Below are 113244 nucleotides of genomic sequence, written 5' to 3'. Positions count from 1 at the left end.
CGGCATTGCGCCGCGTACGCCAGCGATTCCAGGCATCGACAACGCCAAGGTGCTGAGCTACCTGGACGTGATTCTTGAGCGCAAGCCGGTGGGCAAGCGCGTGGCGGTGATCGGCGCTGGCGGTATCGGCTTTGACGTCTCTGAATTTCTGGTGCACGCAGGCGTGTCCACCAGCCTGGACCGCGAAGCGTTCTGGAAAGAGTGGGGCATCGACACGCAACTGCAAGCCCGTGGCGGCGTGGCCGGCATCAAGCCTGCGCCGCATGCGCCGGCGCGTGAAGTGTTCCTGCTGCAACGCAAAACCTCCAAGGTCGGCGACGGCCTGGGCAAGACCACCGGCTGGATCCATCGCACAGGCCTGAAGAACAAGCGTGTGCAGATGCTCAACAGCGTCGAATACCTGAGCATCGATGACCAGGGTCTGCATATCCGCATCGGCGCCGACGGCGAGCCGCAGCTGCTGGCGGTCGACAACATCGTCATCTGCGCCGGGCAAGACCCGCTGCGCGAATTGCAGGACGGCCTAATCGCCGCTGGCCAGAACGTGCACCTGATCGGCGGCGCCGACGTGGCGGCCGAGCTGGATGCCAAGCGCGCCATCAACCAGGGCTCGCGCCTCGCCGCCGAGTTGTAAGACGAAATAAGGGGCGGTGGTAGACTGCCGCCCCTTTTTTCGTTCAGAGGCCTCCCGATGGGCCCTTTCGACTGGCTTCCCCACGCGCCCCTTGAACTGTTGCAGCTGGATTGGCTGAACGGCGTCGAGGTGGCTGTGCTACGCCTGGATTGCATCGACCCGCTGATCAGCGGCAACAAGTGGTTCAAGCTCACCCAGCACCTGGCCGATGCCCAGGCGGCCGGAGCCCGCGGAGTCATCAGCCTCGGCGGCGCGCACTCCAACCACTTGCACGCGCTGGCGGCAGCCGGCAAACGCTTCGGTTTTCCGACCGTGGGCCTGTTGCGCGGCCATCCTCAAGACACACCCACTGTGCTCGACCTGAAAGCCTTTGGCATGCAGCTGCATTGGCTCGGCTACGGCGGCTATCGCGCGCGGCATGCGGCGGATTTCTGGTTGCCGTGGCACGCACAATACCCGCAACTTTACCCAGTGCCGGAAGGCGGCGGTGGAATGGCCGGTGCCTTGGGTTGCGCGGTATTGGTCGACCAAGTGCGCGCGCAATTGAATACCCTCGGCTGGGCCGACTACGACGCCTGGTGGTTGGCGGCGGGCACCGGTACGACCCTGGCCGGGTTGACGTTGGCCGAGGCGGGCGCGCACGCAGTCTTTGGCGCGATGGCGGTGCCGGATGACCACGGCGTCGCTCAAAACGTGCAGGCTATCGTGCAGCAAGGCTATGAATTGGTGGACGCAAGCCGAGGCGGTTTCGCCAAGGTCGATCCGTTATTGCTTGAGTTCATGCACGCCACGGAGCAGGCCAGTGGTTTGCCGCTGGAGCCGCTTTACACCGCCAAGGCCTTGCTGGCGCTGAAGCAGCAACTCGAGGCTGGGCGTTTTCCCCCCGGCACTCGTCTGATCTTCGTGCATACCGGCGGCCTGCAAGGTCGTCGTGGGTTTACTGCCTAGCGCAAATCCGTGGGTGGGAGCGGGCGTGCTCGCCAATGAGGTGGGTCAGTACAAATGAGCTGACTGACCCAACGCATTCGCGAGCAAGCCCGCTCCCACATTGGCTTTTCATTGAAGCCAGGTATATCCGGTGTTGCTGTGCTTTTGTCCGGCCATTGCTTCACTCAGGTCGGCTACCCGGCCGCGATAGCGCTGCATCAATCGACCCATTTGGTGGCTGATCCACCGCCCTTGCGCCCAAGCCCGCTTCCACCCGGCATCATGCGCAGCGCCGTGTTATCGCGGATCACGTAATGGTGCAGGATCCCCGCCAATGCATGCAGCCCGATCAGCCAGTAGCCGATCTTGCCGAACAGCACGTGCCAGCCCTCGATTTCTTTGGCCAGCGCCTTGTTTTCAGCGATCAACGGCGGCAGCTCAATGCCATAGAACATCACCGAATGCCCCTCGGCACTGACGATCAGCCAGCCGGCGATCGGCATGCCGATCATCAACGCATACAGCGCAACGTGCATCAGCGTGGCCAACAGGCTTTGCCATTGCGGGGGCGCTGGCACGATTTTCGGCGCAACGCCCAGGCTGCGCGCGAACAGGCGTAGCCACACCAGCACAAACACAGTGAGGCCAAACATGAAGTGCATTTCGACGATCAACGTACGCGCGCCACTGCCTTTGGGAAACTGGCCGCGTAACTCTATGCAGGCGTAAACCACTGCCAGTAGCACCACCATCAACCAGTGCAGCGCAATCGACATGGTGCTGTAGCGTGTATCGGAGTTTTTCCACGGCATCGCTGTGTTCCTCACTCATCAGGGCAAACCTCCGTTCTTGGTGACGGAGTCCTTTAACTGTATGCCGGTTTTGAGCGCTTTGCCTGGCGTAAATGCCGTTGTTTTGACCTCTGTCAGTGGCTTTGCGGCATTTCACCGCGCGCCAGGCGCCGGTTGATATCGGTGATGACGGCGGGCAGGTCGTTGAGGGTGTCGATCAGATAGTGCGGGCGCGCGCCTTTGAACATCGCCTCGATGCGCTCGCGTTCGCGGGCCAGGGTGCTGCTGTCCAGGGCACGAAATTGCTCGTAGGTCAGGCCCAGGGCATTGCCCGAGCAAGTCAGCGCCACGGTCCACATTCCGGCGCGACGGCCCTCGAGAATGCCGGGCACGGTGTCGTCGACCTTCACGCAGGCCGCCACATCATCGATGCCGAGCGCGATCACGTTGGCCAGTGCCTGGGCCGGCCATGGGCGGCCGTTGGGCACTTCGTCGGTGGCGACCACGTGATCGGCGAGGTAGCCGTTGGTGGCGGCCAGGGCGACGACCTTGTCCATTACTTGCTTGGGGTAGCCGGAGCAAGAGCCGATCTTGATGCCTTGCGCACGCAGCCGGGCGATGGTGTCGAGTGCGCCTGGGATCAGCGCCGAGTGTTCGGCGATTTTCTCGATCTGCAACGGCATGAAGCGCTCATAGAGGGCGGTCACGTCGTCGTCGGTCGGTGTGCGATCGAAGACCTTGCGGTAACGTTCGGCCACTTGAGGCTGATCGCAGAGGGTGCGGATATGGTCCCACTTGCCCATGCCCATCGGGCCTCGGGCTTCTTCGATGGACACGTGCACGTCAAACTCGGCGAAGGCTTCGACAAAAATCTGCGTGGGGGCGAAGGAGCCGAAGTCGACCACGGTGCCGGCCCAATCGAGGATAACGGCCTGGAGAGTGTTGGGGTTCTGGTAATTCATGGTGCAGATCCTGGGGGTAATGGGGGAAATCAAATGTCCAGCACTTCCATTTCTTGCAACACCTGCGCGATCGCCTTGACCGCGGCGCGCATGCCGGCCGCATCGACGTGGCCGATACAGCCCACGCGGAAGGTTTCCACTTGGGTCAATTTGCCGGGATACAGGATGAAGCCCTTGGCCTTGACCCGCTCATAGAACGCCTTGAACTGGTAACGCGGGTCCTTTGGCGCATGAAAGGTGACGATGATCGGCGCCTGGATCGCTGCCGGCAGGAAGCTGCGCAGGCCCAGTTCGGCCATGCCATCGAGCAGCGCCTGACAGTTGCGTGTATAGCGCTGGTGACGCGCAGGCAGGCCGCCTTCTTCGTGATATTGCAGCAACGCTTCGTGCAGGGCGGCGACCACGTGCGTTGGCGGGGTGAAGCGCCATTGCCCGGTCCTGGCCATGTAGCTGTGCTGGTCGAACAGGTCCATCGCCAGGGAGTGGCAGTTACCTTGGGCGGCGGCCAGCGACTGTTTGTCGGCAAACACAAAACCCATGCCCGGCACGCCCTCCAGGCATTTGCCCGAGGCTGCTATCAGTGCCTCGAACGGCACTTCGCGAGCGTCAATTGGCAGCGCACCGAAGGAACTCATGGCGTCGATGATCAGGCGCTTGCCGTGGCTGTTCACCACCTCGGCAATCGGCGGCAGCGGGTTGAGAATGCCGGTGCTGGTCTCGCAGTGGATCAGCGCCACGTGGGTAATGGCCGGGTCGGCGCGCAGCAGACGTTCCACATCGGCCGCAGTGGTCGGTTCATCCTCGGCGGTTTCAAAGGTACTGAATGGGCGGCCGAGCACTTCGCAGATCCTGGCCAGGCGCTTGCCGTAGGCGCCGTTGATCAATACCAGCACCTTGCCACTACGCGGCACCAGGGTGCCGATGGCGGCTTCGACGGCAAAGGTGCCGCTGCCTTGCAGGGGCACGCAGTGATGGCTGTCGGCAGCGTTGAGGATCGCCAGCAACTGCTCGCAGACGCTGGCGGTGAGTTGGTTGAATCGCTGGTCCCATGAACCCCAATCCACCAGCATGGCCTGACGCGTACGCACGGCCGTGGTCAGGGGGCCGGGTGTGAGCAGAATGGGCGCGGCGGTGGTCATCTCAAGTCCTCGCAAGTCTTGGGGAAGCTACGGCGCCTAAAGTGCAGTTTGGCTTGTTATCAATCAAATTGTTTGTTGTTATGCGAGCTATCAGTGAGGCCGATAGCTATGAACTTGTTCCAACTGCGTGCATTCGATGCCGTAGCCCGCGAGGGCAGTTTCACCCGGGCGGCGGCGCGGCTGTTTATCAGCCAGCCGGCGGTGACCGGGCACATCAAGGCTCTGGAGGAGCACTACCAGATCCCGTTGTTACGGCGTACGGCGCGGCGGGTGGAGTTGACCGAGGAGGGCACGCGCCTGGCGGCGATCACCCGCGCGATCTTCGGTCTGGTGGACGAGGCCCAGACCCTGCTGGAAGCCAATCGTCAGCTGCTCACCGGGCGCCTGGAGGTGGCGGCCGACGGCCCGCATCTGGTGATGCCGATGATCGCCAGGTTACGTGCGCGCTACCCAGGCATCACCGTGAACCTGCGCTTGGGCAATGCTCAGGAAACCCTGGCGGCGCTGTTGTCCGAGCATGCGGATGTGGCGGTGCTCACCGAGGTGGAACCGCGCAATGGCCTGCACCTGCAAGCCCTGAACGAATCGCGCATCTGCGCCTTGGTGCCGGCAGGGCACCCGTGGCTGGCCGACCCTGCGGGCATTCGCCTTGAGCAATTGCACGAAGTGATCATGGTGCTTCGCGAGCCCGGCTCGATTACCCGGCGCACCTTCGACAGCGCGTGCGCCAGCGCCGCTGTGCAGCCCAAGGTCTTGCTCGAACTGGACAGCCGTGAGGCGGTGACCGAAGCCGTCGCCGCTGAACTGGGCGTGGGGGTGGTGTCGTCAATGGAGGTCAGCCGCGATCCGCGCGTGCACGCCATACCCCTGCAGGGCGACGGGCTGGTCAACCGGCACATGCTCGGTTGCATGGAGCGGCGCCGTTCACTGCGCCTTATCCAGGCGTTTTTCGAGTTGGCGTCTTGACAGTTTTTTGCTGGAACGATTTTTTTTTGCCCTATAAACTCTGCCCCCAAAGCGCCGGCCAGTAGACGTTTCGGCGCGATGGACAAAAGAGAGTGAGTCATGGGCGCACAGTGGAAAGTCAAACATAAAGAAGCGGCATCCAATGCCAAGGGCAAGATCTTCGGCAAGCTGGTGAAGGAAATCACCATCGCCGCCCGCAACGGTGCCGACACCGCGACCAACGCCCACCTGCGTCTGGTGGTTGAGCAAGCCAAAAAGGCCTCGATGCCCAAGGAAACCCTGGAGCGCGCGATCAAAAAAGGCGCCGGCCTGCTGGGTGAAACCGTGCAGTACCACCGTGTGACCTACGAAGGGTTCGCCCCGCACCAGGTGCCGCTGATCGTCGAGTGCGTGACCGATAACATCAACCGCACCGTGGCGGAAATCCGCGTGGCGTTCCGCAAAGGTCAGTTGGGTGCTTCGGGCTCTGTGGCCTGGGACTTCAACCACGTCGGCCTGATCGAAGCGTCGCCGGACACCTCGGACGCTGATCCGGAAATGGCGGCTATCGAAGCCGGCGCCCAGGATTTCGAAGACGGCGAAGAAGAGGGCACCACCCTGTTCATCACCGAAACCACCGACCTGGATGCCGTGCAGAAGGCCCTGCCGGAGCAGGGGTTCACGGTGTTGTCGGCCAAGCTGGGCTACATCTCGAAGAACCCGGTGAGTGGTTTGACCGATGAGCAGATGGCCGAAGTCGAAGCCTTCCTGGAAGGCCTGGACAACCATGACGACGTGCAGGATATGTTCGTCGGCCTGGCTGGCTGATTTATCGCTGAATAGAACGCGGTAAAAAATGTGGGAGCGGGCTTGCTCGCGAATGCAATGTGTCAGTCACCCAATCAGTGATTGACACTACGCATTCGCGAGCAAGCCCGCTCCCACATTTGATCAGTGGTGTGGCAAAGCTTGCAGCAAGGTCTCGATCTCTTCGAAGCCTGGCCGCGCCAACACATCAGGCTGGCAGCAGCGTTTTTGCAGCGCCACCAACGCCTGGTCGTTGAACGGCGTGTCAACCCGCGCCAGCAACTCCCCCAGCAACACCCCAAACGCGCGCACTTCAATACGCTGCAACGCCTGGGTTTCCAAGGTGTCCGCCGTGGCATGGAACGACGCCGCGCCAAAATCCCCGAGCAAACAATCACCCTCGGCATTCCACAGAATGTTGTGGCCATACAGGTCGCCATGGGTAATGCCGTGGCGGTGCAGATGGGCCGCCACCGACGCTATGCCGCGCGCCATGCGCAAGGCCACTTGGGGGCTGAAGCGCGTGTCGGGCGCGTAGATATCGCGCGTACAGGACGCCAGGCTCGGCAGTGCGGCAAGGTTGCGATAACTCGGGTCGATCAGGTCCATCACCAGTGCGGCCTGGTCATCGGGATGGCCCACCACGCGGCCTTCCACCTTGATCAGGTTGGGGTGCAGCCCGGCGGCGATGCAGGCCTGCATTTCGTGCAGCGGAGAGCCGTCGCTGGTGATCGTGCCTTTGTACAGTTTGACTGCGACAGACATCCCCCGCGGTCGCCACGCCGCCTTGCGAATGATCCCCGAGGCGCCTTCGCCCAGCACGTCACCCAGTTCCAGTTCCGACCAGGGAATGTTCGGTGTCGCGTCATCGCCCGCCACATCCACGGCCATTTCCACCGGGTTACCGGCATAGGCCAGCCAGGTCAGGCTCGGCAGCGTCAGCAGCCACTGCGGCAGTTGAGTCAGGCGGTTGGCGGCGATGCGGATCAGTTCCAGGTTGTGGCAGTTGGCCAGGCTTTGCGGCAGGTGCGCCAATTGGTTGCCGGCCAACATCAGTTTTTGCAGCAACGGCCGCTCGCCCAATTCGTTGGGCAATTGGCTGATGCAGTTATCCGTGAGGATCAGCCAGCGCAACTGCGGCGGCAGGGCGGCGGCGGGCACGTGGCTGATCCGGTTGGCCTTGAAGCCGATCATGCTCAGCTGTGCGCACTGGCCCAGGCACGCCGGCAGCTCGGTGAAGGCGTTGTCGGAGCAGAACAGCACGCGCAGGTGCGACAGGCGATGCAGGTCGTCGGGCAGGCTGCTCAGGGCGTTGCCCGTGAGGTTGAGGATTTCCAGGGAGTCGGCCAGTTCGAAGATTTCCCGCGGGAATTCGGTCAGCCCGCAGGACAGGTCCAGGCGCGTGATGCCGGCCAGTTGGCCGGCCTTGAGTTGGGCGAGGGTATTCATGAACGGCGCAGTCACTCGGCAAGAGGGCGTAAAAAGGCGCTCATGATACCGGGTGAGGCGCCGGTTGCGGGCAGACGGTTTGCAATTGGTTCAGACGGCTCGCGGTGCGAGCCAGGTCGATGGCCTGCCCTTCAAGGGCATGCGCCAAGGGGTGTTGGCCGATCAGCGTCAGGCGTTTGTCCTGGTCGTACAGCACGTCCACCAGGTTGATAAACCGCTGTTGCACGGCGATCGGGCAGTCTGCCAACTGGGGCAGCCCGTCGACAATCCAGTGGTCGAAGTCCTCGCAGAGCAGCAAGTAATCCATCACGGCCGTGAGTTGTTCGCACAGGTCGTTGAAGGTGAACGCGATGGTTGGCGCCTGATGGTGGCGACATATCAGCTGACAATTGCCGACGGTCAGGCTTTGCGCCGGGCAATCGGTGGCGGGCAGCCCGAGCATTTCACGCTGGGCGGGCGTGCCCGGCCAAACATACTGGCCGGCGGTGAAATGCTGCTCGGCATGCGCTTGGGGCAAGCTGCGAAAATCCTCGGGTGAGCTGACCTCCAGCACGTCCATCCGCGCGGCAATCAGGTCGATCACCGGCTTGAAGCGTTCGTGGTACAGCGGGTTGGGCAGCAGCCCCTCGGGCGCATAGTTTGAGGTCACCAGCACCAGCACGCCGCGCGCGAACAAGGCTTTGAACAGCCGGCTGATAAGCATGGCATCGCCGATATCGTGAACATGGAATTCGTCGAAACACAGCACCCGGCATCCCGCCAACAGCTCATCGAGGGTCACGCCCAGGGCGTCGTCGTGCTCACGGTGCGCAAACATGCCCCGATGCAGGCGGGCAAAAAACGCATGGAAGTGCACGCGCTGTTTGTCGGCAATCGGCAGCGCCTGGAAAAACCCATCGAGCAGCCAGCTTTTGCCGCGCCCCACCGGGCCGTGCAGGTACAGGCTGCGCGTTGCACGGTTGGCGAGCAGGTGCTGGGTCTCGCGGGCGAGGGCGGCAATCGCCCGGGTTTGGCCTGCGCTCAGGGTATAGCCCTGTTGCCTGGCCTTGTTCTCAAAGAACGCTGGGATAGGCGAGGGGTCAAGGACGGCGGTTTTTTTGCCCAGCAAACGCTGAATCAGGGGAAGCACAGCCAATGCAAGTCACTCTGTCGTGCGGTGGTCGCCCACTTTAGGGCGCCCGAGGCGATTTGACCAATAGAGAAGCGCGCCGCCAGCTATCTCGAAAAAGCATGGCGAGGGGGTAGTCCTGGGCAAACTGGCGGTTTCTCCTTAAATGGCTAACCTCATACACAGTTGTCACCCCTGTATAAGGAATTGGGGCAGTGAAGGGACGAGCAGTATTGGCAGTCATGGGCGCCATACTCTGTAACACGGTTTACGCTGCGCAACTTCAGGTAGAAGTGCGCATCGACGTGCAACGGGGCTGCCAGCTGGTGGGCATCACCCGCGATGCGGGTATCGAGCAGCTGGGCGTGTTGGACTTTGGCAGCGGCCCGCGTCTGGATGACCCGGCCGGCCCCTTGAGTGCGGCCTTGATCAGCCAGCGCCAGCCGCGCCTGGAATGCAACCCGGACACACCCTATCAAATGCGCGTTGACGGCGGCCTGCATGGCGGCGTCGGCGAAGTACGCTACCTCAGCGCCGCGACCCCCTCGAGTAAACCTATTCCCTATCGCCTTTACGCCGACGCCGCGCGACGTATTGCCTTGCCCGTGAATGAACCGCTCAGTGGCCGCGTGCCGGACTCGGGCAGCGTCGACTTGCCCTTATATGGCCGCATCGAACCGCTCAAGGACATCCCCGCCGTCGGCCGCTACACCGACCTGCTCAAGGTCACGGTCACATGGTAAGCCGGGGCTGGGCCCTCGTGGCCATGGGCGGCCTGTTGCTGCTGGCAGAAGACGCCCAGGCGGCCGTGGCCGGGCAGATTCATGCGCGGCTGGTAATAACCGCCAGTTGTGAGGTGAGCAAAGGCGCCGCAAGCGCGCCCGTGAGCCCCGCGGGCGGCACGGCAATGCTCGACTTTGGCAGCCAGGGCCCGACCTGGAGCAACCCACTGGGCGCAGCCGTTTCCGATGGCGACAAGGCGCCGCTGTCGGTGTCCTGCAACCCCTCGGTGGTCAGCAGTTTCACCGTGACGATCGACGGCGGCGCGCACGGCGATGGCACCACGCGACGCTTGAGCAACGGGCGTCAGACCATCCCGTATCGGCTGTCGGCCGATCCGCTGGGCCAGAGCACTTACAGCATTGGCCAACAACGCAATTTCGTCGTGACCAAGGGCACACAAGTACCGATCCCGGTATTCGGCTCGGTGGTGGCGAATACCAGGGCCCTACCGGCCGGCATCTACACAGACACCCTGACGGTGACTCTGGATTGGTAAATCATGAGGATTAACATCATGCATGCACTTGTATCGAAAGCAGTTTTTCCATTGATGGCGCTGGTGTGGGTGTCGGGTACGCAGGCGGCCACGGTCGCCGGCACCGTCACCGCAACGCTGGTGCTGACCAGCAGCTGCCAGGTCAATGGTGCGGCGGCCACCGGCGGGATGAGCTTCGGTAACCTGAACTTCGGTACGGCCAACAGCCTGTTCACTGAAGCCGACGGCCAGGTGCTGGGCGGCGGCGGTGGCGCGTTGTCGATTCTGTGTTCGGCGGGCACTTCACCAACGCTGACCGTGTCTGCCGGCGCCAACGACGGCAAGTCCGTGGGCGGTGGTCGCGCGCTGTACGACGGTGTGGCCAATTACGTGCCGTATGACCTGTTCACCGACAGTGGCCATTCCAATTTGCTCGCCATCGGTGGGGTGATCAACCTGGCACCCAGCACGGGCGTGGCCCAGGCCGTGAATATTTACGGTAAGGCCAACGGCAAGGCCGGGCTGCCGGCCGGGACTTACACCGACACGGTCAACGTGACGCTGACGTTCTAAGTGCCATGAGCCGGGCAGGGTGGGCGGCGTGTGTGGTGTGCATCGGCTGGGGCATGCCGGTGTCGCTGCTGGCGGTGACCAGTCAGTCGTTCCAGGTCAGCGCGACCATCACCCCTGGATGCCTGGTGGTGGGTGGCGGGACGAACTACGGCAGCCTGGCCTTTGGCACTTATTCGGCCCTGGCGACCAGCACGGCGTCTGTCGCACTCACGGGGGGCGTGACCCTGCAATGTACGCCGGGGGTTGCGCTGAGCATGAGTGTCGATGGCGGATTGCACAACAACAGCGGTCGGCGGATGCAGCTCAATAGCGGCACTGCTCAAGTGGCTTATCAGCTGTTTCGGGACGCGGCGTTCAGCCAGAGCCTGGGCATCAGTCAAAGCGTGAGCGTGGCCTACACCAACGCAGCCAGCATCACCTTGCCGATTTATGGGCGAGTGCAGTTACCGGGTAATACGCCTGGGGGGACGTACAGCGACACGTTGCAGGTGCAGCTGTCGTGGTAAGGCGATTGGCAATGAGGAGTAAGACTTATGTATGCAGCTTCCCGGCACTGGTGGGCAGCAGGTTTGAGCGCGTTGTGGGCGTTGACGGCAGGGCAGGCGCAGGCGGCCAGCTCGGTGCTGATCTGGCCGATTGACCCGGTGCTGGAGGCCGACCAACAGGCCAGCGCCCTGTGGCTGGAAAATCGCGGCACGGAGACCGCCAACCTGCAAATCCGCGTGTTTGCCTGGACCCAGAGCGGTTTTGATGAGCAGTACCAGAACCAGCGCGACGTGATCGGCAGCCCGCCGGTGGCGAAAATCGAGCCGGGGCAGAAACAGCTGGTGCGCCTGACCCGGACCAAAGAGGTGCCGCCGGGCCGGGAACTGGCCTACCGGATCATCATCGATGAAATCCCCCCGGCCGCGCCGCCTGCGGCCCCGGCTGATGGCAAGACGGCCGCTGCGATTCGCTTCCAGATGCGCTATTCGGTGCCGCTGTTCGCCTATGGCCCGGGCCTTTGGAGCAAGGTAGATGGCACCCGCGAGCGCGACCCCAAAAGTGCCGGCAAGCCGGACCTGAGTTGGAAAAAGGTCACAGTGGGTGGGCGCAACTACGTCGAAATGCGCAACCAGGGCGCCGTGCATGCACGCTTGACCGACGCCACGTTCAAACAGGGCGGTCAGCCGCGGCCGCTGGTGGAAGGCCTGATGGGCTATGTGCTGCCGGGCGCAACCATGCGCTGGCCGGTGCCGGAGGGCCTGCCGGCTGATCAGCCGCTGCAGGTGCGAGTCAATGGTGCGACGCAATTGGAGAACCTTGCACCGGGGCGATAAATCAGTGCGGTAGGGCATGGAGCAGCCCCTGGTGTTAACGGATGGAGATGTCCATTGATGGACACAAAGCCTTGGTGAGCCATGAACGGGCGAGAGGTTTATGGCGATCGGTGTGGGTGGTGAGTGGCCTGTCTGGCCTGGTGCTTGCGGCGCCGGGTGTGGCCGCTCCATTGCCGCCCCCTCCCAGCAGTATGGAGGCTGTTGCCGATGCGCAGTTGTTTCTGGAACTGGTGGTCAATCAGATGGATACCGGGCGCGTGGTCGCCGTCAATCAGCGTGCCGGGCAATTGTTTTTGCCGGCGTCGGTGTTGCAGGAAATCGGTATGAAGCTGCCGGGTGAAGTGCCTGCCGAGGTTGCGCTGGAAAACCTGCCAGGCATGCACGCCGATTACGACAGCCAGGGCCAGCGCCTGATGCTCAGCGTGCCGCCGGCCTGGTTGCCGGAGCAATTTATCGGCAACCGCAACAATTACCCGCGCACCCAGGCGCTGACCAGCTTTGGCGCGCTGCTCAACTATGACGCCTACCTCAACGACACCGATGACGCCGGCACCTACCTCGGCATCTTCAACGAAGTCAGGTTGTTCGACACCTGGGGCACCTTGTCCAACACCGGCCAGTACCGCACCACGCTTGGCCGGGAGACAGCCGGCGGCAGCCTGGACAACGGCTATCGGCGTTATGACACCACGTGGCGGTTTTCCGACGACGAGCGCCTGCTGACCTATGAGGCCGGCGACGTGATCAGCGGCGCCTTGCCGTGGAGCACCTCGGTGCGTCTTGGCGGTGTGCAGGTGTCGCGCGATTTTGGCGTGCGTCCGGATTTGGTCACCTACCCGCTGCCACAGTTTGCCGGTGAGGCCGCCGTGCCGTCGTCGGTGGACCTGTTTATCAACGGCTACAAAACCAGCAGCGCCGACCTGCAGCCTGGGCCGTACACCCTGACCAACGTGCCGTTCATCAACGGCGCGGGTGAGGCGGTGGTGGTGACCACCGACGCCCTGGGCCGGCAGGTCTCGACCACGGTGCCGTTCTACGTCACGAGTACGCTGTTGCAAAAGGGCTTGTCGGACTTTTCGGTGGCGGCGGGTAACCTGCGCCGCGACTACACCGTGCGCGATTTTGGCTACGGCTCCGGCGTGGCGAGCGGCACGTTTCGGTACGGGCTGTCGGATGCGTTTACCCTGGAAAGCCACGCCGAAGCCGCGGGTGACCTGGCCTTGGGCGGTGTCGGCGGCAACCTGCGCATGGGCAACTTCGGCGTGCTCAATACCGCCGTCAGCCAAAGCCAGTTCGACGGGCGCACAGGCCAGCAACTGAGCCTGGGCTACCAGTACAGCAATCAGCGTTACAGCGTGTCTTATCAACGGGTAGAGCGCCGCGATGAGTACGCCGACCTGAGCCTGGTCGACACGCCCTATGCCAGCCTCAGCAAGCGCAGCCAGCAAGCGACCTTAAGCCTGAACCTCAACGATTTCGGCAGTTTGGGCGTGGGGTATTTCGATGTGCAGGCGGCGGATGATTCTCGCACCCGCCTGGTGAACATGACCTGGAGTAAAGCGCTGTGGCGCAACAGCAGTTTCTACCTGTCGGCCAACCACGAGGTCGGTGACAGCAGCTGGGCAGTGCAGGCCCAAGTGGTGGTGCCTTTCGACATCTATGGCAGCCTCAGCGTGGGCAGCGAACGCAGCAAAACCGGACAAAGCCAGCAGCGCGTCAACTACAGCCGGGCAGTGCCGGCCGAGGGCGGCGTGGGCTTTAACCTGGGTTACGCCAGCGGTGACGGGCCGGCTTATCGGCAGGCCGACCTGACCTGGCGCTTGCAGTCGGTGCAGTTGCAGGCCGGCGTGTATGGCAACCGCGACGCCGAAACCCGCTGGGCGGATGCCAGTGGCTCGCTGGTATGGATGGACCACCACGTGTTCGCGGCCAACCGTGTCGACGATGCGTTTGTGGTGGTGAGCACCGATGGCGTCGGCGGCGTACCGGTACGCTACGAGAACCAAGTGGTGGGTGAAACCGACCGCAACGGGCACTTGCTGGTGCCGTGGACCAGCGCCTACTACCGGGCAAAATACGAGATCGACCCGCTGAACCTGCCGGCCAACATGCAAGTGCCCAATGTCGAGCAGCGCGTGGCCGTGCGCCGGGGCAGTGGCTACCTGCTGGAGTTTCCGGTGCGCCGGGTGCTCGCGGCGAGCATCACCCTAGTCGATGCCCAGCATCAGGACTTGCCCCTGGGCAGCCAGGTGCGACACGAGCAAAGCGGCGCGCTGGCGGTGGTGGGGTGGGACGGGCTGGTCTACCTGGAAAACCTGGCGGCCCACAACACCTTGCAGGTCACCGTCGGCGATGGCCAGACCTGCCAGGCGACGTTCGAACTGGATACCACACAGGAGCAGGTGCCGCTGATCGGGCCACTGGTGTGCCAATGACGTAAGGAGTGTGCGTGTGCAGGTCAAGGATTGGCTGTTGCGGTTACTGCTGTTGGCGAGCCTGGGCGTGTCGGTGCAGGTGCAGGCGGTGTGCACGGTGGGCGCCACCGTGCCGGCCAGTTTCGGCACCACGGTGAGTTCCATGACCGTGCGCACCACCTCCCAGCCGAGTTCGACCACCAACGCTGGGTTGAGCTGCACGCCGGCGCTGCTGTCAGTCTTGACCTCCAATGACCATTTCTATGCGACCGTCACCGGCTCCTCGCAAGGCGGCCTGGTCGGGCCGACCGGGGATGTCATCAGCTATACGATCTATGCCAACAACACCACCGCGTTCCCAATGACGCGCGGCACCGCGTTCGATTTTGGCGGCAGTGGTGGCATTGCCGCCTCCCTTGGCCTGGTGTTCGGGCCGGGTACCAAAATTGTGCCGCTGTATTTCGCCACCACCGTCGGCAGTAACGTGGCGGCAGGTGTGTACACCGAAACCCTGAGTATCTTCTGGAACTGGAATTACTGTTCGGGCATTGGCATTGGTGGGATTTGCGCGGGCCGCGAGATCAACAACGGCACGACCACGCTGAATGTGAGCATGACCGTGGTCAATGACTGCCAGATCACTACGCCCGCCATCGCCTTTGGCAGCGCGCCGGTGGTCAGTGCATTTTCCACCGTCAACGGGCAGGCCAGCGTTGCCTGCACCAAGGGCAGCGCCTACACCGTGGGCCTCAGTGACGGGCAGAACCCGGTGAGTGTGGGTGGCCGCCGGCAGATGGTGTCCGCCGGTAACTTCCTTGCTTACGACATCTTCAAGAGTGCCAGCACAACCCGCTGGGGCAGCGTGGGCACGGCGCGTCGGGCCAGTTCAACGGCCGAGGTCAACCCTGGCAACGGCCTGGGCACCGGCAGCCAGGTGTTCAACTACAACGCCAAGGTCTACACCGACCAGGCCACGCCGCCGGGCGGCACTTATCTGGACAACGTGGTGCTGGACGTGGGCTTTTAGAACTTCATCATCTGCGTGGTCGGCTGATCCACCGGGCTGACCATCGCGTAGTTGTAGCCGCTGCCGGACCAGTACTCGGCCTGCAAACCATCGGCGCTGCGGCTGCCGCGGGGCAGAAAGCCGTTTTCCGGGCCAGGTGGGCGGATGTAGAAGCTGATGCGCCGGCCTTGCGGGTCTTCGTACAGCACCATCGCGGCAGCGCCCTGCTCAGTGGTGAGCAAGCGCCCGCTGACGGGCTTGAAACCTGCCTGGCTCAAGTCCGGCAGGCGGTGCGCCTGGTTGAAGTAGCGATCCAGCCAGGCCTGCATCGAGCCGCCATCCTGGGCGTTGTAGTCGGCGGGCATGATGCCGTCCTGAGCAAACAGGCGGAACGCTTGCATGGCGTCGGCCATCGGCAACAGGGCAGGCTGGGTCGCTTCGCGGGCGTGCCAGCCGCCAAAACCGCCCAGGCTGACGGCGATCAACAACACGGCAGCCGTGGCGAAGTGGCGACGCGATTGGTGTTTGATGCGTTGGCGAATCAGCGCCGGGTCCAGCGTGGGGTTGGCCGGTTGTTGCAAGGCCCCGCTCAATGACGCGCGCAGTGCTTGCGCATCCTGTTGCCAGGCATGCACCTGGGCAGCGACGTCGGGGTGGGTCGCCAAGTAGGTTTCAAGCACGCGGCGATCGCTCTCCAGCAGTTGGTGATCGACGTAGGCGTGCAAATCGCGTTCGCTGGGGGGCAGGCTGATCATTTGAGTATCCGCAGGGAAGGGCTGGCAATTTCGCCATCACTGAGTTGGCGCAGCGCCTGGCGCGCCCGGGACAAGCGCGACATGACGGTGCCGACGGGCACCTCGAGGATGACGGCAACCTCCTTGTAGCTTAAGCCTTCGACCGACACCCAGAGCAACAGGGCGCGCTGTTCGGTGTTGAGTTGGTCAAAAGCCTGCAAGGCCGATTGGGCCATCACCGTGCGCTCCACCGAGGGTTGCGCGTCGTCACGGCCGGTGAAGAAGTCGAGCATGCGCGCGTAACGCCGGCTGCGGCGGTGGGCGTCGAGGAATTGCCGGTAAAGAATCGAGAACAGCCACGCGCGCAAGTCGCCTTCGATGCGTTTGTCGGCCCATCGGGTGATTGCGCGTTCCAGAGTCGACTGCACCAGGTCGTCGGCGCTGCTGGTGTTACGGGTCAGGGACACGGCAAAGCGCCGCATCCTGGGGATCAGTTCACGTAACTGTTCGTCGAGTTCATGCATGGGAATCTGGCTGGTCGCTACGCTGGGACTAGAGAGACGTCTGACGTTGAAGGTTATTCCCAAACCTGAAAAATAAACACAGGGCGTGGGAATAGAGCGGATCGGCGTTCGTCTTAATGCTCCGACCTTATGTTTCACCGCTTAGGCCTCTGGCCCTGGAGTCACTTCATGGTAGATCACTCATCACCGCCCCGCCCTCCGTTGAGTACCGCGAGCCTGATCGCACGGCTCGCCGGTATCGGTGCCGTGGTTGCCGTTGTTGCCGGGGCGTTTGCCTACGTCAACGGCACCCTCGACCCACAGCGCCTGCGCCCCAAAACCCTGGTGAATGCCCTGGAAACCAATAACGGCCTGCACCCTGGCTTTCGCCGCAACCATGCCAAGGGCGTGTGCGTGGCGGGTTACTTCGAGAGCAGCCCGGAGGCGCGGGCGTATTCCAGTGCCCAGGTGTTCAGCGAAGCGAGAACGCCGGTGATCGGCCGATTTGCCTTGCCCAGTGGCAACCCTTACGCGCCGGACAGCAGTGTGCCGATCCGCAGTTTTGCCTTGCAATTGAGCCAAGCCAACGGCCAGCAATGGCGCACCGGGATGAACAGCATGCCGGTGTTTCCGGTGGGCACGCCTGAAGCCTTTTACCAGATGCTCAAGGCGGGCGCGCCAGACCCGGCCACCGGCAAGCCGAACCCGGCGGGCATGCCGGCGTTTTTTGCCGCGCACCCGGAGACTGCGCCGTTCCTGGCGTGGGTCAAGACGGCCAAGCCGTCGGCCAGCTATGCGACAGAGACCTACAACGGCATCAATGCGTTTTATCTGGTCAGCGCTGACGGCAAACGCCAGGCAGTGCGTTGGGGCGTCGTGCCGCAGAGCCAGGATGCAGCGGGCGATACCGCACCGTCGGGCAGTGACTTTCTTGAAAAAGACCTGGTGCAGCGCCTGGCGTCCGGCCCGCTGCGTTGGCAGCTGAACATGACCCTGGCCAACCCTGGTGACCCACTGGACGATGCGAGCAAAACCTGGACCGGCGAACACAAGGTGCTCAACGCCGGCACGCTGGTACTGCAGAGCAGCCAGCCGCAAGCGGACGGCGATTGCCGCGATATCAACTTTGATCCGCTGATTTTGCCCAGTGGTATCCAGGCCTCCGACGATCCGCTGCTGGCGGCGCGTTCGGCAGCCTACGCCAGCTCGTACGTGCGTCGTGCCGGTGAAGTCAGCCCGCTGCACAGCGCCCCTCAGGAGTCGAAGCCATGAATGTTCAACCACGCTATTTCGCGCCGCTGGCGCGCGTGCTGCATTGGCTGATGGCGCTGATGGTCATCGCTATGTTGTTTATCGGTGCGGGCATGGCGGCGTCGGTGTCGGAGCGCCATGAGTGGCTGATCCACCTGCATAAGCCATTGGGGATTGCGATTCTGGCGCTGGTAATCGTGCGGCTGGTGGTGCGTTTTTCCACTCGGCAACCGCCGCTACCTGATGATTTGCCGCTGTGGCAAAGGTTGGCCGCCAAGGCCTCTCATGTGCTGTTGTACGCGTTGATGCTGGTGTTGCCGCTGCTGGGCTGGGCGATGATTTCGGCGGCCGGTGACCCGGTAATGCTCAGCAGTTCAGTGCAGTTGCCGGCGTTGGTGGGGGCGAATGCGCCGTTGTTTGCGGTGTTGCGCAAGGCCCACGGGTATCTGGCGTATCTGCTGTTTCTGACGGTGCTGTTGCACCTGGCGGCGGCGCTGTTTCACGGGTTGATTCGCCGTGACGGCGTGCTGCAGAGCATGACCGGCACCAAGGACTGATGCCGGGGGCGGGACGGTTTAGCGCAGTGCCGTGACGATATCGGCAACCGTGCTCAAGACGTCCTTGCCCAACTGTTTGGAGCGCTCACCTGACCAACCGGTTTTCGGGTTGGGCGCATCGTCGTTGTCCTTGAAGGGCATCTCCAGGGTCAGCGACAGACAGTCGAATTTCTCTCCGACGGCATTGCAGGCCAGCGTCATGTTGGCCTCGCCCGGCAGGTCGCGGGTGTAGCCGTGGGTGGTTTGGAAGTCGCGAGTCAGCGCGCTCAAGTGGCTGCGGAAGTGTTTTTCCAGCGCTTCGAGGCGAGGCGTGTAGCCTGGGTTGCCTTCGCAGCCGGCGGTGAACACGTAGGGGATTTCTTCGTCGCCGTGAATATCGAGAAACAGATCGACGCCGTATTTTTCCATCTGCTGCTGGGCGAACAGCACTTCAGGGCTGATTTCCTGACTGGCGCTCTGCCAGGCACGGTTGAGGTCCTGGCCCATGGCATTGGTGCGCAAGTGGCCGTGGAAGGCGCCGTCGGGGTTCATGTTGGGGATCAGGTACAGGTCAGCGACGGACAGCAGTTTTTTCAACTCGGCGTCACCGTCCTGTTGCAGGCGTTCAATGACGCCTTCCATGAACCATTCGGCCATGTGCTCGCCGGGGTGCTGCTGGGCGATGATCCAGACCTTGCGCTGGCCCTCGCCACCCTTGCCGCGGCGCAGCAGTTGGATATCTCGGCCTTCAGCACTTTTACCGGTGGCGAGTAACTGGGTGCCGGCGCGGGTCATGGCCTGCTCGATCAAGGCGTCGTGACGTTCGCGGCTGTAGGGTTCGAAGTAGGCGATCCAGGCTTGTTTTTCGCGGGTTTCCAGGCTGATGTGCAATGTTTCGCCATCAAAGCGCGTGGGGACGCGAAACCAGTTGATATGGTCGTAGGACGCCACGGCGTTGTAGCCGCTCCAGGCATTTTTGTAAGAAGACTGACTCGCGTTACTCAGGCGGAAGGTGTGGGTGTGGCCCACGTGCATGCCTTCGGCCTTGAAGTGGAACCACTGGAAGTGTGCGCTGCGGGTGTCGGGTTTGATCGCCAGCAATAACTGATAGGCATCACTCGCATCCAGAACCTGGATGTTGCCACTGTCGAAGTCGGTGCTGATCTTGATGGAGGTCAAGGCCACGGTCATAGTCTGATTGCCTGAATATGAGTGTTGTGGCGGATATCTTACACAGGAGTCAGGCAAAATCTTGATGCAATATTTTTGCACGGAGGAGGGGGCGTCATCCTTGACGCAGCAGCAGCTTAGAATCTATGAGATTGATTCTCAAGCGCTATTTCGGAAAGATCGGGGCTAGAGCGCTCGTTCGGCTTTCTTTTGACGATGGTCTTTTGCTACCATGCGCGCCATCAAGCAACACACAGTCTTCATTAGCCTGAAGCCATGCCAGAGAAACTGGCAAAAAAAAGACCCGGCCAATGAGCCGGGTCAAAAACCGTGATTAGCCTGATGAGGAGATATTCCAAGAGTCCGACCTAAGGTCCCTTGGTCTATCGACTGATCTCGCGATCAGCTGAGCCCAATAATAATCATTATCATTTGCAAGTCAAATGTTTTTATCCGCGGGATAGAAATATTTTGCGTTGTGTCTGTTATGCGCTTGCCTGAGCCACCGGCGACTGCAGCGTCCGCTCCACCATCACCTTCGCCATATCAATTAAATACACCACTGAAAACGCCAGGTCCCGCTGGTTGCCCTGCCGGCTGCTTGCCAGTTCGTAGGCCGCCGCTGCCGCGCTGCGTAACAGCTCCGAAGCATGCACCAGCGCGTCCTCGTGGCTGACGTTGGGCTTGATGTCGAAGAAACACTCGTCCGGGAGCGGTGCCGACACATCGTCTTTCAAGTAATGATCCAATGCGCGCTGAGCCGCGCCGCTGGTGCGCAGCCCCGACAGTTGTTCGGTTTCAGCGGTGCCGGGCAGTTGATACGGGCGGGTCGTCATGAGGGTGGCTACTCTGAGTGAATGTCGAAAACCTGCGGCCGATACTAATACGAATCGTATTTATGTAATTTGATGGATTACTACAAACTGTTTATTGTCGTGGCCTCTGCACAACGTATTGTCACCGCCCATGGATAACTGGATAGCGTTGGTCAAAGCCAACATGAAAGACCGCAAGGTCACGCAGGATGAACTGGCTGAACGCCTGGGCATGTCCCAGGGTGGCGTGGGCCATTGGCTCAACAAGCGTCGCGTGCCAAGCCTGGCGGACATGAACCGGGTACTCGCCGAGTTAGGGTTGGAGTATCTGGAGGTTGCGCTCGAAATTCGGCCGAAAGCCAATCAGGCCCCGCCCCTGGAAAAACACTACAACCCGTATTTTCGCTACCCGGTCAGCGACTGGAAGGGCGTCTGCGAAATACGCGAGGAGCGCCCGGCCTACGGCGCCGCGCGTTTTGAGCTGACCGATTACCACGCCCGGGGCGAAGCCTACTGGCTGCCTGTGACGGGAGATGCGATGACTGCCCCCAGTGGTTTGAGTATTGGCGCAGGCATGTTGATTCTGGTGGACCCGGCCATTGATGCCGAACCCGGCAAACTGGTGGTCGCCCAATGGGCCGACAGCCCCCAGGCGACCTTTCGCCAGTTAATGGAAGAAAGCGGCCAGCGCTACCTGGTGCCGCTCAATCCCACTTATCCCAAGCAGCTGTTTACCGACGATTGCCGAATCCTCGGCGTTGTCGTGCAAGCCACGGCGAAGTTTTAGTCCGCTGTTTCCAGCGCCACCAGGGCACTGCCTTCGGCAACCATTTCACCTTCCTGGCAAAACAGCGCCTTGACCACGCCGGCGTGCGGCGCGCGAATGCTGTGCTCCATCTTCATCGCTTCCAGTACCACCAATTGTGTACCGGCTTCGACGGCCTGGCCGACTTCCACCAACACCCGCACGATGCTGCCGTTCATCGGCGCCGTGAGCCCACCCTGATGAGATTGGTTGGCCTCGACCGCTGCAATCGGGTCGAACAGGCTCACTGCATGCATCTCGCCGTCCCAGCGCAGGTACACGCAACCTTCGCCGCGCACCGCCAGATGGGCACGGCGTACGCCGTTGTGCTCAAGCCACAACTGCTCGCCACGTAGCTGCGCAGCGCCTCCACCCAATGTCACCCGTCGATCCTGCGCGCCGCTGCTCAAATGCAGCGAAACCTCGGCAGGCAGCCCCGCGCGAAAACCCCGCGTGTCCGCCCACGGCCCATCACCTGGCGGCAGACTCTGCATAAGCGCTGAGCCTGCGGCCTGCCAGAATTCGTCGCTGAATTCGCCCGGCACCGGCAACAACTCAGCCTGGTAGCGCGGAATAAACCCGGTATCCAATTCAGCCGCCGCAAACGCCGGATGGCCGATGATGCGCCGCAAAAAGCCCAGGTTGGTCTTGAGCCCACCCACCGCGAATTCATCGAGCATGCTCAACAAACGCAGGCGCGCCTGCTCACGGTCTTCGCCCCAGGCAATCAGTTTGCCCAGTATCGGGTCGTAGAACGGCGAAACGCTGTCGCCTTGTTCTACCCCGCTGTCGACGCGACGGCCCGGGCCGGGTGCGCTTTCGCGGTACAGCGCGAGGTGCCCGGTGGCCGGCAGAAAATCATTGGCCGGGTCTTCGGCATACAAGCGCACTTCAATCGCGTGCCCGATCAACGGCACCTGGTCCTGGGTGATCGGCAGCGGCTCGCCCTGGGCGACACGGATCTGCCAGGCCACCAAATCGAGGCCGGTAATCGCCTCGGTCACCGGATGTTCCACCTGCAGCCGCGTGTTCATTTCCATGAAGAAAAACTCGCCACGCGCGTCGAGCAAAAACTCCACCGTGCCCGCGCCCACATAACCGATGGCCTGGGCCGCGCGCACGGCGGCTTCGCCCATGGCTTTGCGCTGCGCAACGCTCAGGCCCGGCGCCGGCGCTTCTTCCACGACCTTTTGATGGCGACGCTGAATCGAGCAGTCGCGCTCATTGAGGTACAAACAGTGGCCGTGCTGGTCGGCAAAGACCTGGATTTCCACATGACGCGGCTTAATCAGGTATTTCTCCACCAGCATCTGCCCGTTGCCAAACGACGACAGTGCCTCACGCTGTGCGGAAGCCAGGGCCTCGGCCAGTTGGCTGACGTCCTCGACCACCTTCATGCCCTTGCCGCCGCCCCCCGCAGTGGCTTTGAGCAGCACCGGATAGCCGATGCGCTCGCAGGCCGCGCGGAAGGTGTCCAGGTCCTGAGCTTCGCCGTGGTAACCCGGCACCAGCGGCACGCCGGCTTTTTCCATCAGCGCCTTGGCGGCCGATTTGCTGCCCATTGCATCGATGGCCGAGGCGGGCGGGCCGAGGAAGATCAACCCGGCCGCTTCAATCGCGCGAGCAAAACCGGCGTTTTCCGATAGAAACCCATACCCGGGATGGATCGCCTGGGCGCCGCTGGCCTGGGCGGCGGCAATCAGCTTGTCGATTTGCAAGTAGCTGTCGGTGGCCTTGCTGCCACCCAGGTCGACACGGATGTCTGCCTCGCGGCTGTGGCGCGCATCACGGTCGATGGCGCTGTGTACCGCCACGGTGGTCAGGCCCATGGCCTTGGCGGTGCGCATCACTCGGCAGGCAATTTCGCCGCGGTTGGCCACCAGTACAGTCGTCAGTGGGCTCATGAACGCGGCTCCTGTGCTTGCCAGCTGGGCGGACGTTTTTGCAGGAAGGCGCGCAAGCCTTCCTGGCCCTCGGCGCTGACGCGAATCCGCGCGATGGCGTTTTCGCAATAGCGGCGCAACGCCGGGGTGAGGGCGCCGTTGCCCACTTCGCGCAACAAGTCCTTGCTGGCGCGCATCGCCGCAGGGCTGTTGAGCAGCAGGTTGGCGATCCAGTGTTCGACGTGCTGATCCAGCTCACCGGCGGGGTAACTTTCTGCCAGCAGGCCAATGTCGCGTGCCCGCTGGCCGCCAAAACGCTCGGCGGTCAGGGCATAACGCCGCGCTGCACGTTCGCCGATGGCTTGCACCACGAACGGGCTGATCACCGCCGGAGCCAGGCCGATGCGCGCCTCCGACAGGCAGAACTGCGCGTCATCGGCGCCGATCGCCATGTCGCAGCAACTGATCAAGCCCAGCGCGCCGCCATAGGCCGCGCCCTGCACAACGGCCAGGGTCGGGATTTTCAGCTTGGCCAGGTTGTACATCAACTCCGCCAGCTCGCGGGCGTCGTCCAGGTTGGTGTGGTAGTCCAACTCGGCCGATTGCTGCATCCACGCCAGGTCGGCACCGGCACTGAAGTGCTTGCCGCGCCCGCGCAGCACCACGAAGCGCAGCGACGAATCGCCCTGCACCTGGTCGAGCGCGATGATCAGTTCGCGGATCATTTCGGCGTTGAACGCGTTGTTCTTGGCTTCGCGGCTGAGCCACAGCGTGGCAAAACCACGGCGGTCGGTGATCAGTTCGAGGGTGTTGAAATCGCTCATGGGGTACAGCTCCATTTACATGCGGAACACGCCGAAGCGGCTCGGCTCGATGGGGGCGTTCAGCGAAGCGGACAAGGCCAGGGCCAGCACGTCGCGGGTCTGCAGCGGGTCGATGACGCCGTCATCCCACAAGCGCGCGCTGGAGTAATAGGGATGGCCCTGGGTTTCATACTGGTCAAGGATCGGCTGCTTGATTGCAGCTTCCTCTTCGGCGCTGAAGTCTGCGCCGGCGCGTTCGGCTTGTTCACGCTTGACCTGCACCAGCACGCCGGCCGCCTGTTCGGCACCCATCACGCCGATGCGGGCATTGGGCCACATCCACAAAAAGCGCGGGTCGTAAGCCCGGCCGCACATACCGTAGTTACCGGCACCAAAGCTGCCGCCGATGATCACCGTGAATTTGGGCACCTTGGCACAGGCCACCGCGGTGACCAGCTTGGCGCCGTGCTTGGCGATGCCGCCGGCTTCGTATTTCTGGCCGACCATGAAGCCGGTAATGTTCTGCAAAAACAGCAGCGGGATCCCGCGCTGGCAGGCCAGTTCGATAAAGTGCGCGCCTTTTTGCGCGGCTTCGGCGAACAGAATCCCGTTATTGGCCAAAATCGCAATCGGATAGCCATGCAGGTGGGCAAAGCCACACACCAGCGTGGTGCCAAACAGTGCCTTGAATTCATCGAACACCGAGCCGTCAACCAGGCGCGCAATCACTTCGCGCACATCAAACGGCTGCTTGGCATCGGCCGGGATCACGCCGTAAAGCTCTTCGCTGCTGTACAGCGGCGCCACCGGCGGGCGTTGCAGCAATTGGCCCTGTTTGCGCCAGTTGAGGTTGGCCACGCTGCGCCGGGCCAGGGCCAGCGCGTGTTCATCGCTGTCGGCATAGTGGTCGGCCACACCGGAGATCTTGCAGTGCACGTCGGCGCCGCCCAGGTCTTCAGCGCTGACCACTTCGCCGGTCGCCGCTTTCACCAGCGGCGGGCCGGCGAGGAAGATGGTCGCCTGCTGACGCACCATAATCGCTTCGTCCGCCATGGCCGGCACGTAGGCACCGCCCGCGGTGCACGAGCCCATCACCACCGCAATCTGCGGGATGCCCTGGGCGCTCATGTTTGCTTGGTTGAAGAAGATCCGCCCGAAGTGCTCGCGATCCGGGAAGACCTCATCCTGACGCGGCAGGTTGGCGCCACCGGAGTCCACCAGGTAAATGCACGGCAGGCGGTTCTGCTCGGCGATGGTCTGCGCGCGCAGGTGTTTTTTTACCGTGAGCGGGTAGTAGGAGCCGCCTTTTACCGTGGCGTCGTTGGCGACGATCATGCATTCGACGCCTTCTACGCGGCCGATCCCGGCTATCACCCCGGCCGCCGGCACGTCTTCGCCGTACACCTGATGGGCCGCCAGTTGGCTCAGTTCAAGGAATGGCGAGCCCGGGTCGAGCAAACGATTGATCCGCTCACGGGGCAGCAGTTTGCCGCGCGACGTGTGCCGCTCCTGAGCCTTGGCGCCACCGCCTTGCTGCACGTGGGCGAGCAGGCTGTGCAGGGCGTCGACCTGTAGGCGCATGGCTGCGCTGTTGTCGGCAAATTCTGCCGAACGCGGGTTGAGCTGGGTGTGCAAGGTGGCCATGGGCGCTCCTTCAGCGGGTTTCGTTGAAGAGTTCGCGGCCGATCAGCATCCGGCGAATCTCACTGGTGCCGGCGCCGATTTCGTACAGCTTGGCGTCACGCAGCAGGCGCCCGGCGGGGAATTCGTTGATGTAACCGTTACCGCCCAGAATCTGAATGGCGTCCAAGGCCATTTGTGTGGCGCGCTCGGAGCTGAACAGGATGACCCCGGCGGCATCCTTGCGCGTGGTCTCACCGCGCTCGCACGCCTGCGCCACCGCGTAGAGGTAGGCGCGGCCGGCATTGAGCTGGGTGTACATGTCGGCGACCTTGCCTTGGATCAGCTGGAATTCGCCGATGCTCTGGCCGAACTGCTTACGGTCGTGGATGTACGGCACGATCAGGTCCATGCACGCCTGCATGATGCCGATCGGGCCGCCCGCCAGCACCACGCGTTCGTAGTCCAGGCCGCTCATCAGCACTTTCACGCCGCCATTGAGTGCGCCGAGGATGTTTTCTTCGGGCACTTGCACGTCATCGAAAAACAGCTCGCAGGTGTTGGAGCCGCGCATGCCGAGCTTGTCGAACTTGTTGCTGCGGCTGAAGCCTTTCCAGTCGCGCTCGACGATAAATGCAGTGATGCCGTGAGGGCCTTTCTCCACGTCGGTCTTGGCGTAGATCACGAAGGTGTTGGCGTCGGGGCCGTTGGTGATCCAGGTCTTGCTGCCGTTGAGCACATAGTGGTCGCCGCGTTTTTCGGCGCGCAGTTTCATCGAGACCACGTCGGAGCCGGCGTTCGGCTCGCTCATGGCGAGGGCGCCGATATGCTCGCCGCTGATCAGCTTCGGCAGGTATTTGAGCTTCTGTTCGTGGCTGCCGTTACGGTTGATCTGGTTGACGCACAGGTTCGAGTGGGCGCCGTAGGACAGCCCGACTGACGCCGAGCCTCGGCTGATTTCTTCAATGGCTACCACGTGGGCCAGGTAGCCCAGGCCGGCGCCGCCGTACTCTTCCGGCACCGTAATGCCGAGCAGGCCCATGTCACCGAACTTGCGCCACATATCGGCGGGGAACAGGTTGTCACTGTCGATTTGAGCCGCGCGGGGCGCGATTTCCTTGGCCACGAAGGACTGCACCTGGTCGCGCAGCATGTCGATGGTTTCGCCGAGGGCGAAGTTCAGGGACGGGTAACTCATGGACAGGCACCTTAATGTGAGCTTTGTTGTTGTGTGGTTGAGCGCCGGGGAGGGCGCTCACCTTTACGTTAACGTAAGCTTGCGTTGCGAGGCTGTCAATCGTAGTTTACGTTTACGTCAAGCAGCCGCCGTCCACCTTACAAAAAAGACAAAAGGGGTCGTTATGGATCAATCGAATCAGAGCTACAGCCGTGGCGCTCAGGACAAGGCCTTGCTGGCCATGACCATAGGCCAGGCCTTCGATAACACGGTCTCGCGCTACCCCGAGGGTGAAGCGTTGGTGGTGCGCCATCAGCAACGCCGCTACACCTGGCGGCAACTGGCCGAGGCGGTTGATTTGCACGCCCGTGCGTTCCTGGCCCTGGGCATGCAAGCCGGCGACCGCCTGGGCATCTGGGCGCCCAATTGTGCACAGTGGTGCATCACCCAGATTGCCAGCGCCAAGCTTGGCGTGATCCTGGTCAACATCAACCCGGCCTACCGCAGCAGTGAGCTGGAGTACGTGCTCAACCAGTCAGGTTGCCAATGGCTGGTGTGCGCCGGGTCATTCAAAGGCTCCGATTACCACGCCATGCTGCAGGCACTGAGCCCCAACCTGGGCGCCATGATCAGCCTCGACCCCAACCCACCCCAGGGTTTTTTGCCCTGGTCGCAGCTGGCGGCCCTGGGCGCTGGCGTCCCGCCCGAACAGCTGCACAGCCGCCAGGCCAGCCTGCATTTCGACCAGGCCGTGAACATTCAGTACACGTCCGGCACCACCGGGTTTCCCAAGGGCGCCACCCTCAGCCATCACAACATTCTCAACAACGGTTACATGGTTGGCGAAAGCCTGGGCCTCACGGCGCACGACCGGCTGGTGATCCCGGTGCCGTTGTATCACTGCTTTGGCATGGTCATGGGCAACCTTGGCTGCATCACCCACGGCACCACGATGATTTACCCGAATGACGGCTTTGATCCGCTGCTGACCCTCAGTGCCGTCGCCGAAGAGCGCGCCACCGGCCTCTACGGCGTGCCGACCATGTTCATCGCCATCCTCGATCACCCCCGCCGCGGCGAATTCGAGCTGACAAGCTTGCGCACCGGGATCATGGCCGGGGCCACATGCCCTATCGAGGTGATGCGCCGCGTCATCAGCGAACTGCACATGGGTGAAGTGCAGATTGCCTATGGCATGACTGAAACCAGCCCGGTGTCACTGCAAACCGGTGCCAATGATGACCTCGAGCGCCGCGTCACCACCGTGGGCCGCACCCAGCCGCAGCTGGAAAACAAGATAATCGACACCGCCGGCAATACCGTCGCGCGCGGTGAAATCGGCGAGCTGTGCACGCGCGGCTACAGCGTGATGCTCGGCTACTGGAACAACCCCGATGGCACCCGTGACGCCATCGATGACGCGGGCTGGATGCACACCGGCGACCTGGCGACCATGGATGAACACGGTTACGTGTGTATCGCCGGGCGCAACAAGGACATGATCATTCGCGGTGGCGAAAACGTGTACCCGCGCGAGCTCGAAGAGTTTTTCTTCACCCACCCGGCGGTGGCAGATGTGCAAGTCATTGGCATCCCGGATGAGCGTTACGGTGAAGAGATCGTCGCCTGGGTCAAGTTCCATCCGGGCCATCTGGCCAACGAGCTGGAGCTGCAAACCTGGTGCAAGGGGCGCATCGCGCACTTCAAGACGCCCAAGCATTTCAAATTCGTGGAAGAGTTTCCGATGACGGTGACGGGCAAGATCCAGAAATTTCGCATGCGCGAAATCTCGATCGCGGAGCTGAAAAGCCAGCCCAACTGACAACCCCAACCCATCTGGCAGCGGGCTTGCTCGCGACTGCGCAGGGTCAGCCAGCTCATCTGTCACTGACACACCGCCTTCGCGAGCAAGCCCGCTCCCACCTTTTGATCGGTGCCCGACAAGCATTTGTCGAATCCCGGAAAGCACAAAGGGGACCCGAAGGTCCCCTTTAATTTGTCGTTGCGTGCTCTTTTTTATTATTGAGGGCGGCCTGTTGTTGTTTTTAGCAGCCGTTACCCTTTACCGCTGTTTTGGGCGACCCCCATCCGGGGTCAAGAGCAAACGTATTTTTTTGAGCGCTGATCTGCTTCTTCGTTACCGATCCAACCAGTGGCAGCTACCTGAGGTAGTTTTATTTTTCTCTAACCGGTTGCGGGTTTCGGCATGCCGTACCCTGCGAAGCACATCTTCTCCAAAAAAATCTGTTAGCTGCGTCTCTGCCGTGTTGTTTTTGTTATGTCAGAGTCGTTTCGTCTTATTTTTATTAGGTTTGGCGCTTTTTATTCTTGTTATGCAATAGAGATAGCAGAAGCCGTGCCAACTTTTTAAATTCCTTTTAAATCAATGACTTGAGTTTTTAGTAGGAAAATACCTACGGCGAATGCGACAAAATATGTTCCCGTGTTACTCGATATGTAGCCGTGCGGTAACACATTGTCACAGCCGCTCTACTCAACTGGCGTTACGCGCCTTGGCAACCCGCGACCCGGTAGGCCGGCCAAGCACGCTGCTGATTTGCTGGCCCGCGAGAATCAGCGCCTGCAGGTCGATGCCGGTGTCGATACCCAGGCCGTTGAGCAGGTACACCACGTCTTCCGTCGCCACGTTACCGCTGGCGCCCTTGGCGTAAGGGCAGCCGCCGAGGCCCGCGATGGAACTGTCGAACACCGTGATTCCTTCCAGCACGCTGGCGTAGATATTCGCAATCGCCTGCCCGTAGGTGTCATGGAAGTGCCCGGCCAATTTGTCCCGTGGCACCTGCGCGCCGACCACCTCAAACAACCGCCGCGTAGCGCCCGCCGTGCCGGTGCCGATGGTGTCGCCCAGGGAAACTTCATAACAGCCCATGGCATACAACTCGCGTGCGACCGCCGCGACCTGTTCCGGCGCGATGTCACCTTCGTAAGGGCAACCCAACACACACGACACATAACCGCGCACGCTGACGCCGTGCTGCCTGGCCGCCGCCATGATGGGCGCAAAGCGCTCCAGGCTTTCGCTGATGGAGCAGTTGATGTTGCGCTGGGAAAACGCCTCGGACGCGGCCGCAAACACGGCGACTTCCTTTACGCCAGCGGCCACGGCGTCTTCAAAACCTCGCAGGTTCGGTGCGAGTGCGCCGTAGGTCACACCGGGTTTGCGCTGTATTTGCGCAAACACTTGCGCCGACCCGGCCATCTGCGGCACCCACTTGGGCGAGACAAAGCTGCCCACTTCGATATAGCTCAAGCCTGCGTCGGTCAGGGCATCCACCAGTTGGACCTTGTCGGCCACGCTGATGGGCTGGGCTTCGTTCTGCAGGCCGTCGCGCGGGCCGACTTCCACCAGGCGTACGTGTGAGGGGAGGGGCATGATGGCTACCTTATCGTTATTGGCCAACCTGGCTCATGGTCTGCGCCAGGGCCTGGGTGCAGCGCTCTTCGGCGGTGTCCAGTTCCAGCTTCATCTGTTCGATATCCAGCAGTTGTTGCTCAAGCTGCTCACGGCGTTCGGCGATTTTGGCGAGCATGCTGTTGAGCTGGATGTGGTTGCCGCTGCTGGGGTCGTAGAGTTCGATCAGCTCGCGGCACTCGGCCAGGGAAAAACCGATGCGCTTGCCACGCAGGATCAGTTTGAGGCTGACCTTGTCGCGCGCCGAGTAGATGCGCTCCTGGCCCCGGCGTTCCGGGGCCAGCAGGCCTTGTTCTTCATAGAAGCGAATGGCGCGGGTGGTGATGTCGAGCTCGCGCGCGAGGTCGGAGATGCTGTAAGTCGTGCTCATGGGGGCGCTCAAGGAGGTCTTGGCGCTAAGCTAATGTCAGGTTGACGTAAACGTCAAGCTGCCTTTCCAACCTTATGAGCGGGCGTGTTGTGGCGAGCAGGCTTGCCCTGCGTTGGGGGGGACGTGCCCGCAATAAATATTGATTCAATGTTCAGCAAAAACGCGGCGCTGGGGGTTGGGGCTGCTATGCAGCCCAACGCAGGGCAAGCCTGCTCGCGACAGAGAGCCTGTTTGCCACAGAGAGCCTGCTAGCCACAAAAGGTCTGCTTGCCACGGGTCAGGCTTGCTTACCGTCGAGCTTCTTCTCATGCGCCGTCACCTGCTGGCACAACTCGATCATTTGCTCGCGCATCCAGCGGTTGGCCGGGTCCTGGTCGGTGCTTTCGTGCCAGTACAGGTGGGTTTCCACCGGCGGCACGTCATTAACCGGCAGGTTGAACCAGTGCAATTCATGACGGCGGGCGAAGCGCTCGGGCACGGTCATCACCATGTCGGTCTGCTGCAACACTTGCGAGGCCATCAGGTAATGCTGGGAGCGCAGGGCGATCTTGCGCTGGATTCCCATCTTGCCCAGCGCCAGGTCCACATGGCCCAGGCCGTTGCGGCGGCTGGAAATATGGATATGCGTCAGCGACAGGTAGTCATCCAGCGTGAATTTGTCCTTGCCCGCCATCGGGTGGCCCTTGCGCATGGCGCACACGTAGCGGTCGTCCATCAGCTTGACGTGGCGCACTTGCGGGTCGGTGTTAAGCGGCGCATCCACGGCAAAATCCAGGCGCCCGGCCGCGAGCTCCTTGGTGGTTTCGCGGCGTTTGGACAGGAAACTCTCGATCACCACCGTCGGCGCCAGGCGGCGCAGGCGCTGGAACAACAGCGGCAGAATCACCGCTTCGGTGAGGTCGGTCATGCTGATACGGTAGGTCTTGGCCGCCTGCTGCGGGTTGAAAATCCGGCTTTCCTGCACCGACACCCGCAGCAACGACAACGCATTGCGCACCGGGCCGATGATGTTCTGCGCCATCGGCGTGGGCACCATGCCTTGGGCCGTGCGCACGAACAGCGGGTCATTGAAGGTTTCGCGCAAGCGCGCCAACGCGTTGGACACCGCCGGCTGGGTAATGCCGACGATTTGCCCGGCACGGGTCAGGTTGGCTTCGGTGTAGATCGCGTCGAAGACAATAAAGAGGTTGAGGTCGACCTTGCTCAGATTCATTTCGTTGCGCTCTTATTGTTAGGTGGCGATTTGTCAGGTGTACAGGCGTCGATCATATATCGGTGATGAATGTTAATACACGCCGAGAATAGGCTAGGTAAATTATCAGCGCTGTTCTAGCATCGATTGCATGACCTAAACAACCTCTCAGAGAAGGGAGCTGCTCATGGATTTCGCCTATTCGCCCAAGGTTCAGGAACTGCGTGAACGCGTCACCGCATTCATGGACGCTTACGTTTACCCGGCCGAGCCGGTGTTCGAACGCCAGGTCAGCGAAGGTGATCGCTGGCAGCCCACCGCCATCATGGAAACGTTGAAAGCCAAGGCGAAGGCCGAAGGCCTGTGGAACCTGTTCTTGCCCGAATCCGAACTGGGCGCCGGCCTGACCAATCTCGAATACGCACCACTGGCCGAGATCATGGGCCGCTCGCTGCTGGGCCCGGAGCCGTTCAACTGCTCCGCCCCCGACACCGGCAACATGGAAGTGCTGGTGCGCTACGCCAACGAAGAGCAAAAACAACGCTGGCTCGAGCCGTTGCTGCGCGGCGAGATTCGCTCGGCCTTTGCCATGACCGAGCCGGACGTGGCGTCTTCGGACGCCACCAACATGGCTGCCCGCGCCGAGCGCCAGGGCGACGAGTGGGTGATCAACGGCAAAAAATGGTGGACTTCCGGCGCCTGCGATCCGCGCTGCAAGATCTTGATCTTCATGGGCCTGAGCAACCCGGATGCGCCACGTCATCAGCAGCACTCGATGATCCTGGTGCCGGTGGATGCCCCCGGCGTCAAAATCGTGCGCCCATTGCCGGTCTTCGGTTACGACGACGCCCCGCACGGCCACGCCGAAGTGCTGTTCGACAACGTGCGCGTGCCGTACGAAAACGTACTGCTTGGCGAAGGTCGCGGCTTCGAAATTGCCCAGGGCCGTCTTGGCCCAGGCCGCATCCACCACTGCATGCGCTCCATCGGCATGGCCGAGCGCGCGCTGGAACTGATGTGCAAACGCTCCGTCAGCCGCACCGCGTTCGGTAAACCGTTGGCCCGCCTGGGCGGCAATATCGACAAGATCGCCGACTCACGGATGGAAATCGACATGGCCCGTCTGCTGACGTTAAAAGCGGCGTACATGATGGACACCGTGGGCAACAAAGTTGCGAAAAGCGAAATCGCGCAGATCAAGGTGGTGGCGCCGAACGTGGCGTTGAAGGTCATCGACCGCGCCATCCAGATTCACGGTGGCGCCGGCGTTTCCAACGACTTCCCGCTGGCCTACATGTACGCCATGCAACGCACCTTGCGCCTGGCCGACGGCCCGGATGAAGTGCACCGTGCGGCAATCGGCAAGTTCGAGATCGGCAAGTACGTGCCCAAAGAGCTGATGCGCAGCGGGCAGTAAGTGTGGCGAGCGGGCTTGCCCCGCGTAGGGCTGCGCAGCAGCCCTAAAACCCTGCGACCGGTTCTGCCTGGAAGAGTGATTATGGGGCTGCTTCGCAGCCCTACGCGGGGCAAGCCCGCTCGCTACGAAGGCGTGCTCGCCAGGCGTCAGTGCACCCAAACCTCCACTCGCCGATTTTTGATCCGCCCCTCATCCGCCGTGTTCGCCGCCACCGGCATCTGCGCGCCGAACCCGAGAATATCGCGCAGCACCACGCCGTTCCTCACCAGTTCGCGGCGCACCGCCATTGCCCGCAATTTCGACAGTAGCGCGGCGCGTTGTGGGTCATTCTTGGCGTCGCCAAATCCTACGAGCGTCACCTGCTTGTCGAGCTTGTCGTGGCTTTTCAGGTACGCCACCACCCGCTGCAGATCCTGGCGTGCCTTGTTGTCGAGGCTGGCGCTGCCCTCTTCGAAGCGAAAATTCACGCTCAATCGCTGGGCCTCACGCGCGATGGCTTGATAGTCCGCAGGCATCGACGGGCGCGGCTCCACGCTGATCGCCTGCACCTGCTGCGCGATAAAACCGTTGGCTGCAACAATCGTCTGGCCTTTGCTGCTCTGGGTGAAGTCCACGAGCGCCTTGGCCCACGCGTTGTGGCTCGATGGCGGCAGGTAAAAGAACAGTCGGCGTGACAGCGGGTAGTCCTCGGTGGCAATCAGACTGTTCAACGGCAACATCGGTTGTGAGTCGCCATCGACGATTGCCACAGCCTTGGCCTGGCGCACATACGGCAGGCCGATGAAGCCGATGCCCTGAGCGTCCTGGCTTACGGCATCGGACAGTTGCTCACTGGACTCAAAACGCTTGGCAGGCGCCAGGGGTTTACCACGCAGGCGTAGCACCAGTTCCTTAAAGGTGTCGTAGGTGCCGGACTGATCATCCCGGGCATACAAATGAATCGGCCCGCCGATGCCACCCAGTGCCTCCCACGTGTCGACTTCGCCATTGAAAATTTGCGCCAGTTGCTCGGTGTTCAGGGTATTCAACGGGTTTTTCGGGTTAAGGATAATCGCCAGGCCATCAATGGCGATCACTTGCTCAGCCTCGGGGCTTTTCAGGTCGCCCAATGGTTCAAGGTCCACCAGTTCGCTGTCCTTGATCGGGCGCGACGACGCGGCGAGGTCGGCGCTGAGGTTTTTCAGCGCGGCGAACCCGGTACTGGAGCCGTGGGCCGCCACCTCGATGGTGACCGTCCTGCCTTGGCGGGTCTTGCCGATCACGCGCTGTTCATTGGCGCCGTCGCCCGGTTCACTGTGCACCGCCTGCACGCCCTGGTGTTGCATCATGCCCATGACCAGCGCGGGCCCGAGCGCGGCGCCAATAGTGTTGGAACCCTGGATGCGCAACGCGGGGCCTTGGTCGGGAACGGGCAGGGGAGCGGCAACTGCGTAGAGGGGCAGGATCAACAGAAGCAGAACGCGCAGCATCATGCCGGCACCTTCTTAAGCCAAGGGGAGTGCCGGGAGATTAAGTCAGTAAGGTTTCAACGGTGTGACTGGCACACAACCAACCCAAAGGTGGGGGCTGGCTTGCCTGCGATAGCATCAACCCGGTTTAGCTGGAAGGCCTGGGTGCCTGCATCGCCGGCAAGCCAGCTCCCACACGAGTTAGCTCCCACTTTGAGTCGCGTCAGCTCAGTTCCAGCCAGATCGGCGCGTGGTCGGACGGTTTTTCCAGCGCCCGAAGCTCGTAGTCCACGCCGGCATCCTTGACCCGCGGCACCAGGCCGTTGGACGCCATGATCACGTCAATGCGCAGGCCACGCTTGGGCTCATCTTCGAACCCACGGCTGCGGTAATCAAACCAACTGAAGCGGTCGGCCACGTCAGGGTTGAGGTGGCGGAAGCTGTCCACCAGGCCCCAGTTTTTCAGGCGGGCCATCCACTCGCGTTCTTCCGGCAAGAAGCTGCATTTGCCGGTTTTCAGCCAGCGTTTGGCGTTGTCGGCGCCGATACCGATGTCGCAGTCTTGCGGGGAGATGTTGATGTCGCCCATCACCACCAATGCCTGGTCATTGCTGAACTGGCTTTCCAGCAGGTGCTGCAAATCTTCGTAGAAGCGTTTTTTGGCCGGAAACTTGGTCGGGTGGTCGCGGCTTTCGCCCTGGGGGAAGTAGCCGTTCATGATGGTCACGGGGTTGCCGTTCTCATCGGCGAAGGTGCCCCAGATGAAGCGGCGCTGGGCGTCTTCTTCATCGCTGGCAAAACCTTTGTGCACGCTCAGCGCTTCTTTGCGCGAGAGCAGGGCCACGCCGTAGTGGCCTTTTTGGCCGTGGTAATAAACGTGGTAGCCCAACGCCTGCACTTCGGCCAACGGGAACTGGTCATCATGAACCTTGGTTTCCTGCAGGCCGATCACGTCCGGTTGATGCTTTTCAATCAGCGCCGCCAGCTGATGAGGGCGGGCGCGCAGCCCGTTGATATTGAAGGAGACGATTTTCATGGTCGGCAGTCCAGTCTGGCAAAAGGGCGATGCTAGCCGACAAGTCCGACGGGGGCCAGCGTGGCGGTCGAGCAGATGCACTGCTAATGTCTGGGAACGACTGGTGCTGCGTAGGTTCGTACCCATAAGAACGCCATCTTCTGAATGGCGCCCAGGGAGATTGACTGTATGCCTGACACTTCGACGGCCCTTGCCGAGATCCGCCTGCTCAACAGCGGCTATTCGCGCGAAGCGCGCTCCATGCTCTACCAGGCTTATCGGCATGAGCCGACGTTCGCCTACATCTTCGAAGCTGAACGCCCAGGCTATGAACAGCGGGTACGCGCCACGGTGCGTGAGCTGGTCAAGCAGCATTTCTTTCAGAAACTGCCCGCCATCGGCCTGTTCGTCAACGACCGGCTGATCGGCATCGCCCTGATTGCGCCACCCCAACGGCGCCTAGGCATTACCGAAAGCTGGGCGTGGCAATTGCGCATGTGGTTGAGCACCGGTGTACGCGGCACTCGCCGTTACCTGGAATACCATCATGCGGTGCTGGCGTGCCTGCCGACCGAGTCGGTGCACGTACTGCCGTTGTTGGGCATCCACCCGCAATTTCAGGGCAAGCACTATGGAGAGCAGCTGCTTGAGGCCGTGCACAACTGGTGCGCCGACGACCCGCACTCCTCAGGCGTAGTGCTCGATACCGGCAACTCACGCTACCTGGATTTTTATAAGCGTCAGGGCTATGAGGAAATCGGCGAAGTGGCGATAGGGCCTATCTTGGAACACGTGTTTTTTCACCCCAATCCGCAGTCGTTACATGCTGCAACGGCTTAATGCAGAATTATTCAGACTATTCCGGGTTCAAAGTCTCTCCCCAGCTCGTGTAGCATCCGCGCCTATGAAGCTTCCAGGAAGATTTACCAGCGGCTTGATTCTGCTGTTCACAAGCTGCGGCGCCTTGGCGCAAAGCGAATTGGACGTGCGGATCAAGCCTACAAACGACGCGTTGAAAGCCAACATCGAAGGCTATATCGGCGGGGTAGGCGATCGTGATGAAGAAGCCCTGTTGCGGTTCAGCCGCGGCGCCGAAGAGCAGGCCCGCAAGGCTGCCCAGGCGCTGGGCTACTATCAGCCACAAATCGTCAGTGATGTAAAAGGCGGCAAGAATCCACGCCTGATCCTCACCATCGACCCCGGCGAGCCGGTGCATTTGCGCAACGTGACCCTTCGGGTTGACGGCCAGGCCGCGAGCCTCAAGGCTTTTCGCGTGCCCGACAGCAGCGACCTCAAATCCGGCGCCGTGCTCAACCACGGCCACTACGAAGACGCCAAGCGTCTGATCCAGAACCAGGCCTCGCGCTACGGCTTTTTCAGCGGGCGCTTTACCAGCCAGAAACTCTCGGTTGACCCCAAAGCCGGCGTCGCCGATATCGAACTCATCTACGACAGCGGCCCACGCTACAGCATGGGCAAGGTCAGCTTTGCCGGCGACACGCCGTTTGATGAAGACCTGCTGCAACGCATGGTGCCGTTCAAAAGCGGCGACCCTTACGACTCCGAGCTGATCGCCGAACTCAACCAGAACCTGCAGGCGAGTGGCTTTTTCGAAGCTGTGCGCGTAGACGCAAGCCCCGCCGCCTCGGCCAACGATGTGATCCCGGTGGCGGTGCAACTGGACACCCGCAAGCCGCGCACCATGGGCCTGGGCCTGGGTTACTCGACTGACGTCGGCCCGCGCGGCAAAGCCAACTGGACGCGTCACTGGGTCAACCCACAAGGTCACAGTTATGGCTGGGAAGCCGAGCTGTCGGCGCCGCGTCAGAACGTCGGCCTGTGGTACGACATCCCGCTGGACCCGCCGCTTACCGACAAGCTGCGGTTTGCCGGCGGCTACCAGAATGAAGAAATCGCCAATACCGACACCCTGAGTAAATTGCTCACCCTCGGCCCTGAATGGCACAGCAAATTGCCCAGCGGCTGGACGCGAGTCATCTCGCTCAAATATCAGCGCGAAGAATACCGCCTGGGCAATGACTCGGGCCTGAGTAACCTGGTGATGCCGGGGATCAATTATTCCTACCTGCGCAGCGACAACCGCATCGACCCGCACAATGGCTATCGCCTGATGTTCGACGCCAAGGTCGCCAAGGAAGGCCTGGGTTCCGACACCAACCTGCTTTACGGCACTGCCACCATCAAGGGCTTGACCACCTTGTGGGACAACCACCGCTTTCTCGGCCGCGCGCAGTTCGGCGGCAGTGCCACCAATGGCTATAAATCGGTGCCGCCGTCGCTGCGCTTTTTTGCCGGTGGTGACCAGAGCGTGCGTGGCTACGAGTACCAGACGTTGTCACCCGAAAACGATCGCGGTGACCGCATCGGCGGCCGCTACATGGTGGCGTTGAGTGCCGAATATCAATATTCCATCGCCGAAAAATGGCGGATTGCGACCTTTGTCGACCAAGGCAACTCCTTCAACAGCCTGGACATGCCGAGCCTGAAAACCGGTGTGGGGGTGGGCGTGCGCTGGGTGTCGCCGGTCGGCCCGATTCGCCTCGACCTGGCCCATGCCCTGGAAGATCCGGGCGGCATTCGTTTGCACTTTTCCATGGGGCCTGAGCTGTGATGCGTGGTTTGAAAATAGCGGGGCTGGCCATCGTGGCAGTCTTCGCCGTGGTGTTACTGGCACTGTGGGCGGTACTCGGCAGCCAAGCGGGCAGCCGCTGGGCCTTGAGCCAGGTGCCGGGATTGACGGTGGAGAATTTCCAGGGGCATTTGGGTGGCCAATGGCGTGTCGACCACCTGTTGTGGCAGCAAGACACCAGCCGGGTCGAGCTGAATGCGGCGAAGTTCGACTGGTCGCCAGCATGCCTGCTGCGCATGACCCTGTGCATCAACCAGTTGGACGTGGAACAGGTCAGCCTGCAATTTCCACCCAGTACCGATGACAGCAGCAGCGGGCCGATCCAGCTGCCGGAGTTGAAACTGCCGGTGGCGATCCAGTTGGGCGACGTTCGCGTCGGTAGCCTGCTGTTCAATGGCAGCGAAGAGCTCAAGGGCTTGCAGCTCGCGGCGCACTGGACCGCCGCGGGCCTGCAGATCGACTCGGTGCACCTGCAACGCGATGATCTGGTGCTGGACCTGGCGGGTCTGCTGCAACCGACCGGCAACTGGCCGCTGAGCGCCACGGGCAACCTGAGCCTGCCGTACGCGCCCGGCGGCGCGCCGTGGAAGGTTGCGCTCAAGGTCGACGGAGACTTACTCAAGACCCTCAAGCTCGACGCCGACAGCAGTGGCTACCTGCCCGCCAAACTCAGCGGTGAGCTGCAACCTTTGGTGGAGAACCTGCCCGCGCAATTGCACATCAGCGCCGACGGCTTCAAACCCAGCGCCGACTTGCCCGACACCCTGCAACTCAATCAACTGGACCTCACCGCCAAGGGCGACCTGAGCAGCGGTTATCAACTGTTGGGCAAGGCTGTGCTGCCAGCGGAAAAAGGCCCGGTGGACCTGCTGCTGCAGGGCAAGGTTGACGCCAAGGGCGCGCAGATCGCCGGCCTGGATTTGAATGCCGGCGACCAGCAAAGCCTCAAGCTCAGCGCCAATCTGGACTGGCAACAGGGCTTCAGCGCCGACGCCAGGATCGATTGGCTGGATTTTCCCTGGCACCGCCTCTACCCATTGATTGATGAGCCGCAGTTCGCGCTGCATACGCTCAACGGCGAGATTTCCTACAAAGACGGCAATTACCTCGGCAACCTCAAGGCCGACCTCGACGGCCCGGCGGGCAAATTCAATGTGGTCACGCCGTTCAGTGGCGACCTCAAGCAGCTCTTCCTGCCCGAACTGAAATTGACAGCCGGCCAAGGCAAGGCTGAAGGCCACCTGAGCCTGCAGTTTGCCGACGGCATTGCCTGGGACACCGCGCTGGACCTGTCGGCGCTGAACCCGGCGTACTGGGTCGCGGAGTTGCCGGGCACGTTGGCCGGGCCGCTGCGCAGCAAGGGCGAGTTCAAACATCAACAACTCAAGCTCAACGCCGACCTCGACCTCAAGGGCCGTCTGCGCGGACAAACTGCCGTGCTGGCCGCCAAGGCGCAAGGCGCAGGCGAGCAATGGACCCTGGCCAACCTTGACATTCGCCTGGGTGATAACCGCATCAACGGTAGCGGCAGCCTGCAGCAACGTGTGGCCGGGCAGATCGATATCAAGCTGACGCGCCTGGCCCAGCTGTGGCCGCAACTGCGCGGGCAGATTAACGGGCGTGTCGATGTGGCCGGTACGTTGCAGGCGCCGCAAGGCAAACTCGACCTTAAAGGCCAGCAACTGGCGTTTGCCGACAATCAACTGCAAAACCTCACCCTCGACGCCACGCTCGACAACGCCCAGCGCGCGAAGATCGACCTCAAGGGCAGTGGCATCCAGGCCGGCGACACCCAGGTCGGCACCCTGACCGCCAGCGCTCAAGGTGATATCAAGCGCCAGAAAGTCCAGCTGGACCTGGCCGGGCCGCTGGTCAAGCTGGGCCTGGCGCTCGATGGCGACCTCGACAAAGGTAACTGGCGCGGGCGCCTGGCCAGCGGTGACGTTCAAGCCGGTGGCCAGGACTGGAAGCTGCAAGCCCCGGCCAGGATCGAACGTCTGGCGGACGGCAAGCTGACCTTTGCGGCGCATTGCTGGGTGTCCGGCCCTGCCAGCCTGTGCGGTGAAGATCAGCGCCTGATGCCTGAGCCGAAGTTGCGTTACCACCTCAAGCAATTCCCCATCGACAGTCTGGCTGCCTTCCTGCCCAAGGATTTCGCCTGGCAAGGCAAGCTCAACGCCGACGTGCAGCTCGACCTGCCCGCCAGCGGCCCTAAAGGCGTGATCGCGGTGGATGCCAGCGGTGGCACGCTGCGCGTCAAGGACAAGGCCCAGTGGGTGGATTTCCCCTACGACACCCTGAAGCTGGAAACCACCCTTAACCCTAAACGCATCGACACTCAGCTGACCTTCCGCGGCGGCAAGCTCGGTGAGTTGCTGGTGCAGGCGCAGATCAACCCGCTGCCCAACAACAAGCCGATCACCGGTAATTTCAGCCTCAACGGCCTGGACCTCGCCGTGGCCCGACCGTTTGTGCCGATGGTGGACAAACTCACCGGCAAGCTCAACGGCAACGGGCGTATCTCCGGTGGTTTGCTGGCACCGCAGGTCAACGGCAACGTGAATCTGGTGGGCGGTGAAGTCTCCGGGCCCGAGTTGCCGATCAGCCTCGAAGGCTTGAACGTGCAAGCACTGATTGCCGGCGAAAGCGTGCAGTTAAATGGCGCGTGGCGCAGCGGCAAGGCCGGGCAGGGCAGCCTCAAGGGGCAGATCGACTGGGGCCAGGCGCTGGTGGTGGACCTCAGCCTGCAAGGCGCGCAATTGCCGGTCACGGTTGAGCCTTACGCCAAGCTGGAAGTGGCGCCGGACCTGAAAATCAGCCTGAAAAACGACAAGCTGGCAATTGCCGGCAAGGTGCACATCCCGCGTGGCGACATCACCGTGCGTGAATTGCCGCCGTCCACCGTCAAGGTCTCCGATGACACGGTGATCGTCGGCAGCCAGACCGCGCAGGGCAAGCCGCCGATGGCGATGGCCATGGACATCGACGTGGTGGTGGGCGAAGACCAGCTCAACTTTGCGGGCTTCGGGCTCACCGCCAAAGTGCAGGGCCATGTGCACATCGGCGACAACATGGACACCCGTGGCGAGCTGTGGCTCAACGACGGCCGCTACCGTGCCTACGGGCAGCGGCTTGACGTGCGCCGCGCGCGGCTGTTGTTTGCAGGGCCACTGGACCAACCGTTCCTGGATGTCGAGGCCGTGCGCGTCGTTACCGAACCGTCCAGAACGGTGACGGCCGGTATTCGCTTGAGCGGCAGCGCCGAGCAGCCGACCACGCAGATCTTCTCCGAGCCGACCATGCCTCAGGAGGATGCGCTCTCGTACCTGGTGCTGGGGCGTTCGCGCAACAACACCGGCGAAGACAACAACATGCTGGCCGAGGCCGCCCTGGGGTTGGGGTTGATGGGCAGCGCCGGGGTCACCTCGGATATCGCCAACAAGCTGGGCATTCAGGACTTCGACCTCGACACCCAGGGCACCGGCAATAACACCGCCGTGGTGGCCAGCGGCAAGATCACCGAAAAACTCAGCCTGCGGTATGGGGTCGGGGTGTTCGAACCGGCCAGTACGATTGCCTTGCGCTACCTGCTGAGCAAGAAGGTGTACCTGGAAGTGGCCAGTGGCGTGGCCAGTTCACTGGATATCTTCTACAAGCGCGATTTCTAAACCTTCACGCACAAACAGTGTGGGAGCTGGCTTGCCGGCGATGGCGGTCCATCAGTCGATGATTTATTGACTGACAGACCGGCATCGCAGGTAAGCCCGCTCCCACATTTGTTTGCGGTGCAGCCCACCTGTCGGTCAATTAGCAAGCAAGCTAATAATTCCATTTGACATTCGCTGCCTAAGCAGTAACATCTTGTCATACATTCACTGCCTAGGCAGTAATAAGGTGACTTTCGATGACCCACTTCACCCCTGACAGCTTTCGCAACTGCCACCTCGGCCTGTTGCTGGGCCGCGCCGCGCTGCTCAAGGACCGCATTATCGACACGCATATGGAACCGCATGGCGTCACCGCCGCGCAGTTCAAGGTGTTGATCATCATTGCCCAGTATGAGGTCGACACGCCCGCCGAGCTGTGTCGCAACCTGTCGCTGGACAGCGGTTCCATGACCCGCATGCTCGACCGCCTGGAGCAAAAGGGCCTGCTGGCGCGCAAGCGTTCCGAGCAGGACCGGCGCCAGGTGCAGCTGGTACTGACCGAAGACGGCCAGCGCCTGGCAGACATGCTGCCGCACATCGGCGCGCAGTCGATGAATGAGCTGGCCGGCGCCCTGCAGCCCGGCGAGTTGCAAACCCTGGAAAAAATCCTCACGAAAATTCTGGTAGCTGCCGGTGACGCCATCGTCATCCAGCGGGTAGGTAATCAATGAACACACGCGCACTTAGCCTGGTGCTGGTGGCGATGAGCATGGCCGGTTGTGCCAACTTCAGCGGCCTCGACACCCAGGGCCAACGCCTCGACGCCAACACGTTGCAAACCGGCAAGTCCCTCAGTGGCGTGACCTTGTCCAGCGCCGCATGGCCGACGGCCGATTGGTGGAAGAGCCTCGGCGACCCGCAGCTGGACGGCTTGATCCATGAAGCCCTGCAAAACAGTCCTGACATGCAAGTCGCCAGCGCCCGTGCCCACCAGGCTCAGGCCGCTGCCTACGCCGCCGATGCCGCCCGCATGCCGACCCTGGATGCCAGCGCCGGTGTGAGCCGTTCGCGCCTGGCCAAGGATCAGGACCCGCTGGGGCAGGGTGATGCCTACGCCACAGTGCGTAACATCGGCGCCAGCTTCAACTACAACTTTGACCTGTGGGGTGGCCAGCGCGCCGCCTGGGAAGCTGCGTTGGGCCAGGCGCGTGCCGCCGAAGTCGATCAGCAAGCCGCGCGCCTGACCCTGGCCGCCAACGTGGCCAAGGCCTACAGCGACCTGGGCCAGGCGCACATCGTGCGAGACCTGGCCGCCGACGACCTCAAGCGCACCCGTCAGATGCTCGACCTGAGCAAGCGCCGCCTGAGTTCCGGCATCGACAGCCAGTACCAGTACCAGCAGACCGAAAGCCTGGAAGCCAGCTCTGAGTCGCAACTGATCGATGCAGAAAAACAGCTGCAAAGCGCCAAGATTGCCCTGGCCGTATTGCTTGGCAAAGGCCCCGACCGTGGCAGCGAGCTGACCCGCCCGAACGTGCTCAAACCCAGCGCCGTTGCCGTGCCTTCTGTGCTGCCGGCCGAGTTGCTGGGCCGTCGCCCGGACTTGATCGCCGCACGCTGGCGCGTCGAGGCGGCGAGCAAGAACGTCGCCGCGAGCAAGACCCGCTTCTACCCCAACCTCAACCTGAGCGCGAGCGCCGGGGCCGAGTCGTTGTTGGGCGACGCGATGTTTGGCTCGGCCAGCCGTTTCTTCAGCATTGCGCCGACCATCTCGTTGCCGATCTTCGACGGTGGCCGCCTGCGCGCCGACCTTGATGCCCGCGACGCCGATTACGACCTGGCGGTGGCCCAGTACAACAAAACCCTGGTGCAAGCCCTGGGCGATATTGGCAACACCCTTTCGCAATTGCGCGATACCGGTCGGCAGATCCAGGCCCAGCAACACGCCGCGGACATTGCGCAGCAGTCCTACGACACCGGGGTTCAGCGCTACAGCTCGGGGATCGGGAATTACCTGGATGTACTCAGCATCGAGCAGCAATTGCTGCAGGCCCAGCGTCAGTTGGCGGCCTTGAATGCTGCGCAGATCGATCTGTCGATTCAATTGATGCAAGCCCTGGGTGGCGGGTACAACGCCGATAACGTGGCCGCAACCACCCCAGCTACACGCACGGAATAATTTGAGGTATTTGTCATGGCCACTGCCGAAAGCAACAACGCAACAGAGCAACCCAAAGAGCAGCCTAAAGAGCAGCAGAAAGACAGCAACCCACGCAAACGCAAAATCATGCTGATCGGCCTGGCGCTGATCGTGATTCTCGGCGTGATCGGCGTGTGGGCCTGGTATGAGCTTTACGGGCGCTTCAACGAGAGCACCGACGATGCCTATGTGAACGGCAACGTGGTGGAAATCACCCCGCTGGTCACCGGCACCGTGGTCAGCATCGGCGCCGACGACGGCGACCTGGTCCACGAAGGCCAGGTGCTGATCAACTTCGACCCCAATGACGCCGCTGTCGGCCTGCAAAGTGCCCAGGCCAACCTCGCGCGCACCGTGCGCCAGGTACGGGGCTTGTACAGCAACGTTGATGGCATGAAAGCCCAGGTGCTGGCGCAGCAAGCCAACGTGCAAAAGGCCCAGGACAATTACAACCGTCGTAAGAATCTAGCCGCCGGCGGCGCGATCTCTCAGGAAGAACTGTCCCACGCCCGTGACGACCTGACCTCGGCGCAAAGCGCCCTGGCCAACGTGCAGCAACAGTTCAAGACCTCCAGCGCGCTGGTGGACGACACGGTGATTTCGTCCCACCCGGACGTGCAGGCCGCCGCCGCGCAACTGCGCCAGGCGTACTTGACCAACGCCCGCAGCACCTTGATTGCACCGGTAACCGGCTATGTGGCCAAGCGCACGGTGCAATTGGGTCAGCGCGTGCAGCCGGGTACCGCGTTGATGGCGGTGATCCCGCTGAACCAGTTGTGGATCGACGCCAACTTCAAGGAAACCCAGCTGCGCGATATGCGTATCGGCCAGCCGGTGGACATCGAGTCGGATATCTACGGCAGTGACGTGAAGTACAGCGGCACCGTGGACAGCCTGGGCGCCGGTACCGGCAGCGCGTTTGCCTTGCTGCCGGCGCAGAACGCCACCGGTAACTGGATCAAGATCGTGCAACGGGTGCCCGTGCGTATTCACATCAACGCCGACGAGCTGGCCAAGCACCCGCTGCGTGTGGGCTTGAGCACCGTGGTCAACGTGGACCTGCACGACAAGAGCGGCCCGGTACTGGCGCAACAGGCGCCCCAAAAGGCCTCGTTCACCACCAACGTGTATGACCGCCAATTGGCCGAAGCCGATGCCATGATCACTCAGCTGATCCATGACAACAGCCTCGCCGCGCCCAAGGCTGTGCAACGCTGATGAGCAATAACGCCTCGTTCACGCCACCCAGCCTGTTGATGGCCACTATTGGCCTGTCGCTGGCGACCTTTATGCAGGTGCTCGACACCACGATCGCCAACGTGGCCTTGCCGACCATTTCCGGCAACCTCGGCGTGAGTTCGGAGCAGGGCACCTGGGTGATCACCTCGTTTGCGGTGAGCAACGCGATTGCCTTGCCGCTGACCGGCTGGTTGAGCCGGCGCTTTGGCGAGGTGAAGCTGTTTTTGTGGGCGACCATCCTGTTTGTGCTGGCCTCGTTCCTCTGCGGTATTTCCACCTCGATGCCTGAGCTGATCGGCTTTCGGGTGCTGCAGGGCCTGGTGGCCGGGCCGCTGTACCCGATGACTCAAACGTTGCTGATCGCGGTCTACCCGCCGGCGAGGCGCGGCATGGCCCTGGCGCTGCTGGCGATGGTCACGGTGGTGGCGCCGATTGCCGGCCCGATCCTTGGCGGCTGGATTACCGACAGCTACAGCTGGCCGTGGATCTTCTTCATCAACGTACCCATCGGCATCTTTGCGGTGCTGGTGGTGCGTTCGCAGTTGAAGAAACGTCCGGTGGTCACCAGTTACCAGCCGATGGATTACGTCGGGCTGCTGAGCCTGATCGTCGGTGTCGGCGCGTTGCAGATCATCCTCGACAAGGGCAATGACCTGGACTGGTTCGAATCCAACTTCATCATCATTGGTGCCGTGATTTCGGCGATAGCCCTGGCGGTGTTCGTCATCTGGGAAATGACCGACAAGCACCCGGTGGTCAACCTGCGGTTGTTTGCCTACCGCAACTTCCGCATCGGCACCATTGTGCTGGTGCTGGGTTATGCAGGGTTCTTCGGCATCAACCTGATCCTGCCGCAATGGCTGCAAACCCAGATGGGCTACACCGCCACCTGGGCGGGCCTGGCGGTGGCGCCGATCGGGATTCTGCCGGTGTTGATGTCGCCGTTCGTGGGCAAGTATGCGCACAAGTTCGACCTGCGTTTGCTGGCCGGGCTGGCGTTCCTGGCGATTGGCCTGAGTTGCTTCATGCGTGCAGGCTTCACCAATGAAGTCGACTTCACGCACATCGCCCTGGTGCAGCTGTTCATGGGCATTGGCGTGGCGCTGTTCTTCATGCCGACCTTGAGCATCCTGATGTCCGACCTGCCGCCGGCGCAAATCGCCGACGGCGCGGGCCTGGCGACCTTCCTGCGGACCCTGGGCGGCAGTTTTGCGGCCTCGCTGACCACCTGGATCTGGATTCGCCGGGCGGACCAGCACCATGCCTACATGAGCGAGAACATGACCACCTACGACTCGGCCACCCGTGACGCCTTGCAGGCACTCGGCGGGGCAGGGCACAAGGCCTATGCGCAGCTGGACCAGATTCTCACCAGCCAGGCGTACATGATGTCCACCGTGGATTACTTCACGCTGCTGGGGTGGATGTTCATGGGCTTGATCGTGATTGTGTGGCTGGCGAAACCACCTTTTGCGGCGAAGGCCGGGCCGGAGGCTTCGGGGCACTGATTCGAGGTTGTACGCGGTCAAAAAGGTGGGAGCGGGCTTGCTCGCGAAGGCGGTGGTTCAGTCGATACTTGCGTTGACTGACACGCCGCCTTCGCGAGCAAGCCCGCTCCCACATTTGGATCTCTGTTCACATTGGGTCGGTGGCGTTTGAGAATCAGGCGCCAGGCAGCGCCAGCTGCGGATTAACGAAGTCAAATACCGCCAGCGCAAACCCTTGCTCGTCCACCTGCAACGCCCAGCCCTGCTTGTCCCAATCCCCCAGCACAATGCGCTTGGCCGCCTGATCACCAATCTGCAACTTGTGAATGGCGGGGCGGTGCGTATGGCCGTGGACCAGGGTGCGCACGCCAAACTGCTGCATCACCCGCGGCACTTCCTCGGGCGTCACATCGACAATGTCGTTGGCTTTCATGCGTGTCTGCGCGCGGCTTTCACTGCGCAGCTTGCGCGCCAGCTTGTGGCGGGTGCGCAATGGCAGGTGCCGCAGGATAAACAGCACAATCGGGTTACGCAGGATGCGCCGCAGCTTCATGTAGCCAACGTCGCGGGTGCACAGGCTGTCGCCGTGCATCAACAGCACAGGCTCACCGTAGAGCTGCACGACACTCGGGTCCTTGAGCAAGGTGGCACCTGCGGCTTTGCAGAACGCCTTGCCGATCAGGAAATCGCGGTTGCCGTGCATGATGAAAATCGGGGTGCCGCTGTCGCTCAGCTCACGCAATGCTGCGCAAATCGAGTGCTGGAAAGGTGTCATCCCATCGTCGCCAATCCAGGCTTCAAAGAAGTCGCCCAGAATATACAACGCCTGGGCGCCACGGGCGCGGCCGTGGAGCAAAGCCAGAAACGCCCGGGTGATGTCCGGGCGCTCCTCTTCCAGATGCAAATCTGAAATCAGCAGTATCACCCAACGATCTCGGCTTTCTCGACGATAACGTCTTCTACCGGAACGTCCTGGTGACCGGCTTTACCGGTGGTCTGCACGGCTTTGATCTTGTCGACGACGTCCTGGCCTTCGGTCACTTTACCGAATACCGCGTAGCCCCAACCCTGCACGTTCTTGCCGCTGTGGTTCAGGAAGGCGTTGTCGGCGACGTTGATGAAGAACTGCGCGGAGGCCGAATGCGGCTCCATGGTACGGGCCATGGCGACGGTGTACTTGTCGTTGGAAAGGCCGTTGTCCGCTTCGTTCTGGATGCTTGGGCGCTTGTCTTTCTTTTCTTTCATGCCAGGCTCGAAACCGCCGCCCTGGACCATGAAGTTACCGATGACACGGTGGAAAACGGTGTTTTCGTAGTGGCCGGCTTTAACGTATTCGATGAAGTTGGCGACGGTGATCGGCGCTTTCTCGGCGTTCAGCTCGATGACGATGTCACCGTGGTTGGTGGTCAGTTTGACTTGAGTCATGTTCACTACTCTTTTCAGGGAATTCGTGGGTTTGGACGCCTGAGCGCCTCACCTAATTGGCTAAACAGAGGCCAAGGCGCGCAGTTTAGCGTGACCTGCAGGAATTTCGAGGTGGTTTTTTACCGCCGATGCATTAAATGCAGCAGTTTTCGACCACGCTCTGTCAGCGGCTTGACAGCTTCGGCTATCATAAGGCCTTTGTTTTATCGGCCCCACTTCTGGCCAAGCACTTCGTCTGTTCAAGGATCCTATGAGCAAGCCCACTGTCGACCCTACCTCGAATTCCAAGGCCGGACCTGCCGTCCCGGTCAATTTCCTGCGCCCGATCATCCAGGCGGACCTGGATTCGGGCAAGCACACGCAGATCGTCACCCGTTTCCCGCCTGAGCCCAACGGTTACCTGCACATCGGCCATGCCAAGTCGATCTGTGTGAACTTCGGCCTGGCCCAGGAGTTCGGTGGCGTCACGCACCTGCGTTTCGACGACACCAACCCGGCCAAGGAAGATCAGGAATACATCGACGCCATCGAAAGCGACATCAAGTGGCTGGGCTTCGAATGGTCCGGTGAAGTGCGCTATGCCTCCAAGTATTTCGACCAGTTGTTCGATTGGGCCGTCGAGCTGATCAAGGCCGGCAAGGCCTATGTCGACGACCTGACCCCGGAGCAAGCCAAGGAATACCGCGGCAGCCTGACCGAGCCGGGCAAGAACAGCCCGTTCCGCGACCGTTCGGTCGAAGAGAACCTGGACTGGTTCAACCGCATGCGCGCCGGTGAGTTCCCGGACGGCGCCCGCGTGCTGCGCGCCAAGATCGACATGGCCTCGCCGAACATGAACCTGCGCGACCCGATCATGTACCGCATCCGCCACGCCCATCACCATCAGACCGGTGACAAGTGGTGCATCTACCCGAACTACGACTTCACCCACGGTCAGTCGGACGCCATCGAAGGCATTACCCACTCGATCTGCACCCTGGAGTTCGAAAGCCACCGCCCGCTGTACGAGTGGTTCCTCGACAGCCTGCCGGTGCCAGCGCACCCGCGTCAGTACGAATTCAGCCGCCTTAACCTGAACTACACCATCACCAGCAAGCGCAAGCTCAAGCAGCTGGTCGATGAAAAGCATGTGCATGGCTGGGACGACCCGCGCATGTCGACGCTGTCGGGCTTTCGTCGTCGCGGTTATACCCCGGCGTCGATCCGTAATTTCTGCGAGATGGTTGGCACCAACCGCTCCGACGGCGTGGTCGACTACGGCATGCTCGAGTTCAGCATCCGTCAGGACCTCGACGCCAATGCACCGCGCGCCATGTGCGTACTGCGTCCGTTGAAAGTGGTGATTACCAACTACCCGGAAGACAAGGTCGACAACCTCGAACTGCCGCGTCATCCGCAAAAAGAAGAACTCGGCGTGCGCAAGCTGCCGTTCGCCCGCGAAATCTACATCGACCGTGATGACTTCATGGAAGAGCCGCCAAAAGGCTACAAGCGCCTGGAGCCGAATGGCGAAGTGCGTCTGCGCGGCAGCTACGTGATCCGCGCCGATGAAGCGATCAAGGACGCCGATGGCAACATCGTCGAACTGCGTTGCTCCTACGACCCCGAAACCCTGGGCAAGAACCCGGAAGGCCGTAAGGTCAAAGGCGTGGTCCACTGGGTGCCGGCGGCTGCCAGCATCGAATGCGAAGTGCGTTTGTACGATCGTCTGTTCCGTTCGCCGAACCCTGAAAAGGCTGAAGACAGCGCGAGCTTCCTGGACAACATCAACCCTGATTCCCTGCAAGTGCTCACCGGTTGTCGTGCCGAGCCATCGCTTGGCGACGCACAGCCGGAAGACCGTTTCCAGTTCGAGCGCGAAGGTTACTTCTGCGCAGATATCAAGGACTCGAAACCTGGTCAGCCGGTATTCAACCGTACCGTGACCCTGCGTGATTCGTGGGGCCAGTGATGCAGCCGTGAGCGGCTTTGCATACAGAGAAAAGGACGCATCGTGCTAACGATCTACAACACACTGAGCAAGACCAAAGACGTCTTCAAGCCGCTGGATGGCAACAAGGTGCGCATGTACGTGTGCGGCATGACCGTCTACGACTACTGCCACATCGGCCACGGCCGCAGCATGGTTGCCTTCGACCTGGTGACCCGCTGGTTGCGTTTCAGCGGCTATGACTTGACCTATGTGCGCAACATCACCGACATCGACGACAAGATCATCAACCGTGCCAACGAAAACGGCGAGTCGTTTGACGCGCTGACCGAACGCATGATTGCTGCCATGCATGAGGACGAGGCGCGCCTCAACATCCTCAAGCCGGACATGGAACCGCGCGCCACGGACCACATCCCGGGCATGCATGCGATGATCCAGACCCTGATCGACAAGGGTTATGCCTACGCTCCCGGCAATGGCGACGTGTACTACCGCGTGGCCAAGTTCATGGGCTACGGCAAGCTGTCGCGCAAGAAAATCGAAGACCTGCGCATCGGCGCACGCATCGAAGTCGACGAAGCCAAGCAAGACCCGCTCGACTTCGTGCTGTGGAAAGGCACCAAGCCCGGCGAGCCGAGCTGGGAGTCGCCATGGGGCGCCGGGCGTCCGGGCTGGCACATCGAGTGCTCGGTGATGTCCACCTGCTGCCTGGGCGAGACTTTCGACATTCATGGCGGCGGCAGCGACCTCGAGTTCCCGCACCACGAAAACGAAATCGCCCAAAGCGAAGCCGCCACCGGCAAGACGTACGCCAACGCCTGGATGCACTGCGGCATGATCCGCATCAATGGCGAGAAGATGTCCAAGTCCTTGAACAACTTCTTCACCATCCGCGACGTGCTGGAAAAGTACCACCCGGAAGTGGTGCGTTACCTGCTGGTGTCCAGCCACTACCGCAGCGCCATCAACTACTCGGAAGACAACCTCAAGGACGCCAAGGGCGCCCTGGAGCGTTTCTACCACGCGTTGAAAGGCCTGCCAGCCGTGGCGCCTGCCGGCGGTGAAGCGTTCGTGGCACGGTTTACCGAAGTGATGAACGACGACTTCGGCACGCCGGAAGCCTGCGCGGTGCTGTTCGAGATGGTGCGTGAGATCAACCGCTTGCGCGAGACCGATCTGCAAGCAGCGGCCGGGCTGGCTGCACGCTTGAAAGAGCTGGCCAGCGTGCTGGGTGTGCTGCAGATGGAAGCCGATGACTTCCTGCAAGCCGGCGCTGAAGGGCGTGTGGATGCGGCGCAAGTTGATGCGCTGATTCAGGCGCGTCTGGCTGCGCGGGCTAATAAAGACTGGGCGGAATCCGACCGTATCCGTGACCAACTGACCGCGATGGGTGTGGTGTTGGAAGACGGGAAGGGCGGGACGACGTGGCGGTTAACTGATCAGGCTTGATTGGTGATTGCTGACTGAAAAATGCCCCGACTGGTTCGGGGCGTTTTTTTGACATCATTTTAACGGCTCACTCGATCCAGTGTGGGAGCTGGCTTGCTCGCGAATGCGGTGCATCAGCCAATGAATCTGTTGACTGACCCACCGCCTTCGCGAGCAAGCCCGCTCCCACAATTCGACCGAGTTAAGTTTCCACAATTTGGTTGGCTGCAATGCCGCCTGGGTTTTGCTTTTCTGTGGGAGCTGGCTTGCCTGCGATGCAGACGCCTCGGTGCATCAGCGTTACCCAGGCAATGCTATCGAAGGGCACGCCAGCGCTTCCTCGAATTGTCGTTGAAAGTTCTGCGATGGACAGGGCAGCGAGCCTACATAGGGTATGGAACTGTCCGCATCCGACTTACCACTGAGCGGGTGAGAGCCCTGCGGGCTTTTCACTTAATCGGGAGCGTTGCAGATGTGGAATTCAGGGGCGGCAGGGACGGGAGGTGTGGGCGCCGGGTATGCGCCAAATGGGGTGCGACCCAGGGCGGTTTCCGTTGCGCCTGCGGCCGAAGTGGTTGCGGTCAAACAGCAGCTCAATGAGTTATTTGATGCGACAGGTTCCAAGGCACAAATGGCTCAACGGTTATCTTTCAGTTTGAAGGCGCTTCTGGAAAAAGTGGACAGCGGTACGTTCAAGAACGATCTCCACAAGCTGATTCAAACCTTGGACGTCTACATAGCCTCCCAAGCGGCAGTTTTTCAGTCTATACAGCACCTGTTCCCGGATGCGGGGCGAGAGTCTCTCTCCAGCCGGTCGCATGACACTGGCCACCCCCGTGCACATAACGGACCTGGGCTTCGTCATCCGCGGCAGGTAAGTCATAACACTCCCACTCAGAGGATGAGTCTTGATGACCTCTACACCGACAGGAGTAATCCTGGCAGAAGACCTGGCGTGGGTAATGAACCCGGCAATATCTGGAGTGGTTTCAAGCAGGGGCCAAATAAAAGCAATTGCACGACGGTGGCAGCCATAAAGGTCGCAATGATGAAGTTTGGCCAGAAGCCGACCGATATTTACAAGCAGGTAATAGCAGCGGGTGATGGCTGGAACATACAGATGCGGGATGACCGCTGGTATCACCTGTCCAAAGATGAGCTGGCGCAGGCAACCTATAGATCTGAGTTCAGTGGCGATAATCCGGCGATGGTGGCAGATGCTAATTTTCTGTATGCCGTGAGTGCTAAACGGGCGCAAGTGGAGAATAACGACGGTTATGCCGCGCGAGGTTTCGAGAGCGCGTTATACAGCATCAATGACGGTGAGCCCTTTGGTCACAATTACAATGGGTTCGTGCGCCTGGGCCTGAGTGCCCACATCCAAAAAACCACTGTTGAAAACTTGGCGCGTGGGCAACTGGGTCTTGTGACTCATGGCGTTGCGGTTAACGGTCAAATGGTGGGCCATTCGCTTGCAGTGATCAATGGGCGAGAGGAAGTGTGGGGTAGGCAAGGCGGGAGTCCACCGACTGACATCTACGCCAACGCGGTGACCTTGGTTTGACGTGTGATTGGGGCTGTGATTGGCCCCTTTACCGTCCCAGAGCACCTTGCCAAACCCATTCTGCGACGCATACGTGCCGACATGGCGCAGATCACGCTCACTACCAATCTGGCTGAACAAGGGAATCCCTTGTCCCAAAAGCACCGGGATACGGGTGATGATCAGCTCATCGATCAGGGCGGCCCATCACCGTGGCGTTTCTGATCTCAATTTCGTAAGAGCTTTCGGAAAATTGTCTTTTGTTTTGACGCTCGCCCAATCATGGCTTTAGATGTTCGCCACGACCAAACCCATGATGAAACTGGCGGTGATTTAAATGGAGTGTATTTTCTGCAGCATTGTCCGCAAAACGTCCCCGGCCCACCTTCTGTGGGAAGACGAACACCACATGGCGTTCCTGTCGATCTTCCCTAACACGCCGGGTTTCAGCGTGGTAATCCCCAAGCAGCACTACGGCAGCTATGCGTTTGCGCAGTCGGATGAGGTGTTGGCCGGGCTTGCCGTTGCAGCCAAGAAAACCGCGCTTCAGATCGACCGTGCGTTTCCCGATGTGGCCCGAACGGGGATGATGCTGGAAGGGTATGGGGTGGATCATTTGCATGCGAAGTTGTTTCCCATGCATGGGACGGGCTCGGACAGTACCTTTAAGCCGTTGAGCTCGAAGGTGGATAAGTTCTTCGAGGCGTATGAGGGCTATATCTCGTCCCACGATCATGTGCGGGCGGATGATGCTGAGTTGGCAGAGCTGGCGGCCAGAATCCGATCCTTCGCCTAGCGCAAAATCAATGTGGGAGCGGGCAAGCCCGCTCCCACATGTTTTACTGTGTCCGCCTGAGAAATCAGCGGCGGCTGCTGACCTCGGCGGGCACATCGTCCCCGGCCATGCGCTTGCGGAACAGTGCAGTGCGAGCCAGCAGCAGCGTGGTCACCGGCACCGTGATCGACAGCAGAATCGGAATCAACCAGCCGTGCAGCACCGGCGCGGACTTGAGCACCGAAAAGTAGATGATCGACGCCAACGCCACACACCACGCACCCAACGTAGAGGCCAGCGCCGGCGGGTGCATGCGCTGGAAAAAGTCCTTCATGCGCAGCAGACCGATCGCGCCGATCAGTGCGAATACGCTGCTCAGCACCAGCAATACCGCCACGCAGGCTTCAACCCATAACGGCATCATTCAATCACCTCGCCACGCAGCAGGAATTTCGCCAGGGCAAACGACCCGACAAAGCCAAACAGCGCAATCAGCAGCGCCGCTTCAAAGTAGGTGTCACTGGCGTAACGGATGCCGAGCACCAGCATCATCAGCATCGCCAGGATGTACAGATAGTCCAGTGCCAGAACCCGGTCCTGTGCCGACGGGCCTTTGAACAGGCGCGCCAGTGTCAGCACCATGGCCAGCGAGAACAGGAACAGGCTGATCAGGATCGCGTTGGAGAGCAGGGCGCTCATTCGAAGATCTCCATCAGGGGCCGCTCGTAGGTGGTTTTGAAGTGCTCGATAAAGGGCGCTTCATCCTCAAGGTCGAACACGTGCAACAGCAGAATGCTGCGGTCCAGCGCCAGTTCCGACCAGACCGTGCCGGGTGTGACGCTGGTGATCATCGACAGCACGGCCAGGCCGTTGGCGTCGCGCAGGTCCAGCGGGATTTTGATAAAGCGCGACCGCGGCGCACGCGAGCCGCAGATCAGCACACCCCAGGCCACTTGCAGATTAGAGATGATCACGTCGCGGCCCACCACCAGGAACAGGCGCAGGATCACCCCAGGGCGGCGGATGCGGATCGGCAACGGGCGCAGCGGCGCCATCAGCAGCGGGGCAAGAAAGCCCAGCAACGCGCCGAGCAGCAGGTTGCCGGGGCTGACGGACAGGTTCAGCACCAGCCATAACAGCCACAACGCCAGCGATAACCAGGGGGCAGGGAACAGACGGCTCATGGCTGCACCTCCAGGGCGGCGGTCTTGGCTTCAGGGCTTGGCACCGGGCGCGTCGCCAAGACGGCCATCACGTAGTGTTCCGGGTTGTTCAGGCTTTCGGCAGTGGCCTGGGTGTAGCGCATCAACGGCTCGGCTTTGAAAGTCAGGAGAATGCTCAGGCCGAGCAGGAAAAAGATCGGCAGGCACTCGTAGCGGCGCAGCAGCGGCGAGGGGCGTTCTTCCGGCGTCCAGAAGCGCTGGATGCCCAGACGGGCGAAGGCGATCAGCGACGCCAGGCCCGACAGGATCAGCAAGGTCACCAAGCCCCAGGCGGCGGGGCGTATGGGTTCATCCACGGCATTTCCCAGCCCCAGCGGGTTAACCAGCGCGCTCAACAGGCTGAGCTTGCCGATGAAGCCAGACAGCGGTGGCATGCCGATAATCAGCAATGCGCAGGCGACAAAGCTCAAGCCGAGGAAGGCCATGGTCCATGGAATCACCTGGCCGACCACGGCTTTCTGTTCATCGTCGAGGTTCACGCCGGGCCGTGGATGCAACGATTCCATGGCCTTGGGCAGCGCGTCGATTTCCTCATCCAGCGGCAGGTCATTGGCCGAGCGCGAACGCTCGATCAGTTCGGCCAGCAGGAACAGCGCGCTCAACGCCAGCGTCGAGCTGACCAGATAGAACAGGGCCCCGGCCGTCAGGCTTGGCTGGGCAAAGCCCACGGCCGACAGCAGAATCCCGGCCGACACCAGAATGCTCAAGCTGGCCATGCGTTCCAGCCGCTGCGCCGCTACCATCGCCAATGCGGCGCAAATGATCGTTGCCATGCCGCCGTACACCAGCCAGTCGCCGCCGAACAGTGCCGAAGCACCGGCTTGCCCCGAAAACAGCAACGTCCACAGGCGCAGCACGGTGTACACGCCCACCTTGGTCATGATCGCAAACATCGCGGCCACCGGCGCGCTGGCCGAGGAATAGGCGGGCGCCAGCCAGAAGTTCAGCGGCCACATGCCGGCTTTGGCCAGGAATGCTGTTGCCAGAATCGCCGCACCGGCATGCAACAGGCCGCGATCGGCCTCTGGCACCAAGGGGATTTTCAGCGCCAGGTCAGCAAAGTTCAGCGTGCCGGTGACGCCATAGATCATCGCCGCGCCAATCAGGAACAGCGACGAGGCCAGCAGGTTGATCGCGATGTAATGCAGCCCCGACGACACTCGCGCACGGCCCGAGCCGTGCAGCATCAAACCGTAGGACGCCGCCAGCAGCACTTCGAAGAACACGAACAGGTTGAACAGGTCCGCTGTCAGGAAGGCGCCGTACAGGCCCATCATCTGGATCTGGAACAGCGCGTGGAAGCTGGTGCCGGCGCGGTCCCAACGGGCCATGGCGAACAGCAGCGCGCTCACGCCGATAATCCCGGTGAGCACCAGCATCATCGCCGACAGTTGGTCCACCACCAGCACGATGCCGAACGGTACCTGCCAGTTGCCCGGCAGGTACACGCCGATCGAGCCGGGGCCGCCTTGTTGTGTCCAGTACAGCAGCAGGACGGCGATGCCCAGGCCGACGACGCTGGAGAACAGGTTGATTTTTGCCTTCAGCGGGCGGCGTTTTTCGCCGAGCATCAGCATCAGCGCGGCGGTCAGCAACGGCAGCAGGATCGGCGCGACGATCAGTTGATTGATCCACGTCATTCCTTGGGCTCCCGACCGTCTACATGGTCAGTGCCGGTCAGCCCGCGAGAGGCCAACAGCACCACCAGGAACAGCGCGGTCATGGCGAAGCTGATCACGATGGCCGTCAGTACCAGCGCCTGGGGCAGGGGATCGGTGTAGTGGAGCAAGTCTTGCGGCACGCCGTCCTTGATGATCGGCTCCTTGCCGATAAACAGGCTGCCCATGCTGAAAATGAACAGGTTGACCCCGTACGACAGCAGGCACAGGCCCATCACCACCTGGAACGTCCGTGGCCGCAGGATCAGCCAGACGCCGGAGGCCGCCAGGACCCCAATGGCAATTGCGATGACTTCTTCCATCAGGCGGCTCCTTGCGTTGCGGCAACCACTTTTTTCGCCTGGTTGCTCGGTTTGTGGGCCCGCACGGACTGGTGGCCGAGGGCGGTGAGCATCAGCAGCGTGGAACCGACGACCATGGCGTACACGCCGACGTCGAAGAACAGCGCGCTGGCGATATGGATATCGCCGAGCACGGGCACGCTGAAATGCCAGGTATGGGTGGTGAGGAACGGGTAACCGGCAAACAGTGCGCCGAGCCCGGTCAGGGTGGCCGAAAGCAGGCCAAAACCCATCCAGCGCATTGGCCGCAGGCTCATCTGCGCCTCAACCCACTGCGTACCGGCAACCATGTATTGCAGGATGAACGCTACCGACATCACCAGGCCTGCGACAAAGCCGCCGCCCGGCTGGTTATGACCGCGCATGAACAGGTAGAACGACACCACCAGCGCAATCGGCAGCAGCAGGCGCACCAGCACCGCAGGCACCATCATGAAGCCCAGCGCGGTGTCACTGGCCTGGCGCGGGTTGACCAGGTCGGTGGCCACGTCCGGCGCCAACTGGCGCTGTTGCGCGGGCAGTTGCATGCTTTCTTTGGACGGGCGGAAGCGCCGCAGCAGGGCATATACCGTCAGCGCCACGGCGCCGAGCACGGTAATTTCGCCGAGGGTGTCGAAGCCACGGAAGTCGACCAGCATCACGTTCACGACGTTGCTGCCGCCGCCTTCGGGCAGGGCGCGGCTGAGGTAGAACGAGGAGATGTCGTTAGGGGTCTGGCGGGTCAGCATCGCATAAGACAGCAGCGCCATGCCGCCGCCCACCACGGTGGACAGCAGGAAGTCACGCAGGCGGCGAATGCGCGCCTTGCGCAGCGAGCTGGGCAGTGGCGACACTTCTTCGATCCGCCGTGGCAGCCAGCGCAGGCCCAGCAGGATAAGCACGGTGGTTACCACTTCGACGACCAATTGCGTCAACGCCAGGTCCGGCGCCGAGAACCACACGAAGGTGATGCAGGTCATCAAGCCGCACACGCTGACCATGGTCAGGGCCGCCAGCCGGTGATATTTGGCTTGCCAGGCGGCGCCGAGGGCGCAGGCAATCGCCAGTAGCCACAGGGTCACAAACACAATGGATCCCGGGATTTTCGGCCGGTCGCCCCAACTGAGGCCGCTGTTGAGCATCGGGATCAAACCTGCAATCACCGCTGCCATCACCAGCAGGAACAGCTGGGTCTGCAGGCGTTTGGTGCTGATGCGTTTTTCGATCCGGCGCACACCGCGCATCATCACCACCAGGCTGCGTTCGAACATGCGCTTGCCGTTGAAGTAGCTGATGACCGGCGGGTACTTGAAGCGGCCCCGCTTGAGCTGTTTGCGCAGCAGCAGGTAGAGCACCACGCCGCCGGACATCGCCACCAGGCTCATGATCATCGGCGCGTTCCAGCCGTGCCAGATCGCCAGGCTGTACTCGGGCAGTACTCCACCGACCACCGGCAGTGCGGCAGCGGCGAGGATCGAGCCGACCACCTGGGCCGGGAAGATGCCCACCAGCAGACAGGTGAACACCAGCAGTTCTACCGGCGCGCGCATCCAGCGCGGCGGTTCGTGGGGCGTGTGCGGCAGGTCGGTTGCGGGCGGGCCGAAGAACACATCGACGGTAAAGCGCAGCGCATAGGCGACGCTGAAGGTGCCGGCGATGGTTGCAATCATCGGCAGGGCGATTTCCACCCAGGCGGTCGCCGAGATAAATACCGTTTCAGCGAAGAACATCTCTTTGGACAGGAAGCCATTGAGCAACGGCACCCCGGCCATCGACGCGCTGGCTACCATCGCCAGGGTCGCGGTAAACGGGATCAGGCGCACCAGACCGCTGAGCTTGCGAATATCGCGGGTGCCGCTTTCGTGGTCAATGATGCCCGCGGCCATGAACAGCGAGGCCTTGAAGGTGGCGTGGTTGAGGATATGGAACACCGCAGCGACGGCGGCCAACGGGCTGTTGAGGCCCAGCAGCAGGGTGATCAGCCCGAGGTGGCTGATGGTGGAGTAGGCCAGCAGGCCCTTGAGATCGTTTTGAAACATGGCGCAGTAAGCGCCGAGGAGGAGGGTGATGGCGCCGGCACCGCCGACGATCCAGAACCATTCTTCGCTGCCGGACAGCGACGGCCACAGGCGGGCCAGCAGGAACACGCCGGCCTTCACCATCGTCGCCGAATGCAGGTAGGCCGAAACCGGCGTCGGTGCCGCCATCGCGTGGGGCAGCCAGAAGTGGAAGGGGAACTGTGCGCTTTTGCTCAGGGCGCCGATCAGCACCAAGGCGAGCATGACCGGGTACAGCGAGTGCGCGCGAATCTGATCGCCCGCCGCCAGCACCTGGTCCAGGTCATAGCTGCCGACGATATGCCCCAGCAGCATCACGCCGGCCAACAGGCACAGGCCGCCCGCGCCGGTGACCATCAGCGCCATATAGGCACCGCGCCTGGCATCGGCGCGGTGGTGCCAATAGCCGATCAACAGGAACGAGAACAGGCTGGTCAGTTCCCAGAAGAACACGATCTGGATCAGGTTGCCGGAAATCACCAGCCCGAGCATGGCGCCCATGAAGGCCAGGAAAAACGCGAAGAAGCGCGGCACCGGGTCGTCCGGCGACATGTAGTAGCGCGCATACAGCGACACCAGCGAGCCGATGCCCAGCACCAGCATCGAGAACAGCCAGGCGAACCCATCCATGCGCAGCACGAAGTTCAACCCAAGGCTGGGCAACCACATGAATTCTTCGCGGATCACGCCACCGTGGGCGATCTGAGGGTAGAGCAGGGCGACTTGAATGGTGCCGACCAGGGCCACGAGGCCAGCCAACAGGGATTCGGTGTTACGTGCATTGTGCGGCAGCAAGGCCGCCAGACAGCTGCCAATAAACGGCAGAAGCAGTAGAACTATCAGGGACATAGGCTTCTAATCTGCGGGAGTTTGGGATGCATCATACGTGCCGCTTTCTCGATCACCAAACGCCAAGATGTGGCAGGATCCTACAAGGTAGGCTGAAAACCCCCGTTTAGCATTGTTTCGGCTGGCTCCGTTGCAGCCCTCACCACGGCCCCCTGTGGGCGCCGGGCTTGCCCGCGATGGCGATCTGACAGCCAGTGCAAGCGGTCAGACCCTAGCCCTGCTGTTCCTGTTCCCTTTCATCCTGCAGGTCGATGGCCTTCTGCCCTTTAGTCCTCAGCTCACTCACAATCACTGCCGCCACAATCAACGCCGCCCCCACCATCGCGATCGGCGGGAAGCGCTCACCGGCCATTCGCCCGATCACGCCGGCCCACACCGGTTCACCGGCGTAGATCAAGGTGGCGCGTGTCGGCGAGACACTCTGCTGCGCCCAGTTCATCGCGACCTGGATCACCGCGCTGGTCAAGCCGAGGCCCACCGCGCTGAATACCAGCAACCAGGAAAACCCTGGCAAGCGTTCCCCCATCGGTACCACCATCAGAAACGACAATAACGACGCCGTGGCCAGTTGCACCACGGTCACCCGGCGTACATCCACCTGCCCGGCAAACGCGCTGATCAGAATAATTTCGGCGGCCACCGCCACTGCACAGATCAGCGTGGCGATTTCGCCGGGGCTGAAGTTCAGCGACGCGCCTGCCGGGCCGGTGAGCAACATCAAGCCGGTAAACGCCAGCATGATGCCGATGGCCGGCATCAGCCCTGGGCGGCGACCCAGCACCAACCACTGCAGCAGCGGCACGAACGGCACATACAGCGCCGTGATGAACGCCGACTGACTGCTCGGAATAGTCTGCAGCCCGATGGTCTGCATGCCGTAGCCGAACATGATCGAAGTGCCGATGAAGGCGCCGGCTTTCAATTCGAACAAGGTCAGGCCGCGCAGGGTGCGCAACGAAAAGAACCCCACCACGATGGCTGCTGCGGCAAACCGCAGACCCACGAAAAACATCGGCCCGCTGACCGTCATCGCATGTTGCACGAGCAAAAAGGTGCCGCCCCAGATCATGGTGATCACCACGAGAATGCATTCGGCTTTGCTGAAACGGTTGAAGCGTGAGGAGGGGGTCGGGGCGGTCATGGCGGCTCGGTCTTGCAAGGGAAAGGCACGGACCGCACAATGCGCCGCACGCTGGGCAGTATACTGCGCACACCTACCTATTGAGCAATATAGTGCACAAAGAAAATCCACATCGGGCGTCGGTCCTGCAACACGTCAGCCAGAACGTGCGTCGTCTGCGGCATGCTGCCGACATGAGCCAGACCGCGCTATCGGAAAAGTCCGGCGTCAGCCGGCGCATGCTGGTGGCCATCGAGGCGGGCGAGAAGAATGTCAGCCTGTCCACCCTGGATCGCGTCGCCGAGGCCCTGGATGTAGCCTTCAGCGACTTGATCCAGGCGCCGGATGCCGGCGATCACAGCCGCATCAACGAGCTGGCGTGGGCCGGCGACATTCCCGGCAGTAAAGCCGTATTGCTGGCCAAGGCCACTGCCCGGCGCGAAGTGGAGTTGTGGGAGATGCGCCTGGAACCGGGCGACCGTTACAGCCCGGAACCCGACCCGGAAGGCTGGAGCGTGCAGCTGTTTGTGTTCGAAGGCCGTCTGACCCTGATCCTCGATGACGAAGAAAAACACGTGGCCACCGGTGAGTTCTTCATGTTCGCCAGCCGCCAGGCCCACGGCTATCGCAATGATGGTGAGGTGGCGGTGCGCTTTGTGCGCAACGTGGTGATCTAACTGTCTGCCAGGCAACAGTGGATGGACACTTTGCTCGCCTGCACACGCAGGTCTTTAAAGATTTTAGCCGCAACACCCTGATTTTATTGGCGATTACATTCAGGCACGACTCCTGCAATCACCCAGGTCATCTCACCGGAGCCTGGAGTCGGCCATGTCAGCCCACCCTCAACAACCTGCCCATATCATCCGCTCGGACGCCGAAGCCATCGAGGTCGCCACGCGCCTGGCCGCACGCTTTGCCGTCGACGCCAGCGCACGCGACCGCGAGCGGCGCTTGCCTGTGGCCGAACTTGACGAGTTTTCTGCCAGCGGTTTGTGGGGCATCACCATTCCTAAAGCCTATGGCGGCGCCGAGGTGTCTTATGTGACGGTGGCCGAGGTGATCAAGTTGATCTCCGCCGCCGACCCATCGCTGGGGCAAATCCCGCAGAACCATTTGGGCGTGGTGGACATTCTGCTGCAAACCGCCACAGAGGAACAAAAGCGCCACTACTTCGGCAAGGTCCTGGCGGGCTATCGGTTCGGCAATGCCTTCTCCGAAGCCAAAAGCAAAAACGCCGGCACGTTTGATACCCAGATTCGTTTTGAGCACGACACCGCACACATCAACGGCGAGAAGTTCTACTGCACCGGCGCGCTGTTCGCGCATATCGTGCCCACCGTCGGCAACAATGAAAACGGCCAGGCCTATATCGCCTTCGTTGAGCGCGATGCGCCGGGCCTCACGGTCATTGACAGCTGGGACGGCTTTGGCCAGCGCACCACCGCCAGCGGCGCGGTGACACTCGACGGTGTGACCGTGCCGCGCACCGCAGTGATCCCGGCTCACCTGGCCTTTGACCAACCCACCGCCAATGGCCCGATCTCGCAGATCATCCAGGCCGCCGTCGACACCGGCATCGCGCTTGGCGCGCTTGAGCACGCCAAAATCCACGCCCGCCAGGCACGCCCCTGGATTGACAGCCAACAAGAGCATGGTTGGCAAGACCCCTTCACCATCGCCGCCATCGGTGACCTGCAATGGCGCGTGCACGGCACCGAAGCCATCCTCGCTAAAGCCGGCAAAGCGGTCGACCTGGCCCTGGCCGAGCCGAACGAAGACACCGTGGCCCACGCCTCGCTGGTCGTCGCCCAGGCCAAAGTGCTGTCGGCCGAAACAGCCTTGCTCGCCAGCAGCAAACTCTTCGAACTCGCCGGCACTCGTTCGGTGACCGCCAAGCACAACCTCGACCGCTTCTGGCGCAATGCGCGCACCCACACCCTGCACGACCCGGCCCGCTGGAAATATCACCTGATCGGCAACTTCGTGCTCAACGGCGTGAAGCCCGCCCGCCACGCCTGGAACTGAGGAACCTGACCCATGACCGCACTGAATTACGCGCGCCAATTGCTGGAAAGTACCCGCCGTACGGTTGAGCGAAGCGATGACCCCTACGTGATCAGCCGCTTCGGCGATTGGCAGATCCGCGTCGATGTGGCCGCCGCCTTGCTTGAGCGCGCCGCCACCGACCCAAGCCCGGTGGCCCTCACCGAAGCGCAGATCGCCGCCGCCGAAGCGCTGATTTTCGCCAGCAATGCCGAGTTCGAACTCACCGGCCAGCGCACCGCGCTGCCGCCCAGCCTTGATGATCCGTTGCGCACGAAATACCAGATTGTCGGCAACTACCACCTCAACGGAGCGCTTTGATGTCCCGTGAAATCCGCTTGAATGCCTTCGACATGAACTGCGTCGGCCACCAGTCGCCCGGCCTGTGGGCGCACCCGCGTGACCGTTCGTGGCAGTACAAAGACCTGGAATACTGGACCGACCTGGCCAAAATCCTTGAGCGCGGCAAATTCGACGGGCTGTTTATCGCCGACGTGCTGGGTATTTACGACGTGTACAACGGCAACGGTGATGCGGCGATTCGCCAGGCGGCGCAGGTGCCCGTCAATGACCCGCTGTCGTTGATCACGCCGATGGCACTGGTCACCGAGCATCTGGGTTTCGGCCTGACCGCCTCGTTGTCGTTCGAGCACCCGTACCCGTTTGCCCGAAGGCTATCCACCCTCGATCACCTGACCAAGGGCCGCGTGGGCTGGAACATCGTCACCTCGTACCTGGAAAGCGGCGCCAAGAACCTCGGCCAGAAAGCCCAGACCGAACACGACGCGCGCTATGACTACGCCGAGGAATACCTGGAGGTTTGCTACAAGCTCTGGGAAGGCAGCTGGGAAGAGGGCGCGGTCCTGCGTGATCGCGAGCGCCGGATTTTCAGCGACCCGAGCAAAATCCACGAAATCCGCCACGTCGGCAAACACTTCCAGGTGCCCGGTATTCATCTGTGTGAGCCGTCGCCGCAGCGCACGCCGGTGCTGTACCAGGCCGGTGCGTCCAGCCGTGGCAAGCAGTTCGCCGCCGAGCAGGCCGAGTGTGTGTTTGTCGCGGCGCCGTCCAAGGTATTGCTGAAAAAGACCGTGGCCGATATCCGCCGCCGTGCCGCAGAAGCCGGGCGCGACCCGAAGAAAATCCTGATTTTCAACTTGCAGACGGTGATCGTCGGCGAGACCGACGCCAAGGCCAAGGCCAAGTTTGACGAGTACAAATCCTACGTCAGCTACGAAGGCGCAATGGCATTGATTTCTGGCTGGACCGGTATCGACTTCAGCCAGTTCAAACCCGATGAACCGCTCAAGCACGTGCACACCAACGCTATCCAGTCGGCGGTGGAGGCCTTCTCCACCGCAGACCCGAACAAAGTCTGGACGCCCAACGAACTGGCCGACTGGGTTGGCATCGGCGGCTTTGGCCCGTTGTTTGTCGGTGGCCCTGAAACCGTGGCCGACCTGCTGCAGGAATGGGTCGAGGAGACTGACGTGGACGGTTTCAATCTGGCCTATGCGCTGACCCACGAAACCTTTATCGACGCTGTGGACCTGTTGGTGCCGGAGCTGCAAAAGCGCGGCGTGTACAAGACCGAATACGCCCAGGGCACCTTGCGCGAGAAGCTGTTCGGCGACGGCGCGCGGCTGGGGGCGAATCATCCGGGCGCCGGTTACCGCGACTTATCGGGTTCATACAAAACCAAGGTGGGAGCGGGCTTGCTCGCGAATGCGGACTGACATTCAACATACATGTTGACTGAACCAGCGCTTTCGCGAGCAAGGCTGCTCCCACATGTGACCTCGATTGTTTGATCAATCCCAGCCAGCGGACCACCGCACGCACACCCCTTTAATAGGAGCATCACCCCTATGAGCGTGCACGAACTCAAACGTCCGCTGGCCCTGGAATGGCCCGCCGAACTGCTCGGCAACCTGTGCGAGCCTTTGGAACACCTGCACCACTGGGCGCAAATCACGCCGTTGCAGACGGCCCTGCGCCACAAGCGCCAGGGCCAGTGGTATGCCTGGCGGTGGATTGACGCCTTGCGCGACGTCGAGCGCCTGGCCGATGGGTTGCGCCAGCAAGGCTTTGGCGAGCAGTCGCGGCTGGCCCTCAGCGGCGCGTTCGAGCCGAACCTGCTGTTGTTGGCGTTGGCTGCGCAATCGGTCGGCGGGCAGGTGGTGACCCTGGCCGATGACCTCGAGCCCGAAGTCCTGTACCAACAGCTGTGGCGTATTCGCCCGACCCATTCGTATGTGCAGGACCGCCGGCAAGTGCGGCACTGGGCGTCTGCCAACCGACTGGATTTTGCCCAGTTGCTCGGCCCGCTGGACCCGGCGCAGCACTTGCAGCGCTGGTGGCAACCCACCGGCGAAAGCGCGTTGTGGAGCGAGGAGGGCACTCACTGGCAGGGCGGGTTGGCCGTGGTGCTGGAGCAGTGGCTCAACAGCGGCCATGGCCTCGCCTTTCCGGAAAACCTCGCCTCGGCCCGCCGCGATCGCAGTGAAGTCGCGCCGACCGGCCTGCTGTTATCACCTGAGCGTTTGCACCACCTGGCCGACGACATCGAAAGCCGCCTGGCGCCCCACGGTACCTGGCGCCGACGCCTGTGCGACTGGGCCATCGCCCACCCGCAAAGTGGCCTGCGCCGGTTGCTGAAAAATCGTGTGCGCAGGCTGCTGGGCTTTCAGCGTCTGTCCTACATCTGGCAACCGCTCAAATCCAAGGCCGAGCCGACATGGCTGGCCGAATTCAAACGGGACATCGCATGAGCCAGGCCATTCTCCAGGTGCGCGACATTTCGTTGTCGTTCAAGGGCGTCAAGGCGATCAATGCCTTGTCGTTTGACGTCCAGCGCGGCGAGATTTGCGCGCTGATCGGGCCAAATGGCGCCGGCAAGAGTTCGTTGCTCAATGTGCTTAACGGTGTGTACCGCTTTGACGCCGGCGAGATCGTCTTCGAGCAACAACACTTCCACCGCATCGATCCATTGGGCGCGGCGCGTCGAGGCATTGGCCGTACCTTCCAGAACAACGCGCTGTTCAAAAAGATGAGCGTGCTCGACAACATCCTCACCGGCCTGTCGCGGCATATGCGCAGCACCTTTATCGAACAGGCCTTGGGCTTGCCGCGCGCCCGTCGTGAGGCCGAGGCCTTTCGCCTGCGTGCCCAGGGCATCCTTGAATTCCTTGAGTTGCAAGCCCACCGCGACGTGCTGGTGGGCAACCTGTCCTACGGCCTGCAAAAGCGCGTGGAGTTGGGCCGCGCGTTAATCGCAGGCCCGAGCCTGTTGCTGCTCGACGAACCCATGGCCGGGATGAACGCCGAAGAAAAACAGGAAATGGCGCGCTTCGTCGCCGACGTGAACCGCGACCTGGGCACCACCGTGGTGTTGATCGAGCACGACATGGGCGTGGTCATGGGCCTGTCCGACCATGTGGTGGTGCTCGACTACGGGCGCAAGGTCGGCGACGGCACGCCCGCCGAGGTACAGGCCAACCCCGAGGTGATCAGCGCCTACCTGGGAGTCGCACACTGATGACATTCTTTTTCGAAACCCTGCTCGGCGGCTTGCTCGCCGGCACCCTGTACTCGCTGGTCGCCATCGGCTTCGTGCTGATCTACAAGGCCAGCGGCGTATTCAACTTCGCCCAAGGCTCGATGCTGCTGTTTGCCGCGCTGACCTTTGTCAGCCTGCATGACCAGGGCGTGCCGTTTGCCCTGGCCGTGTTGCTGACGGTGATCGTGATGATCGTCGGCGCCTTGCTGATCGAGCGGCTGGTATTGCGCCCGTTAGTTAACCGTTCGCAGATCACCCTGTTCATGGCCACGTTGGGCCTGTCGTTCATTATCGAAGGCCTGGCCCAGGGCTTGATGGGCTCGCAGGTGCGCGCGCTGGATTTGGGCATCGACGACGTGCCGCTGTTTGTCGGGCCGCTGATGCTCAGTCAGTTCGACCTTATCGCCGCCGCGGCCGCCGTGGTGCTGGTGACGGTACTGGCGCTGCTGTTCAACACGACCCGCATCGGCGTGTCGTTGCGCGCGGTGGCGGATGACACCACGGCGGCGCTGTCCATCGGCATCAACCTCAACCGTATCTGGCAGATCGTCTGGGCCGTGGCCGGCGTGGTCGGGCTGGTGGCGGGGCTGTTGTGGGGCGCGCGCCAGGGTGTGCAGTTTTCGTTGTCGCTGGTGGTGCTCAAGGCCTTGCCGGTATTGATCATCGGCGGCTTCACCTCGATTGGCGGGGCGATTGTCGGCGGGCTGATTGTCGGCGCGGCGGAAAACCTGGCCGAGGTGTACATCGGCCCACTGATCGGCGGCGGTATCACGCCGTGGTTCGCCTACGTACTGGCCCTGGCCTTCCTGTATATCCGCCCCGCCGGCCTGTTCGGCGAGCGCGCCATCGAGCGAGTCTGAACCCATGTCGATTCCTGTCGTTCAACAAACCGCGCCGCTGGTGTTGATCCAGCGACGCGTGCCCAGGGGCCTGATCGGCCTGTTGGCGTTGGCCTTTGTTGTCGTGCCGCTGTGGGGCAATGACTATTGGCTCAATGCGATCCTCGTCCCGTTTCTAGTGCTGTCGCTGGCCGGGCTGGGCTTGAACCTGCTGACCGGCTACACCGGGCAAACCTCGGTGGGCGCGGCCGGTTTCATGGCTGTCGGCGCGTTCGCCACCTACGGGTTTTTGCTGCGTCTGCCGGCGCTGGGGTTGCCGGTGGCGCTGCTCGGCGGTGGGGTGATCAGCGCGTTGGTGGGGCTGTTGTTCGGCCTGCCGAGTTCGCGGATCAAGGGTTTTTACCTGATGGTCACCACCTTGGCCGCGCAGTTTTTCCTGGAGTGGCTGTTCGTCAAATTCCCCTGGTTCTACAACTACGGCTCCTCCGGCACCATTTCTGCGCCGAAACTGGCGCTGTTCGGCCATGACCTGAACACGCCGCTGGGTCGCTACCTGCTGACGCTGGTCACGGTGTTGCTGCTGACCTGGACCGCCGTCAACCTGGTGCGCAGCCAGGTCGGCCGCAACTGGATGGCGATCCGCGACATGGACACCGCCGCCGCCGTGGTCGGTATCCCGGTGGTGCGCTACAAGCGCCTGGCGTTCGCCGTCAGTTCGTTCTACCTGGGCATTGCCGGTGCGCTGTGGGCGTTCGCTTACCTGGGCACGGCCAGCGCCAGCAGCTTTGATATCAACCGCTCGTTCCAGATCCTGTTCATCATCATTATCGGCGGCATGGGCAGCATTGCCGGCAACTTCGTCGGCGCGGCGTTTATCAGCCTGCTGCCGATTTTCCTCAGCCATGCCGGGCAGGCCTTGTTCGGCGGCTCGGTGGATGCGGGGCAATTGCAGAACCTGCAGAAAATCATCTTTGGCGTGTTGATCATCGTGTTCCTGATCAAGGAACCCGAGGGGTTGATTCGTCTGTTGCACAACCTGCGTGACCGTCTGCGGCAGTGGCCGCTGCGCTTCTAACATTCCTTCAAGAGAATCCAACATGCGTGCAACCTTGAAACGTTCCCTGGTCGGCGCCGCCCTGGCGCTGGCCGCGTTGGCGGGCGCCGTGCCCCAGGCGACGGCCTCGCCCGACCAGCAATTCATTCCCCTGGCCACCTACCGTGTGGGCGCGTACGCCTCCAGCGGCGTGCAGGTGTGGGCCGGGATGATCGACTACCTGCGTTATATCAACGAGGTCGAAGGCGGTATCAACGGCGTGAAACTGGTGTGGCAGGAATGCGAAACCGAGTGGACGGCGGAGAAGGGCATCGAGTGCTACGAGCGCTTCAAGAATGGTCTGGATGGCGCGCCGGTCGCGGTCTATCAACCCAATGGCGCCCCGGCCGCGTACGCGCTGAGTGAGCGTGCCGAGGTGGACAAGATCCCGCTGATCACCCTCGGTTACGGCCGCACCGAAGCCACCGACGGCACGGTGTTCCCGTACAACTTCCCGGTGATGCTGACCTTCTACAGCGAGGCCTCCACCCTGGTGAACTACATCGCCCAGCGCGAAGGCGGTTTCGACAAACTCAAGGGCAAGAAAATCGCCACGGTCTATCACGACTCGGCCTATGGGCGCGAAACCCTTGGCCCGCTAAAGTTGCTGGCAGAGAAATACGGCTTTGAAAATATCCAGATTCCGGTGGCCGACCCGGGCAATGAACAGTCGGCGCAGTGGCGCCAGGTACGTCAGGCGAATCCGGACTGGGTGTTCCTGCGCACCTGGGGCGTCTCGACGCCCGTAGCGGTGAAAACCGCCGCGCGTTTTGGCTTCCCGGTCGACCATATCATCGGCGATATCTGGGCCAGCTCCAGCGAAGACGTGCTGCCTGCCGGCGCGTCCGCCAAAGGCTATCTGGCGCTGACGCCATACCCGGCCGGTGCCGATTTCGAGATCCACAAACGCCTCCAGAAATACATCCTCGACAAGGGCCACAGTGACCTCAAGGACTTGAAAAACTTCGGCAGCGTCTACTACAACTCCGGCCTGGTGAACGCCGCCGTGGCCGTGGAAGCGATCCGTACCGGCCAGGCCAAATTCGGCAAGCGCCCTCTCAACGGTGAAGAAGGCCGTTGGGGCCTGGAACACTTGAACATCGACGACGCGCGCTTGAAGGACATGGGCTACCTGGGCCTGATGCAAAACCTCAAGCTGTCGTGCCGCGACCATGAAGGCGGTGGCTCGGCGCGTGTGCAGCAATGGGACGGCGCCAGCTGGACGCTGATCAGCGACTGGATTGCCGCCGACCGCGCGTTGCTGCGCCCGTTGATCGACGAAAAATCCGCCGCCTTCGCCAAGGAAAAAGGCCTGACGCCGCGCACCTGCACCGGGGATGAATAACTCATGAGCCAACCCGCGGCCGAGTCCGCCAGCCAAGCGCTGTTGACGGTCGATGACATCGAAGTGATCTATGACGGCGCAATCCTGGCGGTGGCCGGGGTGTCCTTGAGCGTGCCCAGGGGCGCCATCGTTGCCTTGCTCGGCGCCAATGGCGCGGGCAAAAGCACCACGCTCAAGGCGATCTCGGGGCTGGTGCGTGCCGAACGGGCCGAGGTCAGCCGGGGCGTGATCGAATACGCCGGCCGCGACCTTGCCGGCATCGACCCCAGCCAGCGCGTGCGTGAAGGCATGGTCCATGTGTTGGAGGGCCGGCACGTGTTCGGCCAACTGACGGTCGAAGACAATCTGCGCAGCGGCGGCTTTGTGCGGCGCTTGAGCCGCAAGGCCATGGAGCATGACCTGGAGCGCATCTACGCCTGGTTTCCACGCCTCAAGACCAAGCGTCACACCCGTGCCGGGCTGACCTCCGGCGGCGAGCAGCAGATGGTCGCCATCGGCCGCGCGTTGATGACGCGGCCCACCCTGGTGCTGCTCGATGAGCCGTCGATGGGCCTGGCGCCGATGATCGTGCAGGAAATCTTCGCGATCATCGCCCAGCTCAACCGTGAGCAGCAGGTGAGCTTTTTGATCGCCGAGCAGAACATCAACGTCGCGCTCACCTATGCGTCCCAGGGCTACGTGCTGGATACTGGGCGGGTGGTCTTGGGCGGCAGCGCCGCTGAACTGCGGGCGCGCGGCGATTTGCATGATATTTATCTGGGTAAACAGTAAGGGCGAATGTGCATGACTGAATCCATCCGCAACGCTGATGTCTTGATCATCGGCGGCGGCCTGAGCGGCACGATGTTGGCCGTGCAATTGCTGCGCCTGCCCGGGCAGCGCCGCATCCTGGTGATCGAACCACGCGCCGAGCTGGGCCGTGGCGAGGCGTACAGCGCGGTCGAACTGGGCCACACCTTGAACGGCAACGCCGCGCGCATGAGCGTCGACCCGGACAACGCCGACGACCTGACCCAATGGCTCACCGACTACATCGGCGCCGGTGGGTGGCCGCAGGCGCACCAGCAAGCCGTGCCGATCAGTGAGCTGTTCCCGCCGCGCGGGATCTTCGGGCTGTACGCGCAGCAGCGGCTGGCCGAAGCCAAGGCGTTGTCGGCTTCGACGGTGGAGCATGTGCGTGGCGAGGTCATCGACCTGCACGTGGATGAAAGGTCCACAGTGCTGACACTCGATAACGGCCAGCAACTGCGCGGCGCCTTTGCGGTATTGGCCACCGGCATGTTTCCCGCAGCGCGTACGCCGCAGACCGACTCCAGCGGCTTGAACGCGGCAGCCGTGGACCCCTGGGATGTGCAGGCGATGACCCTGATCGACCCGCAATCGACGGTACTGATCATCGGCTCCGGGCTGACCATGGTGGATGCCGTGGTGTCGCTGGAGCAGGCCGGCCATCGAGGCCCGATCGAGATTTTTTCGCGCCACGGGCTGCTGCCGCATGTACGGCGGCAGCCGCCGGGCTGGGTGGATTTTCTCGCCGAGGACCATCGCCTGCGCAGCCCCAGGCAACTGCTGCGCGAAGTGCGCCGCCAATGCCGCAGCGCGCTGCAGCAAGGCATCGATTGGCAGGCGCCGCTGGACACCGTGCGTGCGCATGTTGCCCGTTTGTGGAGCCAGGCCAGCGACGTCGAAAAACGCCAGTTCGTGCGCCATGTACGGCCGTGGTGGGAAAGTCATCATCACCGTTCGCCGCCGTTGAGCGCGCAATTGGTGGCACGGTTGCAGGGCGAAGGGCGGTTGCGGGTTCACGCAGCGTCGTTCAAAGGCGTGGTGGCCTCGGACGGCGGCGTGACTGTCCGCTTGCGTCGTCGCGGCGAGCAGGAGGTGACGCACGTGTCGGGGGCGGCGTTGATCAATTCCAGTGGCATTGAGTACGACTGGCGCCGCGTGGCCCGGCCGTTGCCCCAGCAGTTGCTCAAGCGTGGGTTGATCCAGCCCGGGCCGTTGGCGTTGGGGATTGCGGCGGATGTGTCGGGCGCTGTGGTGGATGCCGAGGGCACTGTCAGCCGGCGCCTGTTCGCCATGGGCCCGCCGTTGCGCGGGATGTGGTGGGAAAGCACGGCGGTGACCGACGTGGCGATTCAGGCCAAGGCGTTGGCGTTGAAGCTGACAAATATCTAATGTGGGAGCGGGCTTGCTCGCGAAGGCGGTGTGTCAGTTGCGCATGAGCGGGCTGACCCACCGCCTTCGCGAGCACGTCCGCTCCCCCACAGTTCAACCGAGTGCGTCTACCACACCGCGGTGCTCTGCCTTTTTGTGGGAACGGGCTTGCCTGCGATGCAGGCAACTCGGTGCATCAGGCATCAGCCGTTGATGCCATCGCAGCGGTGCGGCGATCCGACAAGCCCGTTCTCACAGTTGATCGGCGTTTCAACTTCCAATCTTTACGAAACCAGGCTTGAGGCCAAACACTTCGACCCCCTGCGCGGTCGACTGCCCGGTGGTGACCTTCACCCGTTCCACCGGTTGGTCCATCGTCGCGCGATACTCCACGGTCATGTCGGCGCGGTTGATCGCCTGGCTCGGCACCACAATCGCCTGCTCATTGTTGTAGGTGACAATGGTCAATCGCGCACTCATCCCCAGCCGCACGCGCTGCAATTGCTGCGGCGTCAGTTTGGGAATCGACAAGGTCACCGGAAATTGCGCGCTGCCCTGGCTGTCACTGGCAATCGCCAAGCCGCTGACCACACTCACCGAGCCGATCAGCCGCTCCCCGTCGAAGCCATCGCCCATCACTTCTACCGCCTGGCCCTGGTGCAGCTGGTTGATGTCCAGCTCCGACACCTTGGCCACGATTTTCAGCCGTTCGATATTCGCCAGGCCGAACAGCACCTGGCCCTGGCTGACTTTGCTGCCGGCCTGCACCGGCGCGTTACTGTTGCCACCGCCTGGCGTCGACGTAGTGCTGCCGGGGGCGGGCACCACGATGCCGGAGAACGGCGCCTTGACCTCCTTGCCCTCGAGCAGTGTGTGCAGGGCGTCGTACCTGACCGTGGCGTTGGTCAGCTCCATGTCGGCGATCTGCTTGTATTCGCCCTGGCCCTGGTCCTGCGCCTGCTGCAGTTCACTGCGGGCGGAGGCGAGGTCCAGTTGCTGCTGCTGAGTCTGCTGTTTGAGGTCGTCCAGTTCGTTGCGCGGAATGATGCCGCGCTTGAACAGGTTTTCGCTTTCGGTGAGTTTGCGCTGGGTGTTGCCGGCGGTCATTTCGGCGGTGCGCAGGCTGCGGCGCGCACGGCTGACGGCGGGGCTGCTGTCCCAGTCTTGCATCTCTTGCACGGTGCGCCGGGCCTTGAGCTGGGCCGACAATGCGTCGCGCAGCTGCACCTCGAGGGTGGCCGGGTCCATGCGCAACAGCACCTGGCCGGCATCGACACGCTGGCCTTGCTCGACCAGGTTGTCCAGCACGTTGCCGTCGAACGGCGCCGTCAGGGTGACGGTGGACTCGGGTTCGATCTTGCCCACCAGGCCGATCTGGTGCACGAGTGCGTCGGGTTTTACCGCCAGCCATTGCTCGGCCGTCCGGATTTGCCCGGCGTCACTGCGATGGCTGAGCACGGCAATGCCTGTGCCGGTCAGCAGCACGACCAATACAGCGCCGAGCAGGCGTTTTTTATCAGTAGTCATTGAGGGCGATTTCCCAACTTTCCAGCGTCATGCCCAGCGTCAGGTCGAGCTGGGTCTGGGCGTTCAAATAAGCGATCAGCGCATTGAGCTGGGCGTTTTCGGCGTTGCGCAGGTCGGTCTCGAAACTCAACACCTGAAAGTTGGTGGAGCGCCCGGCACTGAGTTTTTCCCGCTCGATTTCGATCTTGCGCCGCGACAGCTCGACAGCGCGCTGGGAGATTTCATATTGGCGCCAGCGTGTGCCGAGGTCGCGCACTACGTCGTTGACGTTGCGTTCCAGCTCCTGACGCGCATCGGTGATACGGATCTGCTGGTCCTCGACGTTGACCCGCGCGCGCACCTCGGCCTGTCGCGTGCTGATGTCACCGATAGGGATTTGCACCTGCACGCCAGCGTAGCTGTTCCACGTGCGGTTGTTGCCGTTGCCGTTGCCATTGCCGTTGCCGTTGTCGTTGTTGCTGTAGGCATCGCGGATCTGGTTGGCCCCGGCCACCAGGTCGACCTGCCAGCGCCCGGAATCCTTGGCGATCACCAGGTTGAGGTCGGCCTGTTGGCTGCCCAGCAGGGCGGCGAGGTATTCCGGCTGCTGGGTCTGCGCCAGGTTGAAGGCCTGGCGCTTGTCGATGGTCATCGGCCTGGCCTCCAGCGCCTCGCTGGCGCGGATGGGCGTCGACAGGTCCAGCGCCAACAGGCGCAGCAGGGCCAGGCGGCTTGTATCGAGCTGGTTCTGCGCTTCTTCGACGCCGAGTTGTTGGGTGGCGATGTCAGCTTCGGTCTGCACGATTTCGAACTCGGCCATGCGGCCTGCGCTGATCAATGCCTTGTTCACCTCCAGCAACGTGTTGGAGCGTTTGAGCGCATCCTGGACGATGCTCAACTGCTCCTGGGCGCGCAGCAGTTCGCGGTACGTGGCGATGATCTGGCTGATGGTCTGCGCCACGGTAGCCTTGAGGTTGAGCCGGTTGGCCTGTTCCGACAGGCGCGACAGGCGCAGCGGCGCGGTGGTGGCGTCCCAACCGGCGCCGCGCGCCAGCGGCTGGATGAGCGCCAGGTCAAGGCCGTCACTGCGGTAGCGGCCGGCGCGATCGGCGTTGTTCAGTTGTTGGGTCCAGGCCATGCTCAGCCGCGTGCCGTATTCGCCGAGCAAGGTGGCGTTCGGGGCCAGGTTGGCGTTGCGTGAGTTATCGGCGGTGCCGCGACTTTGGCGGTAGTAACTGTTGAGCGTGAGCTTGGGGTTGAACACATCTTCGGCCACGCGCAGGTCGAACTTCTGCGCCACCCGTTGCAGGTACGCGCTGCGGATTGCCGGGTTGTTGCGCAAGCCCAGGTACACCGCATCACCCAGGGTCAGGGTGGTGACCTGGGCATTCAACGACACGCCGCGCTCGTAACCTGTGCGGGTGCTGCTGGGCGCGGACGGGTTGATCACCACGTCGCCAGCCATGGCCGGCAGGCTTGCCATCACCAGTAACAGCGGCCATTTATTCATCACGCAAGGCCTCCACCGGTTGCAGCCGCGAGGCGGACACCGCTGGGTAAATGCCAAAGAACAAGCCCACCAGCAACGTACTGCCCACCCCAAGGGGCAGGGCGGCGGCGGCCAGGGCAAACGCCCAGCCCGACAGCCAGGCATAGAGCCAGGCGGCGCTCATGCCCAGCACGGCGCCGCACAGTGCGCCGACGGCCGTCAGGGTCACGGCTTCGAGCAGGAACAGGTTGCGGATGTCACGCTGACGCGCGCCCAGGGCCATGCGGATACCAATCTCACGGCGGCGCTCCGAGACATTCATCAGCATCACATTCATCACACCGACGCCGCCGCCTACCAGCGAGATCGCACCCAGCGCCAGCAACAAATAGGCGAACGTGCGGCTTTGCCGGGTCATGCCATCGATCATTTGCTGGGGCACCTGGATGTCGACATCGTGGTCGGTGAGTTGGCGTTTCAAGGCGCTGGAGGCGTCGCGGGCGATGCGCTCCATGTCCTGGCCCGGCGTGGCGCGGATAATCACGTTGCCGATTTGCGGGGTCGGGTAGATGCGGCGCATGCCTTCGGCGGGGATGAACAGCGATTCGTTGGCCTGCACCGGCATGAGCATGGCGCGGGCCTGGTTGTGCAGGATGCCCACTACCAGAAACAGGTAGTCGTTGATGCGTATGCGGTCGCCCGGTTTCAGCGGGTCACCCGGCATACTTAGGGCCTGAGCGAGCTGGTCGCCGATCACGGCGTAGGTTTCACCGGCGTCGAAGGGCGAAAGAAAGCGCCCGTCGCGCACCACCAGGCGCATGGCGTCCTTGATATCGGCTGTGGTGCCGACCAGGTTGGCGTTAGCCGTGCGGCCGTGGAACACGATCGGCCCACCGAACACGCTGAGGGCGCCGATATGGGCAATGCCGGGCACGCTGCCGCGCACGGCCTCAAGGTCGAGGCTGGCACGCATCGGCGCGCTGCTGTTGCCTTTGGGCGGAAACTGGGCAACCAGGGTGTCGGTGCCCATGTCCTTGAAGATCATCGCGGCATCCACCGCCGCGTTATGGCCGATATTGATCAAGGCCACCACCGATGAACTGCCGATGACGATGCCCAGCAGCGCCAGGACCGAGCGCTTGCCCAGGGTGCGCAGGCTCACAAACGCTTCGTGCAGCAGTTGGCTCAGGCTCTGCTCGACCCGCAAGCTCATAGGCGCCCGGCCTCATGCACCACGCCATTGCGTACCAGGATCTTGCGCTCCAGGCGCTCGGCGATATGCGGGTCATGGGTGACGATGATCAGCGTCACTTGCTGTTCGCGGTTGAGGCCCAGAAGCAGATCCATGATCTCCTGGGCCGTGGTGCTGTCGAGGTTGCCGGTGGGTTCGTCGGCAAGAATCACCGAGGGTTTGCCAACCAGTGCACGCGCAATCGCCACGCGTTGACGCTGGCCGCCGGAGAGGTCGGCGGGGCGGTGGTGGGCGCGCTCGGCCAGGCCGACCTGTTCCAGCATGCGCAACGCCTGTTCCACCGACTCGTGGCGCGACACGCCACGGTAACTCAAGGGCAGGGCGACGTTGTCCAGGGCACTGAGGCGCGGCAGCAGGTTGAAGCTCTGGAACACGAAACCGATCTGCTGGTTGCGGATCGCCGCCAGCTCATCGGGGCTGGCGCTGAAAATATCGTGGCCGGCAAAGCTGTATTGGCCGCAGTTGGGCAAATCCAGCAGGCCGAGGATATTGAGCAGGGTACTTTTGCCGGAGCCGGAGGCGCCGAGAATGCCGCAACTGTCGCCGCTGGCGATGGACAGGCACACATCATTGAGGATGGTCAGTTCCTGGCCGGCAAGCTGATAGCGTTTGCCGATGCCTTGCAGGGAAATCAAGCCTGGGTGCGCGGGGGTATCTGTCATCATGACTACGCCTGCAGTCTCGACGGTGCCGCTTGCGCCCGGTAAATCCTTGTAACAAGTTCGGGAGCTGCCTGGTACACGTCACGGACTGGTTTTATTTCTTGTTTTTAAAATATTGTTTGAATAGTAACCGCGTTCCATGCGCTTCGCCAGCCATGGATGTAGAGCGGTTTTACCCTTTGAAACGAATTTATCGCGCACGCGTTCGAGCGACTTGCGATGCCCTCGGCGAGTCGCGGAAGTCCCGGTTATACAGGCTTTTAGATGGATAGCGCAGTGTCAGTACTTGCTTTCGAAGGGCTGCCCCGGTATAAAAAATCAAATTATTTTTTAAAACAATATTTCCCCCGTGGAACTCCTATGGTCGCGAAGAAACTCAGCGCTCCAAACGTTACCAAGACTCGACTGCTGGATGCGACAGAGGCTCTCTTCATCAAGTACGGCTACGACGCCGTTCTGCTCCGGCAGATTACCGAGCGCGCCCAGGTGAACCTGGCCGCCGTGAACTACCACTTCGGGGACAAGGATTCCCTGATGAAAACCCTGCTGATGCAGCGCCTGGAGCCGCTCAACGAGCAGCGCCTGGAACTGCTTGCGCGCTGCGAAGCCGAATCCGACGGGCCCCTCGATTGCGATACCTTGCTTGGCGTATTATTCGCCCCGGCCATGGGCCTTGAGCGCAGTGACCCCGCCAGCGGGGAAGGGCGCTCATTCATTCGTTTCCTGGGTCGGGTTTACAGCGACACCTCGCCGTTTATCCAGGAATACCTCAAGGTTCATTATCAGCCGGTGTTCCAGCGTTTTTTCGAAGCGTTCGCACTGGCCTTGCCGGACCTGCCCCGCAATGAGTTGGGCGTGCGCCTGCAATTTGCGCTCAAGGCGATTTCCGGGGTGATGGCGGGCACGGAACTGCGCCTGCTGATGAACTCCATGAGCCTGGGCCGCCCGGCCACGGACGCCGAGGTAATGGCCAAGTTGATCACGCTGGTGTCGGCCGCGATTCGTGTGCCGCAGCAAAGCGCTGAAGCTGAAACCGCGTTGGCCAAGGTGCTGGATACCCAGCGCGCCATTCGTGAACAAGCGGCAGCGCCCGCCACCAAGGCAGCGCGATAAGCCTTTTTCCAACGCAAAAAAAAGCCCGCTGGGGCGGCGGGCTTGATGTGCAACGTTTGTAACGGATGAGGCTTCACCCTACGTCTGCGGATGTGAATAAATCGTGAAAAATATGTAAGAAAATGGGTGGGTAACAACAGATGTTCGATCCCGCGTGTGTCTGTCGGATTTTTCCTGCAAGCCTACCATTCGTCGCCACTGTCAGTTCTGACAGTAGATTCGATTAGAGCCCCAAGCGCCTCATTCACCTTGCCCGTCGCGCCGTTTCAGCGCGCTAAACCAGCAAGGTATGGCCATGACCACTCCCACTGAAGAACTCTCTCCACCCCCTTATTCGGTCTACCCTGCTGTCCGATTGGCTGAGGCGCTTTACCCCGAAACCGCGACGTGGGGCCTGGGCCAGCGTGAAACCGACCCCTACGCGCTCTTTACCTTCGAGAACTGGTACGCGGCCACCGTCAACGATCTTTATGCGCTCTACTGGCGCGATTCGAGTATGGCGGTGGCTTCGGCTGTCGTGACCAAGGTGGCTGATCGCTACAACCTGACGATCCCCAAGACCAAGATCCCGGAAGGCGAATTCCCGGTATTCGGGCAGGTCACACGCGCGGCCAGCGGTCAATTGGTGCGCTCGCTTCCTGAAACCTACCTGGTCAAGAGCAAGCGTCCCGGTGGCCTCACGTTCTGGGCTGCGGAGCAATTTCACAGAGGCTTGATCCTGTCCATCGAGGGATTCCCGGCGGGTGCGATCCTTAATCCGACCAACATTACCGGTGGGTTGTGGTGCCTGATTACCAAGTACGAAAACATCCGCAAGAACGACACCATCACCGTCGCCTACGGCGCCACGACCATTGACCATGTTGTCAGCCCCGACGAGGCGGCTAGGCCGGGGCCGGTCCGGGTTTTTATCAGCCCGACGATTATCCAGGCGGGCAACCTGCACGGTCCGGTGGGCGTGGCGTTTATGGTGCGCGATGTGGTGAACAACACCTCCGGGGAGAAGTACGCCTATTCCCGGCCTTACATTCTCAACAGCGAACTGGACCCCAACCTGCTGGATCCGCCGATCTTCACGGTGAACGAGGTCGAGGCCTCTATCGTCGATCTTGATCTGTCCAGCGCGGCACATTTTGCGGCGCTGGTCACCTTGCCACGCAAGACGCCGACGCCGAGCCCCAGTAACCGGGTTGTGCTGATACTGGTGATTACCCAGGTAACCGAGTACGGCGAGTCAACCCGAACGCTTCGTTTGCCGGCGGTGACCGACAGAAACCTGCGGGGCGAGAGCATTCCCATCGGCAACGGCGTGTTCAGCTCGCTGACAGATGCCAAGATCAGCCTGAGCTTTGAGTGGCAAACCGCTGGGGGAGTGGTGCTCAATCGCTCGGGCACCAGTGTGGTCCAAGTGGTCGGCACATCGGCGTTGAGGCTCCTGGCACCTGCCTTCGATAACAAAACAGGGCCTCAGGTCGTCCTCGCCAGTAACTATCTGAGTGGCGCCGTTGTGGCCGTGGCGTACCAGGGCATGACAGAGGCGCAGATCATCAGGCTCAAATGGACCTTTGCCGATGGCACTGTCGCCAGTATTCCCGTGCAGGCCGGGGTGAGCAGCGGCCTGGTGCTGTTTTCCATCAGCGCGCAAATCATCGCGCAAAGCCCAGGCCAGCTGATCAAGCTGTCTTATGAGGTGACGACGGGGACCAAGACTCAATCCTCGGCTATTCAGGAACTGACGTTTCAAGCCCAGGGCGGCGGGTTGACCGAGACGGTTGATGTCGGGATGGCCCCCCACGGGATCAGTATCACCAGCGATGGGCTGCGGGCCTTTGTAACCTGTCAGTTTAGCCATTCGGTTTCAGTGATTGATGTGAGGGCGCGTAAAGTCATTTACACCCTCTTCAACGTGAACTCGGCGTTCCTGTCGGTGCTCAGTCCAGACAACCGGCGTCTATATGTGGGCAATTTTGACGGCTCAAGTTACACCGTCATCGACACCTCTACGTACAGGATCCTTTCGACGGTTCCGATCGCGGGCGGCAACGACCTTTCGGGACTCGCCATTACGGCGGATGGCTCGCGATTGTTTGTTGCCTGCACCCGAAATTCCTTTGTGTCCGTCCATGATACCGCCTCGGGCGCCGTTCTCGGTCGGGTCTCCGTTGGGGTGAACCCGTTCGGCGTGGCGGTCAACCCGGAACAAACACAGGTGCTCGTCGCTTCAGCCTCGGTGCTGGATATCATCAGCGCCGGTACCCGCAATGCGCTCGTGGCGAGAATCAGTGGTACCAATCGGCCCGTACAAATAGCCTTCAGCGCAGGCAGTCCGGCGCGCTACGCCTACGTCAGTGACGTGGATGGCGTCCTGGTTGTTGACCTGATGAGTAACCTCATCATCCAGAAAATCACGGGCATCAATTGGGCGTGGGGCATCATGCGTAACCCAAATGCGCCGGAGCTCTGGGTGGGCGGCGTGGGCCCTGGTGGGATTGGGACCAATCGCGATTCGGTGTACATCATCAACACCAACACCAACCAGATTACTAAACGCCTCACCGGGTTCAGCAACGCTGCAAACATTGCCTTCTCGCCCGCCGCCGGCGTAGCCCTGGTCGTCAATAACGGCTCGGACAGTGTGAGTTTCGTCCCGCTTTAAGGCCCTTCGGTACCCCAGGCAAAACGCACAGGAAGTGCAGGGGACAGCACTGCGTCAGCGCAGGCTGTCCCTTTTCGTTGCCGCTTGCAATGACTCGCCAGCCTGGCCGCTGGCTGACGCGGTGAAACGCGCTCTACCATTTGTCGCTACTGTCATTTCTGACAGTAGATTCAACGACGGTCCCAAGCGCTTTATTGACCTTGCCCATGACGCCATTTGCGTGCGTCCCAACCAGCAAGGTGATGGCCATGACCACCCCCACTGAAGAACTCTCACCGCCGCCCTATTCGGTCTATCCGTCTGTTTCGTTGGCTGAGGCCCTGTACCCAGAAACCGCGAAGTGGGGCCTGGGCCAGCGCGAAACCGACCCCAATGCGCTCTTTACCTTTGAGAACTGGTACGCGGCCACCGTCAACGATCTTTACGCGATCTACTGGCGGGACTCGAGCATTGCGGTGGCCTCGGCCGTCGTCACCAAGGTGAGCGATCGCTACAACCTGTCCATCCCCAAGACCAAGATTCCGGAAGGCGAGTTCCCGGTGTACGGCCAGGTCACGCGCGCTGCCAGCGGGCAGTTGGTGCGCTCGATGCCTGAAACCTACTTGGTGAAAACCAAGCGGCCCGGTGGCCTGACGTTCTGGGCGTCCGAACAATTTCACAGAGGCTTGATCCTGTCGGTTGAAGGGTTTGCGGCGGGTGCAATCCTTAATCCGACCAACATCACAAGCGGGCTGTGGTGCCTGATTACCAAGTACGAAAACATCCGCAAGAACGACACCCTCACCGTCGCCTATGGCGCCACGACTATCGACCATGTTGTCAGCCCCGACGAAGCTGCTGGACCGGGGCCGATCAGGGTGTTTATCAGCCCGTCGGTTATCCAGGCGGGCAACCTGTACGGTCCGGTGGGCGTGGCGTTTATGGTGCGCGATGTGGTGAACAACACCTCCGGGGAGAAATACGCCTATTCCCGGCCTTACCTCCTCAACAGCGAACTGGACCCCAGTCTGCTTGAACCGCCGATCTTCACGGTCAACGATGTCGAAGCCTCCGTCGTCGATCTGGATCAGTTCAGCGCGGCACGTTTTGCGGCGCTGGTCGCGTTGCCGCGCAAGACGCCGACGCCGAACCCGAGCAACCGCGTTGTGCTGATAGTGGTGATTACCCAGGTTACCGAGTACGGGGAGTCAACCCGTACGCTTCGTTTGCCTGCGGTGACCGACAGAAACCTGCGGGGGGAGTCCATTCCTATCGGCAACGAGGTGCTCAACTCGCTGACGGATGCCACGATCAGCCTAAGGTTCGAGTGGCAAACCGGCACCGGTTCGCCACTGGGGCGTTCGGGCACCAGTGTGGTCAGGGTGGTAGGCACACCGATTCCCGATGTGTTGCCCTACCCAACGCTTAACGGCGCTTCAAACACTGAGCAAGCGACGACCGTTGACCCGCTGGCCATTCAATACAACACCGGTGTGACGGTTAAATACGCTGGCATGCTCGCCACGGACAGCATCACGCTGAGTTGGATTTATCAGGATGGCAGTCAGTATCAAACAACCCAGAGTGGTCATGCGAGTGGCACCGTAGTGTTTGACCTGACGGCAGCGCAAGTGCTGCATAACAGTGTCAATAGCCGGGTGCAGTTGAAGTATTCGATTCTGCGCGGTGCAAAAAAAGTTCAGTCAACCGTTCAAACCGTCACAGTCGGGGCTATCGCGCCAGCCCTGTTGCCGACACCCACAATTAATCATCAGGCCAATGGAACGGTTATCGACCTGAACAACTTTGCGGGCAATGCTCAGTTGACGTTGAGTCAATGGCCGTTAAGTAAAGCCGGCCAGCGTGTATGGATTACGTTGATGGGCGAGGGGCGATCGCAGGAGGTGCTGACGGATTATGTGGTCAAGTCTAACGACGCAATGAACGGCCTGTTGGATCAGGCGGTGCTGCGTAGCTTTTTGACAGCGCTGCCGAGGAACTCCAGGTTTCAGATTGAGACCCGAGTGGCCTACGATGGCGGCACGGACAAATGGCGGGCCGTCGTCTTTCCAACAGCGAACTACGTAATCAACGATTCGTGGACGGACGCTGTGTCCAACTTTCCGGGTGGAAGTTATGGGCCCTGGAGTTCCGGTGCAGGTGCGGCGGGCGGTTATATGGTTGGTACAGGCTTTCAAGTCGTCACCGCACTCTGACCCGCATCGAACGCGGGTGTATTGTTCAATGTCGTGCGTAACTTCAATAGCGCCCACCGTTATCGGGTTGATGCAACTATTTATAATCAGTCGGGTTATAACGATCCGCTCCTGGCGATATTTGTGGCTGGGCAAACCCTTAAAGGCCCCGTCTCCATACCCCGGCAGCAATGGTATGTCCTGGATGCCGAGTTTGTCGGCAGTATGGGTGGTGCGGAAGTTGTGCTTTATAACTACCAGGCCAGAGGGGGCGGCAGTGGTGCGGAGGGTGGCAATGACTTTATCGTTAATTCGGTGCGCATCACCCGTCTGACTTGATCATCAGGCATGCTTGAGCGTGCGTCGGGACAGCGCTACTTAACTGTGCGCTGTCCCTTTTGCATGCCCGTCAAATCTTCCAGTGACTCGCCGTCTTGGCCAGCCGCTGGCGCATGGCATCCACATTCGCCGCCAGTTGCAACGTCAATAACCGATACCCGTCCAGCGCACTCTGTACCGGCGCTTCCAGTGCGTCGTCATCCGTTGTGTGCGCGGCAGGCCGTTCCAGCCGCTCGGTAAACCCCAGCTTCAAGGCCCGTGCCATGCCCACCCACTGCACCCGAATCTGCCGGTGCTCCGCCTTCAACATCACCTGCATCCGTGCCATCGCCTGTGCATCGCGTGGATCGGGCCGGGTATTGCCGAGAATCTCCAGGGTGCTGATGCACATGCGCAGGTGCCGTTGGATCGCATCCAGTTCGGTCATGGAGATGCGCACTTCCTTGGACACAGACGGCATCAACGAGCGCAACTGCAGCATGGCCGCATTCAAGCGGTTGAGCAGCTTCAAGTGTTCATCATCGGTGACCGACTGGCCGCTGATGATTCGGCTATAGATTTGCGCGCAGTCACGCAACGCGCTGGCCAGGTTGTAGCGCCATGAGTACACCGCGTACAGCGGCAGGGCGAAGGAGAACGCCAGCGCCAAGACAATGCCGATCAGAATGTCGACGGTGCGCCACAAGCCGTCGGATATCGGATTATCCCCGTGCCCCGCGACGATAAACACCGTGATCGCCGACAACAGCGCGATGTAACCGCCCTTGCCGATGGCGTGATAGGAAAAAAAACCGCACACCACCGACATCAACAGATACGTGAGCAATGGCTGACCGAAATAAGCCTGTTGCACCACCAGCAACAAGCCGACGCTGGCGCCGATCAAGGTGCCGTAGGCGCGCTCCACAGCTTTTTTGCCGATATTACCGTGGTGCTGCAAACCGCCGATCACGATCAGCATGGTCACCGAGGCCCACTCGCCGTGCGGCAGGTTGATGCCGGTGGTGAGCAGGATGGTCGCCAGCAAACCGATGGACACGCGCACGGCGTGGATCAGCTTGGCATGGCGATAGCGGCGGTAGGGGTCCAGCAAGGGGCGCAACAGGCGCCGTGCGAACGCGGGCAAATGCAGGTTCATCGGTATTGACGTGGCCTTAGTAGTCAGTGCGAACGCGGTCTAAGTGGTGGGAGCGGGCTTGCTCGCAAGTGCGCGGTGTCAGTCAAAGATGTGTTGACTGACACCGCGCTTTCGCGAGCAAGCCCGCTCCCACCTGTTGAACTGCGCCATCTTTAAAAAATGTAGTCGGTCGTCAAGAAGCTTGAGTCACGGTTGCGCAGGATATCGCTGACCAGCGCCTTGTTGCTTTCCTGGAACTTGGTCGCCACCAGCGTGCGGATCGAGAACACGCGCAATGCGTCATGTACCGACAGCGTGCCCTCGGCCGAGTTCTTGCGGCCGTTGAAGGGGAACGTGTCCGGGCCGCGCTGGCACTGGGCGTTGATGTTGATACGGCCCACCTGGTTGGCAAACACATCTACCAGGCGCCCGACCTCCACGGCGTTGGTGCCGAAGATACTCAGTTGTTGGCCGAAGTCCGAGTCCAGCACGTAGTCGATCACCGTGCCCAGGTCACGGTAAGGCACAATCGGCACCACTGGCCCGAACTGCTCCTCGTGGTACACGCGCATCTGCGGGTTCACCGGGTACAGCACCGCCGGGTAGAAGAACGAACCGCGGCTGGTTGCGCCATTGGCATTCACCACCTTGGCGCCATGCTGCGCCGCATCGGCCACCAGCGCGTTGAGGTAATCGACCTTGCCGACTTCCGGCAGCGGCGTCAGCGAGACGCCGTCTTCCCAGGGCATGCCGGGTTTCAACGTGGCCAGCTTGGTGTTGAATTTCTCGATAAAGCGCTCGACGACATCTTCGTGCACAAACAGGATTTTCAGCGCAGTGCAGCGTTGACCATTAAACGACAGCGAGCCGGTGACGGCTTCGTTGACCGCATTGTCCAGGTCCACCTCGGGCAGCACGATGCCAGGGTTTTTCGCATCCAGGCCCAAGGCCGCGCGCAGGCGGTGTGGTTTGGGGTGCAGCTTTTTCAAGTCGCTGGCGGCCTTGTTGGTGCCGATGAACGCGAAGATATCGATCTTGCCGCTGGCCATCAGCGCACTGACGGTTTCACGGCCACTGCCGTAGATCACGTTGATCACGCCGGCCGGAAAGCTGTCACGGAACGCTTCCAGCAGCGGGCGAATCAACAGCACGCCAAGCTTGGCCGGCTTGAACACCACGGTGTTGCCCATGATCAGCGCCGGGATCAGCGTGGTGAAAGTCTCGTTCAGCGGGTAGTTGTAAGGCCCCATGCACAGCGCCACGCCGAGCGGCACGCGGCGGATTTGCCCCAGCGTGTCCTGTTCCAGCTCGAAGCGGCTGCTGCGGCGGTCGAGTTCCTTGAGGGCATTGATGGTGTCGGTGATGTAGTCGCAGGTGCGGTCGAACTCTTTCTGCGAGTCCTTGAGGTTCTTGCCGATCTCCCACATCAGCAGCTTGACCACCGCATCACGCTGTTCGCGCATGCGCCGCAAGAAAGCTTCCACATGATGGATGCGCTCGGCCACGCGCATCGTCGGCCATTCGCCCTGGCCTCGGTCATAGGCGCGCACGGCGGCGTCGAGAGCAGTCAGGGCGGTGTCGGCGTCCAGCAGGGGCGTGCTGCCGATATGCACGCGCTCATCGCCCAGTTGCACCGGGCTCAGTACCTGGGCCAATGGGCCGTTCCACACCTGCAACTGGCCGTCGACCAGGTAATCACGCTGTTCAATGGGCGCCGCCAGGCGAAATTGCTCGGGAATATCGGCGGCGGAGGTCGGAAACAGCTGGTCGAGCAGGTTACTGGTGGTCATGTCGCTACCCCTGGAATAGTTGCAAAACATGACTAGAGAGTCACCCATCCAAGGGCTGTGTGGCAAGCGCCAGACGCATTACAGCAGCGTCCCTGCCAACGCCACGCCCAGCGCTGCGCCGATTTGTCGCGCGGTGTTGAGGGTGCTGGCGGCAATTCCGGCCTGTGCCGGGTGTACCGCGTTCATCAGTGCGGCGGTGGCGGCGGGAGTGATCAGCCCCGCCGCCAGGCCGATGATCGGCAGGGGCACCACGAGCAGGGCGTAGTCGGGGGATGTGCCGCTCATCAGCAACTGGCCGAAGCCGGCCACGTACAGCACCAGGGCGCCGCCGATCAGCCAGCGACTGCCGAACGCGCGCACCAATTGGCCGGCCATCAGGCTGCCAATGCTCACCAGCACCGTCAGCGGCAAAAATGCGACGCCGGTCCGCAGTGGCGAGAAGCCCAACGTTCGCTGGAAATACAGGCCGAGTAAAAACATCAGGCCGTACAGCAGCAATGCAGATACCAGGGAAACCGCCGCGCACAGGCTGAACACGCGGCTGCCGAACAGTTGCACCGTAAGGCGCAGCCAGCCCGCTGCCCGCGGTTGTCTGGCACTGGCGGCAAGGCGCGCACTCAGCGCGACGGCGAGCAGTCCCAATGGCAGATTGACGAGGAAGAGACTCCGCCACCCCAGCGTCTGGATCAACACGCCCCCACCAACGGCCCGGCGGCCATGGCGATGCCGCCGCACCCGGCCCATACGCCGATAGCCGCCACGCGCCCGGCAGGGTTGTCGAGGTAGGTCTGATTGATCAGTGCAGGGAAGCGGGCACCAGCAATGCCGCGCCGACGCCCTGCAGCACGCGCGCGGCGATCAGCATCAGAGCGCACCCATCATTTGGCCGGGCCGCTGGGCGTGCAGTTGCTCAGCGCGTTGTGCGAAGCCGGTTGGTTGCGCCGCTCGAAAGATTCCCGCGCGGTACGGGTCACGCCCAAGGGCTGGACGCAGTTGAAGGCGCAATTGGGTCTGGACCCGCGTGACCTGGAAAAGCCTGAGCAAAAGCAGGCGTGCGGCGGTTAAACTACGCGGCTTTCTTGAAGGAGTTCACATGAGTCAGTACCAGCCGGGCATTCTTGCCGCACCGGTGCCCTTGCAGGCACGCCATCTGTTTTTTGCCGTGGATTGCCTGGCTGCCGTACCCGGCGCATTGGACGCGCTGGTGCAGTTGACCGATTCGTCCGCGGTGGTGGGTTTGGGTGAGCCGCTGGTGACTGCACTGGGCGCAACCATTGACGGCTTGCGCGCGTTCCCTGCCGTCAGCGGCCCGGGCGCGCATAACCCCTCCACCCAGCAAGCGCTGTGGGTATGGCTGCATGGCGTGGATCGCGGTGAGCTGCTGTTGCGCAGCCGCAGTGTTGAAAAAGCCATGGCGCCGGCCTTTCGCCTGGTGCAGATGACCGAAGGTTTCCGCTACAAGACCGGCTTCGATTTGACCGACTATGAAGACGGCACTGAAAACCCCCACGACGACGCCGCGGTCGAAGCCGCGATGACCGACAGCGGCGCCAGCTTTGCCGCGATCCAGCAGTGGCAGCACGACCTCGACGGTTTTGCCGCTTTGCCTGCGCAAGAGCGCGACCACATCATCGGCCGCCGCCATGGCGATAACGAAGAGCTGGACGACGCACCCGAGTCCGCGCACACCAAACGCACCGCGCAGGAAAGTTTCACGCCGGAAGCCTTCGTGGTGCGCCGCTCGATGCCTTGGGCCGAGAACGGTCAGGCAGGGTTGATGTTCCTCGCCTTCGGGCATTCCTTTGATGCATTTGAAGCCCAACTGCGGCGCATGAGCGGGCTGGAAGACGGGATAGTGGACGGGCTGTACCGCATCAGTACACCGTTGACGGGTGGCTACTACTGGTGCCCGCCGCTGAAGGACGGGCACCTGGACCTGAGTGCGATCAGCTATACGCCGCACCTATAAACCGCTGGGCGCAGGCATGTTGTGGGGAGCGATGTTGCTGTGGCAAACGGGCTTGCTGTGGCAGCCGGGATTGTTGTGGTGAGCAGGGTTGTTATGGCGAGCAGGCTTGTTGTGGCAAGGGGGCTTGTTGTGGCGAGCGGGCTTGCCCCGCGTTGGGCTGCGCAGCGGCCCCAAATCCGGCTACGCGGTTTGCCTGATAAACCTGGGTGTTTGTAGCAGGGGCCGCTTCGCGCCCCAACGCGGGGCAAGCCCGCTCGCCACAACAAACCCGATCGCCACAGCAAGCCCCCTTGCCACAACAAGTGGGCTTGCCACGACAAAGACGCTTGCCAGAATAACGCCGCTCGCGGCACCTGTCGGTCAGCTGTTGTGCATACCCAGTTGGGCATACAGCGGCGCCATCCCCGCGCCTCGGCAGTGGCGGCAACCATACGGGCTGAGAACCACCGGCGCTTTCAGTTGCGTGACGGGCGTACGTTCGATCCAAGTGGGTGCCACAAACCGATAACCCTGGCCCGGCACCGTGGCGATGTAGAACGACTCTTCGTCGCCGAGGGCGCGGCGCAGTGTCTTGATTTGCGTGCGCAGGTTGCATTCTTCCACCACCGTTTTCGGCCAGGCGATGGCCAGCAAGCGGTCTTTTTCCAGCAGTTCACCGGGCCGGGAGGCGAGGGCGATCAGCAAGGTCAGGGCGCGGCTGCCCAGGGCCACGGGTTGCCCGTGCTTGAGCAGCCGATGACGTTGGGGTAGCAGTTGGAAGGGGCCGAAGTGGATCTCGAGGGTGGCGTCATCGGTGAGGTGGCGGCGAGTTGAATACGTCATGTCATTGAACCTTTAGGCGTGGGAAACAGCCCGGCGCAGCTGCGTTTGCGCCAGGCTGTCGGGGGAGGTCAGGTGTTGATGGCGGGGATCGGGTCGGCGGGGTAATCGCCGTCCATGGTCGGGCCGCCGGTCAAACCGTATTGCTGCAGCACCGGCGCCAGTTGACCGTAGAACGCGTCTTGCGCCTTGCCGTGGGCATCGGCCAGGGCGAACGGCAGAAACGCGCTGCCGATCCCGCCGAGGATCGCCGTGGCCCCGCCGAGGATGCCGCTGATGGTGCCGGCCACTGCGCCGATCTCAGTGGCGCCATACAAGCCGGCGCCGGCTTCCACCAGGCCGGCGACGGCCGCGCCCGTGCCGAGTACGCCGGTGGCGACCGAGAAACTGCCGGTGAGGTAGTCACCTTTCTTCAGGGAATCGACACCGCCGATAATCCCGATCACGCCGCCGATGATCCCACCGGCCGAACCGATGATCTTGCCCGCCGCGCCGATATTGGCGATCTGTTCGGCTGACAACGGGCCTTTGCCCACCGGCACCTTGCCCGGGAAGTCGCCGATGGTGCCGCCGTCCGGCCGGTTGACCCAGGTCACCCCATAACCGGCTTCCTTGGCGTACTTGGTGCCGCCTTCCAGCAACAGGCCGGCGAATTGCAGCCCCGCCGACACGCGGTTGGCGTCCGCCACCGGCGTATTGCTGCCGTTGGCCGAACGCGCCATCAGCACGCCGCTCATCAACACCGCGCTGCCGATGTGCAGCAGGCCTTGCTTGAACGCCGGGCTGACATCCCCGAACTTCATGCCTTCGATGGCCTTGGGCAAGGCGTCGGCAATCTTGTTGCCCTGGCGACCGATGTCCCACACCGAGCGCAGCATCGACACCACTTGTGCCGGGTCGATCTTGCCGCCGTCGGCGGTGACAAACATCTCGGGGTTTTTCTGCTGGGCATCGTTGATCGCGGCGGTGACTTTGGCCTCGTCAAAATTGCCTTTGCCATCGCCCAGCGTCACATTGAGGGTGTCGGTGGTCGCGCCGCCGAGCAGGGCATCGCTGAGGTTTTCGTTGAAATTAACCTGCAAGGTCGCGGCGTCGTCTGCTGTGGCCTTGTCCCCGAGGAAGGCCTGGGCCGACGCGGCGCTGGCCGCAAAACTGCTGGCCGCCACGGTCGGGTCCATGCCACCGGCCACGGCGTCGGTGAAAGCTTTGCCGGTGACCAGTTCGTTCTTGTAGTAGCTCTGGATCGCGTCACTTTGCCCGGCGTTGGCGGCGACTTTGCTCAAGTCGACATGGCCGTTGCCGCCCAGTGCCAGGTTGGCGATGGTTGCATCGTTGGCGGCGTTTTGCAGGCCCATGCCCATGTCGATCTGCTTGCCGTTCTGATCCTTGGCATTGAGGTTGTCGTTGAGGTTCTTGCCCGACTCGATGCCATCGGCGAAGTAGTTCTGCAGGGCGACTTTCATGGTCGGGTCGCTGCTGACGATGTCGCTGAGTGCCGGGCCGCGGTTGTTCTGCAGAAAGCTCTGCACATCCGGGTCCGCCGACAGGGTCTCGATGCCGCTCTGCAACTGCGCCTTGATCTTGTCCTCGTTGGGGTTCAGGCCCCAGTTCGGCGAGGTGTACTTGTCCATCAAACCGGCATGGGGCACGTAGTCGCTGACCAGCAGGCGCGTCTGCGCATCGGTCAGTTGCACCAGCACCGCAGCCTTTTGTGCGCCGCTGTAGTTCTGCGGGTTGGCCAGAATGTCGGCGGTCAGCTTGGAGGTGTCGACACCGGCCACGGCATCGCGGGTGGCGGCGCCGTCGAGGAAGGTCAGCGTATCGCTGTCGGTTTTCGGCGCCTGTTTTTCCAGCCACGCGCCGATGTTGTCGCGCGTACCGATGTTGTCCGACTTGCCGGTCGCCGGGTTGTCGCCACCGGTTTCCAGCGCGTGGAACATGCCGGGCCTGGACCACATGGCCGCAGCGCCGGTCAGTTCGTTGCTCAAGGCCGAATCACTGCCCAGCGCCTCCAGGTTGTCGGGGCGAATCATGCCGTCGTTGCTGCGCTGGTTATCGCCTGGGCGCATCGCAGTGCCGGAACTTGCGACCAGGCTCTCGTTGGCCATCACGATGGCGGCGGACTTGGCGTTGGCGGTGGCCAGTTCGCCGGGCTTGCTGCCCATGAAACTGGCGAAGGATTTCGACGCCGCGCCAAGGTCCTTGTTGGCGTTGTCGATAAAGTGGTCGACATCGGAATGGGTGATCACGTTGTCGGCTTTACCGCGACCGCCGCTGTCCAGCGCGGCCATCAGGTTCGGGCTGCTGGCCACGTATTTGAGCACCGCCTGGGCTTCGGGCGGCAGGCTCGTGGGCGGGTTGGCGAAGTCAATCGGCGCACCATGCAGGCCCCAGGCATCCCAGTTTTGCGAGAGCAATTGCGCAGCGGCGCGCGGGCGGTTCAGGTCGAGTTCTTCCTTGGTTGGCGTACCGCTGGTGTTACCGGTAATCGTGTCCCAGTCCTTGGCACCGGAGACGCCGAACGACGAGGTGTCGATCCACGAGGTGTCCGAGGCGCCGGCCGCGCCGGTGGTGCCGGCATACAGCTTGGCCACTTGGTCGTACAGGGCGGGGGTGATGTCCTGGGACACAATGACTTTGTCGCCGGAAGCGGTGTTATAGCGAATCAGGCCCGGCCCGACTTCCTCGGGTGCGCCGATGTTGGCCGCCGGGTCCATGGTTTCGTTGGGGCCGGCCAAGCGATAGCCTTCGGCCTGGCTGGCGTTGATGGCGAACATTGTGCTCGAGTCGCCGCTGACCTGGGCAAACAACGTCGGGGTTTGTTTCTGGCTGACCACGATCTTGTCGCCGGACGTGGTTTCGTATCGGATCAGGCCCGGGCCCAATTCCGTCGTGCTGCCAATCGCCTTGTAGTTGCCCAGCCCCGGCGCCACGGTACTGGCGTCGGCTTCGGTGTACCCGGCGGCCTTGCTGTCGGCGAGGTTTTTTTCGACGCTGGCGTCGGCCTGTTGTGCATTGTATTGGTCGACCAGTTTCTCGTAGAGCCGGGGGTTGTCGATTTGCTTGAGGGTTACCGGCTTGTCACTGCCCAGTGGCGTATAGGTGATGCTGTTGTTCACCGGCGCCTGCACATTCTGATAGGGCAGGGGGATCGAAGGGCCGCGGATCTTCGACGGATCGAATGTCGGCTGGTTGACGGCCGTGAACAACGCGGTTTCGAATTTTTTCTGCGAGCCGTCTGTGCCCGGGGTGTCAACAGGGTCACGACTACTTGGGATCGCTGGCATAAATGATCACCTGGAAGTTCTTTCATATATCAGGACCTGCGCACTAACGATTTCGGCTATTAGTGCAACTGTACTAATTCGGCGCAGGCAATTAGTTGCTCGCGGGCATTAAGGCCACTCGCGCCGAGCTATCAAACGCGATGATCAAGTCGCTTTTGTTACAAATGGAAATATCCGCAAAGTTGGGCAAAAGGCTATTAGCGAAAAATGTGAAGTCGTCGCGAAAATAGCGCTGATAACGTCCCGGATCGAACACTCAACCACGGGCTGGAAGTTCGAAAACTGTCCAAATGATGCTGCGAAAGGCCCGCAAACACTGGGCCTTTTGCGTGTGTGTATTTTTTGAAAAAAGTTCAACGGCCCCAGATGCATGAGTTTTTCTCACTGCCAGGTTGAGCCAAACCTTTCACACCCTGTCAGCGAAACGTTTCACAAGCTTTCACAGCGAAGGCGTTTTGATCGTGAGTAGTATGGGGCCCATGCAAACCAACGACGGTTCGAAGGCTCACTGTCTGACGTTTTGGGCATTCACCGGTTTGCATACTTTCAGTGTGCTGTTGCGCAACTGAATAACTTCCCTATCGATGCAAGGAGATGAACATGGCTGATGTCCCACCAGTAAAAGCCGGCGGCGCCGACGACGCTATCGCGAAGATGGAAGCGACCTTCAACATGGCTATCGAGAAGTCGGCCAAGATCACTGAAATCAGCACCGCGAAAAAAGCGGAGCTCGACGCCACCAAACAGCGTCCGCAGAACTGATTCGCCAAAACGGGCGGCGCCGGCGCTGCCCGTTTACCTGCTGAGTGTTTTCACCTTCTGATTGTTGACCCCGTTGCACATGCTCAAGGGGGCAAACCCGAACATGACAGCCTTGATTTCCTTGGGTCCGGTCGCTGGTATTGGCGCACCGACCCTGACTGTGACCAGCGGTTTGCATCAGGGCAGTTCCCTGGTGCTCGACCAGCCTGTCTACACCCTCGGCGCGGACCTCGCGGCCGACCTGGTACTCAGCGATCCCGGCATCGCCGGCCTGCACCTGCGCCTGCGGTTTGAGGGTGGCCAGGTGGCAGTCGAAGCCTTGGGCGGCGATGTTGTGCTTGGCAGCAATGTGCGTATTCCCCAAGGCAGCGGCCATCGTGCGCGACTGCCTTTGCAGCTGCGTATCGGCACGGCGGGAGTAAGCCTGGCCTCGCCTGAGGGGGCAGAAAAACCTTCGGACGCCACACGCACATTCACGCCCTGGATTGTCGCGATCGTCCTGCTGTTTTTGTGTGCGGGTGCGCTGGCGGTGCGCAACGACACGCCGCTCACCCAAACCGCGGTCGCGGCGCAGGTGCCTGCGCTGCAAAAACCGTCGCGTGAACACGCCAAAACCTGGCTGGAGCAGCAACTCCAGGCTGCCCGTCTGGATGCCATAAAGGTCACTGACGCCAACGGCCAGCTCAGTGCCGTCGGCAGCTTCGAACAGTCGCAAAAACCTCAGTGGCTGGCCCTGCAACAAGCTTTCGATGAACGTTACGGCCAACAGATCGTCCTCAACCCTCGCGTCAGCGTACGCGCCGACGCCGCACGCCCGCGTGTGCGCTTCCAGGCCGTGTGGTTCGGCACCAATCCCTACGTGATCAACGACAGCGGCAAGCGCCTGTACCCCGGCGCGCCCCTGGCGGACAACTGGGTGCTGGAGCGCATCGAGAACAACCAAGTGATCCTCGCCCGCGGCGAAGAGCGCTTCACCTTCACCTTATGAGTCGCCCCATGGAACGCATCCAACCCACCGATGGGACCTGGCTTGCCCGCGATGGCGTCCCCCCCGCCAACCCAATTCAACCCGCCGCCACGCCATCCAAATGTAGGAGCGGGCTTGCCCGCGATGGCGTTCTCCCGGCCAACCCAGTTCAACCTGACACCCCCACGCCCAACTGTGGGAGCGGGCTTGCTCGCGATGGCGTTCTCCCGGCCAACCCAGTTCAACCTGACACCCCCACGCCCAACTGTGGGAGCGGGCTTGCCCGCGAAAGCTATCTGTCAGGCGCTGGAAGTCTTGGGTCGGAGCAACTATCCAGCCATAAACGCTGCTCGCAGGCCCACGCATGAAAGTCGAACCCCGCCCGCTCATCCCCAGCGACGTACGCAGCGCCCCCGTCGAAGCCGTTCGCCCGGTCAACTCACGCCAGGCCACTGCGTTCGAAGCGGTGCTCAAAACCCGCAAGACCCAAAACCGCCGCTCGCTGCGCAGTGACCTCGAAGAACTCACCAGCGCCGCGGGCGTTGACTCCCTGCTGTTCGGCAGCGCCCGCTCCCTGGAGCTGCTGGAACACGTGATGGAACACATCCTGCCGTCCCTCGATGCCGAGACGGACATCAAGGAACTGGCCCATGACCTGATCAGTGAAGAGATCGAGATGCGCCGCACCCTCGAACAGCAACGCTCGGAGGTACATGCCTGATGGCCCGCGATAACGACGACGCCGTGCAATTGCTCAAGGGCATTGGCGAGCTGTACCGGCGCAACGGCCAGTCCCAGCGCGCGCTGGTGATGCTGCTGATCGCCGTGAGCGTCGCGCCCGAAGACGGCGTGTTGCTGCGCTCGCTGGTGCTCGCGTTCACCGACAGCGGCGACGCCACCCGCGCCCTGGGCGCCCTCGATCGTCTGGTGGCGCTGGAAGGCGAGTCCGCCAGCCTGTTGCTGCTGCGCGCCCGCGCGCTGTGGTACGGCGAGCGCAAGGACGAAGCGCGCCAGTGCTTCAAGCGCTACCTGGCTGCGCGCAGGGCCGGCGCATGAGTGCCCTCAACCGCCTGAACAACCTGGCGCGCATGGCGGCGCAGCGCACCGACGTGATCATCGTCGCGTTCATGCTCATGGCAATTGTGATGATGATCATCCCGCTGCCCACCTACCTGGTGGACATGCTGATCGGCCTCAACATTGCCCTGAGCATCCTGATCCTGATCGTCGCGTTCTACATCGGCCATTCCGTGGAATTCTCCGCGCTGCCGCCGCTGATTCTGCTCAGCACCCTGTTTCGCTTGTCCTTGTCGATCACCACCACCCGCTTGATCCTGCTGCACGGCGACGCCGGGCATATCGTCAAGGCCTTCGGTGATTTTGTGATCGCCGGCCAAGTCGTGGTCGGCATGGTGGTGTTTTTGATCATCACCGTGGCGCAGTTCGTGGTGATCACCAAAGGCGCCGAACGCGTGGCCGAAGTGGCCGCGCGCTTCACCCTGGACGCGATGCCCGGCAAGCAGATGAGCATCGACAACGACCTGCGCAATGGCGACATCGACCAGGCCGAAGCGCGCCGCCGGCGTTCGCGCCTGGAGCGCGAAAGCCAGATGTTCGGCGCGATGGACGGCGCGATGAAATTCGTCAAAGGCGACGCCATCGCCGGCCTGGTGATTCTGGCGGTGAACCTGCTCGGCGGCATGCTGATCGGCATGATCGAGCGCGACATGCCGTTCGGTGTGGCGGTGCACACCTACTCGCTGCTGACCGTGGGTGACGGCCTGATCGCACAGATCCCGGCGCTGCTGATTTCGGTGGCGGCGGGCACGGTGGTCACGCGGGTCAACAGCGACGGTGAAGCCGGCGACCTGGGCAGCGAGATCATCAAGCAGCTGGGCGCCAGCTACCGGGCACTGGGCCTGACGGCATTGATCATGATCGGCGTCAGCCTGTTGCCCGGTTTTCCGACCTGGGTATTCCTCGGCTTGTCCGCAGCCTTTGGCGGCGCAGCGTTCGTGATGTACCGCCGACACACCCGCCAGCCCCAGGGCGAGCTGGAAGCCTTGGCCGAACCCCCGGAGCCGGTGGTCGAGGCACAGGCCGAACTGGATGACAACCTGCTGCCCGATACTCGCGTGCTGCTCACCCTTGGCAGCGGCCTGTCCCAGAGCGCGCCGCGCCAGTTGCTGCGCCAACGTGTCGAAGCGCTGTGTCATGACATCCGTACTGACCTGGGCGTGGATGTGCCGGTGCCGGGCATCTACATGGAGGCCAAGGCCACACCGGGCAGTTTCCGCGTGTCGCTGGAAGGCGTGCCGGTGAGCGAAGGCGAACTGCCGATCAATTGCCTGCTTGTGCAGGACGACCCGGTGCACGTTCAACTGCTGGACATCGCCACCGTGCAAGCCGACTCACCGCTCAACGGCCGCAATGCCCACTGGATCGAGCGCCAGCACGAAGAGACCCTGCGCAACGCCGGCATCGGTTTCCTGCTGCCCGACGAAGTCTTGCGCGGCGTGCTGGAACGCAGCCTGCGCCGCTATGCCGCCGATTTCCTCGGCATCCAGGAAACCCGCCTGCTGCTCGAACGCACCGAAGCCACGTACGGCGAACTGGTCAAGGAAGCCTTGCGCCTGGTCCCCTTGCAGCGTGTTGCCGAGACCTTGCGCCTGTTGGTCGGCGAAGGCGTGTCGATCCGCAATCAGCGCGCCTTGCTCGAAGCCATGGTGGAGTGGGGCGCCCGCGAGACCGATGCCGGGCGGCTGGCCGAACATTTGCGTGCGGCGTTGGCGCGGCAGATCAGCCATCAGTACGCCGACCGTAACCGCGTCATCGGTGCACTGGTGCTGGCGCCGGGCCTCGAAGACCAACTGCGCGCGTCACTGCGTCGTCAGGAGCCGCAGCGCGAATTGATCCCCGAAGACGTCAGCCGCGCCTTGCTCGCGCAACTGCGCCAGGCCTGTGAAAACACCCGCGAGGTCAACAGCGCGGTATTGCTGGTGCACCCGGAGCTGCGGCGCAGCCTGCGCCGTCTGGTGTTGCGCGGTGAACTGGAGCTGGCGGTGCTGTCGTTCCGCGAGCTGGCCACCGAGTACAACCTGCAAGCGCTGGTGACCATCAGCCTCACCGATATTTCCAACCGCCGCGCGCCTGCCGCGGCTTCCGTCACCTCCCTGGCGTCTGCCTCATGATGCGTTTTTGTATGTTGTTGCTGGCTCTGGTCACCGCTGCAAGTCAGGCTCAGGACATTGCCAACGGGGCCTCTGGTTCGATCAACCTGGCGTCCGGAGAAGGGCGCATTCTGCATTTTGTGGCGCCGGTGGATTCGGTACTGGTCGCCGAGCCGAATGTGGCCGACCTGCAAGTGGTGTCGCCGGGCACGATTTATATTTTCGGCAAGGCGCCAGGCAATACCAGCCTGATTGCCCTTGGCAATGACGGCAAACAACTGGCCAGCCTGACCTTGTCGGTCAGCAGCGGTACCGCCGCGGTGACCGCGCCGATGCAGGCATTGCATCCTGGCAATGGCGCCCAAATTAGCGGGGCCGGCAACCGCCTGATCGCCAAGGGCACCGTCGGTTCGGTGGCCGAAGCGACGGACCTTAACGCGCTGCTCAACCCTCAGGGCCAGGGCTTCCAGAGCGCAATCAACACCACTGAATACGCAGGCGCGGCCCAGGTGAACCTGCGCGTACGGTTTGCCGAAGTCTCGCGCTCCGAATTGCTGCACTACGGGGTGAACTGGAACGCGATGTTCAGCAACGGCACCTTCTCCTTCGGCCTGATCACCGGCGGCGGTCTGGCAGCCGCAACGGCCGGTGGCCTGGCAACGGCAGGCACCGGCTCGGGCAATGTGAACATCGACGGCATGCTCGACGCGCTGCAGGCCAACGGCATTTTGCAGATATTGGCCGAGCCGAATATCACCGCCATGACCGGCCAGACCGCGAGCTTCCTCGCCGGTGGCGAAGTGGCGATCCCGGTGCCGGTCAACCGTGACCTGGTGGGCATCGAATACAAGTCGTTCGGCGTGTCACTGCTGTTCAACCCGACCCTGCTGCCCAACGGCCGCATCGCCCTGCAAGTACGTCCGGAAGTCAGCAGCGTGGTCAGCGGCGGTACCGTCGATTTCGGCAACTTCCATGTGCCGTCCTTCAGCGTGCGCCGCGCCGACACGCGGGTGGAAGTCGGCAGCGGGCAGACCTTTGCGATTGCCGGCCTGTTTCAACGTGAAAGCAGCCAGGACATCGAGAAGCTGCCGCTGCTTGGCGACCTGCCGATCCTGGGCAACCTGTTTCGCTCCAAGCGTTTCCAGCGCAATGAAACCGAACTGGTGATCCTGATTACCCCGTATCTGGTGGAGCCGGTGCGCAGTCGCACGCTCGCCACGCCGCTGGACGCACAACCGGCGACGGCCGCAGCCAGCGGACCGCGCAGCGGCGGCGCGTTCGGTTTTTACATGAATTGATGAGGGGGCCTGCGATGACTGCTTTGCGTGTGTTGATGCTCTTGCCCCTGGCGCTGATGGGCTGCCAGACCCACTTGGCGCCGGTGTATTACGCGCCGGAGTTTCGCGCTGATGGCTTGCCGAGCCAGTGCCAGCAACCGGCGGCCAAGGACGCAATCGGGCTGGACGAAGATTTCAAACCGACGCTGCCGTTGGGCTGCGCGAACAATTTGAATTTGATGCAGATGGTCGAGCGCAGGCAGGACCTGACCCAAGGCCGCACCACCGGCCCGGCCATGGCCGCCCCTGTCGGCCGCGCCGCCCAGGTCTACATCGAAGGCTTCGACCGCGAGCAACTGCAGCGGCGCAAAGATCAGCAAGAAGCCAAAGCCGGCGCCACCGGAGGCCAACAATGACCAGGTGCACACCTATCCCACGTGCGAGCCGGCTTGCCTGCGATGACGCCCGCCCAACAAACCCAAACCTCCCTGACACCCTGCAATCCAAATGTGGGAGCGGGCTTGCTCGCGAAAGCTATGTGACAGGCGGCATAGGTCTTGGGTCGGAGTACATAGCCGTGGCTGCGGTAACGGCCACTTATGGTTCCGCTCTTACAGCGGGTGACTGTTTGAAGGACCAGAAAGTAACCAAAACGTCCTCGGCCCACCACTCGGCACCTCGCCCAGGCTCGGCGTGCCCTCCCGCAGGCTTTGGAGCGTGGGCCGCCGCACTGGGCCATGCTTGGCCCCACGCGCCAAAACCTACGTTCGGCCAGCGTGGTTTAACGGTGCGCCTGAGATCACAATCAAAAGCAGATCAACAGCGGCCCGGTCGTGTCTCAACGCGGGTCCACCAACCCCAACTCTTTGGCCTGCACCACCGGATCACTGATCGCCTTAATTCGCTTGGCCTCCATCACCAATCGCGCGCGTTCCGCGGCGGGGATGTCGTCGAGGGGCAGGCTTGCAACCCGCTGCTCGTAACCGGCCAACACCATCACCAACAACTCATTGCGCTGATGCCGTGGCAATGCGCGCGGCGATTGGGTGACGGGCGCAATGGTATCCAGCGCCTGTTGCGGCTGCCCGCCGAGCGCATAAGACAGGGCCAGATTGCAGCGGCTGTCGAGGTCGTCTGGCTGCAGGCTCAGGCTTTTGGCGAAGGCGGTTTGTGCGGCACTGGCCTGGCCATTCAGCACTTGGGCGATGCCCAGGCGGGTGTAGGCCACCGGCAGGTGATTGATCTGGGCAGCCTGCCCCAACGCCGTCACGGCGCGTTGGGTCTTGCCCAATTGCAACTGCGCAGTGCCAAGGCCGAGCAGGGCGTCGGCGTTGTGGGCATCAAACCCCAGCGCCTGCTGGAAGGCGCGTTCGGCGCCCAGCGCGTCCTTGGCGTCGAGCCGGGCCTGGCCGAGCTTGAGCCACAGCTCAATGCCGGCACCCGGTTGCTGGGTGGCGCGCTCGTACAACGCAGCCGCGCTGCTGTAGTCGCCGCGCTTGCTCAGGTCGTTGGCCAGTTGCAGGGATTTGTCGGTATCGGTCGCAGGTTTGCTGGAGCAGGCAGCCAGCAGCAAGGTGCTGGCGAGCAGAAATTTGTGGGTCATCGTCACAACTCGTCGGGCGAAGGCGCAGGCCATGTAAGCATATTTTTGATGGCGCTCCTATGCCTGTTCGGTGCGGGTTTTGCCAACGCCGCCGAGGAGCCCGCGTGGTTCTCGCAGCCCTACGCCTACGTGCTGGTCGATCAGGACGTTCGCAGCGCGTTGGAAGAATTCGGCCACAACCTCGACGTGCCGCTGGTGCTTTCCGACAAGGTACGCGGCAAGGCGCGCAGCACCATCCGCGCAGCCACCGCCGGTGAGTTCCTGCAGACCTTGTGCAGCACCAACGGCCTGACCTGGTACTTCGACGGCAACCTGTTGTACCTCAATGCCAGCGATGAAATCAGCACCAAGCTGTTCAAGGCCAGCGCCCTGAACCTGGACCAGTTGCAGGCCTACCTGAACACCCTCGACGTGTTCGGCCAGCAACTCTCCATGCGCAACGGTCCCGAGGGCGATGAAGTGTTTGTTTCCGGCCCGCCGCCGTACCTGGCGCTGGTGCAACAGCATGTCGACCACCTGCAACCCACGGTCGTGGCCGCCCCGGTGGCGCGCGAGCGCGGGGTGCGAGTGTTCCGTGGCGCGCAAGTCAGTACCGAAACCCTAACCCAGTAAAGGAGCAGCACCATGTCCGTAACGGCCGTAGACAGCAACCTCGCCCCCGGTGGCACCAGCCCTGAAGCCAAGTTCAACGCCGCGGTGGATAACGCCAAGGCCGCCGACAAACCGTCGGAGACCAGCGACGCCGAATTCAACGATGCGTTGATTACCCAGGCCGTCACCATCGGCGGTCAGTTCATCATCATGCCGAAGATGCAGGAACTGCTGAACGACGCCATGTCCGATGACGACGAAGAGTAGGGAGCCCCTATGACTATCAGTCTCGCCGCCGGCGCCACGGCCTTGCCGCCGTCCGCCGGTGCGGGGCCCGCCGGGGCCTCGCAGAACCTGTTCGAGCACATGGCCAATACCGCCAAGGGCATGCCCGAAGGCGCCAGTCCGCACCAGATCGGCTCGGGCCTGATGGAGCGCATGAACAGTTTCATCGACCGTACGCGCGCGTTTTCCGAACGCGCCGACGTGCTCACCAATAACCCGTCGGCGCCGCCGCCGGCCTCGGTGGAAATCCGCACGGCGAGTGCTTCGCCGCAGGGCGAGCCGGGCAAAAAAGTCGGCGAGCAGCAGGTCGACCAGATCGTGCACTCCCTGGGCAAGATGTTCGATTACTCCATCGAAACCCAGATGGTGGTGCGCGGTGCGACGCAGATTTCCGGGTCCGCCAACACGTTGCTCAAGGGGCAATAACGCCATGCCAAGCCCAAACCGCGCGCTGCGCCTGCTGCTGATCGGCCTGCTCGCCAGCCTCTTGCAGGCGTGCAACACCGACCTCTATACCAACCTCAGCGAGCGCGATGCCAACGCCATGGTCGCGGTGCTGCTGCGCGGTGGCATCCCGGCGGAGCGCAAGACCCAGGACAACGGCCAGCTCAAAGTGGTGGTGGACGAGGAGCGCTTTGCCGAAGCCATGACGCTGCTCGACAACGCCGGCCTGCCGCAACAGAGCTTTTCCAACATGGGCGAGGTGTTCAAGGGCAATGGCCTGGTGTCGTCGCCGGTGCAGGAGCGCGCGCAGATGATCTATGCGCTGAGCGAAGAACTGTCGCACTCGGTGTCGCAGATCGACGGCATCGTCGCCGCCCGCGTGCACGTGGTGTTGCCCGACAACGACCTGCTCAAGCGCGTGATTTCACCGTCGTCGGCCTCGGTGCTGGTGCGTTACGACCCGGGCACCGACATCAATACGCTGATCCCGCAGATCAAGACCCTGGTCGCCAACGGCATTTCCGGCCTGAGCTACGACGGCGTCTCGGTGACGGCGATCAAGGCCGCCGTCGCCATCAGCCAGAACCCGGCGCAACCGCGGTTGGCGCGCTTCATGGGGCTGTGGTTGCTGGAAGACAACCTGGCGCAGGCACGCGTGATGTTTGGCGGCTTGCTGCTGATTGCCCTCGGCGCGCTTGGGGTATTGGCTCGCCAACACTGGGCGCGGCGTCAGTCCCAGGCGATGTATGTGCTCAAGGAGGGTGAATGAGCCTGGTTGAACGCTGGCAGGGGCTGATCGCCGAGCCGCTGCAGTTTGTGCGCGGGCCGAGCCTGGGCGCCTGTTTCGCCGATGAGTTGCCCGATGAAGTGCTGCAGGCCATGCAAGGCCAGGCGCGTTTTCGTCAGCGCCTGGAGCAGTTGCTGGTCAACCATTATCAGCTGGCGCCGATTGCGCACCTGGTGACGCCGTCCGCCGCCGACCTGGCGGTGTTGCTGTTGTCACCTGCGCAGTTTTCACGCCTGCCACGGTTGTGCGGTGCCATCTGGCATGCCTCGACCCTGAGCCGCGAAATCCGCCGTGAGGTGGTCAACGAATTGCGCGAAGGACTCGGTGCCGAGGTATTCAGCCAGGCGCTAGCGCAGCGCCAACTTGGCGGCGCCGCGGACCTGCTGCGCGAGCCATCGGAGCTGATCGAGGCCATCGACCGCGACGGCCAAGGCTGTGTTGCCGCCTGGCTGCAGGCCCAGCACGCCGACTTGCAGGGCTGGCTGCGCCTGCGTTTCGCCTTCCCCCAGGGCCACAGCGCACGCTTGCCCCGCGACCTGGAAATCGTCCAGGCCGCTGCTGCGAGCCTTGTGGCCGAGGACAACGCCCATGAGTGAATTACCCAGCCGGCCGACCGCGCGTATCCTGCGTGCTGAAGAAGCAGCGCTGTGGACCGATGGATTTGCTTTTCTGCAAGCCGCCAAGGAACAGGCCGAACAGATCAAGGCCGACAGCGACCAGTGGCTGCACGCCGCCCGCGCCGAGGGCTTTGAAAGCGCGCGCCAGGCAGGCGCCGAGCAAGTCGCGCAGTTGCTGGTGCAAACCCAATCCCAGGTGCAGCACTACTTGAGCAGCCTGGAAGCGTCGCTGGCCGACCTGGCCCTGGGCATCGTGCGCGAGGTGTTGGGTGAGCTGGACAGCGCCGACCGAGTGGTGCGTTGCACCCGCCAGGCCCTGAGTGCATTTCGCCAGGACCAGGCACTGACCCTGTGGGTGCCGCCGACCGAAGTCGAGGCCTTGCGCCAACGCCTCAAGCACGAAGGCCTGGCCATTGCCGTGGACGCCGATGAGCAGCTGAGCGCCGGTCAGGCGCGCCTCAACAGCCCAGCCGGGTCCGTCGAACTGGGCCTGGAGGCGCAGTTGCAAACCCTGCGCCGCAGCTTGCTGCCCTTTGCCGAAGAAGGTGTGGCATGAACCTGCAACAGCTGCTGCCGCGCCTGACTGAACGGTTGGCGCAAGCCCGTCCACGGCCGATGCACGGCACGGTGTTGAGCATTCGCGGTGTCCTGCTGCGCGCCAGTGTGGCCGGTGCGAGCATCGGTGAACTGTGTCAACTGCGCGACCCCGGCAGCGGCCGCAGCTTGAGCGCCGAGGTGATCGGCTTTGATGGCGACGAGGCGATTCTGTCGCCGATCGGCTCCATGGAAGGCCTGTCGACGCGCACGCAAATCACGGCGACCGGCGAAACCCTGGGCGTCGCCGTGGGCGATGCGCAACTGGGCCGGGTGATCAGCCCCATGGGCGATTTTCTCGACGGCGATGGCGTCCCGCCGACCCTGGCCTTGCAGCGTTACCCACTGCATGCCGAGCCGCCCGCACCGTTTTCGCGGCAACTGATCGTGCGTTCGATGGCGCTGGGCATTCGCTCCATCGACGGCCTGCTGACCCTGGCCCAGGGCCAACGCATGGGCATTTTTGGTGAGCCGGGCGTGGGCAAGTCGTCGTTGCTCGCCAGCATTGTCCGCAACAGCGAAGCCGATGTGATTGTGATCGGCCTGATCGGCGAGCGGGGCAGGGAAGTGCGCGAACTGCTCGACGTGCAACTCGACGCCCAGGCGCGCGCGCGTACCGTGGCAGTGGTTGCGACTTCGGATCGCCCGGCGGCCGAGCGCGTGCGTGCGGCGTTTGTCGCCACCACGCTGGCCGAGTACCACCGCGACCAGGGCCGCAATGTATTGCTGCTGATGGACAGCCTGACGCGTTTTGCCCGCGCCCAACGCGAAATCGGCCTGGCCGTGGGCGAACCGCCAACCCGTCGCGGTTATCCGCCGTCGTTTTTCTCGGCCTTGCCGCGCCTGCTCGAACGCGCCGGCCCTGGCCCCACCGGCAGCATCACCGCGCTGTACACCGTGTTGACGGAAGGGGATGCGGCCAGTGACCCGGTGGCCGAAGAAGCCCGCTCAATCCTCGACGGGCATATCGCCCTCAGCGCGGAATTGGCCCAGCGCAACTACTTCCCGGCGGTTGACGTGTTACGCAGCCGCAGCCGTTTGATGGAGCAGGTCGCCGGTGAAGAACAAAAACGCCTGGCCATGCGCATACGTGAGCTGATGGCGCGCTACGGCGAAATCGAAATGCTCATCCGCGTCGGCGAGTACTCCGCCGGCAGCGACCCGCTGGCCGACGAAGCCATCAACCGCCATGCGGCCATTGAAGCGTTCCTGCGCCAGAACGCCGGCGAGCCGAGCAGCCTGGACCAGACCCTGATCCGCATGCGCCAGGTGTTGGCATGAGATCAATGAACAACAGTGAACCTCAGGCCCATGCAAAACCCTGTGGGAGCTGGCTTGCCTGCGATAGCGGTATATCAGCAACACAAGGGCAAGCTGACCCACCGCCATCGCGGGCAAGCCAGCTCCCACCTTTGATTTTCATGGATTTACAGATTGCTGTGCTGGCATCAGAAAGGAGCAACCCCAATGAAAACCGACCAACTGCGCACCCTGCAAACCCTGCGGGTGCTGCGTGAACAACGCGCCGCCAACCAACTGGCCGCCCAACAGCAACGCTGCGCGCAGACCCACGACGTGTTGAACGACGCCAAGGAGCAACTGCGCCTGCACCGTGAAGCGATTGCCGAGGAAGCCCGCCAGGTTTATGCATCCCTGACCGAGGGGCTGTCGGTGGCCAGCTGGCAGGCGGCTCAGGAACGTTTGCGCGGCCTGTCGGATGACCAGCAGGTGCTCGAGAACGACGTGCACCACGTGTCCACCACCCTGCAAAGCCAGGAGCGCGAGCGTGACCTGTTTCGTCAGGAACGCCTGAGCCGTCAACGCCAGTGCGAAGCCTGGCAAAGCCTGCTGGAAGGGCGTGAAAGTGATGAGCGCCGCGTCGGTGAATTGCGCGAAGAAGGCACCGGCACATGATCACCGCCCTTGCCGACCCGTTGGCACCCTGGCTGACGCAGTACGACCCGGCGCTGTTGGCGCTGCATAACCAGCTGCACCGTCGCCGTCGCGCCTGGCAGGGCCGTTGCGCCGGGCAAGCGTTGCGCGTGAGTTGGGCCGCCCAAGCGCAAGGCCTGGGCAATTCGCGCGATGTATTTTTGTTGCTCGGTCGCGCCCCGGTGCGCCTGCGGCTGTCGTCGGCCGCGCTGGAGCAAGTACTGGTGCCGCTGGCGTTGCAGTTCGATGCGCAATTGCTGCCATCGTTACCACGCTCGTTGCTGCTGGAACTGGCGGTGCTCGACCTGATCGAGACCCTGGAACCCGTGCTCGGCCACCCGGTGCAGTTAGTCGAGGCCACTGACGATCAGCGCGCCTATGCCGTGCACCTGGCGCTCGAATTGACCTTTGGCAACCAGCCGGCCATGAGCGCGCAACTGGACCTGAGCGAAGGTGCTGCCGTGCTGGTGGCGCAGCTGCTGGCGCAATACGGCCAGATCGAACCCGACCCGCTGCCCGCCCTGCGCCAGACCCTGGCGGTGGTGGCCGGGCGGCAGTGGCTGACCCTGGGCGAATTGCGCAGCCTGCGGCCCGGCGATGTGCTGATGCTGGAGCAGGGCTCGAGCCTGTTGCTCGACCTGGACGGGCGCTTGCAGGCCCGCTGCCAATACCAGGGTGAAGCATTGCAGTTGCAGGAAGAACTACAAGCCCCCCTTTTGCACATGGAGAACACGATGACTGATGTTGATGCCGCCGCGGCCCTGGATGACTTGCCGCTCAAACTGGTGTGCCAGGTCGGCAGCCTGGAACTGACCCTGGCGCAATTGCGGGAGCTGGGTGCGGGCAGCCTGTTGCAGCTCAACACGCCCGGCGTGGACAGCGTTGACCTGATGGTCAACGGGCGTCGCGTCGGCCAGGGCCAACTGGTAAAAATCGGCGACGGCCTGGGCGTGCGCCTGCTGAGTTTTGCCACCCCATGACCGGTTATCAGCCGAACCTGATCGAGATCATCCTGGTCGTTGCGACGATCGGGCTGATCCCGTTGGCAGTGGTCACGCTCACCGGGTTCATGAAGATTTCGGTGGTGCTGTTCCTGATCCGCAACGCCCTTGGCGTGCAGCAGACACCGCCTAACCTGGTGCTGTACGGCATCGCGCTGATTCTATCGGTGTACGTGACCACGCCGTTGATTGGCGACATGTACCGCCAGGTCGAGGGACGCGACCTCAATATCGAGCATGTCGAGCAACTCAAGGACCTGGGCGATGCGCTGCGCCCGCCGCTGCAGGCGCATTTGAAGCGTTTTGCGAATGAGTCCGAGCGCGGTTTTTTTGTGCAGGCCACCGAGACCATCTGGTCGCCGGAAGCCCGCGCCGACCTGCGTGACGATGACCTGGTGGTGCTGATTCCGGCGTTTGTCAGCTCGGAGCTGACCCGCGCCTTCGAGATCGGCTTTCTGCTCTACATCCCGTTCCTGGTGGTGGACTTGCTGGTGTCCAACGTGTTGATGGCGATGGGCATGTCGATGGTCTCGCCGAACCTGATTTCGATCCCGCTGAAGATCTTTTTATTCGTGTCACTGAGTGGCTGGTCGCGCTTGATGCACGGTTTGATTCTGAGTTACGGCTGAGGCACGACCCATGGGCCAGGACGTTTTCCTGTCATTGATGAAACAGGCACTGATGACCGTGCTGATGCTCTCCGCGCCGGCGTTGGGCGTGGCGATTATCGTGGGCTTGAGCGTGGGGCTGTTCCAGGCGCTGACGCAGATTCAGGACCAGACCTTGCCGCAGGTGGTGAAGCTGGTGGCGGTGCTGTTGACCATCGTGTTTCTTGGCCCGGTACTCGCAGGCCAAGTTGCGGAGCTGGGCAGCCAGGTGCTGGATAACTTCCCGCTGTGGACGCGCTGACTGCCCATGGATGCCAGCCTTACCGCGCAGTTTCTGGAGGTCGCCTACCCGGTGATCAGCGCCGCCTCGCTTGCCGCCTGCCGCGCCATGGGGGTGGTGGTGATCACCCCGGCGTTCAACCGCCTGGGCCTTACCGGCATGATTCGCGGCTGTGTGGCGGTGGCCATTTCGATCCCGATGTTCTTTCCGGTGTTCGACGCGCTGACCCGAATGCCCGAGCACGGCAGCGTGTTTATCGCCGGGCTGCTGATCAAGGAGTTCCTGATCGGCATCCTCATCGGCCTGTTGTTCGGTATTCCATTCTGGGCCGCGGAAGTGGCGGGGGAGTTGATCGACCTGCAACGTGGCTCGACCATGGCGCAGCTGGTGGACCCGTTGTCATCCGGTGAATCCAGCGTGATGGCGACCTTGCTTACGGTGATGTTGATCACGCTGTTCTTCATGTCCGGCGGCTTTATCCTGATGGTCGACGGCTATTACCACAGCTACCAGTTATGGCCGGTGACTTCATTCACGCCGGTGTTTGCCAGCTCGGCGTTGCTGGCGGTGCTGTCGATTCTCGACCAGATCATGCGCGTCGGCGTGCTGATGGTTTCGCCCTTGCTGATCTCATTGCTGATCACCGACCTGATGCTTGCCTACCTGTCGCGGATGGCGCCGAACCTGCATATGTTCGACTTGTCGCTGCCGGTGAAAAACCTGTTTTTCTCGATCCTGATGGTGATCTACATCGGCTTTCTGATTCCGTTGATGCTCGATCAATTGGCGGAATTTCGCGGCACTGTCGAGTTGCTCAAAACCCTGGCCGGCATGGAGTAGCCCATGGCCGATACCAGCGAAGAAAAATCCCAGCCGGCCACGGACAAGAAGCTCAAGGACGCACGCCAGAAAGGCCAGGTCGCCAAGAGCCAGGACCTGGTGTCGGGCATGGTCATCCTGTTTTGCACGCTGTGCATCTCGATCCTGGCGCCGCGCGCCAAGGCCCAGGTCACGGCGCTGATCGACCTCACCGCGCACATCTACATTGAGCCGTTCGCCACGGTGTGGCCGCGGGTGCTCGACCATGCCGAGCAACTGGTCATCGGCATTACCTTGCCGGTGATGGCGGTGACCACCGGCGTGGTAATCCTGACCAATATCATCACCATGCGCGGCTTTGTGTTCTCGGTGGACCCGATCAAACCCGAGTTCAAACGCATCAACCCGGCCGAGGGTTTGAAGAAGATTTTTGCCCTGCGCAACCTGGTGGAGTTCATCAAGGGGCTGATCAAGGTGCATGTGCTGGCAATCGCGTTTTATGTGATCGGCAAGCACGCGTTGCAGGCGCTGATGGAGTCTTCACGCTGTGGCGCGGAATGCATGGAGTCGACGTTTTTCCTGGTGCTCAAGCCGCTGGTGTTCACCGTGTTGTGCGCGTTCATCCTGGTCGGTGCGGTGGACGTGATCATGCAGCGCTGGCTGTTCGGCCGCGACATGAAAATGACCCGCAGCGAAACCAAGCGCGAACGCAAGGACATCGACGGCGACCCGCTGATCAAGAGCGAGCGGCGCCGCCAGCGCAATGAGATGCAGGCGTTGGCGACCAAGCTGGGGTTGGGCAGGGCGTCGATGATGATCGGCACCACCGATGGCTGGGTAATTGGCGTGCGCTATGTGCGCGGTGAGACGCCAGTGCCGGTGATCGTGTGCCGGGCGTCACCGGAGGAGGCGCTGCTGATGTTGCAGGAGGCTTATGACCTGGGGATTCCGCATGCGCCGGACAAGGGCCTGGCGGCTGACATCGCGCGCAAGACCGTGCCCGGTGATCCGGTGCCGGATGCTTCGTTCCAGGCAGTAGCGGACTGGCTGGTCGCGGCACGGTTGATTTAATCGCCGCGCGTACTACGCTTGTCTGGCGCTTTGGTACGGAGGGAGTATCTGCTCAGCAGGAGCTGAAGGTGTATCTGTCACGGGCGATGGACGCAGGCGTCAACCAATCGGGTGGCGCTGCATTGTTCCAAATTTCCCAGGAGATTCACCATGACAGATCAACACCGTGCATTGATCCAAGAGTGGGCCGACAGTTGGTCTACCGCCGACAAAGACCGGTTTCTCGCGATCTTTTCCGAGGCGACCGTCTATGAAGACAAGGCCGCAGGGCAAATCATGCGAGGGCGCCCGGCGCTGGGCGACTTTTTCGACCTGATCAGAAAGGCATTGCCCGATTTCGAGGTTGTCCGCGACTTGATCAGCCTTGGCGAGCGCGGCGGGACGATCCAGTGGCATATGACGGGCACCCATGAGGGCGAGCTGTTCGGCTATCCGGCGACTCACCGCAAGATCAATGTCGACGGCACCTGCGTGATCAGGATTGAAGCCAACAAGATTGTCGAATGCACCGATTATTACGACATGAAAACGTTGTACCGCCAGTTGGGTTTCGACACCAACTGAATGCACCCCGCGAACGGGCCCCCATCCGATGGGGGCCTTATCCGACAAGCCTCAGGGCTTGTCTACATCGTGATACTCACCGCCGTACCCGTCGCCCACGCGCCAGATAATGTCGTGGTTGTCGTTGGTCCATTCCGACGGCTTCAGCGAATACTTGTAGTCCTCCGAATTACGGTTGTTGCCATCGCCGATGTAGTCCGGGTGGTCACGCCGGTGATCGCCGCCCCGAATGCTTGAACGCGCATCCCATTCTTCCTTGCGAAAGTCAAAAATGCTCTGGTCCTGCGGCGCGTCGCGCTGGCCCCAGTCGGACAGGTAAGTCTGCAGCCACACATAGGCTTCATCGCCGTTGGGCTTGAGTAATCCGTCCTGCTTGAAGTCCTGGATCTGGTCCCAGTTCTGCATCGAGATCTTGTGCAACTTGTGCGACTGGAGGGTGCTGAGGATCGCGCCGACAAACGACAGAGCGCCAGAGATCAGGAAACCCACCGGCCCGAGAAACGGAATGATCCGCCCGGTGACGCCAAGGGTCGTCAACACCCCCCCGCCTGCGGCCACCAGGCTGCTGACACCGCCGGCCATCGACAAGGAACCGGAGGCGATTTTGACCGGGTCTTTTTCGCGCACGCCGTCACGCAGGGTGAACGCGGCCTGGACCACACTGATCACGCCACCCGCGACGTCGGTGGCCATGCCGATGACCTTGATCGCGCTGCTGGCGAACTTGGCGCCAAAGCCGGCACCGGCCACGCCGCCACGGCTGGCGATGCCTTTTTCTATGCCTTCCTGAACCTTCTTCGCGCCTTCGTCGCTCCAGCCGCCGCTGTTGAGCGCCTTGCCCACGTCCTTGCCGTCGTCCATGGCCTGGTCGACGATCTCGAAGTACTTCTTCTGCACCGCCTCGGCGTCTTTGGGCAGCGCATGGTAACCCTCACCGGGCTTGGCCCACAGGTCGGGCAGGGAGCGGTCAAAGCCCATCAGTTTGTAGGCGTTGGTGCCACGCAGCTTGTCGTACACCTTGAGGCCAAGCGTGGCGAAGTGGGAGCCGGTGCCGAGGAAACCGAGAAAATCGTTGGCGATTCCCAGGCGTTTCATCGGTGTGTCGGCCAGCTTGCCGCCCTGGCCCGCCAGTTGGTAGACGATACGGCCCACGCCGATGGCGCCGCCGACCGAACCCAGTACGCCGTTGTCCTTGAGGAAGCTCAGGTTCTTCACAAAGGCGCTGCGGTTCTCGTCGCTGAGGCTGGGCATGATCTCTTTGCTTACCGCGTGGTCGATATCGCTGAAGCTGATCACGCCGTTTTTCTGCCAGGTGTCGCCCAACGAAATCATGGCCTTGCCGAAGTCGGCGGCGGCGCCTTTGTCCTTGAGCAGTTGGTCGACAAACTTGGAATACACCCCCAGCGCCTGGCGCGGCAGGCCGTCGGCGCCGCCCTTGAGCATCGACAGGATCGCCAGGGTGTTGTCCGTGGTAGCCAGGGCGGTGTTGTCGTCGCTGATTTTGCTCGGGTCGTCCATCAGCTTTTCAACGGCGTCGGTGTAGCCGTCGATCTGCAGGTTTTGCAGGAAATTGTCGGCCTTGGCCGGGTCCATGTCGGCCAGCGCGGTGTAGGCGGTCTGGATTTCCTGAGTGGCCAGTTCGGTCTTGCCGCCGTCCTGCAGGGCTTTGATGTACTGGGTGAAGTTTTCCGAGGAGGTGCTGTCGAGCAACTTCTGGTGAACCTCATCGACCTTGGCCTGGCCGCCGTCGACTTTGCCCAATGCTGCGTCGTGATTGGCCTTGATGTCGGCCTGGATGGTCGAGTCGCCGAGCAGTTCGCTGATGGTCTTGTCGATCGACTGCGTGTCGAAGATGTTGTCGCGTACATCCCGCGAGGTCACGTCGATAGGCGTGGTGGCAATGCCCTGGTTGCCGAAGCCATGTTCGGGAATGATCGACATGCCGTTGTCTGCCATGCTCTTGGCTTCCACGGCGCGCAGGAACTTGGCACGCGGGTCGTCCTTGGCGATGCTGCCGTCCTTGACCCCGGCACGGTAGCTGTCTACCAGGGTTTTCATCGACAGGTCCTGCACCGACAGCGGGTTGCCGCTTTCGTCTTTTTCGGTGGTGGTGAGGCTGTCGACGGAGACGTCCTTGAGCGGCGGCAGGCCGTTGCTGGCGCGCAAGGCGTCGACGTCGGTGGTTTGCTGAGCGATATCGGTGCGGTAGCTGGAAATCTGCTCGAACATCTGCGGGTTGCTGTCTTCGCTGACGACGATTTTCTCTTCGCTGCCGCCGGGCTTGTGCTGGGTGAAGGCGATCAGGCCGGGGCCGTAATCACCGACGCCGCCGACGCTCATGATGTCTTCGGTAGAGGCCAGGTAATCGTCCGGCCCGGCCAGGCTGTAGCCGTCGCCCTTGGCCTTCTCGATACCGGCCAGGGTCTGGCCTTTGGTGGTGTAGGCGGCGAAGGCCTCGGGGGTGATGTCTTTGGACACCACCAGCAGTTTGCCGTCGGCCTGGTTGACCACGAGGATGCCGTCCAGCGGCGCGTCGACTTTGCTGATGTCGCCCAGTGTGAGGCTGGCCTCATCTTTGCGCAGCAGTGCCTGGCCGGGCAGGGACTGGGCATTCTTGAGGTAGTCGAAGGCCTGGGAACCTTCACTGGCGTGCACCGCATGCAGGAAGTGGTAGAACGAGCTGCCGGCGTTGGGGTTGGGGTTGTTGAGGTCGGCGCCGGGCTGCGGCAGGGCGGCCTCGGACTGGCTGATCATGTATTTTTTGCCTTGATGTTCGAACAGGATCACCGCGGATTTCGGGTCTTCGGATACCACGTTGAGCTGGCTGAAATCCAGGTCGCCGGGCAGGCTGGTGACTTCTTCATACCCTTTGGCCTTGCCGTCGGCGAGGGCCTCTTTGGTCACGCCTGCGCTGTTGTAGCTGGCGAAGGCTTGGGGCGTGAGTGTCTCGGAAATCACCAGGGTCTGGCCGTTTTCCAGGGCGACCTTGACCACGCCGTCTTTGGCTTGGCCCACCGATTTGATAGCGGCCAGGCGCACGCCGGGGTCGTCTTCACGCAGCAGTTGCTGGTCGGGGTTGCTCAGGGCTTCACGGATTGCTTTGCCGGCGGGTGTGCCTTGGGTGTCGGCGAGGGTGTGCAGCAGGTCATACAGTGGGGTGCCTGCGTCTGGCCCGCCCTGGTTGACGGGGGCTATCGCGTGGCCGAAGTGCAGGCCCTTGAGGGTGTCGAAGCCTTCCTGGACTTGTTCGGCGGCTTCGCGGGTGATCTTGAATCTGTTGCCGTCTTGTTCGAAATAGATCACCCCGGTGTCTTTGTCTTCGGACACGACCTTGAGCGTGTCGATATCGAGCTTGGCGGGCAGGGCGGTGACTTCCTTGTAGTCGTCAGGTTTGATCTGGCTGACGGGTTTCAGGGGGGTGTCGGTGTGTGCGGCGAGTACCTTGGGTTTGAAGGTTTTATCGCCCGGCCCGGCGGCTGCCAGGGTTTTGGCCTGGTTGAGCAGGGCATTGAAGATACGCTCGGGGGCTTTGGGTTCGCCGGCGCGGGGGGAGGTTGTGGTGTCGGGGCGGTTGATCATTA

Annotated in this window: 104 protein-coding genes and 1 pseudogene (1 of these 105 only partly in view); 65 read left to right on the top strand and 40 right to left on the bottom strand. The window is 62.2% G+C overall.

The window, feature by feature from the left end:
- Both AACU78_RS27965 and AACU78_RS27960 read left to right on the top strand, forming a co-directional pair.
- Positions 1-634, top strand: partial view of an NADPH-dependent 2,4-dienoyl-CoA reductase gene (locus AACU78_RS27965; RefSeq protein WP_106578835.1) — the final stretch only. Its footprint begins 1406 nt before the window's first position; 634 of the gene's 2040 nt are visible here — the last part of the coding sequence; its start codon lies beyond the left edge, outside the window; its stop codon occupies positions 632-634.
- Positions 635-691: 57 nt separating this feature from the next.
- The gene (locus tag AACU78_RS27960) at positions 692-1582 is read left to right on the top strand and encodes a 1-aminocyclopropane-1-carboxylate deaminase/D-cysteine desulfhydrase (protein ID WP_106578834.1); all 891 of its coding nucleotides are present in this window, start codon (positions 692-694) and stop codon (positions 1580-1582) included.
- Between the two features lie 197 nt (positions 1583-1779).
- On the opposite strand, the gene AACU78_RS27955 is transcribed toward AACU78_RS27960, so the two are convergent.
- The 3 genes from AACU78_RS27955 to AACU78_RS27945 all read right to left on the bottom strand — a co-directional run bounded on the left by AACU78_RS27955 (position 1780) and on the right by AACU78_RS27945 (position 4453).
- Positions 1780-2373, bottom strand: coding sequence for a cytochrome b (locus AACU78_RS27955; RefSeq protein ID WP_106578833.1), 594 nt, complete (start codon positions 2371-2373; stop codon positions 1780-1782).
- A 113-nt stretch (positions 2374-2486) separates the two neighbouring features.
- Positions 2487-3314, bottom strand: coding sequence for a phosphonoacetaldehyde hydrolase (gene phnX / locus AACU78_RS27950; protein ID WP_106578832.1), 828 nt, complete (start codon positions 3312-3314; stop codon positions 2487-2489).
- 29 nt (positions 3315-3343) lie between these two features.
- Complete coding sequence (locus AACU78_RS27945; RefSeq protein WP_106578831.1) at positions 3344-4453, bottom strand: 2-aminoethylphosphonate--pyruvate transaminase; 1110 nt, start codon at positions 4451-4453, stop codon at positions 3344-3346.
- A gap of 108 nt (positions 4454-4561) precedes the next feature.
- Between AACU78_RS27945 and AACU78_RS27940 the strand changes: the two genes are divergently transcribed.
- Together AACU78_RS27940 and AACU78_RS27935 are read left to right on the top strand one after the other, a co-directional pair.
- A complete protein-coding gene (locus tag AACU78_RS27940) occupies positions 4562-5419 on the top strand; it encodes a LysR substrate-binding domain-containing protein (RefSeq protein WP_106578830.1) in 858 nt (285 codons plus the stop codon).
- Positions 5420-5518: 99 nt separating this feature from the next.
- On the top strand, positions 5519-6226 hold the full coding sequence (locus AACU78_RS27935) for a YebC/PmpR family DNA-binding transcriptional regulator (protein WP_106578829.1): 708 nt from the start codon (positions 5519-5521) through the stop codon (positions 6224-6226).
- A 123-nt stretch (positions 6227-6349) separates the two neighbouring features.
- Here the strand turns inward: AACU78_RS27935 and AACU78_RS27930 are convergent, their stop codons facing one another.
- On the bottom strand, positions 6350-7654 hold the full coding sequence (locus AACU78_RS27930) for a protein kinase (RefSeq protein ID WP_106578961.1): 1305 nt from the start codon (positions 7652-7654) through the stop codon (positions 6350-6352).
- Positions 7655-7694: 40 nt separating this feature from the next.
- On the bottom strand, positions 7695-8789 hold the full coding sequence (gene zapE / locus AACU78_RS27925; protein WP_106578828.1) for a cell division protein ZapE: 1095 nt from the start codon (positions 8787-8789) through the stop codon (positions 7695-7697).
- Positions 8790-8977: 188 nt separating this feature from the next.
- Here zapE and AACU78_RS27920 point away from each other — a divergent pair, with 188 nt between their 5' ends.
- From AACU78_RS27920 to AACU78_RS27890, 7 genes are read left to right on the top strand one after another with little or no spacing between them, the layout of a single operon-like run.
- Positions 8978-9505: a Csu type fimbrial protein gene (locus AACU78_RS27920; protein ID WP_106578827.1), complete on the top strand. Its 528-nt coding sequence runs from the start codon at positions 8978-8980 to the stop codon at positions 9503-9505.
- A complete protein-coding gene (locus tag AACU78_RS27915; protein WP_106578826.1) occupies positions 9499-10041 on the top strand; it encodes a Csu type fimbrial protein in 543 nt (180 codons plus the stop codon). The genes AACU78_RS27920 and AACU78_RS27915 overlap by 7 nt, the downstream gene beginning before the upstream one ends.
- 18 nt (positions 10042-10059) lie before the next feature.
- Positions 10060-10593, top strand: a complete 534-nt coding sequence (locus tag AACU78_RS27910; protein WP_106578825.1) for a Csu type fimbrial protein — start codon at positions 10060-10062, stop codon at positions 10591-10593.
- Positions 10594-10598: 5 nt separating this feature from the next.
- Positions 10599-11099 (top strand): Csu type fimbrial protein, encoded by a 501-nt coding sequence (locus AACU78_RS27905; RefSeq protein ID WP_371924160.1) that lies wholly within the window; start codon positions 10599-10601, stop codon positions 11097-11099.
- Between the two features lie 27 nt (positions 11100-11126).
- Positions 11127-11912, top strand: coding sequence for a fimbrial biogenesis chaperone (locus AACU78_RS27900; RefSeq protein ID WP_106578824.1), 786 nt, complete (start codon positions 11127-11129; stop codon positions 11910-11912).
- A gap of 41 nt (positions 11913-11953) precedes the next feature.
- Positions 11954-14347 (top strand): fimbria/pilus outer membrane usher protein, encoded by a 2394-nt coding sequence (locus AACU78_RS27895; protein ID WP_106578823.1) that lies wholly within the window; start codon positions 11954-11956, stop codon positions 14345-14347.
- Between the two features lie 16 nt (positions 14348-14363).
- A complete protein-coding gene (locus AACU78_RS27890) occupies positions 14364-15353 on the top strand; it encodes a Csu type fimbrial protein (RefSeq protein WP_371924159.1) in 990 nt (329 codons plus the stop codon).
- Here the strand turns inward: AACU78_RS27890 and AACU78_RS27885 are convergent.
- Together AACU78_RS27885 and AACU78_RS27880 are read right to left on the bottom strand one after the other, a co-directional pair.
- Positions 15350-16087, bottom strand: a complete 738-nt coding sequence (locus tag AACU78_RS27885; RefSeq protein ID WP_106578822.1) for an anti-sigma factor family protein — start codon at positions 16085-16087, stop codon at positions 15350-15352. The two genes, AACU78_RS27890 and AACU78_RS27885, sit on opposite strands and share 4 nt — an antisense overlap.
- The gene (locus tag AACU78_RS27880) at positions 16084-16590 is read right to left on the bottom strand and encodes a sigma-70 family RNA polymerase sigma factor (protein WP_106578821.1); all 507 of its coding nucleotides are present in this window, start codon (positions 16588-16590) and stop codon (positions 16084-16086) included. Before AACU78_RS27880 ends, AACU78_RS27885 begins: the two co-directional genes overlap by 4 nt.
- Positions 16591-16758: 168 nt before the next feature.
- On the opposite strand from AACU78_RS27880, the gene AACU78_RS27875 reads away from it, so the two are divergent.
- On the top strand, positions 16759-17841 hold the full coding sequence (locus tag AACU78_RS27875; protein WP_106578820.1) for a catalase family peroxidase: 1083 nt from the start codon (positions 16759-16761) through the stop codon (positions 17839-17841).
- Positions 17838-18377 (top strand): cytochrome b, encoded by a 540-nt coding sequence (locus AACU78_RS27870; RefSeq protein WP_106578819.1) that lies wholly within the window; start codon positions 17838-17840, stop codon positions 18375-18377. Before AACU78_RS27875 ends, AACU78_RS27870 begins: the two co-directional genes overlap by 4 nt.
- Before the next feature lie 18 nt (positions 18378-18395).
- Here the strand turns inward: AACU78_RS27870 and AACU78_RS27865 are convergent, their stop codons facing one another.
- Together AACU78_RS27865 and AACU78_RS27860 are read right to left on the bottom strand one after the other, a co-directional pair.
- Positions 18396-19547: a M14 family metallopeptidase gene (locus AACU78_RS27865; protein WP_106578818.1), complete on the bottom strand. Its 1152-nt coding sequence runs from the start codon at positions 19545-19547 to the stop codon at positions 18396-18398.
- A gap of 464 nt (positions 19548-20011) precedes the next feature.
- Complete coding sequence (locus AACU78_RS27860; RefSeq protein WP_106578817.1) at positions 20012-20362, bottom strand: DUF6124 family protein; 351 nt, start codon at positions 20360-20362, stop codon at positions 20012-20014.
- 130 nt (positions 20363-20492) lie between these two features.
- Here AACU78_RS27860 and AACU78_RS27855 point away from each other — a divergent pair, with 130 nt between their 5' ends.
- Positions 20493-21128 carry a LexA family protein gene (locus tag AACU78_RS27855; protein ID WP_106578816.1) on the top strand — a complete coding sequence of 212 codons (636 nt, stop codon included), beginning with the start codon at positions 20493-20495 and terminating at the stop codon, positions 21126-21128.
- On the opposite strand, the gene AACU78_RS27850 is transcribed toward AACU78_RS27855, so the two are convergent.
- From AACU78_RS27850 to AACU78_RS27835, 4 genes are read right to left on the bottom strand one after another with little or no spacing between them, the layout of a single operon-like run.
- Entirely contained in the window at positions 21125-23050 is a 1926-nt protein-coding gene (locus AACU78_RS27850) for an acetyl/propionyl/methylcrotonyl-CoA carboxylase subunit alpha (protein ID WP_106578815.1), read from the bottom strand. The two genes, AACU78_RS27855 and AACU78_RS27850, sit on opposite strands and share 4 nt — an antisense overlap.
- Complete coding sequence (locus AACU78_RS27845) at positions 23047-23853, bottom strand: gamma-carboxygeranoyl-CoA hydratase (protein ID WP_106578814.1); 807 nt, start codon at positions 23851-23853, stop codon at positions 23047-23049. Before AACU78_RS27845 ends, AACU78_RS27850 begins: the two co-directional genes overlap by 4 nt.
- A gap of 15 nt (positions 23854-23868) precedes the next feature.
- Positions 23869-25476 carry a carboxyl transferase domain-containing protein gene (locus AACU78_RS27840; protein ID WP_106578813.1) on the bottom strand — a complete coding sequence of 536 codons (1608 nt, stop codon included), beginning with the start codon at positions 25474-25476 and terminating at the stop codon, positions 23869-23871.
- A gap of 10 nt (positions 25477-25486) precedes the next feature.
- Positions 25487-26650, bottom strand: coding sequence for an isovaleryl-CoA dehydrogenase (locus AACU78_RS27835; RefSeq protein ID WP_106578812.1), 1164 nt, complete (start codon positions 26648-26650; stop codon positions 25487-25489).
- A 163-nt stretch (positions 26651-26813) separates the two neighbouring features.
- On the opposite strand from AACU78_RS27835, the gene AACU78_RS27830 reads away from it, so the two are divergent.
- The gene (locus tag AACU78_RS27830) at positions 26814-28451 is read left to right on the top strand and encodes an AMP-binding protein (RefSeq protein WP_106578811.1); all 1638 of its coding nucleotides are present in this window, start codon (positions 26814-26816) and stop codon (positions 28449-28451) included.
- 672 nt (positions 28452-29123) lie between these two features.
- Here the strand turns inward: AACU78_RS27830 and AACU78_RS27825 are convergent.
- From AACU78_RS27825 to AACU78_RS27815, 3 genes are all read right to left on the bottom strand, one after another.
- The gene (locus AACU78_RS27825; RefSeq protein ID WP_106578958.1) at positions 29124-30023 is read right to left on the bottom strand and encodes a hydroxymethylglutaryl-CoA lyase; all 900 of its coding nucleotides are present in this window, start codon (positions 30021-30023) and stop codon (positions 29124-29126) included.
- A gap of 16 nt (positions 30024-30039) precedes the next feature.
- A complete protein-coding gene (locus tag AACU78_RS27820; RefSeq protein ID WP_106578810.1) occupies positions 30040-30432 on the bottom strand; it encodes a MerR family transcriptional regulator in 393 nt (130 codons plus the stop codon).
- 277 nt (positions 30433-30709) lie between these two features.
- Complete coding sequence (locus AACU78_RS27815) at positions 30710-31645, bottom strand: LysR family transcriptional regulator (protein WP_106578809.1); 936 nt, start codon at positions 31643-31645, stop codon at positions 30710-30712.
- Between the two features lie 166 nt (positions 31646-31811).
- Between AACU78_RS27815 and AACU78_RS27810 the strand changes: the two genes are divergently transcribed.
- A complete protein-coding gene (locus AACU78_RS27810; protein ID WP_106578808.1) occupies positions 31812-33041 on the top strand; it encodes an acyl-CoA dehydrogenase in 1230 nt (409 codons plus the stop codon).
- 146 nt (positions 33042-33187) lie between these two features.
- Here the strand turns inward: AACU78_RS27810 and AACU78_RS27805 are convergent, their stop codons facing one another.
- On the bottom strand, positions 33188-34513 hold the full coding sequence (locus AACU78_RS27805; protein ID WP_106578807.1) for a substrate-binding domain-containing protein: 1326 nt from the start codon (positions 34511-34513) through the stop codon (positions 33188-33190).
- A 199-nt stretch (positions 34514-34712) separates the two neighbouring features.
- On the bottom strand, positions 34713-35525 hold the full coding sequence (gene xthA, locus AACU78_RS27800; RefSeq protein ID WP_106578806.1) for an exodeoxyribonuclease III: 813 nt from the start codon (positions 35523-35525) through the stop codon (positions 34713-34715).
- Positions 35526-35693: 168 nt separating this feature from the next.
- On the opposite strand from xthA, the gene AACU78_RS27795 reads away from it, so the two are divergent.
- The 7 genes from AACU78_RS27795 to AACU78_RS27765 all read left to right on the top strand — a co-directional run bounded on the left by AACU78_RS27795 (position 35694) and on the right by AACU78_RS27765 (position 46748).
- Positions 35694-36344, top strand: coding sequence for a GNAT family N-acetyltransferase (locus tag AACU78_RS27795; protein ID WP_106578805.1), 651 nt, complete (start codon positions 35694-35696; stop codon positions 36342-36344).
- A gap of 64 nt (positions 36345-36408) precedes the next feature.
- Positions 36409-38136: an autotransporter assembly complex protein TamA gene (locus AACU78_RS27790; RefSeq protein ID WP_106578804.1), complete on the top strand. Its 1728-nt coding sequence runs from the start codon at positions 36409-36411 to the stop codon at positions 38134-38136.
- On the top strand, positions 38136-41822 hold the full coding sequence (locus AACU78_RS27785) for a translocation/assembly module TamB domain-containing protein (RefSeq protein WP_106578803.1): 3687 nt from the start codon (positions 38136-38138) through the stop codon (positions 41820-41822). Before AACU78_RS27790 ends, AACU78_RS27785 begins: the two co-directional genes overlap by 1 nt.
- Before the next feature lie 236 nt (positions 41823-42058).
- Complete coding sequence (locus AACU78_RS27780; protein ID WP_106578802.1) at positions 42059-42532, top strand: MarR family winged helix-turn-helix transcriptional regulator; 474 nt, start codon at positions 42059-42061, stop codon at positions 42530-42532.
- A complete protein-coding gene (locus tag AACU78_RS27775; RefSeq protein ID WP_106578801.1) occupies positions 42529-43980 on the top strand; it encodes an efflux transporter outer membrane subunit in 1452 nt (483 codons plus the stop codon). The genes AACU78_RS27780 and AACU78_RS27775 overlap by 4 nt, the downstream gene beginning before the upstream one ends.
- Before the next feature lie 15 nt (positions 43981-43995).
- Positions 43996-45219: an efflux RND transporter periplasmic adaptor subunit gene (locus AACU78_RS27770; protein WP_106578800.1), complete on the top strand. Its 1224-nt coding sequence runs from the start codon at positions 43996-43998 to the stop codon at positions 45217-45219.
- Entirely contained in the window at positions 45219-46748 is a 1530-nt protein-coding gene (locus AACU78_RS27765) for a DHA2 family efflux MFS transporter permease subunit (RefSeq protein ID WP_106578799.1), read from the top strand. Before AACU78_RS27770 ends, AACU78_RS27765 begins: the two co-directional genes overlap by 1 nt.
- A gap of 154 nt (positions 46749-46902) precedes the next feature.
- Here the strand turns inward: AACU78_RS27765 and lpxH are convergent, their stop codons facing one another.
- Together lpxH and AACU78_RS27755 are read right to left on the bottom strand one after the other, a co-directional pair.
- Positions 46903-47652, bottom strand: a complete 750-nt coding sequence (gene lpxH, locus AACU78_RS27760) for a UDP-2,3-diacylglucosamine diphosphatase (protein ID WP_106578798.1) — start codon at positions 47650-47652, stop codon at positions 46903-46905.
- Positions 47649-48152: a peptidylprolyl isomerase gene (locus AACU78_RS27755; protein WP_106578797.1), complete on the bottom strand. Its 504-nt coding sequence runs from the start codon at positions 48150-48152 to the stop codon at positions 47649-47651. The genes lpxH and AACU78_RS27755 overlap by 4 nt, the downstream gene beginning before the upstream one ends.
- Positions 48153-48402: 250 nt before the next feature.
- Between AACU78_RS27755 and AACU78_RS27750 the strand changes: the two genes are divergently transcribed.
- The 3 genes from AACU78_RS27750 to AACU78_RS27740 all read left to right on the top strand — a co-directional run bounded on the left by AACU78_RS27750 (position 48403) and on the right by AACU78_RS27740 (position 53077).
- Positions 48403-50103, top strand: a complete 1701-nt coding sequence (locus AACU78_RS27750; protein ID WP_106578796.1) for a glutamine--tRNA ligase/YqeY domain fusion protein — start codon at positions 48403-48405, stop codon at positions 50101-50103.
- Positions 50104-50145: 42 nt separating this feature from the next.
- Entirely contained in the window at positions 50146-51534 is a 1389-nt protein-coding gene (cysS, locus tag AACU78_RS27745) for a cysteine--tRNA ligase (protein ID WP_106578795.1), read from the top strand.
- A 484-nt stretch (positions 51535-52018) separates the two neighbouring features.
- Complete coding sequence (locus tag AACU78_RS27740) at positions 52019-53077, top strand: hypothetical protein (protein WP_234452605.1); 1059 nt, start codon at positions 52019-52021, stop codon at positions 53075-53077.
- A 51-nt stretch (positions 53078-53128) separates the two neighbouring features.
- Here the strand turns inward: AACU78_RS27740 and AACU78_RS30200 are convergent.
- Positions 53129-53260, bottom strand: a pseudogene (locus tag AACU78_RS30200) (dihydrofolate reductase family protein); the annotation flags it as partial.
- A 133-nt stretch (positions 53261-53393) separates the two neighbouring features.
- Here AACU78_RS30200 and AACU78_RS27735 point away from each other — a divergent pair.
- Positions 53394-53852: an HIT family protein gene (locus AACU78_RS27735; protein WP_106578794.1), complete on the top strand. Its 459-nt coding sequence runs from the start codon at positions 53394-53396 to the stop codon at positions 53850-53852.
- Positions 53853-53916: 64 nt separating this feature from the next.
- On the opposite strand, the gene AACU78_RS27730 is transcribed toward AACU78_RS27735, so the two are convergent.
- The 7 genes from AACU78_RS27730 to AACU78_RS27700 form a co-directional block, all read right to left on the bottom strand.
- A complete protein-coding gene (locus AACU78_RS27730) occupies positions 53917-54255 on the bottom strand; it encodes a Na+/H+ antiporter subunit G (RefSeq protein ID WP_106578793.1) in 339 nt (112 codons plus the stop codon).
- Positions 54252-54530 carry a K+/H+ antiporter subunit F gene (locus AACU78_RS27725; protein ID WP_106578792.1) on the bottom strand — a complete coding sequence of 93 codons (279 nt, stop codon included), beginning with the start codon at positions 54528-54530 and terminating at the stop codon, positions 54252-54254. Before AACU78_RS27725 ends, AACU78_RS27730 begins: the two co-directional genes overlap by 4 nt.
- A complete protein-coding gene (locus tag AACU78_RS27720; RefSeq protein WP_106578791.1) occupies positions 54527-55015 on the bottom strand; it encodes a Na+/H+ antiporter subunit E in 489 nt (162 codons plus the stop codon). The genes AACU78_RS27725 and AACU78_RS27720 overlap by 4 nt, the downstream gene beginning before the upstream one ends.
- A complete protein-coding gene (locus tag AACU78_RS27715; RefSeq protein ID WP_106578790.1) occupies positions 55012-56694 on the bottom strand; it encodes a monovalent cation/H+ antiporter subunit D in 1683 nt (560 codons plus the stop codon). The genes AACU78_RS27720 and AACU78_RS27715 overlap by 4 nt, the downstream gene beginning before the upstream one ends.
- On the bottom strand, positions 56691-57035 hold the full coding sequence (locus AACU78_RS27710) for a Na+/H+ antiporter subunit C (RefSeq protein WP_007986256.1): 345 nt from the start codon (positions 57033-57035) through the stop codon (positions 56691-56693). Before AACU78_RS27710 ends, AACU78_RS27715 begins: the two co-directional genes overlap by 4 nt.
- Positions 57035-59959, bottom strand: a complete 2925-nt coding sequence (locus AACU78_RS27705) for a monovalent cation/H+ antiporter subunit A (protein ID WP_106578789.1) — start codon at positions 59957-59959, stop codon at positions 57035-57037. Before AACU78_RS27705 ends, AACU78_RS27710 begins: the two co-directional genes overlap by 1 nt.
- A gap of 211 nt (positions 59960-60170) precedes the next feature.
- Positions 60171-61100, bottom strand: coding sequence for a DMT family transporter (locus tag AACU78_RS27700; RefSeq protein WP_106578788.1), 930 nt, complete (start codon positions 61098-61100; stop codon positions 60171-60173).
- A 92-nt stretch (positions 61101-61192) separates the two neighbouring features.
- Here AACU78_RS27700 and AACU78_RS27695 point away from each other — a divergent pair, with 92 nt between their 5' ends.
- From AACU78_RS27695 to AACU78_RS27645, 11 genes are all read left to right on the top strand, one after another.
- Positions 61193-61756, top strand: a complete 564-nt coding sequence (locus AACU78_RS27695) for a helix-turn-helix domain-containing protein (RefSeq protein ID WP_106578787.1) — start codon at positions 61193-61195, stop codon at positions 61754-61756.
- A 154-nt stretch (positions 61757-61910) separates the two neighbouring features.
- Positions 61911-63107: an SfnB family sulfur acquisition oxidoreductase gene (locus tag AACU78_RS27690; RefSeq protein ID WP_106578786.1), complete on the top strand. Its 1197-nt coding sequence runs from the start codon at positions 61911-61913 to the stop codon at positions 63105-63107.
- Positions 63108-63119: 12 nt separating this feature from the next.
- Positions 63120-63446, top strand: coding sequence for an acyl-CoA dehydrogenase (locus AACU78_RS27685; RefSeq protein WP_106578785.1), 327 nt, complete (start codon positions 63120-63122; stop codon positions 63444-63446).
- On the top strand, positions 63446-64861 hold the full coding sequence (locus AACU78_RS27680) for an LLM class flavin-dependent oxidoreductase (protein ID WP_106578784.1): 1416 nt from the start codon (positions 63446-63448) through the stop codon (positions 64859-64861). The genes AACU78_RS27685 and AACU78_RS27680 overlap by 1 nt, the downstream gene beginning before the upstream one ends.
- Positions 64862-64993: 132 nt before the next feature.
- Positions 64994-65896 (top strand): AMP-binding protein, encoded by a 903-nt coding sequence (locus tag AACU78_RS27675; RefSeq protein ID WP_106578782.1) that lies wholly within the window; start codon positions 64994-64996, stop codon positions 65894-65896.
- Entirely contained in the window at positions 65893-66663 is a 771-nt protein-coding gene (locus AACU78_RS27670) for an ABC transporter ATP-binding protein (protein WP_106578781.1), read from the top strand. The genes AACU78_RS27675 and AACU78_RS27670 overlap by 4 nt, the downstream gene beginning before the upstream one ends.
- On the top strand, positions 66663-67544 hold the full coding sequence (locus AACU78_RS27665; RefSeq protein WP_106578780.1) for a branched-chain amino acid ABC transporter permease: 882 nt from the start codon (positions 66663-66665) through the stop codon (positions 67542-67544). The genes AACU78_RS27670 and AACU78_RS27665 overlap by 1 nt, the downstream gene beginning before the upstream one ends.
- A 4-nt stretch (positions 67545-67548) precedes the next feature.
- Complete coding sequence (locus AACU78_RS27660; protein WP_106578779.1) at positions 67549-68598, top strand: branched-chain amino acid ABC transporter permease; 1050 nt, start codon at positions 67549-67551, stop codon at positions 68596-68598.
- 22 nt (positions 68599-68620) lie between these two features.
- Entirely contained in the window at positions 68621-69961 is a 1341-nt protein-coding gene (locus tag AACU78_RS27655) for an ABC transporter substrate-binding protein (protein WP_106578778.1), read from the top strand.
- Positions 69962-69964: 3 nt separating this feature from the next.
- Positions 69965-70732, top strand: a complete 768-nt coding sequence (locus tag AACU78_RS27650; RefSeq protein ID WP_106578777.1) for an ABC transporter ATP-binding protein — start codon at positions 69965-69967, stop codon at positions 70730-70732.
- 12 nt (positions 70733-70744) lie between these two features.
- Complete coding sequence (locus tag AACU78_RS27645; RefSeq protein ID WP_106578776.1) at positions 70745-72139, top strand: FAD/NAD(P)-binding protein; 1395 nt, start codon at positions 70745-70747, stop codon at positions 72137-72139.
- Positions 72140-72388: 249 nt separating this feature from the next.
- Here AACU78_RS27645 and AACU78_RS27640 read toward each other — a convergent pair whose 3' ends face one another.
- From AACU78_RS27640 to AACU78_RS27625, 4 genes are read right to left on the bottom strand one after another with little or no spacing between them, the layout of a single operon-like run.
- The gene (locus AACU78_RS27640) at positions 72389-73645 is read right to left on the bottom strand and encodes an efflux RND transporter periplasmic adaptor subunit (RefSeq protein ID WP_106578775.1); all 1257 of its coding nucleotides are present in this window, start codon (positions 73643-73645) and stop codon (positions 72389-72391) included.
- Complete coding sequence (locus tag AACU78_RS27635) at positions 73635-75134, bottom strand: TolC family protein (protein WP_106578774.1); 1500 nt, start codon at positions 75132-75134, stop codon at positions 73635-73637. The genes AACU78_RS27640 and AACU78_RS27635 overlap by 11 nt, the downstream gene beginning before the upstream one ends.
- Entirely contained in the window at positions 75127-76326 is a 1200-nt protein-coding gene (locus AACU78_RS27630) for an ABC transporter permease (RefSeq protein WP_106578773.1), read from the bottom strand. The genes AACU78_RS27635 and AACU78_RS27630 overlap by 8 nt, the downstream gene beginning before the upstream one ends.
- On the bottom strand, positions 76323-77030 hold the full coding sequence (locus AACU78_RS27625; protein ID WP_106578772.1) for an ABC transporter ATP-binding protein: 708 nt from the start codon (positions 77028-77030) through the stop codon (positions 76323-76325). The genes AACU78_RS27630 and AACU78_RS27625 overlap by 4 nt, the downstream gene beginning before the upstream one ends.
- Before the next feature lie 357 nt (positions 77031-77387).
- Between AACU78_RS27625 and AACU78_RS27620 the strand changes: the two genes are divergently transcribed.
- From AACU78_RS27620 to AACU78_RS27605, 4 genes are all read left to right on the top strand, one after another.
- Positions 77388-78140 (top strand): TetR/AcrR family transcriptional regulator, encoded by a 753-nt coding sequence (locus AACU78_RS27620; protein ID WP_106578771.1) that lies wholly within the window; start codon positions 77388-77390, stop codon positions 78138-78140.
- Between the two features lie 295 nt (positions 78141-78435).
- Positions 78436-80796, top strand: coding sequence for a YncE family protein (locus AACU78_RS27615; protein WP_146151444.1), 2361 nt, complete (start codon positions 78436-78438; stop codon positions 80794-80796).
- 248 nt (positions 80797-81044) lie between these two features.
- The gene (locus AACU78_RS27610; RefSeq protein ID WP_146151443.1) at positions 81045-82991 is read left to right on the top strand and encodes a hypothetical protein; all 1947 of its coding nucleotides are present in this window, start codon (positions 81045-81047) and stop codon (positions 82989-82991) included.
- Between the two features lie 21 nt (positions 82992-83012).
- On the top strand, positions 83013-83309 hold the full coding sequence (locus AACU78_RS27605) for a hypothetical protein (protein ID WP_146151442.1): 297 nt from the start codon (positions 83013-83015) through the stop codon (positions 83307-83309).
- Between the two features lie 70 nt (positions 83310-83379).
- Here AACU78_RS27605 and AACU78_RS27600 read toward each other — a convergent pair whose 3' ends face one another.
- The 4 genes from AACU78_RS27600 to AACU78_RS27585 form a co-directional block, all read right to left on the bottom strand.
- On the bottom strand, positions 83380-84441 hold the full coding sequence (locus AACU78_RS27600) for an FUSC family protein (RefSeq protein WP_106578956.1): 1062 nt from the start codon (positions 84439-84441) through the stop codon (positions 83380-83382).
- 158 nt (positions 84442-84599) lie between these two features.
- On the bottom strand, positions 84600-86216 hold the full coding sequence (locus tag AACU78_RS27595) for an NADP-dependent glyceraldehyde-3-phosphate dehydrogenase (RefSeq protein WP_106578768.1): 1617 nt from the start codon (positions 86214-86216) through the stop codon (positions 84600-84602).
- Between the two features lie 78 nt (positions 86217-86294).
- Positions 86295-86909, bottom strand: a complete 615-nt coding sequence (locus AACU78_RS27590; protein WP_158266161.1) for an MFS transporter — start codon at positions 86907-86909, stop codon at positions 86295-86297.
- Complete coding sequence (locus AACU78_RS27585; RefSeq protein WP_177410111.1) at positions 86903-87091, bottom strand: hypothetical protein; 189 nt, start codon at positions 87089-87091, stop codon at positions 86903-86905. Before AACU78_RS27585 ends, AACU78_RS27590 begins: the two co-directional genes overlap by 7 nt.
- Positions 87092-87098: 7 nt before the next feature.
- On the opposite strand from AACU78_RS27585, the gene AACU78_RS27580 reads away from it, so the two are divergent.
- Together AACU78_RS27580 and AACU78_RS27575 are read left to right on the top strand one after the other, a co-directional pair.
- Positions 87099-87281 (top strand): ArsR family transcriptional regulator, encoded by a 183-nt coding sequence (locus AACU78_RS27580; protein ID WP_256586990.1) that lies wholly within the window; start codon positions 87099-87101, stop codon positions 87279-87281.
- A 28-nt stretch (positions 87282-87309) separates the two neighbouring features.
- Positions 87310-88185 carry a Dyp-type peroxidase gene (locus AACU78_RS27575; RefSeq protein ID WP_106578765.1) on the top strand — a complete coding sequence of 292 codons (876 nt, stop codon included), beginning with the start codon at positions 87310-87312 and terminating at the stop codon, positions 88183-88185.
- 360 nt (positions 88186-88545) lie between these two features.
- On the opposite strand, the gene AACU78_RS27570 is transcribed toward AACU78_RS27575, so the two are convergent.
- Complete coding sequence (locus AACU78_RS27570) at positions 88546-89007, bottom strand: winged helix-turn-helix domain-containing protein (RefSeq protein ID WP_106578764.1); 462 nt, start codon at positions 89005-89007, stop codon at positions 88546-88548.
- Between the two features lie 68 nt (positions 89008-89075).
- A complete protein-coding gene (locus AACU78_RS27565) occupies positions 89076-92291 on the bottom strand; it encodes a type III effector HrpK domain-containing protein (RefSeq protein ID WP_106578763.1) in 3216 nt (1071 codons plus the stop codon).
- Positions 92292-92891: 600 nt separating this feature from the next.
- Between AACU78_RS27565 and AACU78_RS27560 the strand changes: the two genes are divergently transcribed.
- The 7 genes from AACU78_RS27560 to AACU78_RS27530 all read left to right on the top strand — a co-directional run bounded on the left by AACU78_RS27560 (position 92892) and on the right by AACU78_RS27530 (position 98883).
- Complete coding sequence (locus tag AACU78_RS27560; RefSeq protein WP_016969018.1) at positions 92892-93053, top strand: hypothetical protein; 162 nt, start codon at positions 92892-92894, stop codon at positions 93051-93053.
- A 103-nt stretch (positions 93054-93156) separates the two neighbouring features.
- Positions 93157-94041: a SctD/MshK family protein gene (locus AACU78_RS27555; protein WP_106578762.1), complete on the top strand. Its 885-nt coding sequence runs from the start codon at positions 93157-93159 to the stop codon at positions 94039-94041.
- Positions 94042-94384: 343 nt separating this feature from the next.
- On the top strand, positions 94385-94741 hold the full coding sequence (locus AACU78_RS27550; RefSeq protein WP_106578761.1) for a hypothetical protein: 357 nt from the start codon (positions 94385-94387) through the stop codon (positions 94739-94741).
- Complete coding sequence (locus tag AACU78_RS27545; RefSeq protein ID WP_106578760.1) at positions 94741-95076, top strand: tetratricopeptide repeat protein; 336 nt, start codon at positions 94741-94743, stop codon at positions 95074-95076. Before AACU78_RS27550 ends, AACU78_RS27545 begins: the two co-directional genes overlap by 1 nt.
- Positions 95073-97211: a type III secretion system export apparatus subunit SctV gene (sctV, locus tag AACU78_RS27540; protein WP_106578759.1), complete on the top strand. Its 2139-nt coding sequence runs from the start codon at positions 95073-95075 to the stop codon at positions 97209-97211. Before AACU78_RS27545 ends, sctV begins: the two co-directional genes overlap by 4 nt.
- Positions 97208-98488: a type II and III secretion system protein family protein gene (locus AACU78_RS27535; RefSeq protein ID WP_106578758.1), complete on the top strand. Its 1281-nt coding sequence runs from the start codon at positions 97208-97210 to the stop codon at positions 98486-98488. The genes sctV and AACU78_RS27535 overlap by 4 nt, the downstream gene beginning before the upstream one ends.
- Positions 98489-98502: 14 nt before the next feature.
- Positions 98503-98883, top strand: coding sequence for a hypothetical protein (locus tag AACU78_RS27530; protein WP_106578757.1), 381 nt, complete (start codon positions 98503-98505; stop codon positions 98881-98883).
- 422 nt (positions 98884-99305) lie between these two features.
- Here AACU78_RS27530 and AACU78_RS27525 read toward each other — a convergent pair whose 3' ends face one another.
- Complete coding sequence (locus AACU78_RS27525; protein ID WP_106578756.1) at positions 99306-100070, bottom strand: tetratricopeptide repeat protein; 765 nt, start codon at positions 100068-100070, stop codon at positions 99306-99308.
- A 48-nt stretch (positions 100071-100118) separates the two neighbouring features.
- Between AACU78_RS27525 and AACU78_RS27520 the strand changes: the two genes are divergently transcribed.
- From AACU78_RS27520 to AACU78_RS27455, 14 genes are all read left to right on the top strand, one after another.
- A complete protein-coding gene (locus AACU78_RS27520; protein WP_106578755.1) occupies positions 100119-100682 on the top strand; it encodes a type III secretion protein in 564 nt (187 codons plus the stop codon).
- 12 nt (positions 100683-100694) lie between these two features.
- The gene (locus AACU78_RS27515) at positions 100695-100928 is read left to right on the top strand and encodes a hypothetical protein (RefSeq protein WP_106578754.1); all 234 of its coding nucleotides are present in this window, start codon (positions 100695-100697) and stop codon (positions 100926-100928) included.
- Between the two features lie 9 nt (positions 100929-100937).
- Positions 100938-101372, top strand: coding sequence for a hypothetical protein (locus AACU78_RS27510; protein WP_106578753.1), 435 nt, complete (start codon positions 100938-100940; stop codon positions 101370-101372).
- Between the two features lie 4 nt (positions 101373-101376).
- On the top strand, positions 101377-102159 hold the full coding sequence (sctJ, locus tag AACU78_RS27505; protein WP_106578752.1) for a type III secretion system inner membrane ring lipoprotein SctJ: 783 nt from the start codon (positions 101377-101379) through the stop codon (positions 102157-102159).
- The gene (locus AACU78_RS27500; RefSeq protein ID WP_106578751.1) at positions 102156-102773 is read left to right on the top strand and encodes a type III secretion protein; all 618 of its coding nucleotides are present in this window, start codon (positions 102156-102158) and stop codon (positions 102771-102773) included. The genes sctJ and AACU78_RS27500 overlap by 4 nt, the downstream gene beginning before the upstream one ends.
- Complete coding sequence (gene sctL / locus AACU78_RS27495) at positions 102766-103350, top strand: type III secretion system stator protein SctL (protein WP_106578750.1); 585 nt, start codon at positions 102766-102768, stop codon at positions 103348-103350. Before AACU78_RS27500 ends, sctL begins: the two co-directional genes overlap by 8 nt.
- Complete coding sequence (locus AACU78_RS27490; protein WP_106578749.1) at positions 103347-104669, top strand: FliI/YscN family ATPase; 1323 nt, start codon at positions 103347-103349, stop codon at positions 104667-104669. The genes sctL and AACU78_RS27490 overlap by 4 nt, the downstream gene beginning before the upstream one ends.
- 186 nt (positions 104670-104855) lie before the next feature.
- Positions 104856-105302 (top strand): hypothetical protein, encoded by a 447-nt coding sequence (locus tag AACU78_RS27485; RefSeq protein WP_106578748.1) that lies wholly within the window; start codon positions 104856-104858, stop codon positions 105300-105302.
- Positions 105299-106300, top strand: a complete 1002-nt coding sequence (gene sctQ / locus AACU78_RS27480) for a type III secretion system cytoplasmic ring protein SctQ (protein WP_106578747.1) — start codon at positions 105299-105301, stop codon at positions 106298-106300. The genes AACU78_RS27485 and sctQ overlap by 4 nt, the downstream gene beginning before the upstream one ends.
- The gene (gene sctR, locus AACU78_RS27475) at positions 106297-106950 is read left to right on the top strand and encodes a type III secretion system export apparatus subunit SctR (RefSeq protein ID WP_017137580.1); all 654 of its coding nucleotides are present in this window, start codon (positions 106297-106299) and stop codon (positions 106948-106950) included. Before sctQ ends, sctR begins: the two co-directional genes overlap by 4 nt.
- A gap of 10 nt (positions 106951-106960) precedes the next feature.
- A complete protein-coding gene (gene sctS, locus AACU78_RS27470) occupies positions 106961-107230 on the top strand; it encodes a type III secretion system export apparatus subunit SctS (protein WP_003208314.1) in 270 nt (89 codons plus the stop codon).
- Between the two features lie 6 nt (positions 107231-107236).
- The gene (sctT, locus tag AACU78_RS27465; protein WP_106578746.1) at positions 107237-108049 is read left to right on the top strand and encodes a type III secretion system export apparatus subunit SctT; all 813 of its coding nucleotides are present in this window, start codon (positions 107237-107239) and stop codon (positions 108047-108049) included.
- A gap of 3 nt (positions 108050-108052) precedes the next feature.
- Complete coding sequence (locus tag AACU78_RS27460) at positions 108053-109099, top strand: EscU/YscU/HrcU family type III secretion system export apparatus switch protein (protein ID WP_106578745.1); 1047 nt, start codon at positions 108053-108055, stop codon at positions 109097-109099.
- 150 nt (positions 109100-109249) lie between these two features.
- Positions 109250-109663: an ester cyclase gene (locus AACU78_RS27455; protein ID WP_106578744.1), complete on the top strand. Its 414-nt coding sequence runs from the start codon at positions 109250-109252 to the stop codon at positions 109661-109663.
- Between the two features lie 51 nt (positions 109664-109714).
- Here the strand turns inward: AACU78_RS27455 and AACU78_RS27450 are convergent, their stop codons facing one another.
- Positions 109715-113242: a hypothetical protein gene (locus tag AACU78_RS27450; RefSeq protein ID WP_106578743.1), complete on the bottom strand. Its 3528-nt coding sequence runs from the start codon at positions 113240-113242 to the stop codon at positions 109715-109717.
- Positions 113243-113244 lie beyond the last annotated feature (2 nt).

This window comes from Pseudomonas sp. R9.37, assembly GCF_963878885.1.
Taxonomy (GTDB): Bacteria; Pseudomonadota; Gammaproteobacteria; order Pseudomonadales; family Pseudomonadaceae; genus Aquipseudomonas.
This window is presented reverse-complemented; position numbering and strand designations above follow the sequence as displayed.

Bases quoted from the DNA above. Each gene is read 5' to 3' on its own strand.
- AACU78_RS27715 (WP_106578790.1), bottom strand. From the start codon at position 56,694: ATGACGTGGATCAATCAACTGATCGTCGCGCCGATCCTGCTGCCGTTG.
- AACU78_RS27640 (WP_106578775.1), bottom strand. From the start codon at position 73,645: ATGACTACTGATAAAAAACGCCTGCTCGGCGCTGTATTGGTCGTGCTG.
- sctL (WP_106578750.1), top strand. From the start codon at position 102,766: ATGAGTGAATTACCCAGCCGGCCGACCGCGCGTATCCTGCGTGCTGAA.
- AACU78_RS27685 (WP_106578785.1), top strand. From the start codon at position 63,120: ATGACCGCACTGAATTACGCGCGCCAATTGCTGGAAAGTACCCGCCGT.
- AACU78_RS27900 (WP_106578824.1), top strand. From the start codon at position 11,127: ATGTATGCAGCTTCCCGGCACTGGTGGGCAGCAGGTTTGAGCGCGTTG.
- AACU78_RS27675 (WP_106578782.1), top strand. From the start codon at position 64,994: ATGAGCGTGCACGAACTCAAACGTCCGCTGGCCCTGGAATGGCCCGCC.
- AACU78_RS27485 (WP_106578748.1), top strand. From the start codon at position 104,856: ATGAAAACCGACCAACTGCGCACCCTGCAAACCCTGCGGGTGCTGCGT.
- AACU78_RS27680 (WP_106578784.1), top strand. From the start codon at position 63,446: ATGTCCCGTGAAATCCGCTTGAATGCCTTCGACATGAACTGCGTCGGC.
- AACU78_RS27935 (WP_106578829.1), top strand. From the start codon at position 5,519: ATGGGCGCACAGTGGAAAGTCAAACATAAAGAAGCGGCATCCAATGCC.
- AACU78_RS27960 (WP_106578834.1), top strand. From the start codon at position 692: ATGGGCCCTTTCGACTGGCTTCCCCACGCGCCCCTTGAACTGTTGCAG.
- AACU78_RS27560 (WP_016969018.1), top strand. From the start codon at position 92,892: ATGGCTGATGTCCCACCAGTAAAAGCCGGCGGCGCCGACGACGCTATC.
- AACU78_RS27490 (WP_106578749.1), top strand. From the start codon at position 103,347: ATGAACCTGCAACAGCTGCTGCCGCGCCTGACTGAACGGTTGGCGCAA.
- AACU78_RS27455 (WP_106578744.1), top strand. From the start codon at position 109,250: ATGACAGATCAACACCGTGCATTGATCCAAGAGTGGGCCGACAGTTGG.
- AACU78_RS27655 (WP_106578778.1), top strand. From the start codon at position 68,621: ATGCGTGCAACCTTGAAACGTTCCCTGGTCGGCGCCGCCCTGGCGCTG.
- AACU78_RS27570 (WP_106578764.1), bottom strand. From the start codon at position 89,007: ATGACGTATTCAACTCGCCGCCACCTCACCGATGACGCCACCCTCGAG.
- AACU78_RS27520 (WP_106578755.1), top strand. From the start codon at position 100,119: ATGGCGCTCCTATGCCTGTTCGGTGCGGGTTTTGCCAACGCCGCCGAG.
- AACU78_RS27595 (WP_106578768.1), bottom strand. From the start codon at position 86,216: ATGACCACCAGTAACCTGCTCGACCAGCTGTTTCCGACCTCCGCCGCC.
- xthA (WP_106578806.1), bottom strand. From the start codon at position 35,525: ATGAAAATCGTCTCCTTCAATATCAACGGGCTGCGCGCCCGCCCTCAT.
- AACU78_RS27905 (WP_371924160.1), top strand. From the start codon at position 10,599: ATGAGCCGGGCAGGGTGGGCGGCGTGTGTGGTGTGCATCGGCTGGGGC.
- AACU78_RS27835 (WP_106578812.1), bottom strand. From the start codon at position 26,650: ATGAGTTACCCGTCCCTGAACTTCGCCCTCGGCGAAACCATCGACATG.
- sctS (WP_003208314.1), top strand. From the start codon at position 106,961: ATGGGCCAGGACGTTTTCCTGTCATTGATGAAACAGGCACTGATGACC.
- AACU78_RS27785 (WP_106578803.1), top strand. From the start codon at position 38,136: ATGCGTGGTTTGAAAATAGCGGGGCTGGCCATCGTGGCAGTCTTCGCC.
- AACU78_RS27545 (WP_106578760.1), top strand. From the start codon at position 94,741: ATGGCCCGCGATAACGACGACGCCGTGCAATTGCTCAAGGGCATTGGC.
- AACU78_RS27690 (WP_106578786.1), top strand. From the start codon at position 61,911: ATGTCAGCCCACCCTCAACAACCTGCCCATATCATCCGCTCGGACGCC.
- AACU78_RS27895 (WP_106578823.1), top strand. From the start codon at position 11,954: ATGGAGATGTCCATTGATGGACACAAAGCCTTGGTGAGCCATGAACGG.
- AACU78_RS27755 (WP_106578797.1), bottom strand. From the start codon at position 48,152: ATGACTCAAGTCAAACTGACCACCAACCACGGTGACATCGTCATCGAG.
- AACU78_RS27650 (WP_106578777.1), top strand. From the start codon at position 69,965: ATGAGCCAACCCGCGGCCGAGTCCGCCAGCCAAGCGCTGTTGACGGTC.
- AACU78_RS27710 (WP_007986256.1), bottom strand. From the start codon at position 57,035: ATGGAAGAAGTCATCGCAATTGCCATTGGGGTCCTGGCGGCCTCCGGC.
- AACU78_RS27645 (WP_106578776.1), top strand. From the start codon at position 70,745: ATGACTGAATCCATCCGCAACGCTGATGTCTTGATCATCGGCGGCGGC.
- AACU78_RS27735 (WP_106578794.1), top strand. From the start codon at position 53,394: ATGGAGTGTATTTTCTGCAGCATTGTCCGCAAAACGTCCCCGGCCCAC.
- AACU78_RS27840 (WP_106578813.1), bottom strand. From the start codon at position 25,476: ATGGCCACCTTGCACACCCAGCTCAACCCGCGTTCGGCAGAATTTGCC.
- AACU78_RS27550 (WP_106578761.1), top strand. From the start codon at position 94,385: ATGAAAGTCGAACCCCGCCCGCTCATCCCCAGCGACGTACGCAGCGCC.
- AACU78_RS27870 (WP_106578819.1), top strand. From the start codon at position 17,838: ATGAATGTTCAACCACGCTATTTCGCGCCGCTGGCGCGCGTGCTGCAT.
- AACU78_RS27610 (WP_146151443.1), top strand. From the start codon at position 81,045: ATGACCACCCCCACTGAAGAACTCTCACCGCCGCCCTATTCGGTCTAT.
- AACU78_RS27955 (WP_106578833.1), bottom strand. From the start codon at position 2,373: ATGCCGTGGAAAAACTCCGATACACGCTACAGCACCATGTCGATTGCG.
- AACU78_RS27805 (WP_106578807.1), bottom strand. From the start codon at position 34,513: ATGATGCTGCGCGTTCTGCTTCTGTTGATCCTGCCCCTCTACGCAGTT.
- AACU78_RS27660 (WP_106578779.1), top strand. From the start codon at position 67,549: ATGTCGATTCCTGTCGTTCAACAAACCGCGCCGCTGGTGTTGATCCAG.
- AACU78_RS27750 (WP_106578796.1), top strand. From the start codon at position 48,403: ATGAGCAAGCCCACTGTCGACCCTACCTCGAATTCCAAGGCCGGACCT.
- AACU78_RS27780 (WP_106578802.1), top strand. From the start codon at position 42,059: ATGACCCACTTCACCCCTGACAGCTTTCGCAACTGCCACCTCGGCCTG.
- AACU78_RS27665 (WP_106578780.1), top strand. From the start codon at position 66,663: ATGACATTCTTTTTCGAAACCCTGCTCGGCGGCTTGCTCGCCGGCACC.
- AACU78_RS27820 (WP_106578810.1), bottom strand. From the start codon at position 30,432: ATGAGCACGACTTACAGCATCTCCGACCTCGCGCGCGAGCTCGACATC.
- AACU78_RS27775 (WP_106578801.1), top strand. From the start codon at position 42,529: ATGAACACACGCGCACTTAGCCTGGTGCTGGTGGCGATGAGCATGGCC.
- AACU78_RS27535 (WP_106578758.1), top strand. From the start codon at position 97,208: ATGATGCGTTTTTGTATGTTGTTGCTGGCTCTGGTCACCGCTGCAAGT.
- AACU78_RS27730 (WP_106578793.1), bottom strand. From the start codon at position 54,255: ATGATGCCGTTATGGGTTGAAGCCTGCGTGGCGGTATTGCTGGTGCTG.
- AACU78_RS27615 (WP_146151444.1), top strand. From the start codon at position 78,436: ATGACCACTCCCACTGAAGAACTCTCTCCACCCCCTTATTCGGTCTAC.
- AACU78_RS27930 (WP_106578961.1), bottom strand. From the start codon at position 7,654: ATGAATACCCTCGCCCAACTCAAGGCCGGCCAACTGGCCGGCATCACG.
- AACU78_RS27765 (WP_106578799.1), top strand. From the start codon at position 45,219: ATGAGCAATAACGCCTCGTTCACGCCACCCAGCCTGTTGATGGCCACT.
- AACU78_RS27530 (WP_106578757.1), top strand. From the start codon at position 98,503: ATGACTGCTTTGCGTGTGTTGATGCTCTTGCCCCTGGCGCTGATGGGC.
- AACU78_RS27855 (WP_106578816.1), top strand. From the start codon at position 20,493: ATGGATAACTGGATAGCGTTGGTCAAAGCCAACATGAAAGACCGCAAG.
- AACU78_RS27565 (WP_106578763.1), bottom strand. From the start codon at position 92,291: ATGCCAGCGATCCCAAGTAGTCGTGACCCTGTTGACACCCCGGGCACA.
- AACU78_RS27885 (WP_106578822.1), bottom strand. From the start codon at position 16,087: ATGATCAGCCTGCCCCCCAGCGAACGCGATTTGCACGCCTACGTCGAT.
- AACU78_RS27850 (WP_106578815.1), bottom strand. From the start codon at position 23,050: ATGAGCCCACTGACGACTGTACTGGTGGCCAACCGCGGCGAAATTGCC.
- AACU78_RS27770 (WP_106578800.1), top strand. From the start codon at position 43,996: ATGGCCACTGCCGAAAGCAACAACGCAACAGAGCAACCCAAAGAGCAG.
- AACU78_RS27725 (WP_106578792.1), bottom strand. From the start codon at position 54,530: ATGAGCGCCCTGCTCTCCAACGCGATCCTGATCAGCCTGTTCCTGTTC.
- AACU78_RS27525 (WP_106578756.1), bottom strand. From the start codon at position 100,070: ATGACCCACAAATTTCTGCTCGCCAGCACCTTGCTGCTGGCTGCCTGC.
- sctV (WP_106578759.1), top strand. From the start codon at position 95,073: ATGAGTGCCCTCAACCGCCTGAACAACCTGGCGCGCATGGCGGCGCAG.
- sctQ (WP_106578747.1), top strand. From the start codon at position 105,299: ATGATCACCGCCCTTGCCGACCCGTTGGCACCCTGGCTGACGCAGTAC.
- AACU78_RS27860 (WP_106578817.1), bottom strand. From the start codon at position 20,362: ATGACGACCCGCCCGTATCAACTGCCCGGCACCGCTGAAACCGAACAA.
- AACU78_RS27830 (WP_106578811.1), top strand. From the start codon at position 26,814: ATGGATCAATCGAATCAGAGCTACAGCCGTGGCGCTCAGGACAAGGCC.
- AACU78_RS27450 (WP_106578743.1), bottom strand. From the start codon at position 113,242: ATGATCAACCGCCCCGACACCACAACCTCCCCCCGCGCCGGCGAACCC.
- AACU78_RS27945 (WP_106578831.1), bottom strand. From the start codon at position 4,453: ATGACCACCGCCGCGCCCATTCTGCTCACACCCGGCCCCCTGACCACG.
- AACU78_RS27795 (WP_106578805.1), top strand. From the start codon at position 35,694: ATGCCTGACACTTCGACGGCCCTTGCCGAGATCCGCCTGCTCAACAGC.
- AACU78_RS27875 (WP_106578820.1), top strand. From the start codon at position 16,759: ATGGTAGATCACTCATCACCGCCCCGCCCTCCGTTGAGTACCGCGAGC.
- AACU78_RS27555 (WP_106578762.1), top strand. From the start codon at position 93,157: ATGACAGCCTTGATTTCCTTGGGTCCGGTCGCTGGTATTGGCGCACCG.
- AACU78_RS27720 (WP_106578791.1), bottom strand. From the start codon at position 55,015: ATGAGCCGTCTGTTCCCTGCCCCCTGGTTATCGCTGGCGTTGTGGCTG.
- AACU78_RS27510 (WP_106578753.1), top strand. From the start codon at position 100,938: ATGACTATCAGTCTCGCCGCCGGCGCCACGGCCTTGCCGCCGTCCGCC.
- AACU78_RS27625 (WP_106578772.1), bottom strand. From the start codon at position 77,030: ATGATGACAGATACCCCCGCGCACCCAGGCTTGATTTCCCTGCAAGGC.
- AACU78_RS27815 (WP_106578809.1), bottom strand. From the start codon at position 31,645: ATGAATCTGAGCAAGGTCGACCTCAACCTCTTTATTGTCTTCGACGCG.
- AACU78_RS27460 (WP_106578745.1), top strand. From the start codon at position 108,053: ATGGCCGATACCAGCGAAGAAAAATCCCAGCCGGCCACGGACAAGAAG.
- sctR (WP_017137580.1), top strand. From the start codon at position 106,297: ATGACCGGTTATCAGCCGAACCTGATCGAGATCATCCTGGTCGTTGCG.
- AACU78_RS27515 (WP_106578754.1), top strand. From the start codon at position 100,695: ATGTCCGTAACGGCCGTAGACAGCAACCTCGCCCCCGGTGGCACCAGC.
- AACU78_RS27620 (WP_106578771.1), top strand. From the start codon at position 77,388: ATGGTCGCGAAGAAACTCAGCGCTCCAAACGTTACCAAGACTCGACTG.
- AACU78_RS27910 (WP_106578825.1), top strand. From the start codon at position 10,060: ATGCATGCACTTGTATCGAAAGCAGTTTTTCCATTGATGGCGCTGGTG.
- AACU78_RS27635 (WP_106578774.1), bottom strand. From the start codon at position 75,134: ATGAATAAATGGCCGCTGTTACTGGTGATGGCAAGCCTGCCGGCCATG.
- AACU78_RS27670 (WP_106578781.1), top strand. From the start codon at position 65,893: ATGAGCCAGGCCATTCTCCAGGTGCGCGACATTTCGTTGTCGTTCAAG.
- AACU78_RS27825 (WP_106578958.1), bottom strand. From the start codon at position 30,023: ATGCCCCTCCCCTCACACGTACGCCTGGTGGAAGTCGGCCCGCGCGAC.
- AACU78_RS27865 (WP_106578818.1), bottom strand. From the start codon at position 19,547: ATGACCGTGGCCTTGACCTCCATCAAGATCAGCACCGACTTCGACAGT.
- AACU78_RS27500 (WP_106578751.1), top strand. From the start codon at position 102,156: ATGAGCCTGGTTGAACGCTGGCAGGGGCTGATCGCCGAGCCGCTGCAG.
- AACU78_RS27880 (WP_106578821.1), bottom strand. From the start codon at position 16,590: ATGCATGAACTCGACGAACAGTTACGTGAACTGATCCCCAGGATGCGG.
- AACU78_RS27915 (WP_106578826.1), top strand. From the start codon at position 9,499: ATGGTAAGCCGGGGCTGGGCCCTCGTGGCCATGGGCGGCCTGTTGCTG.
- sctT (WP_106578746.1), top strand. From the start codon at position 107,237: ATGGATGCCAGCCTTACCGCGCAGTTTCTGGAGGTCGCCTACCCGGTG.
- phnX (WP_106578832.1), bottom strand. From the start codon at position 3,314: ATGAATTACCAGAACCCCAACACTCTCCAGGCCGTTATCCTCGATTGG.
- AACU78_RS27700 (WP_106578788.1), bottom strand. From the start codon at position 61,100: ATGACCGCCCCGACCCCCTCCTCACGCTTCAACCGTTTCAGCAAAGCC.
- sctJ (WP_106578752.1), top strand. From the start codon at position 101,377: ATGCCAAGCCCAAACCGCGCGCTGCGCCTGCTGCTGATCGGCCTGCTC.
- AACU78_RS27940 (WP_106578830.1), top strand. From the start codon at position 4,562: ATGAACTTGTTCCAACTGCGTGCATTCGATGCCGTAGCCCGCGAGGGC.
- AACU78_RS27790 (WP_106578804.1), top strand. From the start codon at position 36,409: ATGAAGCTTCCAGGAAGATTTACCAGCGGCTTGATTCTGCTGTTCACA.
- AACU78_RS27845 (WP_106578814.1), bottom strand. From the start codon at position 23,853: ATGAGCGATTTCAACACCCTCGAACTGATCACCGACCGCCGTGGTTTT.
- AACU78_RS27705 (WP_106578789.1), bottom strand. From the start codon at position 59,959: ATGTCCCTGATAGTTCTACTGCTTCTGCCGTTTATTGGCAGCTGTCTG.
- AACU78_RS27810 (WP_106578808.1), top strand. From the start codon at position 31,812: ATGGATTTCGCCTATTCGCCCAAGGTTCAGGAACTGCGTGAACGCGTC.
- AACU78_RS27630 (WP_106578773.1), bottom strand. From the start codon at position 76,326: ATGAGCTTGCGGGTCGAGCAGAGCCTGAGCCAACTGCTGCACGAAGCG.
- AACU78_RS27575 (WP_106578765.1), top strand. From the start codon at position 87,310: ATGAGTCAGTACCAGCCGGGCATTCTTGCCGCACCGGTGCCCTTGCAG.